We start from the raw sequence: 112,089 nt of genomic DNA on the forward strand, positions 1-112,089 counted from the left end.
ACGTCGTGGGGTCGGGCCGCGCAGGTGACGCGCACGGCCCGGGCGGCGGCGCGGGCCGCCTCGGGGGTCTCGGCGACGGCCAGGGCCACGCACCAGCCCCGGTGCGGCACGTCCGGGCCCTGCAGCACGGCGAGCGTGGCGTCCTCGGGCTCGGCGAGCCGGGGTACGTCGTCGGGGGTGAGGACGGCGAGGACGCCGGGCAGGGCGAGGGCGGCCGAGGTGTCGACGGCGGTGACCCGGCCGCGCGCGACCGGAGCGGGCACGGGCCAGGCGTGGGCGCGGCCGGGCAGGGGATACTCGCCGGCGTAGCGGGCGGTGCCGGCGACCTTCTGCCGTCCTTCCCGGCGCTCGACCGGGGCGCCCAGGGCGGTGCCGGGGCCCGCACTCCGGTCCGGCCGGCGCTCGCCCACCGCCCCGGTGTGCCGTGTGTCCCGGGGCTCTGTGGGGGTGCCCGGGGAGTTGCCGGTCATGGGTTCCTCCTGCTCTGCTCGCTCCTCCCGCGCCGGCTCAGGCCGGGGCGGGGGCCGGGGCGAGACGGTTCAGGACGTCCAGGGCGAGGTTGTGGGCGAGGGACACCTTGAAGGCGTTGTCCCGCAGCGGCTCCGCGTGCGCGAGTTCCAGGTCGACCGCGCCTTCGAAGGCGGCGGGGGTGGCGGGGGCCCCCAGCAGGGCCAGCTCCGTGTGCCGGGCCCGCCAGGGAATGTGGGCCAGTCCGCCGAAGGCGACCCCGATCTGGTCGACGACGCCGTCGGCGACCCGCAGGACGACGGCCACGGAGGCGAGCGCGAAGGCGTACGACGCCCGGTCGCGGGCCTTGCGGTAGGCGGACGGGACGCCGGCGGTCGCGGCCGGGAGCAGCACGCCGGTGATCAGTTCGCCGGGGCGGATCCAGGTGTCCCGCTCGGGATGCTCCCCCGGCAGCCGGTGGAAGCCGGCCGCCGGAAGGCGCCGGGTGCCGTCGGTGCCGTGCAGCTCCACCTGGGCGTCGAGCGCGGCGAGGGCGACGGCCATGTCGGACGGGTGGGTGGCGATGCAGTGCGGGGAGTGGCCGAGGACCGCGTGGTCGCGGTGGACGCCGTCCCGGGCGCCGCAGCCGCTGCCCGGCTCGCGTTTGTTGCAGGGCTTGTCCAGGTCCTGGAAGTAGGGGCAGCGGGTGCGCTGCAGCAGGTTGCCGCCGGTGGTGGCGGCGTTGCGCAGCTGTCCGGAGGCGCCGGCGAGCAGCGCCTGGGACAGCGCCGGGTAGCGGTCGCGGACGCGCGGGTCGGCGGCCAGGTCGCTGTTGCGGACGGTGGCGCCGACGCGCAGCGAACCGTCGGGCAGCTCCTCGATCGTGTCCAGCGGCAGCCGGCCCACGTCGATGAGGACGGCGGGGCGTTCCACGCCGAGTTTCATCAGGTCGACCAGGTTGGTGCCGCCGGCCAGATAGCGGGCGCCGGGGTGGGCGGCGTACGCCTCGACCGCCTCCTGGACGCTGCGGGGCCTGAGATATCCGAAGCCGTTCACCGGATCACGTCCTCGACCGCCTCGACGATACGGGGATAGGCCCCGCACCGGCACAGGTTGCCGCTCATGCGCTCGCGGATCTCGGACCGGTCCAGCGGGACGGGACTGCCGGAGGGGGCCGCGGGGTCGGTGACGTGGGAGGGGTGGCCGGCCGCGGCCTCGGCGAGCATGCCGACGGCGGAGCAGATCTGTCCGGGCGTGCAGTAGCCGCACTGGAAGGCGTCGCGGTCCAGGAAGGCCCGCTGCAGCGGGTGCGGCTCCTCACCGTCCCCGCCGAGGCCCTCCACGGTGGTGATCTCGCTGCCGTCGAGGGCGACCGCGAGCAGCAGACAGCTGTTCAGGCGGCGGCCGTCGACCAGCACGGTGCAGGCACCGCACTGGCCGTGGTCGCAGCCCTTCTTCGACCCGGTGAGGCCGAGATCCTCCCGGAGCAGGTCCAGCAGGGTTCGCCGGTGGTCGATGTGCAGGGTGTGGGGTTTTCCATTGACCCGGAGGGTGATCTCCGAGTCAGGAGCCAAGTCGTTTGCACTGGTCATGGCAGGGTGGCCTTCCGGACGGGCCCTGATGCCGTGCACACCGCGTATCCACGCGACGGCGCCTCACACGTGGGGAGGCGGACCCGCTCACACCGACGGCACCTCGGCGAACTGCGTCCGGTACAGCTCCGCATACCGCCCCTGCGCCGCCAGAAGCGCTTCGTGCGTGCCGCGCTCCACGATCCGGCCGGACTCCACGACCAGGATCTGGTCGGCGGCCCGCACCGTGGACAGCCGGTGGGCGATCACTACGGCGGTACGCCCCTCCAGGGCCTCGGTGAGCGCTTCCTGGACGGCCGCCTCGGAGGTGTTGTCCAGGTGAGCGGTGGCCTCGTCCAGGATGACCACGCGCTGCCGGGCCAGCAGCAGCCGGGCGATGGTCATCCGCTGGCGTTCGCCGCCGGAGAGCCGGTAGCCGCGCTCGCCGACCACCGTGTCCAGTCCGTCGGGCAGGGACCGCACGACCTCGGCGAGCCGGGCGCGGCCCAGCGCGTCCCACAGGTCCTCGTCGGTGGCGTCCGGGCGGGCCAGCAGCAGGTTGGCGCGGACGGTGTCGTGGAAGAGGTGGCCGTCCTGGGTGACCATGCCGAGCGTGCCGCGCAGGGATGCGGCCGTCAGGTCGCGGACGTCGACGCCGCCGATGCGGACGGCGCCCGCGTTCACGTCGTACAGGCGCGGCAGCAGCTGGGCGATGGTGGACTTGCCGGCGCCGGAGGAGCCGACGAGGGCGACGGTCTCGCCGGGTTCGGCGCGGAAGGAGATGCCGTGCAGGACTTCGGCTCCGCCACGGCTGTCGAGGGTGGCGACCTCCTCCAGGGAGGCCAGGGAGACCTGGTCGGCGGACGGGTAGGCGAAGCGGACGTCGTCGAACTCGACGGCGACGGGGCCCTCGGGGACCTCGACGGCGTCCGGCTTCTCCTCGATGAGCGGCGTGAGGTCCAGCACCTCGAAGACACGCTCGAAGCTGACGAGCGCGCTCATCACCTCGACCCGGGCTCCGGCCAGCGCGGTCAGCGGGGCGTAGAGGCGGGTGAGCAGGAGAGCCAGCGAGACGACCGCCCCTGCCTGCAGGGTGCCGTGCAGCGCGAACCAGCCGCCGAGGCCGTAGACGAGGGCCAGTGCGAGGGCGGAGACCAGGGTGAGGGAGGTGATGAACACCGACTGGGCCGTGGCCGTGCGCACCCCGATGTCCCGCACCCGCGCGGCGCGGGCCGCGAACTCCGCCGACTCCTCCTCGGGGCGGCCGAACAGCTTGACCAGGGTGGCGCCGGGGGCGGAGAAGCGCTCGGTCATCCGGGTGCCCATGGCCGCGTTCAGCGCCGCGGCCTCCCGTTGCAGGCGTGCCATCCGGGTGCCCATACGGCGGGCGGGCAGCACGAACACCGGCAGCAGCACCAGCGCGAGCAGGGTGATCTGCCAGGACAGGGTGAGCATCACCGCGAGGGTGAGCAGCAGGGTGACCAGGTTGCTGACCACGCCGGACAGGGTGTTGGCGAACGCCCGCTGGGCGCCGATCACGTCGTTGTTGAGACGGCTGACCAGCGCTCCCGTACGTGTCCGTGTGAAGAACGCGACGGGCATGCGCTGCACATGATCGAACACAGCCGTTCTGAGGTCGAGGATGAGCCCCTCGCCGAGCATCGCCGACAGGCGGCGCCCGAGGATGCCGAGCCCCGCCTCCGCGAGGGCGACCAGCGCGATGAGCAGGGACAGCCGGACCACCGTGCCGGAGTCGTGCCCCGCCACGATCGCGTCGACGACGCGGCCGGCGAGCACGGGGGTGGCCACGGCGAGCAGGGCCGTCACCACCCCGAGCAGCACGAAGCGGACGATGCCCGCGCGGTGCGGGCGGGCGAAGGCGGCGATGCGGCGCAGCGTGGCGCGGGCGAACGGACGGCGTTCCGACTGCGCGTTCATCACGCTGTGCAGCTGCGTCCAGGCGGTCGTCTCCATGCTCATGAGAGAGAACGTAGAACCTCAACCTTCGTTGAGGTCAATGTTCCTGCTGCTTCACCCCCCGTTGGGGTGGCGCGGAGAACCTCTGCGGATGTGACTGCCGTCCCGTTTTCCCCACGGCCCCGGGGACGACTCCCCCGTCGCGTCCCGGTCCGCCGGGTGCTGTGCCTGTTGCCGCTCGCGCTCGTCGCCGTGGTCACCGTACGGAACCGCGCCCTGCTCGCCGAGGGTTTCGGCCAGCTGCGCACCGCCTCCTGGCCGTGGCTGCTCGCGGCGGCCGGCACCACCTGTCTGACCTGGGTGGCCGCCGCGGTCACCCGTCAGGGTGCGGTGCTGCAGCCGCTGCCGAAGGGACGGCTGCTGGCCACCCAGTTCGCGGCGGCCTCGGCCAACCACCTGCTGCCCACCGGACTGGGCGCGGGCGCGGTGAACCTGCGCTTCATGACCGTGTGCGGGGTGCCGCTCGCCCGCTCCTCGGCCGCGCTCGCCCTGTACCTGCTGGCCGAGTCCGTGGGCCGGGTCGGTCTGCTGTCCGCGCTGCTGCTCGCCTTCCCCGACGCGCTGCGGCTCGGGCCCCTGCTGCCGGACGGTTCGGCGCTTCCGCTGCTGCTGGGCGCGGCCGGTCTGGCGGCGGTGGCAGCGGCCGTCGTGGCCCTGGTACGACCGTTGCGCACGCGTGTGCACGCCTTCGTGCGGGACGCCCTCGGCGAGGCGCGGTCGGTGCACAGCCGGCCGGCCCGCGCCCTGGCCCTGTGGGGCGGCTCGCTGGCCTTCCCCGCCCTGCAGGCGGCCGGCCTCGCCGCGGTCGGGCAGGCGCTGCGGCTTCCGGTGCCGCCCGCGCACATGGCGCTCGCCTACCTCGCGGCGACCGTGGCGGTGGCGCTGGTACCCACTCCCGGCGGCCTGGGTTCGGTCGAGGCGGCGCTGATCGTGGCGCTGGTCGCGGTGGGCGGCCCGGCCGCGGTGGCCACGGCGGTGGTCCTCGCCTACCGCGTCATCACCGTGTGGGTGCCGTTGCTGCCGGGGGCGTTGACGCTGGGGGCGTTGGTACGGCTGAAGGTGATCTGAAGCTCGCGCCGGCACCGGCGAGGGCCGGGCGGAAGGTCCGGCGGTACGCCTGGGGCGTCACCCCGAGGGCGGCGTGCAGGTGCTGCCGGAGGGAGACACCGGTGCCGAGTCCGGCGCGCTCGGCGACGACGTCGACGGGCCAGTCGGTGGTCTCCAGCAGGTGCCGGGCCAGGTCGACGCGCTGACGGACGAGCCACCGGCCGGGGCTGGTGCCGACCTCCTCGCGGAAGCGGCGGGTGAAGGTCCGCACGCTGACGTTGGCGTGCGCGGCCATGTCGGCCAGGGTGACGGGTTCGGCGAGGCGTTCCACGACCCAGGCGCGGGTGCGGGCGGTGCCGGGGGCCTCGGGGTCGGGCACCGGGCGCCGGATGTACTGGGCCTGGCCGCCGTCACGCCAGGGCGGCACGACGCAGAGACGGGCGACGTCGTTGGCGATACCGCTGCCGTGGTCGCGGCGGACGATGTGCAGGCACAGGTCGATGCCGGCGGCGACCCCGGCGGAGGTCAGGATGTCGCCGTCGTCGACGAAGAGGACGTCGGGGTCGATCCGCGCGGTGGTGCACATGCGCTGGAGGCGCTCGGCCTCGCGCCAGTGCGTCGTCGCGGGGCGGCCGTCGAGCAGTCCGGCGGCGGCCAGCACATAGGCGCCGGTGCAGATCGCCACCATCCGGGTGCCGGGCCGGACGGCCGCCAGGGCCTCGCGCAGGCGGTCCGGGAGGCGGCCCTCCTCGCGGATGGGGCCGAGCGCATGGGAGGGCGGTACGACGACGGTGTCCACGGTGGCCAGCAGGGAGGCGTCGTGGGAGACGCTGAGCCGGTAGTCGGCCTCGGTGCGGACGGGGCCGCCCTCCACGCTGCAGGTGGTCACGGAGTAGAGCCGGTTGCCCTCGGCGTCGAACGCGGCGCCGAAGATCCGCCCGGGGATGCCGAGTTCGAAGGGCAGGACGCCATCCAGGGCGAGGACGCCGACACGATGCATGGCCCGATCCTTTCATTCCCTGGCCAACGGGCCACTACTGGGCGGCTGTCCGCCCGGGGAGTCTGAGGGCGTGCCCGGTGAGAACCGGCACGAACCCTGGCAATCCACCGGCGAAAGAGCACTTCATCATGGGCCGCACCACTCTTCCCACGACCATGCGCGCAGTCTCCCAGGACCGCGCCGGAGCACCGGACGTCCTCAAGGTCGTCGAGGTGCCCCGGCCGGTGCCCGGCCGGGGCGAGATCCTGGTGCGGGTGCGCGCGGCGGGCGTCAACCCGGCCGACTGGAAGACCCGCGAGCGCGGGGTGTTCGCGGACGGCTCCGGAATGCCGTTCACGCTCGGCTTCGACGTCGCCGGGGTGGTCGAGGCGGTCGGTGCCGGGGTGACCCTGTTCGGGTCCGGTGACGAGGTGTTCGGGATGCCGCGTTTCCCGCACCCGGCGGGCGCCTACGCCGAGTACGTCACCGCTCCGGCCCGGCACTTCGCGCCCCGTCCACAGGGCCTCACGGCGGTCGAGGCCGGTGCCCTGCCGCTGGCCGCGCTGACCGCGTGGCAGGCGCTGGTGGACACCGCGGACGTCCGGCCCGGTCAGCGGGTCCTGGTGCACGCGGCAGCCGGCGGGGTCGGCCATCTGGCGGTGCAGATCGCCAAGGCCCGCGGCGCGTATGTGATCGGCACGGCCCGTGCCGCCAAGCATGAACTGCTGCGCTCGCTGGGCGCCGACGAGGTGATCGACTACCGCGCCCAGGACTTCGCCGAGACCGTCCGCGACGTCGACGTCGTCCTGGACTCCCTCGGCGGCCCGCACTGCGTCCGGTCGCTGCGCACCCTCCGGCCGGGCGGCACGCTGGTCGCGCTGCTGCCGCCCGACGGCACCTTCCCCGTCGAGGAGGCCGAAGCGGCCGGGGTCCGGGCGGTGTTCATGCTGGTCGAACCCGACCACGCGGGTCTGCGCGGCATCGCGTCCCTGGTGGAGCAGGGATGCCTGCGCGTGCTCGTGGACCAGGTCTTTCCCCTTGAAGAGGCCGCGCGGGCGCACGCTCTGGGCGAGACCGGTCGCACCACCGGAAAGATCGTCCTCTCGGTCGGTCCCTGACCGGCCGCGCTGCTGAGAGGCTGATCGCCGGTCACTCGTACCCCGGTGCCCGGCGGGGACTCCGGGGGCAGGAGAAGGAGGTCCCGTCATGCCGGTCCGTGTCGAGCGCGACGAGCACGTCACCACGGTCGTGCTGTCCCGCCCCGAGGTGCGCAACGCCGTGGACGGCCCCACGGCCACCGAACTCACGGCCGCCTTCCGGGAGTTCGAGGCGGACGGCAACGCCCGGGTGGCGGTACTGTGGGGGGAGGGCGGCACGTTCTGCGCGGGCGCCGATCTCAAGGCGATCGGGACCGAGCGCGGCAACCGGGTGGCCGAGGACGGCGACGGGCCGATGGGACCGACCCGGATGCGGCTGTCGAAGCCGGTGATCGCGGCGATCGCCGGGCACGCGGTCGCGGGCGGCCTGGAGCTCGCCCTGTGGTGCGATCTGCGGGTCGCCGAGGAGGACGCCGTGTTCGGGGTGTTCTGCCGTCGCTGGGGCGTGCCGCTGATCGACGGCGGCACGGTACGACTGCCCCGGCTGATCGGCGCCGGCCGTGCCATGGACCTGATCCTGACCGGCCGCCCGGTCCCGGCGCGCGAGGCGCACGCGATCGGTCTCGCCGACCGTGTGGTGGCTACCGGCACCGCCCGCGCCGCGGCGGAGGCGCTGGCGGCGGACATCGCCCGCTTCCCGCAGGCCTGTCTGCGCAGCGACCGTGCGTCGGCCCTCGACCAGGAGGGGCTGGACGAGGAGACTGCGCTGCGCACCGAACTCCGGCACGGCATGAGCGTGTTGGCCCGGAGCGCGGACGGTGCCGCCCGATTCGCGTCCGGGGCCGGACGGCACGGCTCCTTCACGGACCTGTGAACCACCGCTCGCTCGGCCTCCGTTGCCCCGCCCCACGCTGCCGGGTCGCCAGGTTCGGGTCCGGCGAGCACCCGCACCGGCCGCTGCCGCCGGCCGGTCGAGGAGGCGTGCAGCCGGCCGGGGGGTCCCCGGCGGGTCGTAGGCGTGCGTCGGGGACGACCGGTCGACGGTGTCCAGCCCCGACAGGGTGTGCGTGTCGTTCACGCTGCGCACGGCCGCACCCGGCGCCGACAACGGCTCCGCCTCAGCCGACCCCCACCCGCACCGGGCTGCCCTCGGGGTCGACGCGGTCGTGCCAGCGGGCGGTGAGGGTGAGGGTGCGGTGCGGCGGGGCGGTTCCGGGGCCGAGCCGCTCGCGGTGCAGGAGGCGGCCGTCCTGGCGGACGTACAGGACGGCACGGTGCAGCGGGGCGTCCGTGCGCAGCAGGTGCGGGCCGGTGGGCGGAGCCGTCGGGGCGATGCGGTTCGGGGCGATCCAGCGCAGCGGCGCCTCGACGACGAGCGGGACACCGTGGTCGGGCCAGGGGCCGCCCGCCAGGAAGTCCAGCACGGCTTCGGCCGCCCGGCCGCCCTCGCGGGCGGCGGTGCCGGCCGGTTCGGCGGCGTGCAGGACATTGCCCGCGGCGAAGACACCGGGGCGGGAGGTGTGCAGGCGGGCACCGACGGCGGGTCCGCGGGTGCCGGGGTCCAGGGCGAGGCCGCCACGCCGGGCGAGTTCGTGGTCGGGGACGAAGTCGCCGGTGAACACGACGGTGTCACAGGGCAGGACGGTCGTACGGCCGTCGCGGTGGCGGACGCGGACACCGGACAGGCGCCCCCTGCCGAGGAGTTCGGTGACCGTGGTGTCCGTCAGCAGCGGGACCAGGTGGCGCAGCCGGGCCGACCGGACACGGGCGGGGCCGGTCCGGGCGCGCGGGTGTTCCGTGACCAGGGCGACGACCTCCGCGCCGGCCGCGCGCACGGTGTCGGCCGCCCGGTAGGAGACGTCGTCGGCGCCGACCACGACCGCCCGGGTGCCGATGCGCTGCCCGAACAGGTGGACAGCCTGTTGGAGTTCGCCGGTGGTGTAGACACCGGCGGGGCGGGTGCCGGGCACCAGCCGGGCGGCGCGCGGGCGTTCCCGGGCGCCGGTGGCCAGGACGACAGCCCGCGCCTCGACGGTCCGCAGGCCCTCGGCGCCCACGGTGCTGAGCACCGTGCCCGACCGCGCCGCCATGTCCCAGTCCAGGACCGTCACCCCGGTCCGGATCACGGCGCCCGCGTACTCGGCCGCCTCGGCGAGCCGGCGTGCGTACCGGGGGCCGGTCAGCGGGTGCGTGAGGGTGCCGAAACCGCCGTGCGCGCAGTACCGGGGGACTCCCCCGGCCTGTGCCTCCCGCTCCAGCACCTCGACCCGTCCGGCACCGGCGGCGGCCAGTCGCGCCGCGGCGGCGAGTCCGGCAGGGCCGGCGCCGGCCACGAGGACGTCGATGCGGCGCACGGTCGTCATGCCCGGCCCCCTTCGAACAGGTCCCGTACCGCCGGCCCGCAGTAGAACCCCTGGCAGCGGCCCGCGCGGGCGCGGGTGCGGCGGCGCAGGCCCTCCAGGGTGCGGGGCGGGATCGTGGCGGCGAGGGCGTCGCGGATCTCTCCCCGGGAGACGCGCTCGCAGTGGCAGACGAGGATGCCGTACGCGGGATCGGCGGCGATGAGGCCGGACCGCTGGTAGGGGCGCGGGAAGGCCTCGCCGAGACTGGGCATGGTCAGCGGTTCCGGCTCGCGCACGGGCCCGAGGTCGAGCCCGGTGCCGGCCAGCAGGCCGGTGACATGGGCGGCGATGGCCATCGACGCGGTCAGGCCGGTGGAGCGGATGCCGCCGACGGTGACGTATCCCTGCTCGGGGTGAGCGGCGATCCGGTAGTCCTCCTGCCCCGTGGCCGCGCGCAGCCCGGCGTAGACCGCGGTGACCTCCTCGTCGAGCAGGTCGGGCAGGATACGGCGGCCCTTGTCCAGCAGCCCGGCCACGCCCTCGGCGGTGGAGCCGGTGGCCCGCTTGTCGTCGAGGTCCTCGGCGGTGGGGCCGAGCAGCACGTTGCCGTGGACGGTGGGCGCCACCAGGACACCCTTGCCGAGCGCGGTCGGGACGGGCAGGAGGATGTGCCGGACGAGCGGGCGGGCGAACCTGTCGTACACCAGGAGCTGGCCGCGGCGCGGGGTGACGGTGAAGTCCTCGTGGCCGAGCAGCCGGTCGACGGTGTCGGCGTGCAGCCCTGCCGCGTTGACGAGCCGGCGGGCGCGCAGGGTGCCGCGGGAGGTGGTCAGGTGGTGACCGTCCTCCCACGTCGCCTGCCGGACCGCGGTGTTCAGGAACAGGTCCACTCCGGCACGGACCGCCTGGGTGGCGTACGCCAGGGTCGTCGTCCAGGGGCAGATGATGCTTTCCCCCGGCACGTGCAGGGCGCCGAGCGCTCCGGGGCCGAGGCGGGGTTCACGGGCGTACAGCTCGTCGGGGCCCAGCAGGGACGTCTCGCGGTAGTCGTTGCGTCCGGCCTTCTCGGCCAGCCGGGGTAGGGCGGCCAGCTGTTCCTCGTCCCAGGCGACCAGCAGGGCGCCGACGCGTTCGACGGGGATGCCGGTGTCGGCGGCGTAGGCGCCCAGCCGGTCGTAGCCCTCACGGACCAGCCGGGCCTCCAGGGTCCCGGGCGTCGCGTCGAAACCGGTGTGCAGGATCGCCGTGTTCGCCTTGGACGTGCCCTGTCCGACATCGTCCTGGGCCTCGACCAGGGCGACGCTCAGCCGGGGCCGACGGGCGAGTTCGCGGGCGAGGGCGCAGCCGACGACTCCGGCGCCGACGATCACGACGTCGTACGTCCGACTCGGCAGCGCGCCTTCCCAGGTGACGGTCATGAGCGCAGCAGGGCGGCCACGGCGGTGCGGAAGCGGGCGCGGTGCGCGGCGGCCCGGTCGGCGGTGATGCGGGGTTCGTACACGGCGGCGGGCTTCCAGTCGGGCAGTGCCTGTTCGACGGCCAGGGTACGGTCCGCGCCGAGGCGGGCGAGGGCGGCCGCGCCGAGTGCGGTCACGTCGGGCAGCGCGGACACCTCGACGGGGCGTTGCAGCAGGTCGGCCTGGGTCTGCATGAGCAGGGCCGAGCGGGTCAGACCGCCGTCGACGCGGAGCGTGTCCAGCGGGGCGCCGAGGTCGGCGGCGGCCGCGTCGGCGAGTTCGGCGACCTGGGCGGCGATGCCTTCGCACAGGGCGCGCACCAGGTGGCCGGGGCCGGTGTCGAGGCCGAGTCCGGTGAGCGAGCCGCGCAGGTCGCCGCGCCACCAGGGGGCGGCGAGTCCGGCGAGGGCGGGGACGAAGGTGACGCCGCCGCTGTCGGGGACGCTGCCGCCCACGGGGTCGAGGTCGGCGGCGGAGGAGATGACGCCGAGGTCGCACAGCCAGCGGACGGCGGAGGCCGCGGTGTAGACCTGGCCGTCGAGGCAGTAGCCGGTGGTTCCGGCGAGCTGCCAGGCCACGCAGCTGACCAGGCCGGAGCTGCCGCGCCGGGGGCGGTCGCCGGTGTGCGCGAGCAGGAACGCGCCGGTGCCGTAGGTGCATTTGGCGGCGCCGGGCGCGGTGACGCGCTGGGCGAGCAGGGCGGCCTGCTGGTCGACGGCCAGTCCGGTGAGCGGGATCTCACGGCCGAACGCCGTGGTCGTGCCGATGTGCCGGGCGTTGTCGGTCACCTGCGGAAGCCGTTCGTCCGCCAGGCCGTACACCTCCAGCGCCCTCGGCGACCACCGCGCGGTGTCCAGGTCGAGGAGCTGGGTGCGGCCGGCGGTCGCGGCGTCGGTCGCATACGCCCCGGTGAGGCGGTGGACCAGCCAGGCGTCGGAGGTGGTGACCACGCCCTCGCGGGTGAGGTGGCGGCGGATCCAGGCCATCTTGGGCGCGGCGAAGTACGGGTCGAGGGGCAGGCCGGTCAGCTGCCGCAACTCCTCGGCGCACGGCGCGAGTTCGGCGCACACGGTCTCGGCACGCCGGTCCTGCCACACCAGCGCGTCGGTGAGCGGGCGGCCGTCGGCCGGGTCCCAGGCGAGGACGGTCTCTCCCTGGTTGGCGAGACCCAGGGCCACGACGTCCTCGCCGGCCTCGGCGAGCGCCCGCCGCCCGGCGTCGACCACGGAGTCGTACAGCTCGGCCGGGTCCACCTCGACCCGGCCGCCGGGCAGATACCGGGGGCGGACCTCGGCGAACCCGGTGCCCAGGACACCGCGTTCCGGGCAGACCACCAGGGCCTTGGTGCCGGACGTGCCCTGGTCGACGGCGAGCACCGGCTCCGTCATCACGCCTTCTTCCGCTCTCCCCCGAAGATCACATCGCGTCAGCCTGCCGTTGCACCGCGTCCGCGTCAAGCTCCTGCGGGCCTTCAACTTGCCCGGAAAAATGGTTGAGTTGACAACAATGGCAAGGCGGAACCCACCCCTCTATAGTGACCGCCGACCAGCGAACCACCTCTCCGTCCCCCCTCAGAGGAGGGCTGTTGCCGCGCCACCCCGGGACCGGCTGATGGCCAGAGAAGGCCCCCGTCCCTCCTACGACCCCGCCGGCCCCGACCACGCCCTGCGCGCCGCGCTCCAGGACCTGCGCACCGGTCGCTGGATGGCCATGCGCGCGCTGCTCGCGGACACCGCGCACGGCCGGCAGTGGACCCAGCGCACCCAGGTCCTCGCGGCGGCCGCCGCCGGCACCGACGTGGTGCGCGCCTGGCTCGCGGAGGAGCCGGACAGCGTGCACGCCGCGGTGATGCACGCGCGGGTCGGCGTGGAACGGGCGCTGCGGGCCCAGCGGGAGAAGCACCGCCGCACCCATGAGCTCTGGATCGAGGCCTGGGACGCCGCCCAGTCCGCCACCCGGATCGCCCCGCGGGACCCGGTGCCCTGGGTCTGCCTGCTGGCACTGGCGCAGCTGGATCCGGAGCAGCAGTGGGCGGAGCACCGGGTGGCCGCGCCCGAACCGGTGCTGCCGCCGGGCCCCTGGGGGCTGCTGGCCGAAGCGGGCCGGCGGGACCCGTACAACCGCGAGGCCCACCACCGGATGCTGCAGTTCCTGTACGCGCGGGGCGGCTCGGGCCGGCTCGCGGAGGCCGCCGGCTACGCGCAGTGGGCCGCCGCCCAGGCCCCGCCCGGCTCCGCACTGCATGTGCTGCCGCTGTACGTCCGTGTCGAGCGCTACCGGCGCGACAGCGGTCACGACGCGGCGCTCGACCTGCACTGGGTGGCGGAGGACGCGGCCCGCGAGGCGGGGCGCGCCCTGCGGTCCTGGTTCGAGCACACGGACGGTGCCGAGCGCTCCCTGCCGGACCTCAACCACCTGGCCCACGCCCTGTGGGGCTCGCTGCAGTTCCCCGACGCCGCACGGGTGTTCGACGCCATCGGCCCGTACTTCACACCGCCCCCGTGGATGTACCGCACCCCCGACCGCGCCCGTGCCGTGGAGGTCTTCATCCAGGCCCGGGAGCGCTGCCGGGCGGCGGTGGACGGCTCCCGTCCGTGAAGGCTCCCTGAACGCCCCCGAAGCCCCGGTTTGACCCTCACGACCCCTGAAAGGCCCTGAACGCGTTCGGCCCGCAAGCCCGTCGACCCCGGAGGTCCCCGCATGTCCCCCACCCCCGATCCCGCGCCCTCCCCGGGCCTGCCGCAGCAGGACGAGGAGCAGCGGCTGCGCGAACTCGGCTACCGGCCGGTGCTGGCCCGCCGTATGGGCGGCTTCGGCAACTTCGCGATCAGCTTCTCGGTGATCTCGATCCTGTCCGGCTGCATGACCCTGTACGGCTTCGGCCTGAACACCGGCGGCCCCGCCGTGATGCTGTGGGGCTGGGCGGGCGTCGGCCTGTTCGTGCTGTGCGTCGGCCTGGCGCTCGCCGAGGTCACCAGCGCCTATCCGACCTCGGGCGCCCTGTACTACATGGCCGACCGGCTCGGCGGCCGGCGCTGGGGCTGGTACACCGGCTGGCTGAACCTGCTCGGTCTGCTCGGTGCGATCGCCGGTATCGACTACGGCGCCGCGCTGTTCGCCGGCGCGTTCGCGAACCTGCAGTGGGGCTTCACCCCCACGCCCGGCAGCACCATGCTGATCTTCTGCGCGATCCTGCTGCTGCACGCGGTGCTGAACCTGTTCGGCGTGCGCCTGGTCAGCGTGCTCAACTCGGTCAGTGTGTGGTGGCACCTGGCGGGCGTCGCGCTCATCGTCGGCGCGCTCGCGATCGTCCCCGACCACCACCGGTCGGCGTCCTTCGTGTTCACGAAGTTCGTCAACGAGACCGGCTGGCACAACCCGCTGTACGTGGCGGCGATCGGCCTACTGCTCGCGCAGTACACCTTCTCCGGCTACGACGCCTCCGCCCATCTGTCGGAGGAGACCTCACAGGCCTCGGTGTCCGCGGCACGCGGCATCGTGCGGTCCATCTGGGCGTCCTGGATCGCCGGGTTCGTGCTGCTCGCCGGTCTGACCTTCGCCATCCAGGACTACGACGCCACGCGGACCACCGCAACGGGTGTGCCGCCCGCGCAGATTCTGCTCGACGGCCTCGGCACCGACGGCGCGAGCGCCCTGCTGCTGGTCGTGATCACCGCCCAGCTGTTCTGCGGCAACGCCGAGGTCGCCGCGGCCAGCCGGATGGTGTTCGCGTTCAGCCGGGACGGCGCGCTGCCCGGCTCGCACCTGTGGCGCACGGTGAGCTCACGCACCCAGACGCCGGTCGCCGCCGTGTGGTTGTCGGTGATCGTCGCCGGTGTCCTCGCCCTGCCGTCGCTGTACTCGGCGACGGCGTACAACGCGGTGACGGCCATCAACGTCATCGGCATCACCCCTGCCTACGCCATCCCCGTGCTGCTGCGGCTGCGCGCGGGCGACCGGTTCCGGCCGGGGCCGTGGCAACTGGGCCGCTGGAGCAGGCCGATCGGCTGGGTCGCGGTGATCTGGGTGGCCTGCGTGACCGTGCTGTTCTGCCTGCCGCAGGCCTCGCCGGTCACCGTGGACACGATGAACTACGCCTCCGTGGCGCTCGCCGTCGTCCTGGTCCTGGCGACCGTCTGGTGGTACGTCGCCCGCCGGTCCTACGGCACCCCGAGCGCAGCCGCGTACGGCAGCGACCGCGACCAGGCCGAACTCGCGGAAGGCATCATCTGAGCCACGCGTCCGAAGAGCACCGGTCCCGGTACGAACTGGTGCGCCGGATACGGCAGGATGAACGATCGCGCCGGTCACCGGAGTTCCCGGCCGGCGCGATCGCACTTCCCGCACATCGAGCAGGTGACAACGTGACGAGACTTCCCCACACCGCAGCACGCCCCGGAGGTGACCGGTGAACCGCGCGCTGACCCTCGACGACCTCGTCCTCGCCGGCATCTCCCTCGCGGCGGGCCTGCTGCTCGCCTTCCTGTCGCGCACGCTGCTGCGCTGGCTCGCCAAGCACGCCAAGCGGACCCGCTGGAGCGGCGACGACGTCATCGTGGACGCGCTGCGCTCGGTCGTGCCCTGGGCGGCGATCGCTGGCGGGCTGGCGGCGGCCGCGGCCGTGCTGCCGCTGACCAGGACCGTGCAGCACCACGCCAACCAGATCCTCGAGGTGTGGCTGATCCTCGTGGTGACCCTGTCGGCGGCGCGGGTGATCGCCGGTCTGGTCCGCTCGGTCACCCAGTCCCGGTCGGGCGTGGCGGGCTCGGCGACCATCTTCGTCAACATCACCCGGGTGCTGGTCCTGGCGATCGGTTTCCTGGTGGTGCTGCAGACGCTCGGCATCTCCATAGCGCCCCTGCTGACCGCCCTGGGCGTCGGCGGTCTGGCCGTGGCCCTCGCCCTGCAGGACACCCTCGCCAACCTCTTCGCGGGCATCCACATCCTGGCCTCCAAGACGGTCCAGCCGGGCGACTACATCCGGCTCGGCAGCGGCGAGGAGGGCTACGTCGTCGACATCAACTGGCGCCAGACGACGGTCCGCCAGCTGTCCAACAACCTGGTGGTCATCCCCAACGGCCAGCTCGCCAAGGCGAACATGACCAACTACACCCATCCCGAGCAGCGGTTGACGGTGCTGGTGCAGGTCGGGGTGGGCTACGACGCCGACCTGGAGCACGTGGAGCGCGTGACGGCGGAGGTCGTCGCGGAGACCATGCGTGAGGTCGAGGGCGCGGTCCCGGAACACGAGCCCGCCATCCGCTTCCACACCTTCGGCGACTCCCGCATCGGCTTCACGGTGATCCTCGGCGTCGGCGAGTTCAGCGACCAGTACCGGATCAAGCACGAGTTCATCAAGCGCCTGCACCGCCGCTACCGCGCGGAGGGCATCAGCATCCCGGCCCCCGCCCGCACCGTGGCGCTGCAGCAGGGCGCGGTGGTGATTCCGCAGCAGCGCAGCGGGGAGGACATGGTCACCGGCGACCGGGCCGTCGCCGACTAGGGCGAACCGGCACCGGGGAGGTACCGCGAGAGCGTTCCGCGATCTTGGGCATCCGTAGACGGAAGATCTTCGTCGTCGCCGCCCAGGAGGTAGTCGGGATGACCATACCCGTGCGTCGGGTCCGGGCCGCGGAGCCCGGCCGACGCTTCGATCTGCGCACCACCGCGATGTTCTTCCTGCTGCTTGCGGTCGTCCTGTGCGTGTGCGCGTTCCTGGCACGCACGGCGGCGGGGGTCGTCGAACGCCGTCCGCTGTGGGCCGGTGTGCTGGCGATGCTCGGTCTGGCGGTCGCGCTGAGGTTCCCGTCGCGGTGGCGCCGCCTGTCCGCCGCGAGGTGCGCCCGCCGGGCCGCGCGGGCCCTGGAGGAAGCGGCCGAGAAGGCGTCCGCCAGCCTGGACGCCGGTGCCACCGCGACGGAGGCGGTGGTCGCCCCCACCGTGCCGATCGACGCGCCGGGCGAGCCGTCTAGCGACGTCGCTCCGGCAGACCCCGCGCGGGGCCCTTTTCCGCCGGAGGCCGCGCCGGCCACCACGCTTCCGCCGGGCCCGGACGGTGCGGAGCTCACCGCTCCTCCCGGCACCGGGGCCGGCTACGCCGAACTCGACCCGGACGGCTTCGAGCAGGCCATAGCGGAACTGTGCGTCCGCGACGACTGCCGGGAGGTGGAAGTGGTGGGAGGAGCCGGCGACTTGGGGGCGGACATCGTCGCGGTCGCCCCGGACGGGCGGCGGGTGGTCATCCAGTGCAAACAGTACGGGTACGCCAACAAGGTCGGTTCCCAGGACATGCAGCGCTTCGGGGGCACCTGCTTCGCCATCCACAAGGCCGACGTCGCGGCGGTCGTCACCACGAGCGACTTCACGGCACCCGCGCTCGAGTACGCCCGCCAGTGCGGCATCGTCTGCATGAACGGCGACGATCTGGAGGCCTGGCACAGCGGCACCGCGCCGAGTCCCTGGCACCGCACACCCCCCGGGCCCTGAGCTGAGTACGGCGTCGTCGTCCGGTCAGGGCCGGGGAGCCACGCCGGTCCTCTCGCGCACGACTACGCTCGAAGGACATGACGTCCTTCCCCGATCCCGGCCCGCACGGGCAGCCGGCCGCCGACCGCTCACCCGGCCGGGAGCGGGACCCCGGCTCGCTCGACCGGCGGCTCGACGCGCTCGCCCGGCAGCCCTTCCGGGCGAAGTTCCACCTGCGCGGGCGGGACCGGGCCACCGCCGAGCTGAAGGGGCCGGCGACGATCCGGTGGCACGCCTACGACCTGATCGCGAAGCGGCTGGCGCCGGCCCAGCCGTACAAGGACGGCAAGCAGACGCCCTACCGCGGCCACCCGGTCTTCGTCGCCCAGCACGCGACCGCCACCTGCTGCCGCGGCTGCCTGGAGCGCTGGCACGGGATTCCGAAGGGGCGGGAGCTGACCCGGGCCGAGCATGTGTACGTGGTGGACGTGATCTGCCGGTGGATCGAGCGGGAGATGGCGGGCGGGGCCGGAACCGGTCCCGGCGCCGCCCGCCCGGGCTGATCTCGGTGGTACCGGCGCGGCGCGATTTCCGGCCGGGACCCCTGTCGAGCGGACCCCGATCACGAGATATCTTGATGTCGAGCAATGTTGCAGACGTGGAGCGGAGCACCCGGTGACTGACTCGACCATCATCTACACCTACACAGACGAGGCCCCGGCCCTGGCGACGCATTCGTTCCTGCCGGTGATCCAGGCGTACGCCTCGCAGGCCGGTGTACCCGTGACCACCCGGGACATCTCGCTGGCCGGACGCATCATCGCCCACTTCCCCGAGTACCTGAACGAGGACCAGCGCATCCCGGACGCGCTGGCCGAGCTGGGTGACCTGGCCAAGACTCCCGAGGCCAACATCGTCAAGCTGCCGAACATCTCGGCGTCCATCCCGCAGCTGAAGGCCGCCGTCGCCGAGCTGCAGGGCAAGGGCTACGCGCTGCCGGACTACCCGGACGACCCGAAGACGGACGAGGAGCGCGAGATCCGCGCCCGCTACGACAAGGTCAAGGGCTCCGCCGTCAACCCGGTGCTGCGTGAGGGCAACTCCGACCGTCGTGCCCCGGCCTCGGTGAAGAACTACGCCAAGACCCACCCGCACCGCATGGGCGCCTGGACCCCCGAGTCCAAGACCAATGTGGCCACGATGGGCGAGAACGACTTCCGCTCCACCGAGAAGTCCGTCGTCATCGCCGAGGACGGCGCGCTGAAGATCGAGCTGGTCGCCGAGGACGGCACCACCACCATCCTGAAGGAGTCGGTACCGGTCCTCAAGGACGAGGTCGTCGACGCCTCCGTCATGCACGTCGCCGAGCTGGAGCAGTTCCTCGCCGCGCAGGTCGCCCGCGCCAAGCAGGAGGGCGTCCTCTTCTCCGTGCACCTGAAGGCCACGATGATGAAGGTCTCCGACCCGATCATCTTCGGTCACGTGGTGCGCGCGTTCTTCCCGAAGACGTTCGCGAAGTACGGCGAGACCCTCAAGGCGGCCGGCCTCACCCCGAACGACGGCCTCGGCGGCATCCTCAAGGGCCTGGAGAACCTGCCCGAGGGCGCCGAGATCAAGGCCTCCTTCGACGCCGAGCTCGCCGAGGGCCCGGCCCTCGCCATGGTCGACTCCGACAAGGGCATCACCAACCTGCACGTCCCGTCGGACGTCATCGTCGACGCCTCCATGCCGGCGATGATCCGCACCTCCGGTCACATGTGGGGCCCGGACGGCCAGGAGGCCGACACCCTCGCGGTCATCCCGGACTCCTCCTACGCCGGTGTCTACCAGGCCGTCATCGAGGACTGCCGGGCCAACGGCGCCTACGACCCGTCCACCATGGGCTCGGTCCCGAACGTCGGCCTGATGGCGCAGAAGGCCGAGGAGTACGGCTCCCACGACAAGACCTTCGAGGTCCCGGCCGCCGGCACGGTGCGCCTGACCGACCGGGCCGGCAACGTCCTGATCGAGCAGCCGGTCGCCCAGGGCGACATCTTCCGCGCCTGCCAGACCAAGGACGCCCCGATCCGCGACTGGGTCAAGCTGGCCGTCACCCGCGCCCGCGCCACCGGCGACCCGGCGGTGTTCTGGCTGGACGAGGGCCGCGCGCACGACGCCAACCTGATCGCCAAGGTCAGGCAGTACCTGCCGGAGCACGACACCGAGGGCCTGGACATCAGGATCCTGTCCCCGGTCGAGGCCGCCAAGCTGTCCGTGGAGCGCATCCGCCGCGGCGAGAACACCATCTCGGTGACCGGCAACGTGCTGCGCGACTACCTGACCGACCTCTTCCCCATCCTGGAGCTGGGCACCAGTGCCAAGATGCTGTCGGTCGTCCCGCTGATGGCGGGCGGCGGCCTGTTCGAGACGGGCGCCGGCGGCTCCGCGCCGAAGCACGTCCAGCAGCTGGTCAAGGAGAACTACCTGCGCTGGGACTCCCTCGGTGAGTTCTTCGCCCTGGTCCCCTCCTTCGAGCAGTACGCTGCGGCCACCGGCAACACCCGCGCCAAGGTCCTCGCCGACACGCTCGACCGCGCCACGGCGACCTTCCTCAACGAGGACAAGTCCCCGACCCGTCGCGTCGGCGGCATCGACAACCGCGGCAGCCACTTCTACCTGTCCCTGTACTGGGCGCAGGAGCTGGCCCGGCAGACCGACGACGCCGACCTGGCCAAGGCCTTCGCGCCGCTCGCCGAGACCCTCGCCGCGAACGAGCAGAAGATCGTGGACGAGCTGATCGCCGTCCAGGGCAAGCCGGCCGACATCGGCGGCTACTACCAGGTCGACAAGGCCAAGGCGGACGCGGTCATGCGCCCGTCGGCCACCTGGAACGAGGCGCTGGCGTCCCTCAGCTGACGCCTGCGGCTCGCCCGAGCCGCGCACCCGAGTGACCCTCCGCCCCGGCCGGTACCCCCGGCCGGGGCGGAGCCGTATCCACACCACCGACGACGCTCCGGAGCCGCGCGTGTCCTCGTACGAACTCCTTCCCGGTGCCCCCGAATCGCCCGTACTGCTGCACGTCCCGCACTCGGCGCGGACGATCCCCGCCGACGTGCGGGCCGGGATCGTGCTGGACGACGCCGCGCTGGAGCGGGAGCTCGACCACATCACGGACGCGCACACCGCCGAGCTCGCCGAGCGGGCCGCCGCGCTGGCCGGCGTCGCACCGTGGCGGTTCGTGAACCGGCTGTCCCGGCTGGTCGTGGACCCGGAGCGATTCCCGGACGAACGGGAGGAGATGACGGCCGTCGGCATGGGCGCCGTGTACACGCGGACCACGCACCGCGCCGAGCTGCGGCCCGCGGGCACCGATCCGGAGCCGTTGCTGGCGCGGTACTTCCGTCCGTACGCACGGGCCATGACCGAGGCGGTCGCCGAGCGGCTGGCCGCGACCGGCCGGGCCGTGGTGATCGACGTCCACTCCTATCCGAGCGAGCCGCTCCCCTACGAGCTGCACGGCGCCGGCCCGCGTCCGCCGGTGTGCCTGGGCACGGACACCTTTCACACCCCGCCGGAGCTGACCGAGGCGGCGCGCAGGGCGTTCGCGGTCTGCGGCGGGACGGGCCTGGACGCCCCGTTCGCCGGGACGTACGTACCCCTGGCGTTCCACGGCCTCGACGCCCGGGTCACCGCCCTGATGGTGGAGATACGAAGGGACACCTACATGACCGAGCCGGGCGGCCCGGCCGGACCGGGGCTGGAACCACTGGCAAAGGCACTGTCCGAACTGATCAACGCGATCTGCAGCGCCCCTTGAGGGCGGGACTGAACCGATGTGCGGCTCCGCCGCGTGGGCGCGCCCGGCCACCGCAACGCCGCGCACGCCCGGCGACACCCATCGGCACCCCACTGGACGCCCCGGCCCCCCTCCACCCACCCACCCACCCACCTGGCGCACTCCCGCAGGACAGCCGGAGGCACCTGTCCCAGGGTGGTCGCATGACCGAGGAGACCACGCTCACCGGCCAGGCCCCGCCGCCCGTGCGCGACTGGCCCGCACTCGACCTGGACGGGACGGACTTCGACCCGGTCCTCGCCGCCCTCATGCGGGAGGGTCCGCTGACCCGGATCCGGCTGCCGTTCGGTGAGGGCTGGGCGTGGCTGGCGACCCGCTACGACGACGTGAAGCTGATCTCCAACGACCCGCGGTTCAGCCGAAGCGAGGTGACCCGGCGTCGGATCACCCGGCTCGCGCCGGACTTCACGCCCCGGCCCGGCTCGCTCGCCTGGGCCGACCAGCCCGACCACAACCGGCTGCGCAAGCCGGTCGCCGACGCCTTCACGGTGCGGGCCATGAAGCGGCTGCGGCCCCGCGCCCAGGCGATCCTGGACGAGCTGGTGAAGGGTGTCGTACGGGACGGGCCGCCGGCCGATCTGGTCGAGCGGGTGCTGGAGCCGTTCCCGATCACCGTCGTCAGCGAGGTGATGGGCGTACCGCCCGCCGACCGCGCGCAGGTGCACACCTGGACCCGGGAGATCATCTCCACCACCGGGGCCGAGGCGGCCGGCCGGGCCAAGACCGGCCTGTACGGCTGGATCACCTCCGTCGTCCGGGCCCGCGCGCACAGCACGGACGAGGACGTCTACTCGGTGCTCGGCCGGGCCGTGGCGGGCGGGGAGATCAGCGAGGAGGAGGCCGTCGGGCTGGCCGGCCCGCTGCAGATCGGCGGCGAGGCCGTCACCCACAACTGCGGGCAGATGCTGTACCTGCTGCTGACGCGGCCGGAGCTGATGAAGCGGATGCTCACGCGTCCCGAGGCGCGCGGTCCGGTGCTGGACGAGCTGCTGCGCTACATCCCGCACCGCAGCACGGTCGGGCTCGCCCGGATCGCACGGGAGGACGTGGAGATCGCCGGCCACCGGATCGCCGCGGGCGAGGCGGTCTACGTCTCCTACCTCGCCGCCAACCGCGACCCCGACGTCTTCCCGGACCCGGACCGCATCGACCCGGACCGCGATCCGAACCCGCATGTGGCGTTCGGCAACGGCCCGCACTTCTGCACCGGCGCGGTGCTTGCCAGGCTGCAGACCGAGCTGCTGGTGGACACGCTGCTGGACCGGCTGCCCGGGCTGCGGCTCGCCGGGCCGGCCGAGCAGGTGCGGTGGCGGCACAAGACGATGATCCGCGGCCCGCGCACGCTGCCCGTGACCTGGGCCGGCTGACCGGGTTCAGGCCCGCAGCCACTCCGTGACGATCACCTCCGCGCCGGTCCGCAGCCTGAGGGCGAACGGGCCGGCCGGTGCCGTGTCGCTGCTGAAGCGTCCGAGGGTGTCGACGGTGACCGGGCGGGCGGTCTGCGGGCCGCCGAGCACCTCGATGCGCGCCGACTGCGGCGGCAGCACCTGCCCGATCAGCCCGTCGTCGGTGACCTCGACGTCGACGGTGACCGCACCCGCCTGGAACGTCAGCATCCGCGGTGCGTCCGTGACGCCCCTGACCGGCAGCGCGTCCACCAGCGAGTCGAAGGTCAGCTCGGCGAGCTTCGCGTCCAGGTCGTGCAACGCATAGGCGTCCAGGGCCACTTGCCGCAGGACGTCCGGGACCGGGTCGAGGACGGCGGCCGCCTCGCGCAGCTGCTCCTCCAGCAGGGAGTCCGCAGACTCCTCGTCCGCCGCACCCGGTTCCGGGAACCGATGGTCGTCGTTCACGCCGCACCCCGTGCGTCCATCCGGGCCCGCAGCCGGCGCAGACAGCGCTGGCGAAGGGGGCCGATGCTGCCGACCGCGATACCGAGCGCGGCCGAGATCTCCCCGTAGCTGGGCGGCGGGGAGGCCACCAGCACGCGCAGCAGCTGCCGGCAGCGCTCCCCCAGTCCGTCCAGCTCCTGCCACAGGCGGCGCACCCGCTCGGCCCGGTCCGCCGCGTCCTCCGAATCGATCAGCGACTCCTCGGGGGTCCGGTCGTCGCTGGCCCGGTCCAGCACCCGCGGGTCGTCCGTCAGGGTCAGCCGGGTCAGGGCCTTGAGCACCTTGAGGCACTCGTGGCGGGTGGTACTGGCCAGCCAGGAACCGGCCTTGTCGGGTTCGCGGATCCGGCCCAGGTGCTGGGCGAAGCGGAACCACACGGTCTGGTAGACCTCGTGCCCGTCGGCGTCGGAGAGCCGGTGTGCGCGCACCACCGACCACACGAGCGGACTCATCCCTTCCACCAGCGCTTTCCAGGCCGCGGCGTCCCCGTCGACGGCGGACTGGACCAACGCGCCGACCTCTGTTCGGTCCACGGCTCCACCCCTTGTGTACGGCACGTCATGGTACGCCGTGGGGCGGAGGGTTCCGGCCCTCATGCGGGCACAGCCGGGGCGACGACGGGGACGGGGCGCCAGGTGGGCGGCCGGAGCGCCGTGACGTGCGCCCCGCGCACCTCGGCGGTGTCCGTGGTGGCCGCGAGCAGGCGTGCGCGCGCGACGCGCGGGTCGCGCTCCTGGTGCGCCGTCATATGGGCGGCCACCAGTCCCGCTACGACGGGGGTGGCGAAGGAGGTGCCGCTCCACTGCGCGAGTCCGTCGAACATCACCTGGTCCGGCTTGGCCCCGGTGTTCTCCCGGCCCTCGCTCAGCACACCGGTGTGGCGCGGGAACTGACAGGTGCAGGGGTAGTCGAAGCCGAACCGGCAGGCGTCGTAGGTGGAGTGCTGGTAGACGTACGGCACGGGGGCGCCGAAACCGGTGAGGGCGCTGGTGAGGCGCTCGCCCGGGGCGTAGGCCCGTACCCAGGGGCCGTGGTTGCTGAAGCAGGCCGCGCCGTCGCCGTCCGCGCGCAGCGCGCCGACCGACAGCACACTGTCCGCGTACTCGGGCAGGGCGGCGTAGGCGGCGGGCCAGAACGGGGTGTCACTGGCGTTGTTGCCGGCGGCGGCCACCAGCAGGGTGCGCTGCTCGCGCAGTTCCCGCATGAACGCGTCCAGGCCGATCAGGCCGTCGCCGCCCTCGGTCGGGGTGCCGGCGGACAGGCTGATGATGTCGGGCCAGCCGCCCTCGTCGACCGCCTCGAAGAGCCGGGCGCCGAACTCGGACTCCAGGACCGCCCCGCAGTCGTTCAGGGTGCCCCGTACGGTCACGTCGGTGTTGGGCGCGAGGGCCGCGAGGATCCCGGCGATGAACGTGCCGTGGCCGACGTACTGGCGGAGCACTCCGTCGGCGTCGGTCTCCGCCGACTGGGCGTCGCCGGTGGTGTGGGCGAGCAGCGGGTAGGAGGCGTGGTCGTGGACCAGGCCGGTGTCGATCACGAGCACGCCGACGGCGCTGTCCGCGTCGTAACGTCCGTCGGCGGCGGCCGGGTTGGCGGGTCGGGTGCGGGTGACGGGCACCGGCTCGTCGCCGGGGCAGGCGTTGACCGCGATGTGCACCACGTGGTTGCGGCCCACCAGCCTGCGGCCCCGGCGGTCCTCGGCCTCCCGCAGGGCCCGCAGCGCGTGCGGGACGGTGTCGTCGCCGGCGTCCGGGGCGTCGATGCGGATGCGGGTGACGCCGGTGCGGCCCGTCTCCGGGCCGTCCCGGCGGACATGGTCGGGGACGAGACCGTCGGTCGCGGTGAAGTGGGCGCGCACCGTGTCCTCGACGACGCGGGCCTCCTCTCCGTCCCGGGCCAGGACGACCCCCTTCTCGTAGAGGAAATGGGCGTCCTGCTCCGGGCCCATGGCCAGGGCCGCGTGCGGCAAGGAGCGTTGGATGTGCTGGAACTGCTCGTGGAATCGCTGTGGCGCCATGATGTGTCCTCCCCCTGCAGACGGTGTTCGACAGTGAGAGCCGCGGGACCACCGTCTGATACAGCAGGCCACTACCATGCGAGACGTGACAGCGGGAAGCGAGTCGGTTCTCGAACTGCTGCCCTTGGTGTTCGCCGACCCGGGCGAGGCCCGGGCGCGCGCGGAACAGGTACTGCGGGCCGGTCCGCCGCCGCTGCACGCCAGCGTCGCCCACCAGGTGCTGGGCATCTGGCAGCGGGACTTCGGCGACCTGCGGATCGCGCTGCGGCATCTGCGCCGGGCCCGGGACCTGGCCGCGCGCGCCGAGTCGGCCGACCGTGAGGCGGATGTGCTCGCGACGCTCGGGGTCGCACTGGTGCACGCGGGGCGCACGCGGCAGGGGCTCATGTCCTTCGAGCGCGGGGTCGCCCGGGGCGGCGGGCACACCCGGGCCCGGGTGCTGTACCGGCGGGCGTACGTGTGGTGGGTGCTGGGACATCACCGGGAGGCGCTGGAGGACGTACGGCGGGCGCTGCCGGTGCTGCGGCAGGCCGGCGACGACATCTGGACCGCGCGGGCGCTGACCTTGCGGGCCACCGTGCATCTGGCGCTCGGCGCGGTGGACCGGGCGGTCGCGGACTTCACGGCGGCGGAGCGGCTGTGGGACACCACCGGCCAGGAGCACGACAAGGCCGACGCGGTGGAGAGCCGGGGCCTGGCCGCCTTCCGGTCCGGCGACATCCCGGCGGCCCTGCGGCTGCTGGACGAGGCCGAGGAGCGGTACGCGAAACTCGGCACCCCCACCTACATGCTGTCCATCCGGCGCTGCGAGGTGCTGATGGCGGCCGGACTCGCCCCGGAGGCACTGGCCGAGGCGGACGCGACGATCGCGCTGCTGGACCGGATCGGCGGGCAGTCCACCCGCAAGGCCGAGCTGCTGCTGGCCGCCGCACGGGCCGCCCGCTCGGCCGGGGACCCGCACACCGCCGTGGCCCGCGCCGCCGTCGCCGTACGGCTGTTCGCGGCGCAGCGGCGGATGTGGTGGGAGACCCACGCCCGGCTGGTGCTGATCGAGGCGCGGGTGGCGGCCGGGCGCCGCTCGGGACGGCTGGTCGCGGACGCGGCGGCGGTCGCCGCGAAGCTGGCCTCCTTCGGCTCTCCCGCCGCGCCTGAGGCGTCCCTGCTCGCGGGCCGGATCGCGCTCGCGCTGGGCTGGACGGCCGACGCGGAACGGCATCTGGCGGTGGCCGCGCGCAGCCGGCACGGCGGGCCGCCGCCGGCCCGGGTGACCGGCTGGGCGGCGCAGGCGCTCCGGGCCCGCGCGGCCGGGTCCCGACGGGGCGTGCTGGAGGCCTGCCGGCGCGGTCTGGACGTGCTGGACGACCACCGGATGACGCTCGGCGCCTCGGAGCTGCGCGCCCACGCCACCGCGCAGGGCGCCGAACTGGCCGCGCTGGCCCAGGAGGTGAGTCTCGCCCACGGCACACCGCGCCGGCTGCTGGAGTGGAGCGAGCGCTGGCGGGCGACCGTGCTGTCCGCGCCGCCCACCCGGCCGCCCGCCGACCCGGCGCTGCTCAGCGGCCTGACCGCCTACCGGGAGATCGCGGCCCGCGCGGAGGAGGCCCGGATGGAGGGCCGCCCGGTGCCCGCGCTGGAGCGCGAACAGCGGCGTCTGGAAAGGGAGATCCGCTCCCGCACCCACCACATGCGCGGCGCCGCCCCGCACGGGGGCGACCGCTTCGACGCGGCCCGTCTGCTGGACCGGCTCGGCGACGCCCATCTGGTGGAACTCGCCGTGGTCGACGGCCGGGTGCACGTGCTGCTGTGCGGCCGGGGCCGGGTACGGCGGTTCGCCGGCGGTCCGCTGGCCGAGGCGGTGGCCGAGGCCGAGCACGTCCAGGCCGGACTGCGGCGGCTCGCCCACCCGGGCGCCGCGGCGCGACTGCCGCTGGTGGAGGCCGCCGGACTGCGTCTGCAGGAGCTGCTGCTGGCCGGCGCGGCGGCACACCTCGGCGCGGGACCGGTGGTGATCGTCCCGCCCGGGGCCCTGCACCGGGTGCCGTGGGCCCTGCTGCCCGCGCTGCGGGACCGCGTCCTCAGCGTCTCACCGTCGGCGGGCAGCTGGCTGCGCGCCCGCGAGACCGAGCCGCCGCCGGGCGGCCGGCATGTGCTGGTGCGCGGCCCCGGCCTCGCGACCGGCGGCGCGGAGGTGCCGGAACTGGCCGGCCGGTACGGCACGGCGACGGTCCTGGAGGACGACGCGGCCCAGGTCCCGCGCGTCCTGGAGCACCTGGACGGGGCGGCTCTCGCGCACATCGCGGCCCACGGCACGTTCCGCGCGGACAGCCCCCTCTTCTCGGCCCTGCGCATGGCCGACGGCCCGCTGATCGTGCACGACTTCGAGCGCCTCGCGCGCAGCCCCTACCGGATCATCCTCTCCAGCTGCGACACGGCCCGCCTGGCGTCCGTCGGCGCCGACGAACTCCTCGGCCTGGTCACCGCGTTGCTGCCGCTGGGCACGGCCGGGGTGGTGGCGAGCAGCGCCCCGGTCAACGACGCGGCCGTGGTCCCCCTGATGCTCGCTCTGCACAAGGGCCTCGACACGGGCCTCTCCCTGGCCGAGGCCCTCCGGGACGCCCGCTCCACCCTGCCCGAGGACCCGGTGCACCAGGCAACAGGCTGGGCTTTCGCGGCGTTCGGGGCGGCGTGAGAACGCCCTACGCGGACTCGCACAGCAACGGCAACGCTCCCCGGTCGCCGGTCCCCAGCCGGCTGTACGCGCTGTACAGATGATTGCCCACGGTCCGCACGGACAAGGTCAGCCTCTCGGCGATCTCCCGATTGCTCAGCCCCGCCGCCGCAAGCGTCACGATCTGCCGCTGCCGGGCCGTCAGTTCACCGAGGACCAGCCCCGCCAACGCCGGTGTGCGCGCGCCCTGGCACCGCCGCGCGAGGGCGACCGCCCGGGTACGGGAGACCCGCGCCGCACGCGGATCCCGGTGCACACGCACCGCCTGCGCACGCGCCTCCGCCGCGAACAACAGGAACCCGCGCTCCTCCAGACCCTCGGCGGCACGATCCAGCGCCGCCCCGTCCCCCCGCGCCAGCGCCTGCGCGTGCCGGGCGAGGACACTCCCCGCCGGCAGCCGCCCGACGGCCCCTTCCGGCGCACCGCGGCGTACGGCGTCGTACCGGGCGTACACGTCGTCACCACGCCCCTCGGCCAACTCGCCGTCGGCCAGCCGGAGTTCCTCACCGCATCCCGCGTCCCCCGGCGCGCCCCGCAGCCCCTCCCGGGCCCAGGCGGCGGCGTCCCGTACCTCGCCCCGCAGCCGGGCGAACCGGGCGCGGACGGCGGCGTAACCGGCCGGCAGCACCGCGCCCTGGGCCACCAGCCACTCCCCCACCGGCGTCGGCAGCGGCCGGACGTCCAGTTGCCCGATCCGCCGCAGCAGTGCCTGCTGTTCGGCCTCCAGGACCGGGCCGTACCCGGCAGGGGCACCGGCCGTCAGCCGACGGGCGCGCAGCCGGCCGGTCAGGGCGCGCAGGGCCGGTCCGTGCAGCGGATGGGCAAGGGTGACGGCGCCCTGGTCGTCGACCTGGATCAGGCCGTCCGCCTCCAGACGCTCCAGGACGTCCAGATCGAGATCGTCCGCGGCCAGCGGCAGCGGCTCGGCGAACGCCAGGCGTTCCAGCGTGTCCCGTTCGCCACGCGCGGAGCGCTCCAGCACCGGGGCGAGCCGTTCGCGTACGGCCGGGGTGACCGGCAGCGCCCCCCGCCAGGCCCGCTCCTGTGTGCCGGGCACCGGAAGCAGCCGCCCGGCCGAGCCGAGCGCGGCGACCAGGTCGCGCAGCAGCCGCAGGTCGCCGCGGCACATCCGGTGCAGACGGCGCACCGTCAGCGGTTCCGGACCGGCGGCGCCGAGCAGCCGGGCGACGTCCTCGCAGGGCAGCGGTTCGAGGGCCAGCCGGGGCAGCAGCTCCCCGGTCCACAGCCGGGACACCGCGGCGGGTGCGGACACCTCGTCCACCGCGGCGACGACGAGCCGGGTACGGCCGTGCACGGCGAGCTGGTGGACGAGGGCGGCGGAGGCCTCGTCGAGCAGATGGGCGTCGTCCACGACGAGGAGCCGTACGCCGGACAGGATCCGCAGCGCGCGCTGCGGCGAGACGGTGTCGGGCAGCAGGTGGGCGAAGGCCGCGAAGGGCAGACCGCGGGCCTCGGGGGTGCCGGTCACCCGGGTGTGCTCCGTGCCCCGGACCGCCTCCGCGATCAGCCGGGTCTTGCCGTGGCCGGCCGGTCCGGTCACCACGATGCCGGGCCGGCCGGCGGCCGACGAGGTGCGCACCAGCTCCAGTTCCTCCTCCCGGCCGGCGAACGGCCAGGGCAGCGGCAGCGTCTTCGCGTCCTGTTCGTAAGTCCTCACACTGTTCTGAGCGCGCCTACTCACATTTGATACAGGGTGACTTGAGCACTCCCCGACTCAGGCGCCCGGCCCGTGCGGGCGGCACGCTGGCCGCATGACCCGACGCCTCTGCTCGCTGCCGCGGCAGCCGGCCCCGTGCTTCGCACCGGGGCTGACCGCCGAGCGGCTGGGCGCACTGCTCGCCGGGCGGCGGATGTGGGTCAACGGCACGGTGCTGCACTACGCCTTCTTCGACGACTCCGACGACTCGGCCGCCTCACTGATCCCGCTGCCCGGGACCGGTGAGCTGCGCCGGGTGCCGTGGGCCGGCGGCGCGGAGCAGCGGGACGTGGTCCGCGACTGCTTCCGCGAGTGGCAGGGGCTCGGCATCGGCGTGACGTTCGCCGAGGTCGGCGACCGGCGGGAGGCGGAGCTGCGGATCGGGTTCCAGACCGGCGGCGGTTCCTGGTCGGCCGTGGGCCGGGAGGCCCTGTCGGTCGGGCGGAGCGAGCGCACCATGAACCTGGGCTGGGACGTGACCGGTCCCGGGGAGCGGGGCACGGTCCTGCACCAGATCGGGCACGTGCTCGGCATGGTGCACGAGCACCAGAGCCCGTACGCCGGACTCCACTGGGACGACGAGGCCGTGTACGCCGAGCTGGCGGGTCCGCCGAACTTCTGGAGCCGGGAGACGACGTACACGAACGTACTGCGTGAACTGGACGCCGGCGAGGCGAGCTGCTCGGTGTGGGATCCGCAGTCGGTGATGACGTTCCCGTTCGGGCCGGGGCTGGTGCTGGAGCCGGAGCAGTACCGCGGGGGGCTGTCTCCGTCCGGTGGGCCGTCCCCGGCCGACAAGGAGTTCGTGCTGCGCTGGTACCCGCCCGCCGGCCCGGCGGGACCGGTCGTGCTGGTGCCGTTCCGGTCGGCGCCGCTCGGCCTCGGCCCGGCCGGGCAGGCCGACTTCGCCGTCGACCCGCCGGAGACCCGCGACTACACCGTGGGCGCCTTCGGTGACGCCGACACCGTGCTCGTGGTCTTCGAGGAGCGCGACGGGGTGCCGCGCTTCCTCGCGGGGCACGACGACGGCGGCAGCCCGGACAACGCCGCCGTCAGGGTCCGGCTCGTCAAGGGCCGGCGCTATGTCGTCCGCGTCCGCCTGTACTCGACGTGGGGATCGGGAGAGACAGCGGTCATGTGCTGGTGACGGCACACGGACGACGGCCACGGTCCGGCGCCGGGGGAGCGGCCGCGGACGTCACCCACGGGGGAGGTGACGTCCGCGGTCACGCCGGTGTTCACGACGGGAACGTCACGATGCCGCCCGCTCGGCGAAGCCGGTGTCCGGGTGGGCGAGGCCGAGGTGGTCGCGCAGGGTCGTGCCCTCGTACTCGGTGCGGAACACGCCCCGTTCCTGGAGCAGGGGTACGACCTTGTCGGCGAACGGGTCGAGTCCGCCGGGGGTGATGTGCGGGACGAGGATGAAGCCGTCGGAGGCGTCGGCCTGCACGAAGTCGTCGATGGTCTGCGCGACCGTGGCCGGGGAGCCGACGAAGGTCTGCCGGTTGCCGGTGTTGATGACCAGGTCGCGGATGGACCACTTGTTGGCCTCGGCGAGCTGCCGCCACTCGCGGGCGATGGCGACCGGATCCCGGTACATGCGCACCTGGGCGCGGCCCCGGGAGATGTGCTCCTGGCTCACCACCGGGTCGACGTCGGGCAGCGGGCCCTCCGGGTCGTACGCCGACAGGTCACGGTTCCAGACGAACTCCAGGTGTTTGATGGCGGTCGCACCGCTGACCTGCTGCCGGCGCACCTCGCGGGCGAGTTCGGCGGCCTCCTGGTCGGTGTCGCCGAGAACGAAGGTCGCGGCGGGCAGGATGAGCAGCTGGTCGGGGGTGCGGCCGTACGCGGCGAGGCGGGACTTGACGTCCTTGTAGAAGGCCTGTCCCTCCTTCAGGGTCGAGTACCGGCTGAAGATCGCGTCCGCACTGGAGGCGGCGAACTCGCGCCCCTCGTCGGAGTCGCCCGCCTGGAAGATCACCGGGCGGCCCTGCGGGGAGCGCGGGACGTTGAAACGGCCGCGGATGTCGAAGTGCTGCCCCTGGTGCACGAAGGCGCCGGCCCGGGCGTCCTTCAGGAAGGTGCCGGTGGTGGGGTCGGCGAGGATCTCGTCGCCGCGCCAGGAGTCGAAGAGTTCGTTCGCGGTGGCGAGGAACTCCTTGGCCCGGGAGTAGCGCTCCTCCTGCGGCAGGAAGCCGCCGCGGCGGAAGTTCTCGCCGGTGAAGGCGTCCCAGGAGGTGACCACGTTCCATGCGGAACGGCCGCCGGAGAGGTGGTCGAGGCTGGCGAACTGGCGGGCCACCTCGTACGGCTCGTTGAACGTGGAGTTGATGGTGCCGGTCAGGCCCAGCCGGTCGGTGACGGCGGCCAGTGCGGCGAGAACGGTGAAGGTGTCCGGGCGGCCCACGACATCCAGGTCGTATATCTTCCCGCCCTGTTCGCGCAGCCTGAGTCCCTCGGCGAGGAACAGGAAGTCGAACTTGGCGCGTTCGGCGGTCTGCGCGAAGTGCACGAAGGAGCTGAACTCGATGTGGCTGCCGGCGGCCGGGTCGCTCCACACGGTGGTGTTGTTGACTCCGGGGAAGTGGGCGGCCAGGTGGATCTGCTTCAGCGGCTTGCTCATGGGGTGCGGTCGTCCTCTCCGGCTGCTCAGGCGATGGCTGCTGCGTAGCGGTTGGCGGGGCGGGCGAGGCCGAGCAGGCCGCGCAGGGTGTCTGCCCCGTAGGCGTCGCGGAAGCGGCCCCTGCGCTGCAGTTCGGAGACCAGGTCGCGGCTGACGCGGGGCAGGTCGTGACCGGCGACGGCGGGCCGCAGCCGGAACCCGGTCAGTCCGCCGGTCGCCAACTCCTGCAGCAGGTCGGCGAGTTCGGCTGCCGTACCGGTGAAGATCCGGGCGTCGCTGGTGTACGGCTCCCCCGCCAGCGCGTCCAGCCGCTCCCGTCGGGCCTCCGCCTCCGCCCGGCTGTCGTCGAGGAAGATCACGAGGTCACCGAAGATGTGCAGGGGTTCGGTGGCACGGCCCGCCGCCTGCTGCTCGGCGTGGATCTCGGTGACGATCGCGCGGGCCTGCTCCACGTCGTGCGGGGTGACATAGCCGACGTCGGCCTGGCGGGCGATGAGCCGGTACGGGACGGTCTGGTGCGCGAGGGCGGTGACCAGCGGCTGGCCCTGGGGCGGGCGGGGTGTGATGGAGGGGCCCTTGACGCTGAAGTGGCGGCCCTCGAAGCCGATGTAGTGCAGCTTGTCCCGGTCGATGAAGCGGCCCGTCGCCGCGTCCCGGATCTCGGCGTCGTCCTCCCAGCTGTCCCAGAGCCGGCGCACCACTTCCACGTAGTCGGCGGCCTCGTCGAACAGGTCGGTGATCACATCCTGCGCTGCGGGGCTGTCGTAGGACTCGATCCGGCCGATGGTCCGGCGGCCGAAGTGGGCGGCCTCGTCGGACCGGCCGCTGATCTGCACACGCAGGCCCGCGCGGCCGGTGCTGACGTAGTCGAGGGTGGCGATCGCCTTGGAGATGTGGAACGGCTCGGTGTGGGTGGCCACCACGGTCGGCACCAGGCCTATGTGCCGGGTGAGCGGGGCGACACGGGAGGCGATGAGGACCGCGTCGAGCCGGCCGCGTACCTGATCGGTGCGGTCGTCGGGGTGGAGGAGGTGCGAGGACTGCGGGCCGAGGCCGTCCTCGATGGTGACGAAGTCGAGCAGGCCGCGTTCGGCCTCGGCGACCAGGGCGGCCCAGTAGCCGGCGGTGAACAGTTCCCGGGGGCGGGCGACCGGCTCGCGCCAGGAGGCGGGATGCCAGCCGGTGCCGTCCAGGGCGACGGCAAGGTGCAGATGAGACAGTGAGGTCGAGGACACGGCGGTGCCTTCCTTGATGTCCGTGTGAACACCGGCTCGCGGGCGGGCGTCGGCGAGGCGAGGGCGAGCGCGGCAGGGGAAGACCCGGGCGGAGGCCGGGAAAGGAGTCAGCGGCGACAGAGCGCGGCGGACACGCGCTGCAGGTCTATGTGCGGCCGGGAGTGCAGACGGACGGAGCGGTACGGGTGCGGGACGGGCAGCGGCAGTACACGTGTCACGCCGTCACCTCCGTCCGTCCGGCGCGGGCGGCGGGCCTTGTCTGCGGCCGCCTCGCGGATCCCGTCACGACGTACAACGCCCCGCCGGCGCTGTTTGTTCCCGCCCTGCGGACCTGCACGAGGTGTGCGCCGCGGACACGGCTTCCTCCTTCAGGAGTTGTCCAGTGGCAGGCCGGGCGGGTTGATCTCGGACTTGGCCACGGCCTCGTTGGAGAGGTTGTAGGCCTTGAGCCACTTGGCGTACTGGCCTGTCTTGATCAGGTGGTTGACGGCCGCTGCGATCGGCTTGGCGAGGCCGCTGTCCTTCTTGGCGGTGGCGGCGATCAAGCCCTGGAGCGATGCGCCCGCGCCGGAGAAGGTGCCGGCGCTGCGGGTCGCCCTCGGGGTGCCCGCGGTCTTGGCGACGTTGTAGGCGATGCCCGGGTTGGGCCCGAAGAAGGCGTCGATCCTGCCGCTGTCCAGGGCCAGGTACGTGCCGTTGCGGTCCGGGTAGTACTTGACGGTGAGCTTCTTGCCCTCGCTCTGAAGCTTCTTCTTCCACTCCAGGAGGATCTTCTCCTGGTTGGTCCCGGAGCCGACGGAGACGGTCAGCCCGGCGAGCTTCTCGTAGTCGCCGTCGAAGTTCCACGTGCTGGACCTGCGCACCTCGAAGCCGAGGTTGTCCTGCCGGTAGGAGGCGAAGTCGTACTTCTTCTTGCGCTCCTCGGTGTCGGTGACGTTCGAGAAGGCGACGTCGACCTTGCCGCTGTCGATGCCGACGAAGAGGTTCTCCCAGGTGAAGTTTCTGATCTCGGGCTTCAGTCCGAGCACCGCGGCGACCAGCCGGCCGAAGTCGGGTTCGGCGCCGGTGAGGGTCTTCTGGTCGCTGCCGACGTACGCCAGCGGCGCGAAGCCGGCCGGCAGGGCGCCCACACCGATGGTGAGTTTGCCGCTCTTGCGCACGGAGGCGGGCAGCTGCGCGCTGATGGACTTGACCTCGGCGACCTTCAAAGTGGTCTGCTTCGCGGCACCGTTGGAGAGCCGGCCGACGGTCACGCTGCCGGCGGCGTCGGTGGTGGTCGCGGCGTCGCTGTCACCACCGCAGGCGGCGAGCCCGGTGGCGAGGGTGGCGACGGCGGTCGCCGCGGTGATGCCGCGTATCAGGCTGCGTCGGGAAAGGTGGCTGCGCATGGCTGTCCTTGTCGTTCGGGAACTACGGGGGGCTGCGGGGGCCGCAGAGGGGTCACGGGGCAGTCACAGGACACTGCGCAGGAAGTCGCGGGTCCGTTCGTGGCGCGGCTGGTCCAGGACCTCCTCCGGCGGCCCCTGCTCGACGATCCGGCCGCCGTCGATGAAGACGATCCGGTCGGCGACCTCGCGGGCGAAGGCGATCTCGTGGGTGACGATGACCAGGGTGGTGCCGCTGGTGGCCAGGTCCCTGATGACGGAGAGCACCTCGCCGACCAGTTCGGGGTCGAGCGCGGAGGTGGGCTCGTCGAAGAGGATGATGCCGGGGCGCAGTGCGAGGGCGCGGGCGATGGCGACCCGCTGCTGCTGTCCGCCGGACAGCCGGCGCGGGTAGGCGTCGGTACGGTCGCCGAGGCCGACCCGGGTGAGCAGCTCGCGGGCGAGTTCCCGGGCCTCGGGGCGCGTGAGGCGGCCGGTGGCGACGGGCGCGGCGGCGACGTTGTCGAGGGCGGTCAGATGCGGGAAGAGGTTGAAGTTCTGGAAGACGAAGCCGATGCGGCTGCGCTGGGCCAGGATGGCGCGCTCGCTCAGCTCCTTCAGCCGGCCGCTGCTGCCCCGCTTGACGCCGATCAGCTCGCCGTCGACGCTGACCTGGCCGACCTCGGGCTTCTCCAGGTGGTTGACGACCCGCAGCAGCGTGGACTTGCCGGAGCCGGACGGTCCGATGACGACGGTGACCTCGCCGGGGCGCACGGTCAGGTCGATGCCGTCCAGCACGCGATGGCTGCCGTACCACTTGTGGACGCCGTGGATCTCCAGGGCGGCCGGGGTCGTCGGACGTGTGCCGGTGGCGGTCATACGGCGGCCTCCCTGCGCAGCCGGGCCCGGAACTCGGCAAGGCCCGTACGCGCCTTCTGCAGCGGGGTCGGCGGCAGGGTGCGGGTGGCGCCCCGCGCGAAGTACCGCTCGACGTAGAACTGGACGACGGACACGGCGCTGGTGAGGATCAGGTACCAGACGGTGGCCACCAGCAGCAGCGGCACGATGTCGCCGGGGTAGGTGCTGCCCATGGTCTGCACGGAGCCGAACAGGTCGAGCAGCGACACGTAGAACACCAGCGAGGTGCTCTTGATCAGGCCGATGAGCTGGTTGACGTAGTTCGGGGTGATGGACCTGAGGGCCTGCGGGAAGACGATCCGGGTGAACTGGTAGCCCTGGGGCAGGCCGAGCGCGGCCGCCGCCTCGTGCTGGCCCTGGTCCACCGAGAGGATGCCGCCGCGGACGACCTCGGCGGCGTACGCGGCCTCGTTGAGGCTGAGCCCGACCACGGCGACCGTCATGTCGGTGGCGAGCCTGGACTCGTCGAAGGTGACGAAGGCGGGGCCGAAGGGGATGCCCAGACTCAACGTCTTGTACAGGGCCGAGAAGTTGTAGAGGAAGATCAGGACGACGATCAGCGGCACCGAGCGGAACAGCCAGGTGTAGGTCCAGCTGACGGCGCGCAGCACCGGGCTGCCGGACTGCCGTCCCAGGGCCAGCAGGATGCCGCCGAAGAGCCCTGCCACCGCGCTGAGGGCGGCGACTTCGAGGGTGACGAGGAGCCCGTCGAGGACGAGGGGCCGCAGGAACCAGTAGCGGAAGCGGTCCCACTGGTAGAACGGGTTGGTGGCCAGTCCGTGCACGATCTGCGCGACGAGCACGACGACGACGGCGGTGGCGATCCACCGGCCGGGCCGGCGCAGCGGCTGAACGCGCTGTGCCCCGAGTGGTTCTGACGGGGCATCGGCGGGCGGCGCGTCCACGAGGGAGACGGCGGCGCCTGGGGGTTCGCTCATGGTGGGCTCCGGCTTGAGTCGGACACCCCGGGCCGCGGGCGAGCGGGTGCGGGCCGCGTCGGCACTACGGCACGAGGCGGCGCACGGCAGTGCGCGGGAACCGGGGGCTGGGCGGGTGACGGCGCACCGAGGCGGCGGTGTGCCTCAGGAACGCGGCGCTGGACAGGGCCTGGGGCTGGTCGGGCCCGGCCTGGAACGGGGCGTCAGCCCCGGCGGCGGGCGCAGCCCGGCACGGTACACAGTGCGCTGTTGACACGGAGCAGATCGACGGCGCGGTCGGCGACGAGGAGCCCGGCGTACGACCGTACGCGGCCCTCGGGGCGGCTCGCGGCCGTCCTGGGAGCTGCGTGCATGGCGTCACCTGTCACTGTTCCGGCCCCGCGGGGCCCTCGCGCTTACCGAAAACGTCATTCCGGTCCGGTCGTCACCTGGGGCACCCCACCGCGATGCGAGGGTTGCCGGTCAGCGAGCCAGGGCTTGGTGCTGACGCTCATGACCGTTCTGAGCCGCAAGTAAGGCAGTTGTCCGTCCGAATGTCAACGGCCGTCCGGCCAGTGGACGTCAGCCGACCGCGCTCACCTGCGGGAAGCGTCCTCGGCATCCGCGGCATGGCCCGCCCAGTCCAGGATCTGGACGGCGGCTCCGGCGGCCTCCAGGCCCTGGCAACGGCCGTGGTGGCGGCGGGAGATGCCGTCGAGGTCGAGATGGCGGCCGAAGGCCGGATGGGCGGCCAGGCGGCGGGCGTAGGCCCAGAGGACACGGTGGCCGGCGATGCGGTGCACGGCGGAGGCGTCCAGATGACAGCGGTGGACGGTGTCCAACTGCACCAGGGCGGCCCACAGTTCGACGTCGGCGGCGGTGAGCCGGCCGTCGACGAGGTACTCCTCGCCGGACAGCCGGTTCTCCAGCCGGCCCAGGGTGTCGAGGAGCGTGTCGAGGGCGGCGGCCCGCTCGGCAGGGCCGGCCCCGGCCCGCCCGGCACGCTGCGCGGCCTCCTCGATCCCTTCGGCACACATCCGCTCGACGGCCTCGATCACCGACTCCAGGCCGCCCGGATACAGGCAGACCCGCCCCTCGTGCGGGAAACGGTCGAGGTCGCGCAGGATGTCGGGGGCGTGGCTGCTGACGATGCGGCCGGACCAGTCGTCGCTGAGCACGGGCCCGAGGGCCGGTCCGGTGTAGTGGTGGGCGCTCGCCTCGTACAGCGGGCGCAGTGCGGAGTGGCCGCCGCCGGGACAGTCCGGGACGGCGGGCAGGAAGGTGACCGGACAGCCGGTGCCCAGGCCGAGAAGGCTGTGTCCGACGGCGAGGCGCAGCCCGGCAGGGCAGGCGGTCGACAGATGGAGCCGGTAGCGGTGCGGCACGGCGTAGTGGCCGCTGCGTGCGTCCCGGCCGAGCCTCCCCCGGAAGACCGGGGCGGTGCGAGGGGCGGACGGGACGGGGGCGAGCGGAGTGATGGACATGCGTCTCCCTGGGTGGTGGACGTGCGGAGGTGCGCACCGGCGGGCGGCGCCGGCCGGTGGGCGCGAGGGGCCCCGGCTCAGCGCTGGTGGCTGATCGCGCTGCAGACGCGCAGCAGGTCGATGTGACGGCGGGAGGTGAGCAGGGCCGCGCGCAACGGCATTCGGCCCGTTCGGCCGGTGACCGCTTCGAGGCGCACCATGATTCCCTACCAGTTCACTAGGATTCCCTGACTGGAGTGTCGATCTGCCTCCGGGCGGCGTCAAGGGGGCGTCCACCCCTGGGACAGGGGCACGTCGGCAACTCCGGGCGGTCGAGCCGGCCCCGGGGACGCAGGGAACGTCCACGTCCAGGGACTCCCGTCAGACAGAACCATGTGACATAGTACTGGCGTGCCGAAACGACTGACCTGCGACGTCGTAGTCGTAGGAGCCGGAATGGTAGGTGCGGCCTGCGCCCTGTACGCCGCCCGCGCCGGCCTCGACGTACGAGTGGTGGACCGTGGCCCGGTGGCCGGCGGCACCACCGGCGCCGGGGAAGGCAACCTGCTCGTCTCCGACAAGGAACCGGGCCCCGAACTCGACCTCGCCCTGCTGTCGGCCCGGCTGTGGGCACGGCTGGGTGACGAACTGGGTGCGGCGGTCGAGTACGAACCCAAGGGCGGCCTGGTCGTCGCCTCCACCCCCGAGACCCTCACCGCGCTGCACGCCTTCGCCGACGGCCAGCGGACCGCCGGAGTCGTGGCCCATCGGGTCTCTGCGGAACAACTCCCCGATCTGGAGCCGCACTTGGCAACCGGCCTGGCGGGCGGCGTGCACTATCCGCAGGACGCCCAGGTCATGCCCGCGCTCGCCGCCGCCCACCTGCTCCGCGCCTGCGGCGCCCGCCTGCACACGGGCTGGACCGTGACCGGGGTGCTGCGCACGGCCGGCGGCGCGGTGGCCGGTGTCCGCACCGACCAGGGCGAGCTGCACGCACCGGCGGTGGTGAACGCGGCCGGCACCTGGGGCGGCGACCTCGCGGCGCTCGCCGGTGTACGCCTGCCGGTGCTGCCGCGGCGCGGCTTCGTCCTGGTCACCGAGCCGCTGCCGCGGATGGTCCGGCACAAGGTGTACGCCGCGGACTACGTGGCGGACGTGGCGAGCGACTCGGCCGCCCTGCGCACCTCCCCGGTGGTGGAGGGCACGGCAGCCGGACCGGTGCTGATCGGCGCCAGCCGGGAGCGGGTCGGGTTCGACCGCTCGCTGTCCCTTCCGGCCATGCGGGCGCTGGCGGCCGGGGCGATCGGGCTGTTCCCGTTCCTGGAGCGGGTACGCGCGCTGCGGACGTACGCGGGCTTCCGGCCGTATCTGCCGGACCACCTGCCGGCGATCGGCCCCGACCCCCGCGCGCCGGGCCTCTTCCACGCGTGCGGACACGAGGGTGCCGGGATCGGACTGGCCACCGGCACCGGGCAGTTGATCGCGCAGACGCTCACCGGGAAGACACCGGAAATGGATCTCACACCGTTCCGTCCGGAGCGGTTCGAGGGACGCGACACCGACGGAGGCGACACCCCGTGAACCCCCTGGAACTGGCCCGGGCCCGGCCGGGCGAGGCCTTCACCGTCACCTTCGACGGCCGCCCCCTCGCCGCCCTGCCCGGGCAGACGGTCGCGGCGGCGCTGTGGGCGGCGGGCGTGACGGCCTGGCGCAGCACCCGCGGTACCGGCCGGCCCCGTGGGGTCTTCTGCGGAATCGGGGTGTGCTTCGACTGCCTGGTGACCGTCAACGGCCGGGCGAACCAGCGGGCTTGCCTGGTGCCGGTGCACCCGGGCGACGTGATCCGCACACAGGAGGGGACGGGACGGGACCATGACTGAGCGAGCGCATCTCGCCGTCGTCGGGGCGGGTCCGGCGGGGCTCGCCGGGGCGCTGGCGGCGGCCGCCCGGGGCGTACGGGTCACGCTGGTCGACGCGGCCGAGCAGGCGGGCGGCCAGTTCTACCGGCAGCCCGCCCGGGCTCTCGGCGCCCGCCGCCCCAAGGCCCTGCACCACCAGTGGCGTACCTGGGAGCGGCTGCGGGACGGCGTCGACCGGCATGTCGCCACCGGACTCATCACCCACCTGATGGATCATCACGTCTGGTGCGTGACGCAGGAGTCGGACTTCTTCACGGTGCACGCCGTGCGCGGCCCCGCACAGGAAGAAGGGGTCACCGTCCGCGCCGACGCCGTGCTGCTCGCCACCGGTGGCTACGAGCGGGTCCTTCCCTTCCCCGGCTGGACGCTCCCCGGTGTCGTCACGGCGGGCGGCGCGCAGGCCATGCTCAAGGGCGGCCTCGTACTGCCCGGCCGCACGGTCGTGGTCGCCGGCACCGGACCGCTGCTGCTGCCGGTGGCCACGGGGCTCGCCGCGGCGGGAGCGCGGGTGGCCGCGCTGGTCGAGTCCGCCGACCCGGGGGCCGTACTGCGCCGTGCTCCGGCCCTCGTCGCGGAGCCGGGCAAGCTCGTCGAAGGCGCCTGGTACGCGGGGCAGTTGCTGCGGCACCGGGTGCGCGCACTGCCCCGGCACACCGTGGTGGAGGCGCACGGCGGCGACCGGCTGGAGGCGGTCACGGTCGCCGCACTGGAGCGGGACGGGCGGATCAGGCCCGGCAGCGCGCACCGCATCCCGTGCGACACCCTCGCCGTCGGACACGGCATGCTGCCGCACACCGACCTCGCCGAGACCCTCGGCTGCACCCTGACGGGCACGGCCGTACGGGTGGACGACGAGCAGCGCACCGACGTACCCGGGGTGTGGGCCGCCGGGGAGAGCACCGGTGTCGGAGGCGCGGCCCTCGCACTCGCCGAGGGCCACATCGCCGGCCGCTCGATCGCCGCCCGCCTGCACGGCACCGTCCCCGATGCGGGGTCCTGGGCGGCGGCGGCCCGGGCCAGGAACCGGCAGCGGGCGTTCTTCGCGGCACTCGACACGGTGTACGCACCGGCCGCGGGCTGGGCGGAGCGGGTCACGGACGACACGGTGGTGTGCCGGTGCGAGGAGGTCACCGCCGGCGAGGTCCGTACGGCCGCGGGCCCGCTCGGCGCGGGTGATCTGCGCACCGTGAAGCTGCTGACGCGGGCCGGGATGGGCTGGTGCCAGGGCCGCGTGTGCGCGCCCGCGGTGGCCGGCCTGACCGGATGCCCGCTCACTCCCGGGCGCCGGCCGTTCGCCCGCCCGGTACCGCTCGGCGTCCTGGCCGGGCTGCCGGAGTCCTGATCCTGCGGCCCGCCCCGGCCACGTGGCCGTCCGCGTCGCCGCGGCCCCTGTCCATGAACCACACCGGTCAGTACTATGTCACACGTCACCAGATTGGGGATCACGCAATGACCCGCTCACCGCACCGCCCCTGGCGCGGCGTCCTCGTCGCCACCGCCCTCCCCCTGCGCGAGGACCTCTCGGTGGACTACGACCGCTACGCCGAGCACTGCTCGTGGCTGGTCGCGAACGGCTGCGACGGCGTCGTGCCGAACGGCTCGCTGGGCGAGTACCAGGTGCTCACCGACGACGAGCGCGCCCGCGTGGTGGAGACGGCCGTGGCGGCGATCGGCGGTGATCGGGTAATGCCGGGCGTCGCCGCCTACGGCTCGGCCGAGGCCCGGCGCTGGGCCGAGCGGGCGGCCGAGGCCGGCTGTGCGTCGGTGATGCTGCTGCCGCCCAACGCCTACCGCGCCGACGAACGTTCCGTCCTCGCCCACTACGCCGAGGTCGCCCGAACGGGTCTGCCGGTGGTGGCGTACAACAACCCGATCGACACCAAGGTCGACCTGGTGCCCGAACTCCTCGCCCGGCTGCACGGCGAGGGCCACATCCACGGCGTCAAGGAGTTCTCCGGCGATGTGCGCCGCGCCTACCGCATCGCCGAACTCGCCCCGGAACTGGACCTGTTGATCGGCGCGGACGACGTCCTGCTGGAGCTCGCGGTGGCGGGCGCCAAGGGCTGGGTGGCCGGATACCCGAACGCACTCCCGCGCACCTCGGTGGAGCTGTACCGTGCCGCAGTGGCCGGGGACCTCACCACCGCGCTGCCCCTGTACCGGCAGCTGCACCCGCTGCTGCGCTGGGACTCGAAGGTCGAGTTCGTCCAGGCGATCAAGCTGTCGATGGACGTCGTCGGCCGGTACGGCGGCCCGGTGCGCCCGCCGCGCGTGCCGCTGCTGCCCGAGCAGGAGGCGGCGGTCCGGGCCGCCACCGAGAAGGCCGTAGCCGCAGGGCTCGTCTGAGACGTCCGACAAGGAGGCCGGAGCATGCGCAGCAAGCTCGTCCTGCACGCCGTCGACTCGCACACCGAGGGCATGCCGACCCGCGTGATCACCGGGGGCATCGGGACCGTACCGGGTGCGACGATGAACGAGCGGCGGCTGTACTTCCGTGAACACCGCGACCACGTCAAGCGATTGCTGATGAACGAGCCGCGCGGGCACTCGGCGATGAGCGGTGCGATCCTGCAGCCGCCGACCCGGCCCGACTGCGACTGGGGGGTCATCTACATCGAGGTGTCCGGCTATCTGCCGATGTGCGGGCACGGCACCATCGGGGTCGCCACCGTGCTGGTCGACACCGGCATGGTGGAGGTCGTGGAGCCGGTGACCACCATCCGGCTCGACACCCCGGCGGGACCGGTGGTCGCCGAGGTGGCGGTGGAGGACGGGGCCGCGCGGAGCGTGACCCTGAAGAACGTGCCGTCGTTCGCCGTCGCCCTGGACCGCAAGATCACCCTGCCCGACGGCCGCACGGTCACCTACGACCTCGCCTACGGCGGCAACTTCTACGCAATCCTGCCGCTCGACGCCTTCGGGCTGCCCTTCGACCGCGCCCGCAAGGACGACATCCTCGCGGCCGGTCTGACACTGATGGAGGCGATCAACGCGGAGGCCGAACCGGTGCACCCCGAGGACCCCTCCATCCGCGGCTGCCACCACGTCCATCTCTACGCACCGGGCGCCACCGCACGGCGCTCGCGCCACGCGATGGTCATTCACCCGGGCTGGTTCGACCGCTCCCCGTGCGGCACGGGGACCAGCGCGCGCATGGCGCAACTGCACGCGCGCGGCGAACTTCCGTTGCACACCGAGTTCGTGAACGAGTCGTTCATCGGCACCCGCTTCACCGGCCGGCTGCTGGGCACGACCCAGGTCGCGGGCCGCCCGGCGGTCCTGCCCAGTTTCACCGGCCGCGCGTGGATCACCGGTACCGCGCAATACCTCCTTGATCCCACCGATCCCTTCCCGGAGGGTTTCGTCCTCTAGGCCGTCCTCTAGACTCAGCCCGGTGATGCGTGACATGGCACAGAACACGCGGGGCTCGGAGATGCCCGCGCTCCCCCGGCTGGGCGGCCGGCGCAGCAGTTACCGCGAGCGGGTCGCCGACGCGCTGCGCGCCGCGCTGATCGCGGGCGAGCTGCGGCCGGGCGAGGTCTACTCCGCGCCGTCGCTCGCCGCCCGCTTCGGCGTCTCGGCGACGCCGGTGCGGGAGGCGATGCTGGACCTGGCCAAGGAGGGCCTGGTCGACACCGTGCCGAACAAGGGCTTCCGGGTCACCGCGGTCTCCGACCAGCAGCTGGACGAGTACACGCACATCCGCGCCCTCATCGAGATCCCGACCGTGGTCGAGCTGGCCCGCACCGCCGACCGCGTCTCACTGGAGGCGCTGCGTCCGGCGGCGCGCGAGATCGTCACCGCGGCGGTGGCGGGCGACCTCATCGCCTACGTGGAGGCCGACACCCGCTTCCACCTCGGCCTGCTGGCCCTGGCGGGCAACGCCCACCTGGTCGAGGTGGTGGCCGACCTGCGCGGCCGCTCCCGCCTCTACGGTCTGACGGCTCTGGTGGAGGCCGGCCGGCTGCTCGCCTCCGCCGAGGAGCACCTGGAACTCCTCGACGCGCTGCTGGAGCGGGACGCGAAGGCCGTACGCGCGATCATGACCCGGCACCTGGGACATGTGCGCAGTCTGTGGGCGGCCGGGGACTGACGGCGGCCGTCCGGCGGCACCGCACATCTCGCGGTGCGCAGGCCGCCCGACCTCACTTTTTGCATGATCAGGCGGGTGCCGCAGGACAAGGAGCGGCGATTTTGTGCCGGACCCGGGCGTCCCCGACCATGGCAGGCGTCCCGGCGATCCTGGGACATCTGTTCGATGAGAGGTCCACCCCCCATGCACGTCACCGGAACCGTCCCGCCGCCGGCTCCGGCCCCCTCGGAGAGCCACACGGTTCCCACAGCGGGCAACCCTGGCGACAGCAGCAAGCACGCGCGTCGCTTCGGCCTGCCGGTCGCCACCGCCCTGGTCATGGGCAACATCATCGGCGGCGGCATCTTCCTGCTCCCCGCCTCCATCGCCCCGTACGGCACGGTCAGCCTGGTCGCCTTCGCCGTCCTGACCGTCGGCGCCATCGCGCTGGCCCTGGTCTTCGGCCGGCTCGCCGCGCGCGACCCCCGTACCGGTGGGCCCTACGTCTACGCACGCGAGGCCTTCGGTGACTTCGCCGGCTTCCTCGCCGCCTGGGCGTACTGGATCACCACCTGGGTGTCGAACGCGGCGCTCGCCGTCGCCGCCGTCGGCTACCTGGACGTGCTGGTCCCGGTGGGCGACCACAAGGGGACCGCGTGCCTGGCCGCCCTGGCCCTGCAGTGGCTGCCCGCCCTCGCCAACTTCGCCGGCACCCGGTACGTGGGAGCCGTCCAGCTCGTGTCGACGGTGCTGAAGTTCGTGCCGCTGCTGCTCGTCGCGATCGGCGGCCTGTTCTTCTTCGACCCGTCCCGGCTCGGGCCGTTCAACGCCGGCGGCCACAGCGCCGTCGGCGCCGTCTCCGCCTCCGCCGCCCTGCTGCTGTTCTCCTACCTCGGGGTGGAGTCCGCCGCCGTCAGCGCGGGCGAGGTCCGCGACGCCCGCCGCAACGTGGGGCGCGCCACCGTCATCGGCACCGCGGGCGCCGCGCTGGTCTATCTGCTGGGCACGCTCTCCGTCTTCGGCACGGTCGCGCACGACCGGCTGATGACCTCAACGGCCCCCTTCTCCGACGCCGTGAACACGATGTTCGGCGGCAGCTGGGGCGGTACGGCGGTGGCGCTGGCGGCGCTGGTGTCGATGACCGGGTGCCTGAACGGCTGGACGCTGCTGAGCGCCCAGACCCCGTACGCGGCGGCCAAGGACGGCCTGTTCCCGGCCGCCTTCGCCCGCCGCCGCCGGGGTGTGCCGACGGTCGGCGTCGCCGTCACGGTCGTCCTCTCCTCCCTCCTGACCGCGTACAACTACCTGTCGGGCTCGGCGAAGGTCTTCGACGTCCTGGTCCTCGTCACCACCTTCACCGCCACCGTGCCGTACCTGCTGGCGACGGCCGCGCAGCTCTTCCACCTGGTCTCCGGCAGGTCGGTGGACCGCGCGCGCCTGGTGCGGGACTCGGTGATCACCGCGGTCGCGGCCGCCTTCTCCCTCTGGCTGATGGCCGGCGCCGGCTACGCGGCGGTGTACCAGGGCGCGCTGTTCCTGTTCGCGGGCGTCATCGTCTACGCGGTGCTGGCGGCCCGGCAGCAGCGCCGGCCCGCGGAGTCGGCGGAAGCGGTGTCCCCCGTCCGGTAGACCGCCGGCATCCGGTGACGCGGCGGGACGATCCCCGGTGCCGGCCCTCCAGGGGCGCTGCGGCCTCGGCGCGGGCAAGGGCTTCGGTGTGCGCAGGCGGAGGAGGACCGCGACGGTGGCGAGCGCGGCGGCAACCCCTGCCACCAGCAGACTGCTGTGCAGCCCGGTGACGAAGCCGGAGCGGGTGATGTCCCGGGCGGCCGATGTCCCGGCGCGGGCGTCGAGCAGGGAGCCGAGCACGGCGATGCCCAGGTCCGTACGCACCGGGCGGGTGGCGTCGACCGTGGCAGCGGCCACGCCCGACCGCTCCCGGGGGACGGCGGCCATGGCGGCCGCGGGGGCGGCCGAGGTAGTCGGCGAGGTACGCCTTCGCCCGGATGAGGCGGTCGATCTGCTCGTCCATGGCGGTCATGCGGCCCGGTACGGTGTCCCGCCAGCGACCGGTCTCGGTCCGGCCGGCCGGCACCGTCGCGATCTCGTCCAGGCCCATCAGCCCGCTCTCCCGCCAGATCCGGATGAGCGCGATCCGGCGGAGCTGCTCGGGGCCGTGGAGTCGCCGCCCCGACCGGCGTGCCGCCGGCTGGAGGATCCCGCGGTCCTCCCAGTGGCGCAGGGCGGGGGTGGCCAACCCCAGCCGCGCCGTGACCTGCGGACCCGGACCTCGGAGGTCCGGGTCCCCGCCGTGGCAGGTCAGGCGGTGGTGCTGTGCGCCAGAGCGCGGGCCTTGCCCGCCCACTCCCCCATGCATGTGATGGCCGAGGTCATCTGCTTCACCGCGGCGGAGATGTCCTTCACCGGCTTGCGGAGGTGGCGGCTCACCAGCACCATGCCGTCCGCGGACGTGCCGAAGAAGGCGAGCTGCGCCAGGCCTTCCTGAGCGGACTCGTCCAGGGCCATGAGCTGCTCCAGGAACTCCTGCGCCCCCTCGCCGCGCTCGTCGGGCGGAGTGACCTCGATGAGTCCCAGTGAGGCCCTCACCCCGCTGTCCAGGGTCGCCATCCGCTCCGCGAACGCCCCCGCCACAGCCTTCAGTTCCCCGGCCGGCGCGCTGATCGACTGCGCGTACCGGGCCACCGCCGCGAGCCGTGCGCCGGCGGGCGCGTTCGCCTGGGTGAGATCGAGCATCTCGGTGTTGGACTGTTCGGTCAGCGCTCCGATCGTCTCGATCGTCTTGCTGATCGCCTCCATGTCCGCGGTCATCTCACCCAGCCCGTCCTCGATCGCGGCGAAGTCGTCGAGCAATCCGGGCGAGTCCTCGTCCTCCGCGTTCTCGGCCTCCCTGGAGGACGGTCCGTCGACAGTGGTGAGTCCGCGCAGCACCCGCGCCGGGGTGAGCAGTTCGAAGCCGTCCCGGATCCCGGCTTCCAGCGCGCTCTCGATCTCCTTGCGCGCGCCGGCCAGGTGGCTGCGCGCCCGTTGGTAGCGGATCGTCCTGATCGACGCGATGTCGAAGGGCAGCTGTCCGGCCTCCCCGATGTGGATCGTCGGTTTGCCGGTGATGTGACGCAGTCCCAGCTCGTACATCACGTTGGGGTTGCCGCCGCTGACGTCCGCGATGACCAGATCGGACTCGATGACATGCCGGCAGATCTGCTCGTTGATGTCACCGGCGTGCGTGATGCCGTCGGCGCGTACGGCGGTGATCCCGTGCCTCTCGCAGGCGGGGGCGATCACCTGCTCGAAGATCCCGAGGTGGTGCTCGTACGCCTCACGCTCGGGGCTGCCGTGCGCGGCGTACGGGTCGCCGATGGGGCCGATGACGAAACACGTACGGGGCTGGTCGGGCTCCTGCCGAAGAGCCAGTGACGCGATCATTCGGAATCCTCCGTTCCACGGGGGTGGGGTTCGTCGAGCCGGTCGGCGTCCGTGGCGCCGGCTTCCAGGTCGACGGCGTACACCGGCCGCTCCTCGATGCCGAGGGAGCGCAACAGGTACGCGGTCGGGATGCGGTAGCGCCGGCCGAGGCGCAGCACGGGGCAGGGGAAGGTGCCGAGGCGGATCAGCTTGTACGCGGTACCGGGGCAGACGCCGAAGGCGCGGGCAGCGGTGCGCAGGTCGACGCTCAAGGGCAGGTCGAAGGCCTCTGCGAAGCCCAGAGGCGGGCCGGACCGCGCGCTCACCGCCGGGCTCCCACGGGGCGCAGCACCAGCGTGCCGATGAGGTCGGCCTCCTCGTGACGGCGGGCCCGGAACACCAGCTCGGGCAGGCCCGTGCAGGGGGCCGGCGCTTCCAGACGCTCCCCTTCCCGCCGGGCGCGCGACTCGGCGAAGCGGAGCGTCGCGGCCAGTCCGTCGCGGCGGGGCGGGGGCGTCAGGTGCAGTTCCCACCCGTCGGCCGGCCGCGGTTGCCCTTCCGGCGGGGCTGTGACGTTGCGGGCGTCGGCGAAGGCGGCGATGTCCGCGACGGGAACCTCCCGCCTGATGCGGTTCGCGTAGGCCCACATCCGGTTCACCGCATCCTTGATCATCCGGCCGGGGTCCGGGCGGTCGGGATCCGCCGCGTCGAGGGCGGCGAGCAGGGCCAGTACGGCCTCCGCCTCCAGGTCGGCCCGCTCGACCCTGCATTGGCGCAGGATCCGGTGCAGGTTGCGGTACAGCCCGGGCAACGCCAGCCAGACGACGAGCAGTCGGCCCGTCCCGTCGCCTCCCCCGGGCTCCCGCCGGGCCTCGGTGACCGCCTGCCGCCAGACCGCCTGCCGCAGGGCGTCGTCGCGTCGCGGCCCGTACAGTGCCGTCCTGCCCCCGTGCGGTGACAGGCGCACCGCCCGGTCGCCGACACGCACGACGAGGGACGGCCGTACGTCGTCCTGCGCTGCCATGAGGCGTTCCTCGATCAGGGCGAAGACGCCCCGGGACTCAGTCGATGTCATCGCTCCTCCTGTCCGGCCTCGGCGGACCGGCCGCCGACAGCGCCGACAGCGCCGCCATCGCCCGCGCGCAGGCGCGTGCCAGGGCGGCCAGCGCGGATCGCACGGACGCGTGCCGCGTCGCCGAGACCGAGCGCGCCCGCTCGTCCCGGGACTGGGCCGCGGTGCCTGTCGAGGTCGCCGGGTAGATGTTGATCGTGCCGTGCACGTCGCCGCCGACGTTCACCCCGAAGTCCGCCCACTGGGTGCCGTCCCCGCGGAGGGCCGTCACCGGACATGGCCGGGGCCGGCGGGCGGGAGGTTCTCGGGCAGTCCGAGGGTGATGCCGCCGAAGACGTCTCGGCCGACGGCGACGCCCTGGTGGACGTACTGGGAGCGGGCGGCGCCGGTCGCTCTGCCCGGGGTGAGCGGCTCCGGTGCGGGCTGCGAGCCGCTCACCCCCCTCCACGGCCGGCCGCACCTCCTCCGGCCCGTAATTCGGCACGCGGATCCAGCCGTACCCGCCGAAGTCCTTCACCCGCACGTGGGTCCGGACGTACTGGGCGGGGTCCAGGTCGGGGTGCCCGGACCGCACGACGTCCTGGTACAGCCGGTCCGACACGATGACGGCGAGATCCGCCGAGGTGAGGGCGACCAGTACGGCCTTCAGCTGGGGCGCGTTCGCATAGCGTGCCACGGCGACCGGTGCGGGTCCGGCGTGGCCGAGGGCGGCGTCCGCGACGACACCGGTGTCGACGGCCAGCCGCAGTCTGATGCGCGGGGCGGCCCGACGGGCGTTGAGGGCGCCGAGGCGGGCCGCCAGGTGGTGCACGAAGGGCCCCAGCACGGCGGCTTCCGGTGTGGCCTCGGGGAGAACGGCGAACTCCTGGTCGCCTTGCGGCTGGCGGGCCCAGGCGGCCCGGTCCAGTCCGGTCAGCGCCGCCGCCTCGTCCAGCAGCCGGACCAGGCGGGACTGGACTGCCGACTGGGTCCGGGTGTCGAGGCGGCTGTACTGCTCCATGTCCGCCGCCAGGCACAGCCGACGGTGCGGGACGACGTCCCGCGGCCAGGCCGAGGAGGGTTCGTTCACAACAACTCGCCGCCTTTCCAGGGTGGTTGGGTGCGGTGCACGCCAACTGTGCGAGAAAGGAACGGAGCCGTCGAACCAACCGCATTAATGCGGCTTTGTGGCCTTGGACCTAGGGGGTGTCGTCTGGATCGGGCCGGCCGTGGCGAGCGGTGCCGGCCGGCCGACGCCGGGATGATCCAAACGACACCCCCTAGCCGACCGGCACACTCAGCCGGGCGACCCTCCGTAGTCGGGCCAGGTCCCGTACGTAGGTCTGCCGTTCGCCGGTGGTGATGAGTTGGTCCCTTCGCAGCTGGGCGAGCGCCTTGTGCACGGTGTGCGTGGTGGACCCGGTGAGGGCGGCGAACTCGGCCTGGGAGAGGTTCACGTCGATGCGCACCGCGTTCCGTTCCTGCCGCCCGTACGACACCGCCAGCTCGACGAGTACGCGGGCGAGCCGGACCAGGACCGGGTATCCGCCGAACTCCAGACGCCAGCGGTCGGACCGGCGCAACCGGCCGCAGAGCAACCGGTTGAGAGCCAGTGACACTTCGGGGTTGTCGAGCAGGAAAGGCAACAGCTCGTGCCTCGGGACGACGGTGGCGACCACGTCGCCACAAGCGGTGACCGTGGCCGATCTGGGACCGAGGTCCATGGCGGCCAACTCGCCCACGACGTCCCCGGCGATCCTGATGTCCATGAGCGACGCCCGGTCTGCGTCCAGCCGGGCGGTCACCTTCACCAGCCCTTCGTGGAGCACCACGAGATCCTGTGCGTGGGTGCCCTCACTGATCAGTACGTCCCCCACCGCATAGCGGCGCCGGATGCCGAGCTGTGCGAAGGCCGCGCGCGCCCCGTCCGACAGGGTTCCGGGAAACGGCGCGCGGTCATTCGTGTTCGAGCCGTGAATCATGTGCACAGCAGAGCACTTCCCCGACGCGGCGGTGCGCGTTTCCGTCCGGCCCGCCGGTGCGCCGAACGCACTCCGGGGCGCACGGCGGCGCACAGCCGGAGCACCGCCGGGCCCGTCTCAGCGCCGGTCGGCGTTGCCGATCGCGTCGGCCACACCGCAGGACCCCAGGAGCAGCAACTGGTCCAGCAGGTCGAGGATCTCGCGCCGGCGTGCGGCCGAGGCGGCCTGGGCATGAGCACGGACCAGCAGCTCGCCGATGTGGTGGGCGTCGGCCGCCGCACCGCTCGCCAGGTCGGCGGAGGCCGCACCGAACACCGCGAGGAATCTCCGCACACACATCAGCACCAGGTCGTCGACCCGGTCGGGCGCATGTTCCAGAGTGATCAGCAACTGGGGCAGGGCGGACCGGAAGGCGCGGGAGTCGGTCAGCGCGGTCACCGTCCGGTGGAAGGGCCGCAGACGCCGGCCCCGCAGCGCGACGGCGACCGCGGCAGCGGCTTCCCGCACGTCCTCCTCGGGGTCGTGGAAGAACCGGACGAGTGCGTGGTGGGCCAGGGCCGCATCGCCGGTGTTCACGAGGCGCTGGGCGCACACCTCGGCGGCCCCTTGTCTGTGTGCTCCGTCGTTCCCGTGCAGCACCTTCGCCAGCAGATCCGTCATCTCCCACTCCATCGCTGCCAGGGCGGCGACCTGTCCACCGACCCGACGAACCGCTGCCACCGGGGAGTGCAGCATTCGTTCCATCACCGGTCTGCCCGCCACCGGATCCCCGTGGCACAGAGCCACGGTCAGGCGGGTCACATGCGGTGAGGCCAGAAGCTGGTCGGGGGCCTCGATGAGCACCGTGAAGGCATCGCCGACCGCAGGGCGGTCGTGGCGTATCGCGGCATGCAGGACATGGGCCACGCACGCCCGGACGGAGAGGGAGGGGTCAGCAGCCAGTCGGCGCAGGTGAGGTACCACCAGGGCGGCCCGGGATCCGTCGTCATGGACGAGCAGATCACCGAGGCTCTCGGCTGCGCTGCCCCGCACGGTGTTGATTCCCGCGGTCAGCAGGTCGCGCTCCCCGTCTGCTTCGTCCTCACCGGAAACGCCGCCGGGGTCGTCGGAGCCGAGGGCATGGCTCAGGAGTGTCTCCACCAGATCGAGAGGCGCACAGGTGAGGTACTTCCGCACCGGCCACCCCAGCCAGCGGGCGTGCTCCTGCCTGCCCTGACGCGCGAAATGGCGGATCGCCGTGAAAACGGTGTCCGGATCGCTGTGCGGTTCCGCGTCACCGAGGCCGAGGAGCACCGAGGCTCCATAGGCCGGGTGCGTCCCGGCGTCCATCCGCAGAGCGAGTCGTGCGAAGCGGCCGGGGTCCGCGGCCGTCATGCTCCGGAGCACGTGGGACAGTTCCCGGGCCCCGCCGGTGAAGGTCGCCCAGTCGGTGCGGTCCTGGCTGTGTTTCCTCATGGCGCTCAGCCATTGGTCGTCGCTCATGTGCCGGGCCGCCTGTGCCGGGATGGGCGATCCGATGAACCCGCTCGTCGTTGCCTGCGGCTCCGCCGGCTCTCGCATGTCGTCGTGACGTCTGCGGAGTTCGCCGAGCCGACGCGCCGCCGCCTCGGAGAGCCGGCTCTCGGGGAGCGCCGTCAGCAGCGTGAACTCGTGCCAGGGCGAAAGCTCCTCGTCCGGGGGGAGACGCAGATGGAGGAGTGCTTTCTCCAGCCGCCCCAAGGTGCCGTCGGGCAGGGCGTCACCGATGGCACGGAGGACCTCGCGGGCGCCCCACACGACATTGGCGCCGTATCCCGACAGGAGACGGTGCCGTCCCTGCAGAAGGATCTCGGCGGACCAGGGGGCGAGGGCGGGCCCCGCCTCGGTCAGCGCTTGGTAGAGGAGCCACTGCGCCGCCTCGTACGGCACGCTCGCCAGCTCTTCCACGAGCCCGCGCACGCGAGCGGCGTCTCGGGCCGCCACGATCCGCAGTGCCCTGGCCGCGCCCTGGAACAAGGCGTCGCCCAGGTCGCTGGGGGCGTCGTCGGGGTAGCGGAACGCGAAGTGCTTGTCGAGGACCGGCCAGCCGGCCTGTGGTGGGAAGGCGGTTGCGGTCATGACGCCCAGCAGCACGGGCAGAAGCCGGAGGCAGAACTCCTCGGGAGCGCCGCTCGCGGCGGCCGCCACCACACGGAGTGCCGCATGATCCCGGGTCAGCAGCACGGCGACCCTGTCCTGGTCACCGAGTCGGAGGGCGTCCGGGCGGTCCGCCAGCAGCACACCGAGCAACTCGACCGCCCATGCGGGCTCTTCGGCTGCCAGGTCGCGCACCGAGAGCCAGAGGCTGCGTTCGCAGCTGGTGAAGAGGCCGGCTCGTACGCTGTCGAGCAGGAGGTCGAAGAGCTGTCGGCTGTCCGCAAGGCGGGCGAAGAGAACGGTCCGGGTCAGCCAGGAACCGTACCGGGGATCGGTGGTGTGCGGTTCCAGAAGGCGGGCCACCCGGGCGGGGAAGGTGTCGGCGGCTGCGACCATCATGCGTACGCCCCAGTCGCGTTCCCTTTCATCGGCGCCGGCCAGCCAGGTCTCGATCGCTGCCTCGTCGTCCGCGCGACGGAACCATGCCGCGGTGCTGACCGCATGCACGAGACGGTCCTGGAAGGGAGGGCGGGTGTCCAGCACCCGCGCGACGGCGCCCCACTCAGCGGCGGTGGGGGCCTCCAGGCCGCGCAGCACGGCCAAGGTCAGGTCTTTCAGGTGGTAGCGGATGCCGGGGCTGGTCAGCAGCGCCTCGACCTCCTCGGTGAACCTCTCCGGGTCCAGATCCCGCAGGTGATCGAGAACCTGCCGCACCTGTCCACGGCGGAAGAGTTCCTGCTCCCCACCGGTGAGAAAAGCGACCAGGCTCTCGTCGCGCCGGAGCCAGTCGCGCGCGAAGGCGTAGTCGAAGAAACTCTCGTGGAAGAAGGCGAGTTGCCGGCCGTCGCGGACACAGACCTGTTCGGAGACGAGCACATCGCCCGTCGGGGCGAGGTGGTCCGCGTCGAGCACACTGGGCGGTACGAACAGCCGTTGCCGAGCGCTCATGGCTGCCACTACGGCCGACACCGCCTCGTGGAAGCGCGCGTCGGGCCGGCGGCGCACGCACTCCTTCCGCTTGGTGTCCCAGAAGGCGTCGAAGAGCTGCCTGGTGGTGCAGAAGGAGAGGGCTTCCTCCTGACCGGCGACCTGTGCCAGGAGGACCAGATGCAGCGGTGACCGCAGCAACGCGCGCTGCGGCGGGTCCACCCGGGAGGCATCCATGCCCATGTGCGTGACCGCGGCGTCGACCTGGGCGTCGGAGAGCGACCCGACCGTGATGTGTGCGCAGCGCTCGGATGTGGTGAGCCGGCGGATGCGGGGATCGGCTCCGGCGTCGAATGCGCGGCACACGAGGACGACACGCATGGCAGGGTGTGCCATCACCTCGCCCACCAGGTCGGCCACCGCGTCGAAGGTGTCCGGGATGCGTCCCGACGCGAGGCTGACTGCGTCGAGCTGGTCCACGATCAGCACACACGGCCGTCCGTCCGCCGCGGCACCGAGGGCGCCGACCGGGGACATGGTCAGGCCGATACGCCGGCCCAGCTCATGGGTCGAGGCGAAGGAGTCCAACCGGTCGAGACGGAAGGCGAGCACCGGAGTGGTTCGCTCGTCGAGCGCGGTGAAGGCCTGGTGCAGCACGGCGCTCTTCCCACCGCCCGCAGCACCCGTCAGGAGGATGAGCTGCTCGGTGCCGCTCGTGACCTGCTCCACCAGCCGGTCAGCCTCTGCTCGGGGGATCGTGGGCCGGAGCAGACCACGTTCGACGCTTGCCGCCCACCGACTCGTGGCGTTGCGCACCGCGTCGGTCACCACCTCACCGTCCACCCGGCTGACCCGCCGCAGTCCGTACTGCGCCAGTCGGGCAGTAAGAGCCGAGGCGTCGAGAGTGGTTCCCGGACTGTTCAGCAGGAGGTCGCCGAGTCCGGCGGCGGCAAGCCGGCCGGGGGCTCCGGCAAGGACCTGTTCGGCCAGGACCGCGTTGGTGTTCACGACGTCCCGTTCGCTGTGCCACTCCACATGGAGCCCGCGCAGCATGCGCCAGGCCACCGCGGCCGAGCCGTAGATGTCGGCCGCGGCGAGGGCGTCGAAGGGGCCTTGGAGTTCATCCGTCAGCCACTCCGCTTCGAAGGAGGCGAAGTCGTCGGAGCGACGGGCGCGGTCGGCGAGCTCATGGAGCGCACGGGCGGGGACCAGGGAGACGAAGTGGAACGCGCGGCCTGCGTCGACGTGGAAACGCAGCTTCTTCCAGACCTCCTTGTCCCGGAGGGAGGCGACGTTCCAGCTGTTCGCGTTGCGGTTCTGCCGCTTGACCTGGTGCACCTCCGTTCCGCCGTCGTGACGGTAGACGAACTCGACGCCGTCGCCCAGGGGGCCGCCCGGCTCCACGGTGATCGACGTCCCCATGCCCAGGAGCACGTAAAGGGCGTGTCTGATCGTCCAGGCTCCCTCGTAACGGTTGCCGAACTTGTCCGCCTCGCCCCCCGGCCGCGGTGCCACCGTGCCCCCCTGCCGTCTTCCCGGCGGCCTCGTCGTCCGCACACGTGTCATTTTTTCTGAACACAACGGACGAATCCAGGGTATTGCTCACCATTGCCGGGACCGACGCCGCCTCACCTGCTCGCCAGGCCGCCACGACCCGCCGGATCTGTCTTGCCGCCCGCAGTCGCTCGCCCCCCCGACCGGCGCTCAGCGGTGGGCGGGCCGAAGCCGCTCGATGCGGTCGAGGTCACCGGCGAGCAGGTCCTCGTGGCTGATCGCGAAGTCCCCGTTGGGCAGGCTCCGCCCCCGGCTGTAGTGCCGGCCCACGACCGTGCCGGGAAGAAACGCCCGCAGGCTGTGGCGCATGGTCCGCGGGTGGTCGAGGGCCACACCCCAGCCGGACGGCCCTCGGTCGGTCGACAGCAGGACCCAGTGGTCCACGGGGACTTCGGCGTCCAGGTCCGGGGGTCCTCCCGTGTGACTGTCCAGCGCGGGCAGGACCAGCCGGTCGGGGTCCAGGGGCGGGTACCAGAGCAGCAGCGGCCTGGCACGCTGCGCGTCGGCGTTGTCGAAGCAGCAGACGGCGATGGTGTGGTCGGGAAAGGAGTCGGCGTAGAAGCGCAGCAGGTCGGGGTGGAGAGCGGGACGTCGATGGGGCGGCACCCGCTGCAGCGCGGCAGGGACGAGAGTGGGATCGGAGGCGAGGAGCACGGTGTAGACGTCGTACTCGAAGACCTGGACGGGCTGCGGATCCGCCCCCATCCAGGCGATGCCGTCGTCCTCGGCGTCGGCGGTCTCGACCGCGGCGACCATGCGCTGCAGGACGTCACCGCTGCGCCCGACGGAGATGAACTGCTCGGCGGTGAGCTGCCGCGTCGGCAGATGCAGCAGCATGGCGTTCGGACCGTCGGCCAGGTTGACGGCCGTGTTCTGGTACCCCATGACATGGATGAGGCCGTGCACGGGGTGGTGCTGCCGCCCGCAGTACAGGATCGTGCCGGAGAAGGCGGCCTCACCCGTCGAGATGCACATGGCTGCGCCTCACTTGAAGGGAACGGTCAGCCACGGGCTGCCGGGGTCGGACATCAGGAGCCGGTGGAGGTCGACCATGTCGGTGTACCACTCCCCGAACTCCTCGTCGTCGAAGTGCAGACAGCGTCCGAGGATGTACCCGGCGGCGAAGTCCTGCCAGGACTTGTACGACCGTGCGGAGGCCCGGCCCGCCTCGATGACGGCGGACTCGGCCTCCTGCAGTGAGCAGTACCGGGAGCCCAGCCCCCAGCGGGCCATGCCCGAGGCCCGCCCGAAGTTCCAGGCGTCCACGGAACTGACGAACCGGTTCTCGTCGAGGATCCCGTCGGCCCTGAAGCGCGCCTCGTACCGGGTGATGCGCCCGACGAGATGCTGTATCCCCTTGATCCGCGCCTCGGTCTCGGCCGCGGGGGCGGCGGGCGTGGTGGTGACCCCGTCCGGGGTGATGACGGTCTCGCCGCCCGCACGGGCCCGCAGCACCCGGGCGATCGTGTCACGCCAGTAGGCGGTGTCGACATGGCCGCCGAAGTCGCGGGCGATCGCGCGGCGCAGCCCGAGGGCGAACTCCCAGACAGGGTTGGCGCCGTCGGGGTCGAGCAGGGCACTCTGCTGTTCCTGCCATTCCTCCCGGCTGCTGACACCCCACCACTCCCGAAGCGATGTGCGTTCCCCAGGGTAGCCGTTGCCGTGATACGCCATCGCGTTCCAGGGGAACCCGTACCGCACGACCAGCAGCGCACCGCAGGCCAGCCCCTGAGCGACACGTCCTTCCAGGGGCCCGCCGAACCTGAGCGTGCGTACCCTCGCGCGGTTCAGCGGACCCTTGGCCTTGTGCTGCGCCCACGCGGCCGAGTGCGGCGGTGCGGAGGGCAGGAACGCCTCGCACGGGCTGCCCGGATTGACCACGATCACGGGCGGATCGCTGGGCTCCCACACCCGGGCGAACCATCCGAGGCTCTGCCAGTCGAGCACCCGGTGCGGGTCCGGCACGGGCAGCATGCCCTCTGTGTACACGGCCCAGATCCGGCCGCCGGCGACCCGGGGATCGTGTCCGAAGACGGGAATGGTCCTGCTCGGTTCGGCATCCGCCCCGTCGCGCCGTATCTCGAAGTACAGACGGCTGTCCGCGAGCGTGTCGAAGTAGGCCGGCCAGTCCTCGCGCGACTTGGCCTCGAAGAGGGCCTGCTCGATGGAGGTCGGCGCAGTCCAGACGGGAAGGGGCGGGGCGGGCGGAGCCGACGGTGGTGGTGTGGAGGCCGGCGAAGCGGGCGGAGTCGGCGGATGCGGCGTCGCAGGCCCGAACCCTGCGGGTGGCGGACCGAACGACATGCTTGCCCTTTTCAACTTTCGGCCGACTGAGGCAACTTGACTGGTGTGGTCATGTTATGGGACGCGGGGTCCACGGCTTCAGCGGGGTCGGCGCTCACATGATCCGTGCCGCGTGACGGCATTGTCCGGAGTCCGTGACACAGGGCTTCCTGGTAGTGCGCCGCGAGCTGAGGCGTTGCTACTGTCCCGACCGGTGTGCGGCCGACACGGCCGCCCTTGAAACAGGGGGGACGTCCCGACATGAACACTCATCGCCTCAGACCCGCCGCCATCGCGCTCGCCGCCGCAGCGCTGGCCGCGGCGCTCACCGGTTGCCAGGGGGACGATTCCGCCGCTGGAGCCGAGGGCTCGCCGAGCGCCGCCGCCACGGCGAGCCAGGCGCCCGGCACGTCCGGCACGTCCGGCGGCAAGGGTGGGGCCACGGGGGGCACCGGAGGGTCGGGAGGCGCGGGTTCCACGGCGACCGCGTCGCCGGGTGCGGCGGGTGCGACAGGTGCCAAAACGCCTGCGGCGAAGCCTGCCGCCAAGGCCCCCGGCTCGGTCAAGACCACCACGCCGGCCACCGGCTGTGCCGACAAGGCGCCGGACCCGGACCATGTCGACCCCGACGAGATCGCCGTCTACCGCGTCGAGGAACTCCCCGCCGGCACCGGGAAGGTGAACCTCGTCATTCAGCACGGGGCGTGGGGATGCCCCGGCACGGACTCCGACGGGACGCCGTTCGTCGTCACCGGCGAGGACAGCCGCTGGGCCCTCGACCAGGCCGCGTACGTCACCGCCACCAACCCCATCGTCGCCGGCAGCAAGAACCAGCGCATCGGCGTGCAGGAGCTGATCGACTGGATCAAGGCGCACCCCGACTCCGGCCTGGTGTTCAAGTACGCGACCGGCGACGACGGCGCCATCCACAGCCTGGAGCAGGTCTACACGCCGTAACCACTGGACTGGTCGGCCCCAAAAACGGTCAGGGCCGGTTTCGGAATCCTCCGAACCGGCCCTATCTGCGACTCTCACAAGTCGGGACGACAGGATTTGAACCTGCGACCCCTTGACCCCCAGTCAAGTGCGCTACCAAGCTGCGCCACGTCCCGTTGCGTTCCCACGCGGGGTGTCCCGTGTGATCACGCAGGTCAACCCTACCGCACCTGTGCGGGTGCCCGTGCCGTCCCCGGCGTGGCGGGGGTCGTCGTACGGCCGGGGCGGCGGGCCGGGACGAGGAGGTCGGCGCCCACCGCGGCCAGGCAGAGGAGGGCGAGCAGGGCCCAGCCGTGGGTGTAGCCGGAGCCGTAGGGCAAACCGGAGGGCTGCAGGTGGCCGGTGACCAGGACGCTGGTGCCGGGCGTCATGACCCGCCTACTTGATCAGCGCGTTCGCCACCACCACGATCACCCCGAGCAGCGCGTCCCCGGCCCCCATGAGCACGGCCATCGGCCACCGCCGCGCCGACCAGCGGGCGGTGAGCAGGCCGAGCGCGAAGAGGATCACGATGTTGAGGACGAACGCCGCGTACTCGACGCCCTTCGCGGGGAACCACCCCAGCCGCGCGCCCCCGAGCAGGAGGACCGTGGGCAGTACGGCCGTGACCAGCGGCCACTCGTCCCGCACGGCATGCAGCGCCTCCCAGCGGCGGTGCGGGGCGCGCTCGGCGATGTAGTGGGCGTACCCGTGGGCGAGGGCGGAGGCGAGCGCGGTCACCAGCACCCAGGCGGCGTCGTAGCCACGGACCTTGGCGGACGTGTGCCCGTACTGGGTGAGCGCCGCCACCATCGAGCTGGCGAGGACGGCGCCGTACACCCCGCCGAACAGGACGGCCTCGCGGGTGTCGTGCTGCCGGGGCGGTGCCGCGCCGGACGCCGTGGGGTCAGCCATGTTCCCCACGATCACCCGTGCCGCGCCCGCCCGCCAGTCCGCGCGGACCGACGAAGTGTCCCCCCACCAGCCCCGATGCCCCACACACTGTCGGCCGCCGGGGGAGCGTCACCCTGGTTAGGGTCGCCGTATGACGCACAGCTTCGCGCTCCACATCCCCGACGCCGCCCTCGAACCCGAACCCCTCGACCCGGAGCAGATCGTCTCCGGGAACCCGGAGGTCACCGGGAAGGTGGTCTGGGAGTCTCCGGACGGCCGGCAGATCCGCGGCATCTGGCAGATCACGCCGGGCGTGGTCACCGACACGGAGGCGGACGAACTGTTCGTGGTGATCAGCGGTTCGGCGACGATCGAGGTCGCGGACGGGCCGACCCTGAAGGTGGGGCCGGGCGACATGGCGGTGCTGCGCGCGGGCGACCGTACGACGTGGACCGTGCACGAGACACTGCGCAAGGCGTACGCCATCAACCTCTGAGTGCGTCGCGGGGCGGCGCCGTCGTCCCGCGGATCTCCAGCGTCGGTACGGCGAGATGGACGCGTCCCTCGCCGTCCGGCCGCTCGAACCGGTCGAGCAGGCAGCGGGCGGCGCGCCGCCCGATCTCGTACGGCGCGGTGTCGACCGTGGTCAGCCAGACGTGCCGCAGCCGGGAGATGCTGGTGTTGTCGTAACCGGCCACGGAGAGGTCGCCCGGCACGCTGAGGCCCAGCTCCCCGGCCGCCGACAGGGCACCCACCGACGCCATGTCGTTGACGGCGAAGAGCGCCGTCGGCCGCTCCCTGCGGCTGAGCAGCCGTACGGTCCCCCGGTAGCCGCCCTCCTCGGTCAGATCACCCGGCTCGACGACCGGTTCGGCGCCGTGCGCCCGCATCGCCGCCTCGAAGCCCTGCCTGCGCAGTGCGCCGACCGCGCCGTGGCCCGCGAGATGGGCGATCCGGCGGTGGCCGAGGGCGAGCAGGTGCTCGGTGGCGAGCCGGGCCCCGTGCTCGTCGTCGCCGGCGACGACTTCCACGCCCTCCGGCCGCGGCTCACGGGCACCCGCCACGACCACCGGCATCCGCCGCGCGAGCGCGCCGAGACCGCCCGCGTCGGGGACCGTGCCGACGATCACCAGCCCGTCGACGCCGAGGTCCAGGAACGGTTCGGCCAGGTCGTGCCCCATCCGCCGGTTCAGCCGGGCGTCGGCGAGCAGCATGTGCAGACCGGCGGCGTGCAGGGGTGCGTTGAGACCGTCGAGGAGGTCGACGAACCAGGGATTGCGCAGGTCGTCCAGGAGGACGCCGACCGTGCGGGTGCGCTGTTCGCTCAGGCTGCGGGCGGCCGCGTTGGGCCGGTAGCCCAAATCACGCACGGCACGCAGCACGGACTCCCGCTTCTCGGGGCTGACCGGTCCCGAGCCGCGCAGCACCAGCGAGACCAGCGACTTGGACACTCCTGCCCGTTCGGCCACGTCACGGATCGTCGGCGGTCTCATGACATGGACCGTTCCATGCGGCGTGCCGCTCTGTCAAAGGGTTGACACCCTGGCCATGTCCGCACAAAGGTGGCCCGGACAGAACATGGACCGGTCCAAACATGTGTCGTGAAGGGGCTGTCATGGTGGACGAGCTGGGTGTCGCCGTCATCGGGTTCGGCTGGATGGGCCGGGTGCACACCCAGGCGTACGCCCGTCTCCCGCACCACTATCCGCAGCTGCCGCTGCGGCCCCGGCTGGTCACGGTCGCCGAGGAGGTGCCGGGGCGGGCCGAGGAGGCCGCCGAGCGGTTCGGGTTCGCCACCGCGACCCGCGACTGGCGCGACGTGGCCGCCGACCCGCGGGTGCGGGCCGTCAGCATCACCGCCCCGAACTTCCTGCACCGGGAGATCGGTGTGGCGATGGCCGAGGCGGGCAAGCACATCTGGATCGAGAAGCCGGTCGGGCTGACCGCCGAGGACGCCCGAGCGGTCGCCGACGCCGTCGCCAAGGCCGGGGTGCAGGGCGCCGTCGGGTTCAACTACCGCAACGCGCCCGCCGTCGAGGCCGCCCGCGACCTGATCGCCTCCGGTGGCATCGGCACCGTCACGCATGTGCGCATCCGGCTGTTCAGCGACTATGCGGCCCATCCGGACGGCGCTCTGACCTGGCGGTACGAGCGGGCGCGCGGCGGCAGCGGGGTGCTCGGCGACCTGGCCTCACACGGCGCCGACCTGGCCCGCTTCCTGCTCGGCGACATCACCTCGCTCGCCGCCGACACCGCCGTCTTCGTCCCGGAGCGCGCCCGGCCGGCCGGTGCCACCGCCGGCCACGCCCTCGCGTCCGGCGGCGAACCCGGGCCGGTCGAGAACGAGGACTATGTCAACTGCCTGCTGCGCTTCGCCTCCGGCGCGCGCGGGGTCCTGGAGGCGTGCCGGGTCTCGGTAGGCGAGCAGAACAACTACGGCTTCGAGGTGCACGGCACGAAGGGGGCGGTGTTCTGGGACTTCCGGCGGATGAACGAGCTGGCGGTGAGCCGGGGTTCGACGTACCAGGACCAGCCGGTGAGCACGGTGTACGTCGGGCCGGGAGCGGGTGAGTTCGTGGCGTTCCAGCCCGGGGCGGGCAATGCGATGGGGTACGACGATCTGAAGGTGATCGAGGCGTACCGGTTCGTACGGTCCGTGGCCGAGGGGGTGCCGTACGGGGCCACGCCGGCGGATGCGGTGCGGAGTGCGGCCGTGCTGGAGGCGATGCTGCGGTCGGCCCAGGAGCGGGCCTGGGTGTCCGTCGGGGCCGGCTGAGTGCGCGGGCGCATCCGCCGCGCTGTGCCGTCATGCGTCTGCAGGTCCGTCGTGGCTTGTCGCTCCCACGCGGCGGCAGCCGCAGATCAACAGAGCCCCGGGTCCCTTCGGGGCGCGCCACACGTGAGCAACTCCTCGACACCCGCAACCAACGCCTCCACCACCGGGCCGGGCGGAATGTCGGCTCCCCCGCTCGTGCGGGCCAGGAGGGGCAGCTCCACCTGCACTCCGCCCAGGCGGGTCAGGTTGACCGGGTTTCCGGGATGCATGCCGCGCAGGCCGGGCGGGATCGCCGTCGGGTCCGTGACGGCCCGGAAGTCCGGGGCTGTGGCGGTGAGCGCCTCGGCGAGGACGTGGGCCGCGGTGCGGTTGCGGCCCCCGAGGAAGATCGTGTGCGGCGTCTCGGGGCGCAGGTGGCCGTGCAGGGAGACCGTGAGGGAGACCCGGGCCAGGAACTCCCGCAGCAGTGCGCAGTGCTCGGGCCCCAGGCGCGGGGACGGGATGTGCACGGGAGGCCGTACCCGGGGCTGGGTGAAGACGAGGCTGGTGGCGGCGCAGCGACGGGCCACCAGCTCGGCGAGCTGGGCCGTGCCCCCTTCGTTGCTGCCGTGCAGGGCGAGCAGCCCGATGCCGCCGCGGCCCGGTACGAGGGTCGCGACCATCGGGACGCCCTCGATCTCCACCTCTTCCGTGCGTGTCATGGCTTCCCCTCAGCGGTCCGTCGGCGCGGGCATGTTGTACGGCGTGACGACCTGGATCGCCGACGGGAGCAGTGGGCCGGCGGGCGGCAGGGCGCCGTGGTGGCGCATGACCGCGTGACAGGCCTCGCGCAGGTCGTGCCGCAGGTCGTGGTGGAGTACGGCGGACAGCCGGTGCTCGCGCAGCAGCCGGGTGTTGTCCCGGTCGAGGTCGTGGGCGATGAACACCGCGCACTCCCGGCCGAGGTCGGCGAAGGCGCGCAGGGTCGCGTTGTTGCCGCCGCCGATGGAGTACACGGCCCGGATCTCCGGATCGCGTTCCAGGGCGGCGCGGACCAGGTCGTACTGGGTGGCGTCCAGGCCCTGGCCCTCGGTGATCTCCACCAGGGTGCGCTGCGGGTGCCGGGCCCGCATGACGCTTCTGAAGCCCATCTCGCGCTCCTCCTCGTTGCGGAAGAAGCCGCTGCTGAGGCTGGTGAGGACATTGCCGGGCCGGTCTTTGAGCCACTGGCCCGTCAGATAGGCGGCGGTGGCGCCGGCGGCCCGGTTGTCGCTGCCGACGTAGCCGAGCCGGCCGCTGGCCGGCAGGTCGGTGACCAGGGTGACGACCGGGATGCCGGCCGCGGTGAGCCGGCCCACGGCGGCGGTGACCTCGGGGACGTCCGGGGCCTTGAGGATCACCCCCTGGGAGCCGCGCCGGGCGATCCGGTCCAGCGTCCTGACCTGCTCGGCGGCCGGTCCCGTCTCGCGGAAGTGGAAGCGGGAGCGGACCACCGCCGGGTGCAGGGACGGCAGTTCGGCCTCCAGGGCGGCGCGCACGGCGGTGCTGAACCGCTCGGGCGCCTGCACCACGATGTCGACCATGAAGGTACGGCCGACCAGCCGCACCTGGGTGCGCTGCCGGTCGAGGTCGGCGATGGCCCGGCGCACCTCCTGCGCGGTGCTCTCGCGCACCCCTCCCCTGCCGTTCAGCACACGGTCCACGGTGGCCTCGCTGAGGCCCGCCTGACGTGCGATCTCCCGGATGGGGAACGGGTGGCCCATGGCCGGACTCCTTGAAGGGTTTTTGATGGCTGCCTGCTGGTTGTTCGAGGGGTTTGTACTGACAAGAATGACAGGGCTGCGCCGCTCCGGTGACCGAAAGAGGGACACCGATGTCGCGTCGGCGCAGCCGGACGTGCTGCGGCGGGTGGTGCGCGAGGAGTGGACCCCGCGGCGGCTCCGTGCGGAGCTGCGGGCCGGCACCGAACGGCGCGAGAGCCGAGGAAGGACAGGTCGGGTCATGGGATTTCGCGACGGACTTCTTCCGGGAAGGATCGTGCTGGTCAACGGCGGCAGCCAGGGCGTGGGGGCCGCGATCGCGCGGGCGGCCGTTCGGGAGGGCGCCGTCGTGGCGGTCACCGGCCGCCGTACGGAACCGGGTGAGGCGCTGGTGGCCGAGCCGGCGGGGGCCGGGGGCAAGGCGATGTTCGTACGCGCCGATCCGGCGGACGCCGATCGGGCCAGGTCGGCGGTCGCCGAGGTGGTGGACGGCTTCGGCTGGATCGACTGTCTGGTGAACTCGGCGGGGCTGACCTCCCGGGCACACTGCTGGACACGACGCCGGAGCTGTTCGACGCGCACGTCGCGATCAACCTCAGGGGGCCGTTCTTCGCCGTGCAGGCGGCGGTCGCCGACATGGTGGCCCGCAAGGCGTCCGGCACGATCGTCGACGTCATCACCTCGTCGGCGCACGGCGGCCGGCCGTTCCTGGCACCGTACGCCGCCGCCAAGGCGGGCCTCATGGGCCTCACGCGCAACGCAGCGCACGCCCACCGCTGGGACCGGATCCGGATCGACGGCCTGAACATCGGCTGGACCGCGAACAGGCTGGGCCAACCGGACGAGATCGCCGACTTCGTGGTGTTCCTGCTGTCCGACCGGTCCGGCGTGGTCACCGGGTCGGTGATCGACTGGGACCAGAACGTCCTCGGCGCCCTCGACTGACCTCCCTCCGCACCCCACGCACTCAAGGAGCAGCATGCGTATCGGAATCCTCGGCCTCGGCCGCATCGGCGCCTTCCACGCCGAGACCCTCTCCGCACTGGACGCCGTCGAGTCGCTCGTCGTCGCCGATCCGTTCGCGGACGCCGCCAAGGCCGCCGCCGAGCGGTTCGGCGCCGAGGTCGCGGACTCCCCGGCGGCGCTGCTGGCGGCCGGGGTGGACGGCCTGGTCGTCGCGGCGGCCACCGACGCCCACCCGGAGCTGATCCGGGCCGGGGTCGAGGCCGGCGTCCCCGTGTTCTGCGAGAAGCCGGTGGCCCGCACCATGGCGGAGGGCGTGCAGGTGCTGAACGCCGTACGGGACAGCGGTGTGCCGATCCAGATCGGCTACAACCGGCGCTTCGACGCCGGCTTCACCGCCGCGCGGGCCGCCGTCCGGGCGGGCGAGCTGGGCACGCTGCACACGGTCCGCTCCACGACCCTGGACCCGGCGCCGCCGCCCGCCGCGTACATCGCCGCGTCCGGGGGCATCTTCCGGGACTGTTCCGTGCACGACTTCGACATCATCCGCTGGGTGACGGGCCGTGAGGTCACCGAGGTGTACGCGGTCGGCGGCAACCGCGGCGCCGACTACATCAGGGCGGCGGGTGACGCCGACACCACCGGCGCGGTCCTCACCCTGGACGACGGCACCATCGCGGTGGTCTCCAACTCACGCCACAACGCCCGGGGTTACGACGTCCGCATGGAGCTCCACGGCTTCACGGACTCGATCGCGGTCGGCCTGGACGACAAGCTCCCGCTGCGCTCGGTCGAACCCGGCGTGACCTTCCCGGCCGGCACGCCGCACGACTTCTTCATGGACCGCTTCACGGACGCCTACCGCGCCGAACTCACCGCGTTCACCGAGGTCGTGGCCGGCACCCGCCCCTCCCCCTGCACCGTCGAGGACGCCCTGGAGGCGGGCTGGATCGCCGAGGCCTGCACCCTGTCCCTGCACGAGCACCGGCCGGTGACACTCGCGGAGGTCCGGAAGGCCTGAGAGCCGGCCTTCGGGAAAGCGGTCCGGTGAGGGCAGCGGAGCCACTACGGTGCGCCTGTGACAGCACCCACGAGCGAGCAGCCCTCCCAACTCGGCCTGCTGGACCTGTCCGTCGACCTGTCCGTGCCCGAGGTCTACTCGGGCGCGGACTTCACCGTGTACCTCCACATCAAGAATCCCTTCGCCGTGCCGGTGTGGGTCAAGTCGGTGGAGTTGAGCCTGCCCACGCAGCTGCACTGGCGGTCCCCCGAGGCGGAGACGCGGAAGGCGGGCCGCGACCGGCGCGTCCAGGCCGAGCGCAGCACGCTGGAGGAGGTGATCGAGAGCCGCCACCGGCGGGTCCTTGAGATCACCCAGGAACTGAGCAGGCTTCCGGCCGACGCGCAGGAGCAGACGTCACGCCTGCTGGGGGTCATGCGGGCCCTCCTCGACGAGAACAGCCGCGATCTCGATCTGATGACGGGGCAGGAGAGCGCGCGCGTGCAGGCCGAGGCGCGCGCGGTGGTCAACGTGCACAGCCCACGGGCGAGGAACCTCAATGTCGAGGCGGCCGGGGATTCCGTGGTCAACGTGTACGACATCCGTTCCGCGCACCCGCAGGAGCCGGAGCCGGAGCGGGTCCCCCTCACCGGCTCCCTGCCACCGGGGGCCGCCCTGGAACCGGGCTGCACCGATGTCCAGACCATCCGCCTCGGTACCCGCAGGACCCCCTTCTTCCTCCCCGCGAAGTACCACCTGCAACTGACCGTCATCTACACCATGGAGCCGCCGCAGGGCACCGCCGAGCGGGCCGCTCCGGACGCCGCTCACCAGCGGGTCTTCTCCAACACGACCTCCTTCACCGTGCCGGTCAAGGCCGCGCTGTGGAAGGTGATGCTGGGCGGTGTGACCGGGGGTGCCGTCGGCAGCGTCGGCAGGGCCCTGCAGCAGGCGCAGGCGCCGGGCGCGCTGGTGGAGGCGGCCCATCTCGGCCCCACCATCGGTGCACTGATGCTGGCGGTCATCCTGAGCGGGGCCGCCATCATCTTCTCGGCGCGGAAGTCCGACGCCCAGTCCTTCGTCACGGTGGAGGACTTCTGGGGCGGGCTGCTGGTCGGCTTTCTGATCGGATATTCGGGAACGGCGGCCTTCTCGGACGTCACACGGATGAAGCTCTGAGCGGGCACGGCGCCGGCGCGGGTGCCGTGCCGCTCGTCTCAGCCGCAGTACCGGATCAGCCACTCGTCCGCGTTGTACGCGTCCCGCGCCGGGTCCGGCAGCGTCGCCGGCTTCGTTTCCACGGTGTCCTGCGGGCGTATCCGCTCGGGCAGGGTGCCGAAGCGGATGTGGCGCAGCGTGGCCGCGTCCTCCTGGGGCGTCGGGCCGGGTTCCGTACCGTGTGCCATCTCGTCCTCCCGTCGTCGCGGGCGTCCCCCGTCGTAAGTTGGAACGCCCGCGTGTCCCGGTTGGTTCCCGGACCGGAAAGCCGTGAACCCTCAGGCCCCGCACGACCTCAGGAACCTGCGCGTCCGCACCGCGATGGGCAGCGGCTTGTCCGGCTCGCACGGGTACATGTCCTGCTCGACGATCGCGAACAGTTCCGCCCCGAGTCGCTGCGCGGCTTCCAGGACCGGCTCCAACTCCGGCACACCGGAAGGAGGTTCGCACATCACCCCGCGCTGTACCGCCGGCCCGAAGGGCACCCCGCCCGCGACCACGTCGGCGAGGATGTCCGGGTCGACCTGCTTGAGGTGCAGATAGCCGATGCGCTCGCCGTAGGTCTCGATGAGCTTGACGCTGTCCCCGCCGCAGTAGGCGTAGTGCCCGGTGTCCAGGCAGAGGTTGACCAGTGCGGAGTCGGTCGAGTCCAGGAAGCGTTCGACGTGCTCCTCGGTGTCGATGTGGGTGTCGGCGTGCGGGTGGACCACGATGTCGAGGCCGTAGGTGTCCTTGACCTCGTGGCCGAGCCGTTCCATGCCCTTGGTGAGGTGCGCCCACTGTTCGGCGGTCAGCTCGGGCGGCTCCAGGATCTCGGCGGTCTTGTCGTCCCGCCAGAAGGAGGGGATGACGACGAGGTGCCGGGCGCCCATCGCCCGGGTGAGCGCGGCGACCTGGCCGACGTGCGCCCAGGTGTCCTCCCAGACGGACGGGCCGCGGTGCAGGCCGGTGAAGACCGTGCCCGCCGAGACCTTCAGGTTCCGCCGGGCCACCTCGTCCCGCAGGCGAGCGGGGTCGGTGGGGAGGTAGCCGTAGGGCCCGAGTTCGATCCAGTCGTAGCCGGCCTGGGAGACCTCGTCGAGGAAGCGTTCCCAGGGCACCTGCCGTGGGTCGTCGGGGAACCAGACGCCCCAGGAGTCGGGGGCCGAGCCGATCCGAATCCGGTCCAGCGGGGTGGGGGTGGCCATGGTCAGGGGGTTCCTTCCGGGGAGGGCGCGACGGGTGCGGTCAGGTCGCTCTCTTCGGGGAGTTCCTCGGTGTCGACACCGCGTACCTGGGCGAGTTCGTGTTTGAGGGCGGCGAGTTCGGCGCCGCCGGCCATGTGGTTGGTCAGCTCCTCCAGGCCGACCTCGCTGCGGTCGGCGGACAGCTCCAGGGTGCCCAGGCGCAGGACGCTGAAGTGGTCGCCGACCATGTAGGCGTGGTGGGGGTTGTGGGTGATGAAGATGACGCCGAGGCCGCGGTCGCGGGCGGCGGCGATGTACTTCAGGACCACGCCGGACTGTTTGACGCCGAGGGCGGCGGTGGGCTCGTCCAGGATGAGGACGCGCGCGCCGAAATAGACGGCGCGGGCGATGGCTACGCACTGGCGCTGGCCGCCGGACAGGGTGCCGATGGGCTGTTCGAGGTCGTCCAGGACGATGCCCATGTTGCGCAGTTCCTGGTCGGCGGTGGCCTTCATGCGGGCGATGTCCAGGCGGCGGACGGGCCAGGGGCCGCGGGTCATCTCCGAGCCGAGGAAGAAGTTGCGCCACACCGGCATCAGCGGCACGGTGGCGAGGTCCTGGTAGACGGTGGCGATGCCCTTGTCGAGTGCCTCGCGCGGGCTGGAGAAGCGGACCGGCCGGCCGTCGACCAGGAAGTCGCCCTCGGTGTGCTGGTGCAGCCCGGAGATGATCTTGATGAGAGTGGACTTGCCGGCGCCGTTGTCGCCGAGGACGCAGGTCACCTTGCGGGCGTGGACGGTGAGGTCGACGCCGTGCAGGGCGCGGATGTTGCCGTAGGACTTGCCCGCCTGGCGCAGCTCGACGAGGGGGCCGTCCCCGGCGGGCGGCGTGTCCTGGAGAACGGCACCGTGGGTCTTGTTGTCGGTCATCGCGTTACCTCCGGGTCGCCGTGCGCTGGACCCACAGATTGATCAGGACGGCGCCGAGCAGCATCACGCCGAGGAAGGCCTTGAACCAGTCGGGGTTCCATCCGGCGTAGACGATGCCCTGGTTGACCATGCCGAACATGAACGCTCCGAAGACCGGGCCGATCGCGGAGCCGTAGCCGCCGGTGAGCAGACAGCCGCCGATCACCGCCGCGGCGATGTAGATCAGCTCGTTGCTCACGCCCTCGCCGGACTGCACGGTGTTGAAGGAGAACAGGTTGTGCATGCCGACGAACCAGGCGCCGAGACCGACCAGCATGAACAGCGTGATCTTGGTGAAGTTCACCGGGACACCGACCGCCCGCGCGGACTCCTTGTTGCCGCCGACCGCGAAGATCCAGTTGCCGTACTTGGTGCGCAGCAGCACCCAGGTGGCCAGGGCCGCGAAGACCAGCCACCACACGATCGTGATCTTCACCTGCACCCCGCCCACGTCGAAGGACGATGCGAAGATCTTCTTCGCCTGGGCGAAGCCGTCCATGTCGCTGATGTCGTCGGTGGCGACATTGCCGGTGACCCATTTCGTCACGGCCAGGTTCACGCCTTGCAGGATCAGGAAGGTGCCGAGCGTGATGAGGAAGCTCGGCAGGCCGGTCCTGACCACCATCCAGCCGTTGAACGCACCGATGGCCAGGGATACGACCAGGGCCACGATCACGCCGGTCCACACGTTCAGCGTCAGCTGGTAGCTGAGCATGCTCGCGGTCAGCGCCGAGGAGATCACCGCGACGCCGGAGGACAGGTCGAACTCGCCGCCGATCATCAGCAGGGCGACCGGCAGGGCCATGATCCCGATCGTCGAGGACTGGTAGAGGATCGTGGCCATGGAGCTGCCCTGGCGAACCGAGGGCGCGGCGATCAGGAAGAAGACGAGTACGGCGGCGGCACCGAGGAAGACGCCCACCTCGGGCCGGGCCAGCAGCCGCAGGGCCAGCGGGCGCCGGACCGTACGGCCGTCGGTCTGCTTCGGACCGGATCCCGACGGCGCGGTCACCGCCGGCTCAGCCTGCCGGGCCATGCTCATCACCGGGTCCCCTTCGCGGCGAACTCGGCGACCTTGTCGACATTGGACTTGTCGACGAAGGCCGGGCCGGTCAGCACCGGCTGGACCCCGCCGCCGCTGTAGTTGCCGTTGTTCTTGTAGAGCCACAGCGCGTCGACCGCGAGGTAGCCCTGGAGGTAGGGCTGCTGGTCGACGGCGAACTCGATCGAGCCGTTCTGGACGGCCTTCACCAGGTCCTTGTTCAGGTCGAAGGTGGCCACCTCGGCCTTGCTGCCCGCGTCGCCCACCGCCTGCGTGGCCGTCAGGGCGAAGGGGGCGCCCAGGGTGACGACCGTGTCGATGGAGTTGTCCTGCTTCAGCTTGGCCGTGATGGTCGACTTCACGGACGGCATGTCGGTGCCGTTCACATACAGCGTCTCAGTGGTGCCCTTGAACGTCTTCTTCACGCCGTCGCAGCGCTGGGTGAGGCCCACGTTGCCCTGCTCCTGGACGACACAGACGATCTTCTTGGCGCCGGTGGTGTTCAGCTTGTCGCCGAACGCCTCGCCCGCCACGCTCTCGTCCTGCCCGAAGAACTCCAGCAGGCCGAGCTTCTTCCAGTCGCTCAGTCCGGAGTTCAGGCCCACCACCGGTATGCCGGCGTGCTCCGCCTTGCCGATGACGTTCTTCATCGCGTCCGGCTTGGCCAAGGTGACCGCGACGCCGTCGACGTTCTGGTCGATCGCGTTCTGCACCAGGTTCGCCTGATTGCCGGCGTTGGGATCGGCCGAGTAGATGAGCTTGACGTTGTCCTTGGCGGCGGCCGCCTCGGCGCCCTTGCGGACGGTGTCCCAGAAGGTGTCGCCGGGTGCCTGGTGCGTGACCAGTGCGACGGTCATGCGCGGGGTGTCGGCGCGGCCCGCCGAGGCGTTCTGCGCCGCCTCCTCGGCCTTCTTGCCGCCGTGCGCGCTTGCGCAGCCGGCGAGGGTCAGGGCTGCCGCGGCGGCCACCGCCACGACGGGGGCCAGTCTCCGGGAGCGGGAGGGAGAAGAGCGGTCCATCTTTCCTGCACCTCACTGTGCGTGCGACGGGGGGAAGGGACGCTGTTGCGTTGGGACGCGATCCAAGTCCTTGGCGAGCCCGCTGTCAATACTTTGTTAAGACATCATTTCACAAGCAGGTCCGAATGTAAGTACAAATCACTGGGCGCCCCACCCCGACCTGCACCCCGGAGGCATGAGCCCAGTACACCGCACCCCGCGGCGAACGGCACCGGGTCACGTTTCAGGCAAGAGACACCCCTTCGCGATCCGGCCTATTGACTCATGAGCGGACATGGGGCTGTCATTACGCCCACGATGTTCGGTCGAGTTGGTTTCTGATCGGTTTCGAAGACCTTTCGTTGATCAACTCATCCCCTTGACCGAGCCCTGTATTCCTCAGGAGCCGCCATGCGCCTCTCCCCCTCCGGCCTTTCCGTCCCGGGTCCCAGCCGTCGTTCGGTCCTGCGCGGAGCAGGCAGTGCCGCCCTGCTCGCCGGGGCCGGTACATCCCTGCTGTCCGCCTGCTCGGGCAGCGGTTCCGCCTCCGACCCGAAGACCGTCACGGTCGGCTCCAACGCCTCGGACGCCGTGCCGAAGGCGGCGTTCGAGAGCGTCTACGCGGCCTTCAAGAAGCAGTCCGGCATCACGGTCGACGTGAACACGAAGGACCACAACACCTTCCAGGAGCAGATCAACTCCTATCTGCAGGGCACGCCGGACGACGTGTTCAACTGGTTCGCCGGGTACCGCATGCAGTTCTTCGCGGCGAAGGGTCTGGCCTCGCCCGTCGACGACGTGTGGCAGAAGATCGGGGACAATTTCCCGGACGCGATGAAGAAGCTCAGCAAGGGCGAGGACGGCAAGTACTACTTCGTGCCGCTGACGACGTACCCCTGGGCGGTCTTCTACCGCAGGAGCGTCTTCGCACAGCACGGCTACAAGGTCCCCGCCACCTGGGACGAACTCGTCGCCCTGTGCAAGCAGATGAAGAAGGACGGCCTGATCCCGCTCGCCTTCGGCGACAAGGACGCCTGGCCCGCGATGGGCACCTTCGACCAGATCAACTTCCGGCTGAACGGCTACGACTTCCACGTGCAGCTGATGGCGGGCAAGGCGTCCTGGACCGACGCCAAGGTGAAGGCCGTCTTCGACCACTGGAGCGAGATCCTGCCCTACCACCAGGACGGCTTCATGGGCCGCACCTGGCAGGACGCGGCGCAGACGCTGGTCGCGAAGAAGGCCGGCATGTACCTCCTCGGCTCCTTCGTGGCCCAGCAGTTCACGAACAAGGCCGACCTGGACGACCTCGACTTCTTCCCCTTCCCGGAGATCAACTCCGCGTACGGCCAGGACACGGTCGAGGCGCCGACCGACGGCTTCATGGTCAGCAAGTCCCCGAAGAACCACGCGGGTGTCGTGAAGCTGCTGGAGTACCTGGGCTCCCCGGCGGCCGAGGAGCAGTACCTCAAGGGCGACCCGAGCGTGGTGGCCGCCTCCAGCAAGGCCTCCACCTCCTCGTACTCGGCGCTGCAGAAGAAGGCGTTCGAGATGATCGGCAACGCCAAGAGCCTCACCCAGTTCATGGACCGCGACTCCCGGCCCGACTTCACCTCCACGGTGATGCAGCCGGGCCTGCAGAAGTTCCTGCAGAACCCCAAGGAAGTGGACAGTCTGCTGTCGTCCGTCGAGCGCCAGAAGAAGCAGCTCTTCGCGTCCCAGTGAGCGGCCCGATGACGACCGACATGACGACGAAGTCCCCGGAGTCGGCCGCCGTGCCCCCTCCGGGGCCCACGCCCGGGAAGAAGCAGGTCACGCGGGGCCACCGGCGCCTGCTCACCCGCCGTGACCGGAGCACCCTCGCGCTGATGGCGGGCGTGCCGACGATCCTGCACGTGACCCTGGTCTGGGTCACCGCCATCGCGTCCGTCTTCCTCGCCTTCACCACCTGGGACGGCATCGGGTTCGACTCGATCAAGTGGGTGGGCCTGGACAACTTCCGGCAACTCTTCCACGACAACCCGCAGTTCTGGCCCGCCGTCCAGCACAACGTCATCTGGTTCGTCGTACTGATCCTGATCCCCACGCCGTTCGGCCTGTTCCTGGCCGTGCAGCTGGACAAGCGGATCCGCTTCAGCCGGGTCTACCAGACCGCGTTCTTCCTGCCGGTCGTCATCTCGATGGCCAGCATCGGATTCGTCTGGCAGCTGGTCTACAACCCGGACACCGGCCTGATCAACAGCATCATCGGCGCCAACAAGCCGGGCCACTACATCGACTGGATCGGCGACCCGCACCTCAATCTGTGGGCGGTCCTCATCGCCGCGTCCTGGCGGCACACCGGCTACATGATGATCCTGTACCTGGCCGGCCTGAAGAGCGTCGACCCGTCCCTGCGGGAGGCGTCGGCGCTGGACGGCGCGAACGAGTGGCAGACGTTCAAGAGCGTCATCTTCCCCACCCTGCGCCCGACCAACACGGTCGTCCTGGTCGTCACGATCATCGAGGCGCTGCGCGCCTTCGACCTGGTCTTCGTCTTCAACAAGGGGGCGCAGGGCACGGAGTTGCTGTCGATCCTGGTCACCAACAACATCATCGGCGAGTCCAGCCGCATCGGTTACGGCTCGGCGATCGCCGTCGTCCTGCTGGTGATCTCCCTCGCAGTGATCATCCCGTATCTGATCGCCACCTTCCGGAAGGAGCGGCGCGCATGAGCAGCACCACGGTGCCGGTGAAGCGGCGCGCTCCGATCCGGCCGGCCCGCGTCCTGCTGCACGTCTTCCTCGCCGGTACGGCGCTGGCCTGGCTGGCGCCGCTGCTGTGGGCGGTCTTCTCGGCGCTGCGGCCCTACAGCGAGACCAGCGCCCGGGGTTATGTGTCCTGGCCGCACACGCTGGACTTCGACAACTTCAAGAACGCGTTCGTGCAGTCGGACATGCTGCACTACTTCGGCAACACGCTGCTCATCGCGGTGCCGGCCGTGCTGCTGACCCTGTTCCTGTCCTCGTGTGTCGCGTTCTACGTCAGCCGCTTCGACTTCCGCCTGAACCTCGCCCTCCTGCTGGTCTTCACGGCCGGCAACCTGCTCCCGCAGCAGGTCGTCATCACCCCGCTGTACCGGCTGTACCTGCTGACCGACCTGCCGGGGATCACGCAGAGCGGCAAGCTGTACGACTCCGCGCTGGGCCTGGTCCTCATCCATGTGGCGTTCCAGTCGGGGTTCTGCGCGTTCGTGCTGAGCAACTACATGCGCTCGCTGCCGCACGAGCTGACCGAGGCCGCGCTGGTCGACGGCGCCTCGGTGTGGCGGCTGTACTGGCAGATCACCCTGCCGCTGTGCAAGCCGGCGATGGCGGCGCTGGCGACCTTGCTGTCGATCTGGATCTACAACGACTTCTTCTGGGCGCTGGTGCTGATCTCGACGGGCCAGAACATGCCGATCACCTCGGCGCTGAACAACCTCTCCGGCCAGTACTTCACCGACCCCAACCTGGTCGCGGCGGGCTCCCTGCTGACCGCGATCCCCACCCTGGTGGTCTATTTCGCACTCCAGCGCCAGTTCGTCAGCGGCCTCACCCTGGGGGCGAACAAGGGCTGAGACCCCGGGACGGCGACGTCGCGCCGCCCGCGAGCCACGGCTCACGGGCGGCGAGTCGGGCTCTGCCGGGCTCCTCCGGCCGATCGGTCACCGTGCGGTGTCGATGCCACAATCGGAAGCGAGACACCCGGAGGTCGGAATGTACCGCTCGAGTGAGGGGCTGACGGGCAGCTCGGCGCGGCCGTACCCGGTACATCGAGCCACCAGGCGCTGGTGATGGCGGCCGGCAGGGAAGGACGACGGCCGAAGCCGGCCCGCCCGCCCGACCTGCACCTGCGTCTGCGGTCGGAGCTGGCCCGGATCGACGAGCAGCTGCGCGCCCTGATGTCCTCCATGGACCGGCTGCAGGGCCTGCTGGATGCGGTGGTGGCCATCAGCCGTGAGGTGGAGCTGCCCGCGGTGCTGAACCGTATCGTGACCACCGCGATGGACCTGGTCGGCGCCCGCTACGGGGCACTGGGCGTGCTCAACGAGTCCGGAGAACACCTGGAGCAGTTCATCCCGGCCGGTCTGTCCGAGCAGGAACGCGAGGCTCTGGCCACGACCGGTCTGCCCCGTGGTCTGGGTGTCCTCGGCCACCTGATCCGCTACCCCGAACCCCTGCGGATCGACGACATCCCGGCCCATCCCTCCTCCGCCGGGTTCCCGCCCGGCCATCCGCACCTGCGCACCCTGCTCGGCGTCGCCATCAGTGTGCGCGGACAGATCTACGGCGACCTCTACCTCTCCGAGCGGCTCGACGGACGGCCCTTCGACGTCCACGACGAGAACGTCGTCGTCGCCCTGGCCGGCGCCGCCGGCATCGCGATCGAGAACGTACGACTCTTCGAACGGGTGCGCGTGGGAGCCGAGCAGTTCCAGCGGCTGCTGCTGCCGACACTGCCTGATGTACGGCCTTTCACGGCCGCCGCGATCTACCGGCCCGCCGCCGAGCCCAGTCAACTCGGCGGGGACTGGTACGACGCCATCCCGCTGCCCGACAACGTGGTGGTGCTCGTCATCGGCGACGTGGTCGGCCACGACCTGCATGCCGCGGCCGCCATGGCCGCCACCCGCAACATGCTGCGCGCTCTGGTGTTCGACCAGAGCAATCCGCCCGGCGCGATCCTCGCCCGGCTCGACCGGGCCCTGGAAGCCATCACCAACAATCCCGTCACGACCACCGCCCTGGCCCGCATCGAGCCGGAGGCAGGGGGGTGGCGGCTCCGCTGGAGCACCGCGGGCCACGTGCCGCCCCTGCTGCTCACCCCTGAGCGCCGCGTGGCCTACCTGCTGGCCGAGCCCGGGCTGCCGCTCGGTGTCGACGCCGGGCAGCCCCGCCCGGACCACTCCCGCTTGCTGCCCCCGGACGCCACCGTGGTCTTCTTCACCGACGGGCTGATCGAGCATCCCGGCCATCCCATCGACCAGAGCCTGGACGAGCTCGCCGCGCTCGCCGTGGCCCACGCCGACCTGCCCCTGCCGGAGTTCGTCCAGGCCCTCGCCGATCACCATCCCAGCGACGGGCACGACGACATGGCCATCCTCGCCCTGCACACGCCGCCCGCCTGACCCGGGCCCCCTCGCCGGCGCCATGGAGGATCCGGCGGATCCGGCGGATGATGGCTGCGGGGCGATGTCGACACGGAGGTCGCCCGATGTCTGTCGCGCAGCGTGAACGGCTCCGGCGCAGCGGTGTGGCCGCCGTGGAGATCTGCGCCACCGCCGCGCTGTACTTCGGCTCGGCCAAGCTGGGACTGCTCCAGCAGCTGGTACGCGGCCAGGTCACCCCGCTGTGGCCGCCGAGCGGTATCGCGGTGGCGAGCCTGCTGCTGTGCGGACCGCGCGTGTGGCCCGGGATCGCCCTGGGGGCGTTCCTGGTCAACGTCTCGCTGGGGCCGTCGGTCCCGGCCGTGCTCGCGATCATGGCGGGGAACACCCTCGCGCCCGTCTGCTCCTGGGCACTGCTGCGCAGCGCGGGGTTCCGCAACGAACTGGACCGGCTGCGGGACGCGCTCGCACTGATCTTCCTCGGTGCGTTCACCGGGATGCTGGTCAGCGCGACGACGGGCAGCGGCACCCTGGTCCTCGCCGGTGCGCTGAGCACCGCGGACTTCTGGCCGACGTGGTCGGTCTGGTGGACCGGCGACGCGATGGGCGTCCTGGTGGTCACACCGGTCCTGCTCGTCCTGCGCTCGGCACGTCTGCCGAGGGATGCGCCACCGGCCCGGTGGGCGGAAGGACTGCTGCTTCTCGTCGCCACGGTCGGCGTCGGTTTCCTCGAAACCAGCCGCACTCCGCTGTTGTTCCTCGGCTTCCCGCTGCTGATCTGGGCGTCCTTCCGCTTCCGGCTGGCCGGTGCCGCTCCCTGCGCGCTGGCCGTGTCGACCTTCGCGATCATCGCCGCCGCCGAGAGATCGGGCCCCTTCGCCGGTCACCACCTGCTCACCGAAATGATCACCCTGCAGGCGTTCAACGGTTCCGCCGCGCTGACCGCCCTGCTGCTCTCCGCGGTCATCGGCGAGCGGAACGAGACCCAGCGCGAGATCGCCCGCGCCTGCAGGCAGCTCGCCGGGATGGCGGCCAGGATGGCGACCGGCGACTACACCCCGATGGTCCCCGAGGCGGACGCCGAGAAGGAGGACCAGGCCTGGGCCGAGGACTCTTGACTTGGTTAGTGATTCAGCACTAACTTTCCCCGCATGGTCAGGATGAGCGCAGAAGACAGGCGTGAGAGCGTGATTCGCGCGGCGATCGCCGAGTTCGCGCAGAGGGGGTACCACGGGACCTCCACCGAGGCGATCGCCAAGCGTGTGGGGGTCTCGCAGCCGTACCTGTTCCGGCTCTTCCCCGGCAAGAAGGCGATCTTCACCGCCGCCTCGCTCCGCTGCGTCGAGGACACCTGCCAGGTGTTCGAGGAGGCGGCGAAGGGGCTGGCGGGCGAGGAGGCCGTGCGTGCCATGGCGAGCGCGTACACGCGGCTGATCACGGAGCACCCCGAAAAGCTCCAGATGCAGATGCAGACGTACATCGCCGTCGCGGCCGTCGAGGCGGAGGGGGACAGCCGGTTCGGCGAGGCCGTACGGGCCGCCTGGATGAAGCTCTGGGACACGGTGCATCTCCCGCTGGCGGCCGACGCGGACGAGACCACGAGGTTCCTGGCGTACGGGATGCTCATCAACACCCTCATGGCCATGGGTTTCCCGCCGGGGCACCGCGTCTGGAACGGGATCCGGCTCGGCTAGGCCACGGCCCGGCCTTCGGGGGCGGGCAGCGAACGGCCCTTTCCATGGCCAGGAAAGTTAGTAAGCAATAACTAAACGCCAACCACGTGCAGCGCACGACTCACCCGCTGGGGGAAGCAATGTCACAGCAGCAGGAAGCACACCGAGGGGCAGTGGGCTGGGCCCTCGTGATCACCGGTGTCGCCGGATTCATGTCGGCCCTCGACAACCTGGTGGTCACCACCGCCCTGCCCGCCATCCGCAAGGATCTCGGAGGGGGGCTGGACAGCCTGGAGTGGATCGTGAGCGCGTACACGCTCACGTTCGCGGTCCTGCTCATGTTCGGTGCGGCCCTCGGCGACCGGTTCGGCCGCAGGCGGCTCTTCCTCGCCGGCATGGCCGTCTTCACGGGCGCGTCCGCCGCGGCGGCCCTCGCGCCCGGCATCGACTCGCTGATCGCGGCCCGCGCCGTCCAGGGTGTCGGCGCGGCCGTCATGATGCCGCTCACGCTGACCCTGCTCACCACCGCGGTGCCGGCCGAGAAGCGCGGGATGGCCTTCGGCGTCTGGGGCGCCATCAACGGACTCGGGGTCGCCTCGGGCCCTCTCATCGGCGGCAGTCTCACCGAACATGTGTCGTGGCACTGGATCTTCTGGCTGAACGTCCCGCTGGGCCTTGCCGTCATGCCGCTCGCCCGTCTCCGCCTCGCCGAGTCCCACGGCACCGGCGCCACGCTCGACATCCCCGGCACCCTCCTCGTCAGCGGCGGTCTCTTCGGGATCGTGTACGGGCTGGTGCGCGCCCCCTCCGACGGCTGGACCGACTCCCCCGTGCTGACCGGCCTGACCGGGGGGACCGCGCTGCTCGCCGCCTTCGTCGTGCACGGCATCCGGGGCAAGAACCCCATGCTCCCCATGCGGCTCTTCCGCTCCCGCGCCTTCTCCGGGATCAACGCAGCGAGCCTGCTGATGTTCCTGGGCATGTTCGGCTCGATCTTCCTGATCAGCCAGTACATGCAGGGCGTTCTCGGCTACTCGCCGACCCAGGCGGGTCTGCGGATGCTGCCCTGGACCGGTATGCCGATGCTCGTCGCCCCCGTCGCCGGCATCCTCTCCGACCGTCTCGGCGGCCGTCCGGTCGTGGCCGCCGGCCTGTTCCTCCAGGCCGTGGGGCTCGGCTGCTTGGCAGTCGTGGCCACCCCGCACGCCTCGTACACCGCCCAGCTGCCCGCCCTGGTCATCAGTGGTGTCGGCATGGCCCTTTACTTCGCGCCGGCCGCCAGCCTGGTCATGTCCAGCGTCCGCCCGCAGGAGCAGGGCATCGCCTCCGGAGCCAACAACGCACTGCGCCAGGTGGGCGGGGCCCTCGGCGTCGCCGTCATGTCGTCGGTCTTCTCCGCCCAGGGCGGTTACGAGAGCGCACAGAGGTTCGTCGACGGCCTGCACCCCGCTCTCGTGCTCGGCTCCGCAACGGTGGCACTCGCCGGTGTGGCGACCCTGCTGATCCCGGCCCGGCGCCGCACTCCCCAGAGCGCGGACGCGGGCGCGGCGGACCAGGCGCCGGTGCTGGAGACCACCGCGTCGTGAGCACTGCACGTCGCTGACGCACCCCGCTGACGCACCCCCTTGTGGGGCCCCGCCCCTCGCGGCGGGGCCCCACAAGGGGATCAGCCGGATACGGGAGAAACGCGCGCCGTCGAGTCAAGAGCCCGCAGACCGAAGGGTGATGACGGCTCGCCTCCCGATGTCACTGCGGCAGAGCCGACACCCTCCCGTCGGCACCCGCGGCGGCGGTGGGCACCGGTCACGGAATGGTGGCGCCCTCCGCGCTCAGCGCGGCCGTCACCGGCTGGAAGAACGTCTCGCCGCCGGACGAGCAGTCACCGCTGCGGTCGCGTCCAGGCCGGTGACCGTGCCGCCGTGGACGCCCGTGGTGCTGCCGCTGCGCTGCACCTGTTCGCCCACGTAGGCGTCGGCGGCCCGGGTGATCTGCTGGGTGCCGCCGTCGCAGAGATCGACGGCGCTCGGCGCGTCGCTGCCCGCGTCGTCGTACTGGACCAGGGCGTAGTCGGTGCCGGGGAACTGCGAATCTGCTGCGCGGTCGTCCGCCCCGACTGCGCGGACGCAGTCACGAACCGGCCATCCTCTCCCGCGTCCGTGCGCCGCGGGGTGCGGGACGGCGCCCGTGCGGGGCGCCGCGTTCCACGACCGTGTGCGCCGCGGGAAACATGCAGGTTACATCCAGCACCCTGTCGGTTTTCGGACGGATTGGGAGTCTCCTCTTCCCCTTGGACCCCACGCGACGAAACGATGTTCGAAGAACCTTTTCATCACCGCTTTGTGTCGCTGAGCACACCACTCACGTTCAGGACCTCATGACACTGCTGCGCCTGCCGGCCGGTCGCCGGTGTACCCGGCTTCGCACACGTCACGTTCACGGTGACACCGGCACCCTCGGGGATCTTGATGGGAGTGACCCAGTGGTAGTCCTGGTTGCGGAAGGTCTCCAGGGCGATCGTGGTGATCTTCCGTTGGCCGAACGTGATGGTCATGACCCCTTCGTCGCCCTGGAAGTTCGCGACGACGATGTCCGTCACACCGAAGACCTTGCCCGCCGGCACCACATACGTGCCGCCCTTGCTGCGGCCTCCCGAGGTCTGAACGTCGATGGTGGCGGAGCTCTGCTGGCCGGTCCCGGACCGGCCGTCGCCGTCCCCGCCGGACCCCCCGCCACCGGAGCCCGGTGCCACGTCCGCGCCCTGTCCGCCCGGCCGGGAACCCGCACCGGTGCCCGTTCCGTTGCCGGAGCCGGTCCCCGGGGCCGTCCCGTTCTGCCCGCCGGGGGTGGGGCGCGGCTGGACCACCTCGTCGGCAGCCTGCTTGGCGGCACTGCGCACCGCCGGGCGGACCAGCGCGAACCAGGCCAGCAGCAGCGCGAGCAGGGCCGCGAGCACGGCCAGCAGCCACTTCGGGAAGACCGGGATCTGGACGAACTCGGCCTCCAGCGGCGGCCGTACGAGAGCCTCGGGCCGCTCGGCACCCTCCGCCGCCCCGGTGTCGGAGGCGCGCACGGTGAACGGCCAGACAGCGGGCTTGCCGAACCAGACCGGCTTGCCGGTGCGCACCCGCAGCCGGGTCTCCGCCGATTCACCGGGCTCCAGGTTCAGCTCGCCGGGGGTGAACCCGAACCGCAGCTCCTCCCCCGGCTGTTCCGGCGTGAAGACCACCCGGGCCGGGGAGTTGCCCTCGTTGCGCACCGCCAGCCGGTAGCGGCCGCGCAGCCAGCCGCGCCGGCGACGCGGGAGCACCTGCGCGCGCAGTTCGTGGAATTCCTCGATGTGCACCGTGGTCTCGGGCACGGTGACCGCTTCGGGGTGCTCGGCCGGCAGCACCCGGACGCCCAGCGGCAGGTCACCCGCCCGGACCTCGGGGCTGCGCGGCGGATCGAGGCGGATGGTCACCGTCTCGGAGGTGCCGGGGTAGAGCGAGACCCGCTCGGGCTCCACGGTGGCCCAGGCCTTGCAGTCGCCGACGACCTCCAGGGTGTACGCCTCGACGATGTCGCTGTCGTTGCGGACGGTCAGTCGGGTCGAGGCGGTGCCGCCCGGCGTCACCGTCACGGCGGGGATGTCGAGACCGGGCGCTCCGGGTCCAAAAGAGGCTGCAGATGGCGTCACGCCACGACCGTAGAAGCCGGGCCGCACCGTCACGAGAGATGCGAGGGCAACACCCGGGCAGTCGGTATGCCCCGCGCGGTCAACGCGAACTCGACGGATCGGCAGGGCAGTTGACCGCGGCCCGCGCTGCACGCGGCCCGCCGGCCGACCGCGCCGGCCGCCCTGTGCCGTCCGGTCCCGTCCCGCCACTCCTCTCCGTGTCCCCCCGTCATGAATCAGGAATCCGCCATGTCCCGCTCCGCAGAAGAGAACGCTCTCAAGACCACCGGCACGCCGCGTCGTACCGCCCCCGCCGTCCACCCGCACCGGGTGACCGTCGCCGTCTACGCGCAGGATCTCGTGCTGCGCCTCGGCGTCGTCCACCAGTTGCGCCAGCGCCCCGAGGTGGAGCTCGTCACCGACGCCGAGGCGGACCGGGCGCGGACATCGCTCGTCGTCGTCGACTCGGTGGACGACGAGGTGATGGCCCTGCTGCGGCGGCTGCAGCACAACGGCGCCACCCGCACCGGCCTCGTGGTCGGCACGTTCGAATCGGCGGCGCTGCAACGGGTCATCGAGTGCGGGGTCGCGGCGGTGCTGCGGCGCGCCGACGCGGACCAGGACCGGCTGCTCCATCTGGTGCTCGCCCTGGTCAACGGCGAGGGAGTGCTCCCCGGTGATCTGCTCGGCAAGTTACTGAGCCACGTGGGCAGCCTCCAGCGTTCGGCGCTCGATCCGCGCGCTCTGGCCCTGTCCACGCTGACCCCACGCGAGGCGGACATGCTGCGCCTGGTGTCGGAGGGGTTCGACACCTCGGAGATCGCACAGAAGACCGCGTATTCCGAACGGACCGTCAAGAACGTGCTGCACGAGATCACCACACGGCTCCAGCTGCGCAACCGGGCACACGCGGTCGGCTACGCGCTGCGCAACGGGCTGATCTGAGGTCCTCCCCGCGGCACGTCCGGCGGGTGTCCGGCCCGGGGGCCCGACCGCCGCACGGGCGGCCCGGCCCCGGCCGCTGCCCGAAAGCGCACCCCGCACTTCCCCCGGGCACGGCCCCGCCGCCCTGACGTGCGCCGCGCCGACCGGCGCACAGTGGCGGGGCGACCCTGGTGTTCGAGACTGCGAGGTGGACCGTGAACGGCACCGCTGGCCCCGGCGGGCAGCGCCGGCTGGGGAGATTCGGCGCGTCGTTGCTCCTGCTGGCTCCCCTGCTCGCGGTGACGGCGGCCTCGGGGCCGGGCAGCGCGGCCCCGGCGCCGCGGGCAGCCGCCGCCCCCGCCACCCGGATCACCTACGCGGGCACCGGACACCGCAGCCTCGGCCGGGTCGCCACCACCACCTCCAGCAAGCCGCTGTTCGGCGCGGGCCCGGCGCACTACGACGTCCAGCCGTCCGCACGGGGCGATGCGCTGGTGTTCGCGAGCCGCCGCGACGACAAGCGCCCGCAGATCTATCTGCGGGCCCCCGACGGTGCGGTGCGCAAGCTGACCAGCGGCCGGGACGCGGCGCACCCGCGGCTGACCCCGGACGGCAAGGCGGTGGTGTTCGACTCGGCCGAGCCGGGTGGCCCGGACGGGAAGAAGCAGCGCGACCTGTGGCTGGTGCGCACCGACGGCACGGGGCTGACCCGGCTGACGGACACCCCGGCCGACGAGATCAGCCCCACCGTGTCACCGGACGGCACCCGTCTGGCGTACGCCGGTGACGGCGATGGGACGGCCGGGCAGCAGATCTATGTACGGCCGCTGGCCGGGGGCACCGCGGCCCCGGTCACCGGCGCGCTCGGCGGCACGGCGGCGGAACCCGTGTGGAACCCGGTGAACGACCCGGCGCACCGGGACCTCATCGCGTACACCTACACCGCCGACAAGGCGACGGGCCCGCGGCTGCGGGTGACCGGCACACCGGCCGGCGACCAGCCGCTGCTGGCGGGGGCGCAGGCACAGTGGCGGACCCACGGGGCAGCCTGGCTGCCCGACGGGGACGGGCTGCTGTTCCTCACCCCCGACCGCACCTGCAACTGCGAGGGCGACTGGGACCATGTGTTCCGGGTGCCCGCCCACTCCGCGGACACCCCGCAGCTGGTGCTCAGCGAGGACCGCGCGGTCGGCTCGCCCACCTGGCTGGGCCCGCTGAACGGCGGCCAGGCGGTGGTGGACCGTACCTCGGCGGCCGGTCCGCACGTGGTGACCCTGCAGGACGTCCGCCTGGACGGCGCCGACCCGCGCGACCTCGGGCTGACCGTCCTGAAGGAGGACCCGGCGGCGGACACCAACACCGACCCGGCGAAGGATCCGCTGTTCAACCCGGCGGCCGGGTACGACCCGTGGACCGAGCGGCAGAACTACACGCCCGACGGCCGCCGTATCGTGGTGACCCGGTTCGAGGACGGCCCCGCCGGGCGGATCGAGCGGATCTGGACGGTGGACGCCGACGGCTCGGACCCGGCGCCGATGCCGCTGGCCGGACGCGGCCCGAGGGACTGGGACACCGACCCCACCTTCTCGCCCGATGGCAAGTACCTTGCCTTCACGCGGACTTCACCGGGTGGGGTCGGATCCGCCTCGGGTCCCGGCCGTATCCTGATCGCCGACGCCACCACCGGCGCGATCGTCCACGAGATCGTGCCGCCGGCCGGGCAGCAGGCGGGCGGCGACGCCCAGCCCACCTGGTCCTCCGACGGCACCACCCTCGCCTTCACCCGCAACGAGGTGATCGACGGGGGCGGCGGCAACAAGCACATCTGGACCGTGCCGGTGAACGCCCTGGACCAGCAGCGCGATCTGAGCGCGCGGATCTGTCCGGGCACCTGCGCGGTCATCGACGACAGTCCCGCGTTCTCGCCGGACGGGCGCTCGATCGCCTTCAACCGGAAGAACGGCGGCGGCCGCATCGACGAGCACAACGGGCTGCTGGTCACCTCCGTGTCCGGCGACGACTGCCGGGCCCTGCTGCCCGCGGCTGCCCGGGACACCGCCGACGCCTGCCACCAGGAGCTGCCCGACACCTCGGTCACCGGCCCGCACCAGCCCCGCGACGCGGCCTGGACGGCCGACGGCACGGGGATCGTCTTCAGCTCGCGCAGCGATCTGCCCGCCGACTGCCCGGAAAAGCTCCTCCTGCTGAAGATCGCGACCGGCCGTCTGTCGCCGCTCACCACCCAGCTGCCGGGACGTCAGAAGGAGCCGGGCGTGCAGCAGTCGGTGAACCTGGCGGTGCACGCGCCGGGCACGGCGCCCGCGGTCACCGTCGGCACGGCCACGACGATCCGCGTCGACATCGTCAACAACGGCCCCGCCGCCTCTCCCGGCACCCGGCTGACCGTCGCGCCGCCGGCCGGCGTGACCGTCACCCGGGTCCGCCGTCCGGGCGGTACCTGCGACGCCGCCTCCCTCCAGTGCGACATCGGGGTGCTGCCGCCCGGCGCCACCGTGCCGGTGACCGTGACCCTGACCGGGCGCACCGTGGGCGACCAACCGGTGGACTGGTCCGTCACCGGCAGCGTGATCGACCCGGAGCCGGGCGACAACACCGCCCGCACCGTGGTGCCGGTGCGCCCGGCCGTCCCGCCGCACCCCCGCCCGACCCCGACCCCGCCGCACCCCGGCCCGACTCCCACCCCGCCGCACCCCGGGCCGACCCCGCCTGCCCCCAGGCCGACGCCCGTGCCGGCGCCGCCCGCGCCGGAGGCCGGGCCCGGTGTCCGGGTCACGGCCCAGCCCGACCCGGGCTATGTCGGCGGACGGGTGGTGGTGACGTACACCGTCCGCAACGGACGCAACGCGCTGGCCACCGGGCTGCGGCTGCGGATCGGGCTGCCCGCGGGGATCCCGGACGGCGGGCCGCCGCCGGGCTGTGACGCCGGCCGGCTGTGCGCGCTGCCCGACCTGGCACCGGGCGCCTCCACCGTCGTACGGGTGGTACTCGCCCCCGACCGTGCGCTCACCGGCCGTGCCACCGGTGTTCTCACCACCACCGGGACGGACGCCGACCCGGGGGACAACAGGGCGCGCACGACCCTCCGGATCCTGCAGCCGCGGATCGTCGCCGTACCGCCGATCGGCAGGCCCGGCTTCGTCACCTCGGTGCGCGGCAGGGACTTCCCGCCGGGAGTCCCGGTGCGCTTCTCCTGGAAGCCGGGGATCACCGCGGCCGCGGCGCCGACCGTGCCCCAGCCGGACGGCACGTTCATCGGCCAGCTGCTCATCCTCGCCAAGGACCAGACGGGTCCGCGCACCATCACCGCGCGCGGCCCGGGATTCTCCCCCGTGAAGACCGGCTTCCTGGTGGTGAACGGCAGCGTGCAGCCGCCCGACGAGGTGACCCGCCGGTGATCCACGAGGTCGACGAGGCGCTGCGCGGCCTGCTCGGCGAGTCCGGCCTGGAGGCGTCCGGGGTCGAGATCGTCTTCGACGCGCCCACCCGCGACTGGGCGGCCCGCCGCAACGCGCCCACCGTCTGCGCCTTCCTGTACGACATCCGGGAGGACACGAGCCGGCGCGGCAGCGGAGCCGGTGAGATGTACGACGCGGACGGGTACGTGGTGGCGCGGCGCACCCCGCCCCGCTGGTTCGAGCTGACGTACCTCGTCACGGCGTGGGCGAGCCGCCCGCAGGACGAGCACCGGCTGCTGTCGCAGGTGCTGGCCGCTCTGGTGGCGGCCGAGGCGTTGCCGGAACGGCTGCTCACCGGCTCGCTGGCCGAACTCGGTCTGACCGTCGGGCTGGAGACCGCCGGGGCCGCGCTCGACGCTCCGGCCGCCTCCGATGTGTGGTCGGCGCTCGGCGGAGAGCTGAAGGCGTCACTCGGGGTGCGGGTCCGCGCGCCGCTCGCGGGTGTGGACAGGGCCGCCGCGCCGCCGGTCACCGAAGGGCTCGTGGTGCGCGGCGCGGACCGTCGGCAGGACGCGGATCCGGTGCCGGGGCGCAGATTGCGCTACGAGGGGGTGAGCGACCCGGGTCCGGACGGCTTCGCCGGTCCGCGCGAGCGGCGCCCGGCCCCCGCCCGCCGCCGCCGAGGAGACCGCCAGGCATGACGTACACCACTGACACCGACCACCGCGGGGCCGCCGCGGACGGGGCGGATCCGCTGTGGGGGCGGCTGCGCCTGGTCGAGGAGCGGGTGCGGCATGCGGTGGCGGCCCGGCGCGCCACCGACCCGGACCCGGACGATCCCTACCGGGGCCAGTACCTCACGCCCGAGGCCGTGGAACGGATCCTGGACGAGCCGGGCGGGCTCGCCGTACCGGGGTACGAGCCACCGCCCCCGCCGCCGGGGTCCGCGCTCGGCGCGCTCGCCGCGCGGTTCGGCCTGTCGCCGCTGGACACGGATCTGCTGCTGGTCGCGCTGGCCCCGGACCTGGACGCGCGGTTCGAGCGGCTCTACGGCTATCTCAACGACGACCTGACGCGCCGTCGGCCGACCGTCGGGCTGGCTCTGGAGCTGTGCGGGCTCCCGTCGGCGTCGGCCGCACGCTTCCGCCTCTCCCCGGGCGCCCCCCTCGTCGCGGGAGGTCTGGTGGAGGTCACCGAGCCGCACCGGCCGCCGCTGTCGCGGGCCCTGACGGTGCCGGACCGGGTGACCGCACATCTGCTGGGCGGGACCGAGCCGGACGCCCGGCTCGCCGGAGCGCTCGGCGAAACCGGGGACGACCCCACGGCCGACGCGGACGAGGTCGGCCGGGCGGCATCGGCGGCCCGCTCCGGGACGGGCCTGGTGCATCTGCTGGACCGGGGCGGTGACGCGCCGGGCCTCGCCGTCGCGGCCCTGCGCACGGCCGGACTGCCGTCGCTGGTCCTGGACGCGGCGGCGGTCACCCGGCGCCCCGGCGACGTACCCGCGCTCGCCCGGGTCGCGGCGCTGGAGTCCCGGCTGACCGGTGCGGGGGTCGTCCTCGGCCCGCTGGAGGCGCTGCCCGCGGAACCCGCCGAACAGGCCCGCATCCTGCGGGAGTTCTGTGCGGCGCTGCGCGGCACGCCGCTGTTCACGCACGGTAGGGCCGGCTGGGACCCGGCATGGGCGGCCGACACCCCGGTCGTCCTGCCGGTGGCCCCGCCCTCCCCCACGCGGCAGGCCGCGCGCTGGCGGCACGCCCTCACCCTGGCCGGCGCCGACGACCGTGTGCACGGTGACGCCGACGTGCTCGCCCGGGCGGTCGCCGCGCACCGCCTCGACGGAGGGCAGCTGCGCCGCGCCGCCGAGGCGGCGGTGCGCGGTGCCGCCCTGGCGGACCGCCCGCTCCGTCCGGACGACCTGCGCTCGGCCGTGCGGGCCCAGAACGGCGCGGGCCTTGCCCGGCTGGCCCGCAGGGTGGAGCCGGGCGTCGGCTGGGACGATCTGGTGCTGCCCCCGCAGGTCCACCGCAGGCTGCGGGAACTCGCCGTGCGCGCCCGCCACCGCGAGCAGGTGCTCGGGCAGTGGCGGATGCGGCCGGGCGGCGGCCGGGGGCGGGGGGTGATCGCCCTGTTCGCCGGCGAGTCGGGCACCGGCAAGACGATGTCCGCGGAGGTCGTCGCGGCGGATCTCGGCATGGACCTGTATGTGGTCGACCTGTCCACGGTGGTCGACAAGTACGTCGGCGAGACCGAGAAGAACCTGGAACGGATCTTCACCGAGGCGTCCGCGGTCAACGCGGTCCTGCTCTTCGACGAGGCCGACGCGATCTTCGGGAAGCGTTCGGAGGTCAAGGACGCGCACGACCGGCACGCCAACATCGAGTCGGCGTACCTGCTGCAACGCATGGAGTCCTTCGACGGGATCGCCGTGCTGACCACGAATCTGCGGGCCAACCTGGACGAGGCGTTCACGCGGCGGCTCGATGTGGTGGCGGAGTTCCCCGTGCCCGACGCGGCCCACCGGCTCGCCCTGTGGGAACGCTGCCTGGGCGACCGGCTGCCGCGCGCGGCAGACCTCGATCTCCGTTTCTGCGCCGACCGTTTCGAACTGGCCGGCGGCTCGATCCGGGCCTGCGCGGTGACCGCCGCCTACCTCGCGGCGGAGTCCGGGGAACCGCTCACCATGCGGCAGTTGGTGTCGGCCGTGGTGCAGGAGTACCGCAAACTCGGCCGGCTGGTCCTGGAGAGCGAGTTCGGACCCTGGACACGGGAGCTGCTCACCGAGTCCTGAGCGGGGCGAGACCGGTTGCGGCGTGCGCACCGGAGCCTGGGACGCTCGGCTCCCTCCCGAAGCCGGCCAGGCGCTGCACGACCCCGGGGTGTCCGCGCCGGTGTGCCCCGGCGCCTGCGTGAACGGCGTCAGGGCCGGCAGCGCGGGCACCGGCACCCGACCCGGCCTCACCCGCCGGGCTTCGGCCTCCGCCGTCCCCGACGACCCGTGGTTGCCGCAGGTGCGGGCGCGGACGCCGACGGCCGCGCGCCGAACGGTCGGTGGACCCCGTGGACAGCCGTACGCCGGAGGAGTCGGCGCCCAGGCGGGCCCCATCCGCCGGACCACCGGTCCGGCCTGACGTCTGCTCCCTGCCGCCTCCTCGTCGGCACGCCTGTCGCGTCCTCCAGTGGACTGGGCCGCACGCTTCGGTGTCCAGGCCCGCACGGGCAGGAGGGAGCCGCCCGGCGAGGCGCCCGGACGGTCCGCGCGAACGTACCAAAAGGCAGCGGGGTTGCCCCCGGCCAGGTACCCCCGCCCCTGTCGCGGGGCCGCAGGTGCCTCGGAGACTCGGCATCGACGCAGGTGACCCGATGGAACCCGAAGGAGCGAGCATGCCGACGTACCTCACCCCGGGCGTGTACGTGGAGGAGGTGCAGTCCGGTGCCCGTCCGATCGAGGGGGTCGGCACCGCCGTCGCCGCGTTCGTCGGGTTCGCCCAGAGCGGCCCCTTCCACGAACCGACACTGGTCACTACCTGGGACCAGTACACGCAGCTGTTCGGCGGCTTCACCGAGGGCACCTACCTCGCGCACGCCGTGTACGGCTACTTCTCCAACGGCGGCGGCGCGGCCTACATCGTGCGGATCGGCGGCTCCGGCGCGAGTTCCTCCGCCACCGTGGCAGACCGCCAACGCGACTCCGGAGAGGTCCGGGCGGCCGAGCCCGTGTCCCTCGGCGGGTTCCTGGTCGCGGCCCGGCCCGGTGCCTCGGGAGTGTCGGTGGAGATCGCCGACCCGGAGGGCGAGAACCCGCCCGAGGACCGCTTCAGGCTGCTGGTCCGCCAGGGCGACCAGGTGGCCGAGACCTACGACGTCTCCACCCGCAAGAGCGTCAAGGGCTATCTGGTCACCCAGGTCCGCGCCTCCCGGCTGATCGAGGTCACCGAGCAGCGCGGCGCCGCCCAGACGCGTCCGGCGAGCCAGACCGTGGCCCTGCCCGACGCTCCCGCCTCGCCCGCGGCGACCGGCTCGGCGGAGGTGTCGCGGGTCGATCCGGCCGAGTACGTCGGTGACGCCGCCGCCCGGACCGGGTTCGCCGGCCTGGAAGCCATCGACGAGATCACCATGGTCGCGGTGCCGGACCTGATGGGTGCCTACCAGCGGGGCGACCTCGACGCCGAGGGCGTGCGCACGGTCCAGCTCGCGGTGATCTCGCACTGCGAGCAGATGGGCGACCGGGTGGCCGTCCTGGACACCCCGCCGGGGCTGACCGCGCAGCAGGTGCGCAACTGGCGCAACGACGAAGCCGGTTACGACTCCCGGTACGCCGCCCTCTACTACCCGTGGGTGCGGGCCTTCGACCCGGCGGCCGGCCGCAACACCACCGTCCCGCCGAGCGGTCACGTCGCGGGTGTGTGGGCGCGCAGCGACGCCGAGCGCGGTGTGCACAAGGCGCCCGCCAACGAGGTGGTCCGGGGCGCGGTGGATCTGGAGATCCGGCTCGGCAAGGGCGAGCAGGACCTGCTCAACCCGATCGGCGTGAACTGTGTGCGCGCCTTCCCGGGCCGCGGCATCCGGGTGTGGGGTGCCCGCACCCTGTCCTCCGACCCGGCCTGGCGCTATCTGAACGTCCGGCGGCTCTTCAACTACCTTGAGGAGTCGATCCTGTTGGGCACCCAGTGGGTGGTGTTCGAGCCGAACGACGACCGGCTGTGGTCGAGCATCCGGCGCAACGTCACCGCGTTCCTCACCGAGGAATGGCGCCGGGGCGCGCTCTTCGGCCGCACCGCCGAGGAGGCGTTCTACGTCAAGTGCGACCGCGACAACAACCCGCAGGAGTCCATCGACCAGGGCCGGGTCGTCTGCGAGATCGGCGTCTCCCCCGTCAAGCCCGCCGAGTTCGTGGTGTTCCGGCTGGCCCAGTTCTCCGACAGCACCAGCCTCATCGACGAGTGACCCGCGGGTCTGGCAAGGGAAGGTGACAGACAGTCATGGCAGAGGGCGATGCTCTTTCCACTCACGTCTTCGGCGTGCAGCTCGGCGGGTACATGGTCGAGTCGATCCAGGAGATCAGCGGGCTGACCGTCGAGGAGGAGGTCGTCGAGGTCAAGCAGGTCAGCTCGCGGGGCAAGCAGATCATCCGCAAGCAGCCCGGCGCCCGCCGGGCCGGCGAGATCACGATCACCCGGGGTCTCGACAAGAGCAGCGAGTTCACCAAGTGGATCAAGGAGACCCTCAACAACGGCGCCGTCGACACGGCACGCCAGAACCTCACCATCGAGATCAAGGACTCCAAGGGGGACACGGTCCGCCGTATCCAGCTGATGAACGGCTGGGCCTCCAAGTGGGAGGGGCCCTCCCTCAAGGCCGGCGAGTCCTCCGCGGCCACCGAGTCCGTCACGATCGTGTTCGAGGAGATCGTCGTCGAATGAGGCGTCGTACGGTCACGGCGGGCAGCCTGGGGGAGATCCTGGAGGCGACGGCGCCCGCCCCGGCGGCCGAGCAGCCGCCGGCCCCGGCCGCCCGCACCGCGGCCCCCCAGGAGGACGGGCTGCGCACGGAGTTCGAGTTCGAGCTGCCACGCGGGTACGTGGACGAGGCGGGCACGGTGCACCGGCAGGGCGCGATGCGCCTGGCGACCGCCCGCGACGAGCTGCGGCCCCAGATCGACCTGCGGGTCAAGGAGAACCCGGCCTACCTGAGCGTGGTGCTGCTGAGCCAGGTGATCACCCGGCTCGGCACCATCACCGATGTGCACGCGGGGATCGTCGAGCGGATGTACGCCACCGATGTCGCCTTCCTCCAGGACTTCTACCGTCGCGTCAACAGCGAGGGGCACACCCGCGCGGCGGTGACCTGCCCGCACTGCGAGGGCTCCTTCGAGGTCGACCTCTCGGGTGGGCGCCTGGGGGAATCGTGACGTACGCGCTCCCCCGGCTGCGGGAGGAGATCGCGTACATCGCCTACCACTTCCACTGGCCCCGCGAGGAGATCCTCGATCTCACCCATGGTGAGCGGCAGCAGTGGGTGACCGAGATCGCTCGCATCAACACACGTATCAACGAAGGCGGTTGAATTCCATGGCGTGGCGCGACACACTGCGCCGCCGGGCCGGCACCGGGTCCGCGGGGGCTTCCGCGCGCGGGGCGGCCGACCGGTCCGTGCCGGGTCCGGCGAGCGCGGCGCCTCCCGGTCCCGCCGCGGCGTCGGTGCCGGGCGACTGGGACGGCGGCTGGCGCCGCACCCCGCCGCCGGCCCTGACCGTGGCCCGCGCTCCGCTGGGCGTCAGCGACGGGCTCGCCTTCCGCTCGGGCCTCGCGTCCTGGCAGGACCCGTCCTTCGACACCGGGCTCGGCCATGCGCTGCTGCCCTCCGCGCCGGTGGGCCTGATCCGCGGCGTCACCCGCCCGGCGACGCCGCGCGGCGTCCGCGCCGACGGCGGCCCCCTGTTGCTGCGGGTGCCACGGCCGGACACCGAGGAGGCCACCGAGGCCGGCCCCGCCGCTCCGCTCACCGGCGACCGCCGTACGGGGAGCCCGGACGCCGGCACGGCCGGCGGGCGGGGAGACGCCGGGACCACCGCTGGCTCCGGACGGACGAGGACTGCCGCGGCCCCTTCGACGCAGCGGCCGTCCGGGACCTCACCGAACCGTGTGGCCGTGGCCTCCGCCGTGCCCCGGGCACCGGTTCAGCGGTCCACGGCGGCGGCCGGCGACCAGGCGGTACGGCCCGCCCGGCCCGATGACCCGGCCGTTGCACCGGAGATCCCGGTGGTACGACGGGTCGCCGTGGTGCCGCACACCTCGGGCGACGAGGCCGGGCGCCGCACGTCGCCGAGCGGACCGGACCACGCTCCTCCCGGCCGCCGTACGCCCCCGCAAACCGGCCCCGCCCGCACACCGGGCACCGGCCGGACGGGACGCACACCCTCCGGTGGAGTGACCCGACACCCCTTCGCGACGGAGGAGCCGGGGTCCGCAGAAACCCGCGGCACGAGCGCCGCGCCGGTGCGCCCCCGTGCGCTGGGCCCCGCGTTGACCGTGGCCCGGCGGACGATCGGACCGGTGCGCCGGATCGCGGTGCTGCGGCCCGCCGCCCGCCCCGGCACGGCCGCGGAGGCACCCGGGGCGGCCTCGGACACGGCGTCCACGCCGGCCTCGACAGGGACGGCCCGGCACACCACACGATCGGCACCGGCCACACCGCCGACACCGGCCACACCACCAGTCCAGCGCGCCGAGTCTCCCGGCCGGCCGGCGATCCGCGCACCCCTGGACACCCCGTTGCCGGAACTCCCCTCCACCACCATGTCGTTGCCTGTCGGCACCAGCCCGACAGACCGGCAACCCGAACTCCCCGACGAGTCGGTCACCCGGCCGCCACTAACGGAACTCACCGTTACGGTCCATCCCTTGACTCCCGACGCCGACCCAGCAGTCCAACGAGCTGAGCCCTCCGACGAACCGGCCCCCCGGGCACCCCTGGGCACACCACTTCCAGAACTCCCCGTCGCCGACCGCCCCTTGACTCCCGACCACCACCCAATAGTCCAGCGAGCCGAGTCCTCCGGCGAACCAGCCACCCAGGCACTCCCGCCCGCAGCCCGCCCATTGACCGCCGACAACCACCCGACGGCCCAGCGCACGGAAACCCCCGACGAGCCAGCCGGCCGGGCGCCCCTGGGCACACCGCTGCCTGAACTCCCCACCACCGCTCGCGCATTGACCTGGGGCGACCACCCAGCAGTCCAACGCACTGAGTCCTCCGACGAACCGGCCACCCGGGCACCGCTGGGCGCACCGTTGACCGAACTCCCCGCCGCCGCCAGGCTGTTCACTGCCGATGACCGACCGGAGGCCGGACCGGCGCTTCCGGTCGTGCAGCGCCAGGCGGACTCCGGCGCGTCGGTGCCGGATCCGCGCGGCGGCAACCCGGCAACCCCGTCGGGGGACCAAGCCGGGGTGCCGACCCCGGCCCAGCGGTCCCGCCGGGACAACCGGACCGGGGCGTCCGGTGCCCGGGCCCGCGGCGGTCTGGGGGCGCCACTGCCCGCCATGCCGCCGACCGCCGAGCCACCCCGCCCGGCCGGCCCGGACCTGCAGCGGGCCCCGGTACGCCCGGCCGGCGCTGCTCCGGGCACATCTCATCCCCCTTCGGGGACGGCTGGAGGCACGGTCCCTCTGCTCGGCGTGGCGGACACCGGACAGCGCGCTGTGCTCGCCGACTCCTCACCCTCCGGCGGCCTTTCAGCCGCGCCGACGACGGCCGCCCCGCCCGGGGTGCCGGTCGTCGCGCGGCCGACGCCCCCGGAGCGGCCCGAAGGACCGGCCACCGCACACCCACGGTCGGCGGACGGCGCCGCCGTCCCTCCTGCTTCTGACGCGTCTTCTGCCGCCGCCGCACCCGGTACCGCGGGAACAGCGGCACCGGACGCGCCGCGCCCCGACGGACCGGCGGTCAGTGGCCGAGTCGTGCCGGGACCGGTCGTCGTCGCCCGAGCTGTCGCCACGCCCGTCGTCACACCCGTCCTCACGCCCGTCGATGCGCCCGGCGGTGTGCCTCACCGTGCGCCCGGCGGTGTGCCGGGAACCGGTCCGCGGACGTCCGGTGTCGTCGTCGGGCGGCCGCCGACCGCCCAGCGGTCGGCGGCGTTCTCCGCGCCGCGCACGCTCTCCCTGCTGGCCGCACGTCCGCTCACCGTCAACACCCGTGTCCCCCAGGGCGTTGCGTCGCCACGCGTCGACGTCGCCCGCGCCGCCCGGCGTCCCGTCGTGGCCGCGACCTGGCAGCGCGAACCGGACCCTGCGCAGGGTGCGGGGCCTGCCACGGCGGTGCGGGAGTCCACGCGGCCGACGCCACCGGTACAGCGGCGGACCACTGCCGCACCGGCAGGCCCTCACCACTCGCCGCCGTCGAGCGCAGCGCCCGGCCACCGGGCCGTTCCCGTCGTGCGGCCCCATCCGCTCGTCCAGCGGGCCGGGGCCGACGAGCACGACGCCGTACGCCCGGCCGCGCTGCCGCTGACCGACGCGCAGGCCTCCCCGCTCCAGGACCGCCCCGTGCCCCCGGCCGCGCCCGGTCCGGCCGTACCCGTGGTCCGCGCCGGCCGTCCGGGGTCCGCCGGGGTCCAGGCGGTGCCGCTCCTCCAGCGGGACGCGGCCGCCGCGCAGGTGCCGGTGACGGCGGTACCACCGCGGGGACGGCAGCGGTCGGCCTCCGCACCCCCGCAACCGGGGGCGGCCACCGGCACGGATGCGGACCGGTCGTCGGGGGTGCCGCACGAGCCCGGCATCGACCTGGACGAGCTGGCGCGGCGCCTGCTGGACCCGCTGGCCCGGCTGCTCCGCGCCGATCTGCGGCGCGGCCGGGAACGCGCGGGCCGCCCCTACGACGGACGCCGCTGAGGACAGGGAACGGATGACCAACGGATGACGGACAACATCTTCGCGACGAGCGTGTTCTTCCGGCTCGCGATCGGCGGCAACGACCTGGGGGCCTTCCACACCTGCTCCGGCATGGGAGCCGAGGTGGAGATGGAGAGCTATGCCGAGGGCGGCAACAACGGCTTCACCTGGCAGCTGCCCGGCCGCGTCACCTGGTCGAACATCACACTGACCCGGCCGGTCACCGCCGACACGGCGAAGATCGGACGCTGGCTGGACCAGACGCTGCGGCGCGTGGAACCCAAGGACGGGGAGATCGTGGCGCTGAGGCCGGACCTGACCCGGATCATCAGCTGGCAGGTGCTCGGCATCGTGCCGGTGCGCTGGCAGGGGCCGTCCTTCGACCCGTCGTCCTCCGAGGCGGCGGTGGAGACGCTGGAGATCGCCCACGAAGGTCTGCGGCCTTCCTGACGTTCCCTCACCAGCGCACGGAAGGAGTGCCCTCGTATGTCCCCTGCGGTCCGCACCAGCCGGGCCAGGGCGCAGCTGACCCTGAAGGAGCCCCCGGCAGCGGTCGGCGCCCGGCCCGGCGGCACGCTCGCCCGGCTGGACCTGCAGTTCAACCCCTCCAGCCTCCAGCTGCGCAAGACGACCGAGTGGCGGCGCAGCCCGTCGCGGATGGCCGGGCAGTCGGCGCTGCCGGAGTTCGTGGGCAGTGGGCCGCGGGAGCTGAGCCTGGAGGTCTTCCTCGACGCGACCTCGACCCACGACGACTCGGTCGAGCAGGCGGTGGAGAAGCTGATGAAGGCCTGTGTGCCGACCCCGGCGAGCCTCGCCCGCAAGAAACCGGCCAGCCCCTGGGTGCGGTTCGAGTGGGGCACCGCCCGGACGACCTCGTTCGACGGGGTGCTGTCGAGCCTGTCGGTGACGTACACGCTCTTCGACGTGGACGGCAAGCCGCTGCGGGCGACCTGTGCGCTGTCGGTGTCGGAGGCGAGCGTCGACCCGCCGGGGCAGAACCCCACCTCCGGCGCGCGCACGGCCCGCAGCACCCACACCCTGGTGGCCGGGGACAGTCTGGCGCTGCTGGCCTGGCGGGAGTACGGCGACGCGACGGCCTGGCGGGCCATCGCCGAGGCCAACGGGATCGACGACCCGCTGGCCCTGGTGCCGGGCACCGAACTGGTGGTCCCGGCACTGGGCGACGCGGGCGGTGAGGAGGAGCCGTGACCACACCCGAGGCGCGGGGCGGCCGGTCCTTCGCGGCGGACCCCGTCGTGGAGGCCCCCGGCGAGCTGCCGCCGGTCTGGACGGCGCAGCTGGTGAGCTGCGTGGTGGACGAGAACGTGGGCCTGCCGGACACCGCGGTGCTCACCTACCGCGATCCCGACCACGAGTTCCTGAAGTCCACCGGTATCACCCTCGGCACGCCGCTGCGGGTGTCGGTGGTGACGGTCGCCGGGCAGGCCCGGGAGCGGCTCTTCAACGGCGAGGTCACGGCGGTGGAGATCGACCGCGACGGCACCGGGTCGTTCACGGTGGTTCGCGCATATTCCGTCGCCCACCGGCTGCAGCGCGGCCGGAAGGTGGTGGCGTACCGGAACATGACGGCCGCCGCCATCGTCCGCAAGGTGGCCGCCGGTGCAGGGCTTTCGTGCGGGAAGGTGGAGGCCGCGCCGGTCACCTACCGGCAGCTGTCGCAGGCCAATGTCTCCGACTGGGAGTTCCTGCGGTACCTGGCGGGCGAGCACGGTGCCCAGGTGCGGGTCGACGACCAGGGGGTGCTGCAGTTCACCCGGCCCGAGAAGGCGTCCGGTGCGCCCGCGCCGTCGACCCCGGCCACGCAGAGCCCGATGGTGCTGGAGTACGGCCGGAACCTGCTGGCGCTGCGGGCCTCGCTGTCGGGGGCGGACGGCGCGTCCTCGGTCGAGGTGCGCGGCTGGGACGTCACCACCAAGAGGCCGTTGGTCGCCCGGCACCAGTCGGTGACCAGCGAGACGGTGCTGCCCGGTCTCGCGCCGCAGTTCGCCGCCCGGTTCGGGAAGTCGGCGAAGCTGACGGTGACCGACACGCCGTACCGCACGCAGGCCGAGACGACCGCGGTCGCGGATGCGACGGCCGCGCAGGTCAGCGCGGGCTTCGGCGAATGGGAGGCGGTCGTCGAGGGCAACCCGCGGCTGCGGGCCGGCCGGCCGGTCGCGCTCGGCAACGTGGGGCCGGCCTTCTCCGGCCGGTACACGGCGACGGCGGTGCAGCACAGCCTGGAGCCGCACGGCGGCTACCGGACCACGGTCTGGGTGAGTGCCAGCCCCGACCGGTCCCTGGCCGGCCTGGTGACCGGCGCGAACGCGCCCGACCGCGGGCCGCGCATACCGGGCCTGGCGATCGGCGTGGTGACGGACGTACGGGAACCGGGCGGCGCGCAGAGCGGCGGCGTCCGGCTCAGGTTCCCCTGGCTGGACGACACCTACGTGACCGACTGGGTGCGGACCGTGCAGTGGGGCGGCAAGGGCGGGGGCGGTGTGGTGAGCCCCGAGGTCAACGACGAGGTGCTCGTCGGTTTCGAGCAGGGCCTGCTGGACAGCCCGTACGTCATCGGCGGCCTGTACAACGGCGTCGACCGGCCCTCGCCGCACGACGTGCCGCTCGTGGACGGGACCAGCGGCAAGGTCAACCGCCGTTCGGTCGTGTCCCGTTCGGGGCACCGGCTGGAGCTGCTCGACGCGCGGGCACCGGGTCCGTCCGGGGTGCGCTTGCGCACCGCGGACGAGCGGCTGGAAGTGCTGCTGGACGACCGGAACAACCGGATCGAGCTGACGGTGTACGCGGCCGGCGGCCGGCGGGCACTGTCCTTCGTACGGCTGGACGGCCAGGGCATCACGCTCGACGCGAAGACCGGCAAGGTCAGCGTGCGGGGCGCCTCCGTGGAGATCGACGGCACCACGGCGGTCCGGGTCGGCGGCCGGTCGGTGAGCGTCACCGGCCAGACCGACGTCACACTGGACGGCGGCCTGCTGGGGGTGCTGAAGGCGGACCTCGTACGCATCAACTGACGTCAATTCCCTTATTGTACAAGGCCCTTGGGGCCGCGACCGTTCTTCGAGGAGCCCGGCATGCCCGCCGCAGCCCGTACCGGCGACCCCACCAGCCACGGGGGTGTGATCGCCACCCCGCCGCCCGGCGCCGCCACGGCGGTGGCGCGCGTGCTGATCGGCGGCCGTCCCGCCGCCGTCGTGGGCAGTCTGCACACCTGTGCGATGCCGCCGCACGCCGCCATGGGACCGGCCAACGTGATCCTCCCCGCCCCGGCCGCGCTCGTCGCGGGCGAGGTGCTCATCGGCGGGTTGCCGGCCGCGCGGGCGGGCGACGCCACCGCGTGCGGCGCAACGGTCCAGATCGGCGCCCCGAACGTCCGGATCGGGGGTCTGTGATGAGCGAGCGGTTCATCGGACGCGGCTGGGCGTTCCCGCTGCGGGTCGGGCCGACCGGCGGGATCGCCATGGTGGAGCGCGAGCGGGAGATCGAGGAGGCGATCCGGCTGGTGCTGGGCACCGCGCCCGGCGAGCGCCCGATGCGCCCGGAGTTCGGCTGCGGCATCCACGACTACGTCTTCGCGCCCGGCGACGGCGCCACCGCCGGGCGGATCGCCCAGCAGGTGCGCGAGGCGCTGGAGCGGTGGGAGCCGCGGATCGGGGTGGACGAGGTGATGGTGGCCTACGACGCGGTGGACGCCGGAACCCTCTACATCGACGTGCGCTACACGGTGCGGTCCACCAACGACCGGCGCAACCTGGTGTTTCCCTTCTACACGATCCCCTCCGAGGAGGGGGCCGAGGAAGCGGTCGCGGACTGATGGCCCTGCCCTCCCCCAACCTGGACGACCGGCGGTTCCAGCAACTCGTCGACGAGGCGAAGCGGTATGTGCAGCAGCGCGCCCCGGAGTGGACCGACCACAACGTCTCCGATCCGGGCGTCACCCTGATCGAGACGTTCGCGTACCTCGTGGACCAGTTGCTGTACCGGCTGAACCGGGTTCCGGACAAGAACTACACGGCGTTTCTCGACCTGCTGGGCATCCGGCTGTTCCCGCCGTCGGCGGCCACGGCCGAGGTCGACTTCTGGCTGTCGGCGCCGCAGCCCGACACGGTGACGCTGCCCGTGGGCACCGAGGTGACCACGGCGGACGGCGAGGCGGAGCAGCCCGTGGTGTTCGCGACCACGGACGAACTGCGCATCGTGCCCAGCGAGTTGATGCGGTTGGTGACCGCGCCCCGCACGGGGGAGCACGCCGACCGGACCGGTGAACTCGCCGAGGGCCGCGACGTACGGTGCTTCCAGGTGTCCCCCGAGCCGGGTGACGCGCTGCTGTTCGGGCTGCCGACGGCGGTGCCGCGGTGCGTGGTCGCCGTACGGCTGGACAGCCGGGTGGAGGGCGTCGGAGTGGACCCGCGCCAGCCGCCGCTGGTGTGGGAGGCGTGGGACGGCGGCCACTGGCAGGAGTGCGAGACCGGCTCCGACACCACCGGCGGGCTGAACCGGCCCGGCGAGGTCGTCGTGCACGTCCCGGCCGGGCACACGGCGTCCGTGATCGGCGGAACCCGGGCGGGCTGGCTGCGCTGCCGGGTGACCGAGCCGGAGCCGGGCCAGCCGTTCTACTCGGAGTCCCCGACGGTGCGTGAGGCGAGCGTGTTCACGGTCGGCGGCACCATGGCCGTCGAGCACGCGGAGACCGTCACCGACGTTCCGCTCGGCACGTCGGAGGGCGTGCCGGGGCAGACGTTCCGGCTCGGCCGGCCGCCGGTGCTGCTGGACGGCGAGCCGCCGGTGGTGGAGGTCTCCTCGGCCGACGGCTGGCGCCGCTGGGAGGTGGTGGAGCACTTCGGCCGCTCGGGCCCCGGGGACCGGCACGTCCACGTGGACGCGACCACCGGCGAGTTCGCCTTTCCGCCGGCGCTGCGGGAACCGGACGGCACGCTGCGGCTGTGCGGCGCCGTACCGGAGAAGGGCGCACAGATCCGGGTGGCCCGGTACCGCACCGGCGGCGGCCCGGCCGGCAATGTGGCGCGCGGCGCGATCTCCGTGCTGCGCAGTTCCGTTCCGTACATCGCGCGGGTCGGCAACCGGGAGGCCGCACGCGGCGGGGTGGACGGGGAGACGGTCGCCAACGCGAAGCTGCGGGCCCCGGACGCGCTGCGGATGCAGGAGCGGGCCGTGACCGCCGAGGACTACGAGATCATCGCCCGGCAGGCGGCGCCCTCGGTGCGCCGCGTGCGCTGTCTGCCGACGGCGGACGGGGCGGGTGCGGTACGGGTGCTGGTGGTGCCGGACGCGGTGGCCGACGACGGCGACCGGCTGCGGTTCGAGCAGCTCATCCCGTCCGACCAGGTGCTGACGGCGATCACCGGGAGCCTGGACGAACGGCGGCTGATCGGCACCCGGCTGGTGGTGGAGCCGCCGGTCTACCAGGGGGTCACCGTGGTCGCGCGGCTCGGTGCGGCGCCCGAGGACGCGGACCGGGTGCGGGAGGCGGCGCTCGCCGCGCTGTTCCGGTACCTCAACCCGCTGCGCGGCGGGCCCGACGGCACCGGGTGGCCGTTCGGGCGGCCGGTGCAGTACGGGGAGGTGTTCGGCCTGCTGCAACGCGCCACCGGCAACGCGCTGGTGGAGGAGATCCGGCTGTTCGCCGCCGACCCGATCACCGGGCGGCGCGGTGCGCCGGTGGACCGTATCGATGTGACCCCGGGCGCGCTGGTGTTCTCGTACCAGCACCAGGTCGTCGTGCAGCCCCTCGACGGGGAGGCCCGCGCATGAGCCGCGCCGCCGTCCCCGGTCTGCCGAGCCGGCATCCCATCGGCGGGCTGCTGCCCGCGCTGTACGCCGACGACGACTTCGCCCAGCGGTTCACCGCGGGACTGGACACCGTCCTCGCCCCGGTGTTCGCGACCCTCGACAACCTGCCCGCCTACCTCGACCCCCGGGTGGCGCCGCTCGACTTCGTGGTCTGGCTGGCCTCGTGGGTGGGCGCCGCCGACGATCCGGAATGGCCCGCGGAACTGCGCCGCGAGGCGGTCGTACGCGCGCTGGAACTGCACCGCTGGCGCGGCACCCGGCGTGGTCTGGTGGAGCGGCTGCGGCTCACGCTCGGGGTGCACGCCGATGTCGTCGGCGACGGCGGGGCGGTGTGGTCGCGTACCGCGGGCGCCGCGCTGCCGCCGGAGCCGTCCGGCGAGGTGGTGGTCCGGGTGTGGCCGGGCCGCGATCCGGAGGTGGACGAGGGCCGGGTCCGGGAGCTCGTCCGGTCGCTGTGTCCGGTGCATGTCTCATGCCGGGTGGAGGTCCTGCCCGGCCCGCCCACCGGCGAAGGGAGGTGACGTCGTGCGCGCCTGTCCCTCGTGCGGGGCGTCCAACGACCCCACTGACGACTTCTGCGGCAACTGCGGCGCCTACCTGGGCTGGTCGGAGGGCGGCACGCGCACCGCGTCCACGCCGTCGACCGTCCCTGCGCCGGGCGATGCGGCACCGGACACGGCGCCACCGGAGGGCGAAGGACGGACGCCACGTCCTGCTCCGTCTCCGTCCGCGGTCGTCGACGCGGGCGCCGACGGCGACCCCGGCCGCGGCTCGGCCCGGCGCGACGACCCGTCGCCCACGACGAGCACCACGACCGGGACCGGCACCGACTCGGCCGGCCGAAACGGCACCGCAGACCGAACCAGCGGCACCGACACCCGCACCGGCACCGGTGCCGACAGCCGGAACGGCACCGTCGACCGGACCCACGGCCACGACACCGCGGACCGGACCAGCGGCAGCGGCTCCGGCACCGCTGACCGGAGCAGCGGCAGCGGCAGCGGCAGCGGCAGCGGCAGCGGCAGCGGCAGCGGCAGCGGCAGCGGCAGCGGCAGCGGGGACCGTACCGGCCGGGAGGGCGGTGACGGTGTCGGCGGAGGCCGGGGCCGCACGGGCCGCCCCGCCGTACCCGCGCGGCCCCCGGCCCCGGAGGGGGCGCGGCCGGCCGGGGCGCCGCAGCCGGAACCCGTGCTGCCCGTGCGGCCCGCGAAACCCGTCGCGCCGCGTCCCGTCGTACGACCCGTGGCGGAACCGGAGGAGGTGTCGGGGCTGCCGTGCCCGGTGTGCGGTGCGCCCAACCCGTCGGACCGCCGGTTCTGCCGACGCTGCGCCAGTCCGCTGGGCCGGGCGGCGGACCGCGCGCCGCTGCCGTGGTGGCGGACGGTCTGGCCGTTCCGGCGACGGGTACGGGCGGGCTCCGGGCGGGCGGCGCGGCTCCTGGTGACCCTGGCCGTGGTGCTGGCGCTGTGCGCGGCCGGATTCCTCCTGCTGCCGGCCGGCCGCGCCCTGTTCGAGGACACCCGGGACAAACTCGGCGGGGTCAAGGCGGTCACCCCGGCCGCGGTGAAGGCCGGCGCCCAGGTGCCCTCGCATCCGGCGACGAACACCACGGACGGCCTCAGCAACCGCTATTGGGGCGCGCCCGGGGCGGGTGCCTCCGTGACGTACACCTTCGGCACACCGTTCCGGCTGGTCGACCTCATCATCACCAACGGGGCCTCGACGTCACCGCAGGAGTACGCCGGCGAGGCCCGGGCGCTCCGGATGGATCTGGAGGTCACGTCGGCGGACGGTGCGGTGCACCGCAGGGAGCTCACGCTCAGCGACAAGCCGGGCCCGCAGACCTTCCCGACCGGGATCGGCGACGTGGTGCGGGTACGGCTGGTGCTGCGGTCGGTCACGGGGCTCACGGCGCATCGTCATGTCGCGGTCGCGGAGGTGGAGTTCTTCCAGCGCAGCTGACGTTCCCGGGAAATGACCGAGGGGCCGCTCCAGATCTCTCTGAAACGACCCCTGACCTGCGACTTCACAAAGTCGGGACGACAGGATTTGAACCTGCGACCCCTTGACCCCCAGTCAAGTGCGCTACCAAGCTGCGCCACGTCCCGATGCGCTCACTCGCGGTGATCCGCGTGATCGCGCGAACAGAACTTTACCCCACCTCCGGGTGTGGGCCGAAGAGGGCCCGGCAGGACATGGCGGGAGGCGGGGGACAATCGGCCGTATGACGAGTGCGGGTGGATCGGATGCCAGGGACCGGGACGAGGAGGGGCGGGCGCGCAACGCCCGGCCCCGGGACGGGCTCGGTCGCCCGCTGCCCTACGGCGCGGAGGGCGTACCGCGACAGCCGGAGGGGGTTGTGCGGAGGCCGGAGGAGACCGTCGCCCAGGCGCAGGAGCTGCTGGACGCGGGTAAGCCGTTCCACGCGCACGAGGTGTTCGAGGACGCCTGGAAGTCGGGCCCGCAGGAGGAGCGGGCGTTGTGGCGGGGCCTGGCCCAGCTGGCGGTCGGGCTCACCCACGCGGCCCGCGGCAACGCCGTGGGCGGTGCGCGTCTGCTGCGGCGGGGCGCCGGGGCACTCGGGCAGTGGGAGACGACGCAGGGCGAGGACCGGCCGTACGGGATCGATCTCGCCGGGCTCACCCGGTGGGCGCGGGAACTGGCGGCGCGCGTGGAGAGCGGGGGGCGCCCCGTGGACGCGCCGGCCGAGGCACCCCGGCTCCGCTCCTGACGCATGCGCTGATCCACTCCGGACGCGTGTCCTGACGCGGGCCGGCACCGGCGGGCGGAGGCGCCGCACCCGCTGTCCGTGGCATGCGGCAGACTCGGGGCGTGCGAAAGATTCATGTCATCGGTATCGGCGCGGGCGACCCCGACCAGCTGACCCTGCAGGCGGTCAAGGCGCTGCGGAGCACGGACGTGTTCTTCCTGCTCGACAAGGGCGAGGTGAAGAGCGATCTCACCCAGCTCCGCCGGGACATGCTGGAAGCTCATCTGCCCGAGGGGTCGTACCGGGTGGTGGAGGCCCGTGACCCGGAGCGGGACCGCAGGGCGGGCGGGCCGGCGTACTCACCGGCCGTGGAGGACTGGCGCAGCGCGCGGGCCGGGATCTACGAGCGGCTGATCATCGAGGAACTGGGCGAGGACGCCACCGGTGCCTTCCTGGTGTGGGGCGATCCGGCGCTGTACGACAGCACTCTGGGGATTCTGCAGGAGGTGCTGGAGCGGGGCACGGTGGAGTTCGCCTACGACGTCATCCCCGGCATCAGCAGTGTCTCCGCGCTGGTCGCCCGGCATCGCACGGGACTGAACCGGGTGGCCCGTCCGGTGCAGATCACCACCGGGCGGCGGCTGGCCGAGGGCTTCCCCGAGGGCGTGGACGACGTGGTCGTGATGCTGGACGCCCACCAGGCCTTCCGGCGGTACGCCGGGGAGGACATCGACATCTACTGGGGCGCGTACATCGGCACCGCGGACGAGATCCTCGTCTCCGGCCCGATCGGCGAGGCCGGTCCCCGCATCGAGCAGGTGCGGGCCGAGGCGCGCGAGCGCAAGGGCTGGATCATGGACACGTACCTGCTGCGCAGGAACCCCGGCGACGGCTGAGGCCCCGGCTGCCTCGTCGTCACGCCGGGCCGAGGCCCAGCCACTGCAGTGCGCCCGCCACGTCGGGCACCGTCGTGACGCCCCGGGGCAGCGGCGGGCGGTGTACGACGATCACGGGCAGGCCGAGTCGCCGGGCTGCCGTCAGCTTCGCGGCCGTCGCCCGGGCGCCGCTGTCCTTGGTCACGAGGACGTCGATGCGGTGCCCCCGCAGCAGCTCGGTCTCGTCGGCGAGCGTGAACGGGCCGCGGGCCAGGACGACTTCGGTGTCCGGCGGCAGGGGCGGCTCGGGTGGGTCGACCGACCGTACGACGAAGTGCAGGCCGGTCAGGTGGGCGAAGGCCGCGAGGCCCAGGCGTCCGGTGCTGAGGAACACCCTGCGGCCCAGACCCGGCAGCGCCTCGGCGGCCGCGGCCAGGGACGGGACGTCGTGCCAGCGGTCGCCGGGGCCCGGCTGCCAGCCGGGGCGGCGCAGCACCACGGCCGGCACTCCGGTGGCCGCTGCGGCGCGGGCCGCGTGGGCCGTGATGGCCTCGGCGAAGGGGTGGGTGGCGTCGACCAGGGCGTCCACGTGGTGGGCGCGGAGCCAGTCGGCCAGTCCTTGTGCGCCGCCGAAGCCGCCGATCCGTACCTCGCCCGCCAGGGCTCCCGGGCGGGCGACACGGCCCGCCAGGGACGTGGTGACCCGGACGCCGGGCCGGGCGGCGAGGTCGGCGGCGAGGCGGCGGGCCTCGGTGGTGCCGCCGAGGACCAGGACATGCGCGGGCATAGGGGTGAGGGTACGAGGTCGTGCGGGACGCTCCACCGTGCGGGTCGCTACCGTCGAGCCATGCGATCCGTGGAGTCCGTGCGTGCCGTGCTGATCGACATCGACGGTGTCCTCACCGTCTCCTGGAAGCCGCTGCCGGGTGCCGTGGAGGCGCTGCGCGCGATCCGCGCGGCGGGGCTCGGTGTGGCACTGGTGACCAACACGACGTCCCGTACCCGGGCGTCGATCGCCGAGACGCTGTCGGGGTCCGGGTTCGAGGTGAGTGCGCAGGACGTGCTCACGGCGCCCGCCGTCACCGCCGCCCACCTCGCCGAACACTTCCCGGGTGCCCGCTGTGCCCTGCTCAACAGCGGGGACATCGGGGAGGACCTCGGTGACCTCGTCCTCGTCGAGGAGCGTCCGGACGTGGTCGTCCTCGGCGGCGCGGGGGACGGGTTCGACTACCCGGCGCTCAACCGGGCCTTCGGGTATCTCCAGCGGGGCGCCCGGCTGATTGCCATGCACCGCAACCTGTACTGGCGCACCGACGAGGGGCTGCAACTGGACTCGGGCGCGTTCCTGCTCGGGCTGGAGAAGGCCGCTCGGGTGGAGGCCGAGGTCACGGGCAAGCCGTCCGCGGCGTTCTTCGAGACGGCACTGGCCGGGCTCGGGGTGAGCGCGGACCGGGCGCTGATGGTGGGCGACGACATCGAGTCGGACGTGCTCGCTGCGCAGCGGGCCGGGATCACGGGGGTGCTCGTCAGGACGGGCAAGTACCAGCCGGAGGCCCACGAGAACGCGAGCGGGACGCCGGACCACGTGCTGGACTCCTTCGCGGACCTCCCGGCCCTGCTGGGGCTAGCGCAGTAGCAGTTGCACTCCGCCCACGACGGTCGCCGCGATCACGAGTTGTTCGAAGAGTCGCTGGTTGATCCGGTTCACAGCCCACTTGCCGAACAACGCGCCGGGCACGACGAACACCGCGAGTGCGGCGTCGAGGAGCAGCGAACGGCCGTCGATCAGGCCGAGACCGGCGCTGAACGGCACTTTCGAGACGTTCACAATGAGGAAGAAGAACGCCGATGTGCCCAGAAAGCCCAGCTTCCGGAAGCCCGCCGACAGCAGATACAGCGACATCACCGGGCCGCCCGCGTTGGCGACCATCGTGGTGAATCCCCCGAGCACGCCGTACGAGCGGGCCTTGGCGCGCCCCGCCCGGGTGGTCACCGTGTCCGGCGCGTCCCCGGCCCCGCCGTTCTCCCGGCGCCGCCACAGGGTGACACCGGCCATCAGCAGCAGGATCGCACCGATCGAGGTCCGTACGATCCCGTCGTCGGCCCACATCAGGAACAGCGTGCCGGCCACCACACCGGCCGCGACGGCCGGGAACAGCCGCCACAGGGTGGGCCAGTGGGCGTGCCGCCGGTAGGTGAGGACGGCGAGCACGTCCCCGGCGATCAGGACGGGCAGCAGCACGCCGGTGGAGGCGCGGGCCGGCAGGACCGCCGCGAAGATCGCGAGGCTCACCGTGTTGGCCCCGCTCACCGCGGTCTTGGAGAAGCCGACGAGCAGGGCCGCGCAGGCGAGCGCCGCGAACCCCCAGCCGGACATGTGCCAGAGCGTCATCGTGTTCATGCGGGGACCGATGCTATGTCCTGACAACCCTGAGGAGTAAGGACCGTCTCGCCAGGTGATCCCTGCCGCGGTCTCCTCGCCCGCTATGACCGTGGTGCGTACTGCTCCCGGAGTTCCCGCTTGAGCACCTTCATGCTGGGTCCGAGCGGCATCGCGTCCGTGAACTCCACACGCCGCGGGTACTTGTGCCGGCCGAGGTGCTCCTTGGACCACTCGGTGATGGCTGCGGCGTCGGGGCCGGTACCCGGTGCGGGTACGACGACGGCGCAGACCTCCTCGCCGTGCAGCTCGTCGGGCAGGCCGATGACCGCGACCTGGGCGACGCCCGGGTGGCGCAGCAGGACCTCCTCGACCTCCCGCGGGTACACGTTGTAGCCGCCGCGGATGATGACGTCCTTCTTGCGGTCGACGATCCTCAGGAAGCCGTCCTCGTCCTTGGTGCCGAGGTCGCCGGTGCGGAACCAGCCGTCGACCAGGACCTGGGCGGTGGCTTCGGGGCGGCCGAGGTAGCCGGAGAAGACGTTGTGGCCGCGGATGACGACCTCGCCCAGTTCACCGGGCGGCAGCAGCTCGATGCGGTCTTCGGCCTCGGCGCGGGCGATCTCCACGTCGACGCCCCACAGCGGGTGGCCGATGGTGCCGGCCCTGGTGCCGAAGTCGGGCTGGTTGACGGTGGCCGTCGGGGAGGTCTCCGACAGCCCGTACCCCTCGTGGATCTTCGCCCCGAAGGCGGCCTCGAACCGCTCCAGTACGGCGACGGGCAGCGAGGCGCCGCCGGAGACGCACACGCGCAGTTCCGGGAGCGGCCCGGCGTCCCGGGCCGCCGCCGTCAGGGCGACGAACATGGTCGGCACGCCGTGGAAGGTGTTCACGCCCTCCTTCACCATCAGCTCGATGGCGCGGGCCGCGTCGAAGCGGGGCAGGAGCACGAGCGTGGCGCCCGCCCGCCAGGTGGAGTTGAGCGACACCGTCTGGCCGAAGGCGTGGAACAGCGGCAGCGCGCCGAGGGCGATGTCGTCGGCGCGGATGTCGTTGGCGTCGAAGGCGTTGACCGTCGCGTTCATCACGATGTTGAAGTGGCTGAGCACGGCACCCTTCGGGACGCCGGTCGTGCCGCTCGTGTAGAAGATCACCGCCGGGTCGTCGACGGCGCGGGTGACGTACGACGGCAGCGGCTCGGTGCCGTCCGTGAGCCTGTCGAACTCCTCGCCCAGGGTCACGGTCCGGATGCCCAGGGCGTCGGCGGCGGGCCGTGCGGTCTGTGCCTGCGCGGGGTGCACCAGAAGCAGGGTCGCCCCGCTGTCCTTGAGCACGTGCTCGACCTCCCCGGCCGACAGCAGCAGATGCACGGGTACGACGACTCCGCCCGCCGCGGCGATCGCGTAGTAGGCGACCGGGAACTCGGCGGTGTTGGGGGCCATCAGCGCCACCCGGTCACCCGGTCGTACGCCGAGCCCGGTGAGCGCGCCCGCCCGGGCCAGGGCCCTGCGCCACACCTCCGCGAAGGTCAGCCGCAGCTCGCCTTCGACGAGCGCCGTCCTGTCGGGACGGCGCCGGGCGTTCTCGGCGAGGATGGCGGCGACGGACAGGGTTGCCATGGAGTGCTGCTCCGTTTCCTTGCTGCGGCTCGACCGACCGGATCCCCCCTTGGTAAGCGGGCTGGGGGGTGTCGTTTGGATCATCCCGGCGAGAACGCCACCCTCTAGTGCCTCTCGACCAGCACCGCGCTCCCCTGCCCCACCCCCACGCACATGGTCGCCAGCCCCCGCTCGGCGCCCGTGCGCCGCATCCGGTGCAGCAGCGTCGTGAGGATGCGGGCGCCCGAGCAGCCGAGGGGGTGGCCGAGGGCGATGGCGCCGCCGGTCGGATTCACCAGGTCCGGGTCGATGCCGAGCTGTTCGACGCAGGCGAGGGCCTGTGCGGCGAACGCCTCGTTGAACTCGGCCTCCTGCAGGTCGGCGACGTCCCAGCCGGCCCGGGCCAGTACCTTGCGGGTGGCGGGGACGGGGCCGATGCCCATCACATCGGGGTGGACCCCGGCGGAGGCACCCGCGACATAGCGGCCCAGGGACTCCAGACCCAGCTCGTTCAGGGCCTCCTCGCTGACCAGGAGCAGTCCGGCCGCGCCGTCGTTCATCGGCGAGGCGTTGCCCGCCGTGACCGTGCCGCCCGGGCGGAAGACCGGCTTGAGGCGGGCGAGTTTCTCCAGCGAGGTGTCCTCGCGGACGCATTCGTCCTGCTCGACCACGATCCCGTCCGGGCGCTCCACGGGCAGGATTTCGTCGTCGAAGTGGCCGTTCTTGCGTGCGGCGGCGGCGAGTTGGTGGCTGCGCAGGGCGAAGGCGTCCTGCCGCTCGCGCGAGATGCCGTACCGCTCGGCGACCTCCTCGGCGGTCTCGCCCATGGACAGCAGGCCGTGCAGCTCCTTCATCGCGGGGTTGACCAGGCGCCAGCCGAGGCGGGTGTCGTACGTCTCGATGCGCTGGGGCAGGGCCTCGTCGGGGCGGGGCAGCACGAAGGGGGCGCGGCTCATCGACTCGGAGCCGCCCGCGATCACGATGTCGGCCTCGCCGGCGGCGATGGTGCGGGCGGCGGTGGTGACCGCTTCTAGTCCGGAGGCGCACAGCCGGTTGACGGTGGCGCCGGGTACGGAGTCGGGGAGCCCGGCGAGCAGGGCGGCCATGCGGGCGACATTGCGGTTGTCCTCGCCGGCCTGGTTGGCCGCACCCCAGTAGACGTCGTCGATCCGGGCCGGGTCGAGCTCGGGCACCTCGGCCACCAGATGGCGGATCACGCCGGCCGCCAGGTCGTCGGGGCGGACCGAGGAGAGGGCTCCGCGCAGCTTGCCGATGGGGGTGCGGCGGGCGGCCGCGAAGTGGACGGGACGCACGGCTTGGACTCCTGACCTACGACTGATCCACGACGCTGTGGACCAGCGACCACACGGGACACTTAATTAGCACTGCTAGTTTTGGACTATAGACCTCCGACCGGCCCCCTGGGAAGATCCCACCGGACCTTCACCGAGTCGGCGGAGGAGAGCGGAGGAGACATGCCCCACGTCCGCCAGCACACCCTCGACGGCACCCGTGGCCCGGTCGCCGTACGCGAGTGGCCGCACCCCGCACCCCGGTACCTGGCGCTGATCGTGCACGGATACGGCGAGCACGCGGGCCGGTACGACGAACCGGCCGCCGTCCTCACCGGGCACGGGGCGGCCGTGTACGGGCCCGATCACATCGGCCACGGCAGGTCGGCCGGGGAACGGGTGCTGATCGAGGACTTCGAGGACGTGGTCACCGATGTGCACGCGGTGGCGGACCTCGCCCGGGCCGCGCACCCCGGGCTGCCGCTCGTGATGGTCGGCCACTCCATGGGCGGACTGATCGCCGCCCGCTACTCCCAGCGGTACCGGGCCGAACTGAGCGCACTGGTCCTTTCGGGGCCGGTGATCGGCATCTGGGAGCTGCCGGGGCGACTGCTGGCCCTGCCGGAGATCCCGGACACCCCGGTCAGCCCGGCCGCGCTGTCCCGGGACCCGGCCGTCGGCGCCGCCTACGCCGCCGATCCGCTGGTGTGGCACGGGCCGATGAAGCGGCCGACGCTGGAGGCGTTCACCCGGACCCTGGAGGCCGTCGGCCGGGGCGGGAACGTGGGCGACCTGCCGCTGCTGTGGCTGCACGGGGACGACGACCGGCTGGTGCCGCCGTCCGGCAGCCGGATCGGCGTGGAGCGGCTCGCCGGCGGCCGGCTGACGGAGCGGATCTTCGCCGGGGCGCGGCACGAGGTGTTCCACGAGCTCGGAAAGAAGGAGGCCTTCGCGGAGGTGATCCGCTTCCTGGACGCGGCACTCCCCCACTGACCAGGCCTGTTTTACCTCTCAGGGCGCTGGGCACCCGCCCCTTCGGACCCAGGCGACTGAACACAGACGACTGGAAACAGACGACTGGGCACAGACGACTGGGCACAGACGATTCCTGACAGACTTGACGGAAGGGGACGGACGCACCATGGCCGTGGTGAAGAGCACGCTGCCCGAGGAAGCGCTCGGGGTCACCGGGACCGCCCTGCAGGAGACCCTGGTGGACCTGCTCGGGCTGTCGCTGATCGGGAAGCAGGCGCACTGGAACATCGTGGGTCCGCGGTTCCGGTCGATCCACCTCCAGCTCGACGAGGTGGTCGCGACGGCGCGCGCCCACTCCGACACCGTCGCCGAACGCGCCGCCGCGCTGGGCGTGGCCCCGGACGGCCGGCCCGAGACGATCGCCGCGACCTTCGCGCTGCCCGGCACCAAGGACGGCTGGCTGCGCGACACCGAGGTGGTGGAGCTGATGGTGTCCGCGCTGGAGACGGCCGTCGGCCGGCTGCGCGAGCGGATTGCGGCGACGGAGAAGCCCGACCCGGTCACCCAGGACCTGCTGATCTCCGTCACGGCCGACCTGGAGAAGCAGCGCTGGATGTTCCAGGCCGAGAACCACCCGCGCGAGAACGCCCCCAGCTAGACGACGCCCCCGCACGGAAGGGGAAACCCATGGCCGACGCCCTCGAAACCGAAGCGCTGTGGGAGGACTTCCACCGCGTGGTGAACATGACCTCCGCCGAGCTCGCGGCCTGGCTCCGGGTCCGCGACGCCGACGAGGAGGCCGAGCCGCTGCCCGAGGAGGCCGGCACGCCGACCGGGCAGCATGTTCTCGCCATCCTCCAGAAACGCCGCACCGATCTCACCGACGACGACATCCGCGTGATGCACAAGGTCGTCGACACGGTCGGGGACCTCGTGGACATGGCGGACGAGCCGGAGCGGGAGACGGCGGCGGACGACGCCCGCCGGCACCGCCTGATGACCCTGGGCCACGACCCGCTCAAGCCGTAGACCGGGAGGGCCTGGTCATGAACCGCGACGAAAGGGTCCTGCGCGAGCTGG

General features: G+C 72.8%; 101 protein-coding genes, 2 tRNA genes, 3 pseudogenes and 1 riboswitch (2 of these 107 only partly in view). Of the genes and pseudogenes, 57 read left to right on the forward strand and 49 right to left on the reverse strand.

From position 1 onward, the window contains the following. From ACIGXP_RS08020 to ACIGXP_RS08035, 4 genes are all read right to left on the reverse strand, one after another. Window positions 1–470, reverse strand: partial view of a xanthine dehydrogenase family protein molybdopterin-binding subunit gene (locus tag ACIGXP_RS08020; RefSeq protein WP_399765374.1) — the beginning only. It extends 1,720 nt beyond the left edge of the window; the window shows 470 of its 2,190 coding nt (coding positions 1–470); the start codon lies at window positions 468–470; the stop codon falls past the left edge of the window. Between the two features lie 37 nt (window positions 471–507). After that, window positions 508–1,503, reverse strand: a complete 996-nt coding sequence (locus tag ACIGXP_RS08025; protein ID WP_399765377.1) for an FAD binding domain-containing protein — start codon at window positions 1,501–1,503, stop codon at window positions 508–510. Then, window positions 1,500–2,039, reverse strand: a complete 540-nt coding sequence (locus ACIGXP_RS08030) for a (2Fe-2S)-binding protein (protein WP_399765379.1) — start codon at window positions 2,037–2,039, stop codon at window positions 1,500–1,502. Before ACIGXP_RS08030 ends, ACIGXP_RS08025 begins: the two co-directional genes overlap by 4 nt. 87 nt (window positions 2,040–2,126) lie before the next feature. Then, window positions 2,127–3,992, reverse strand: a complete 1,866-nt coding sequence (locus tag ACIGXP_RS08035) for an ABC transporter ATP-binding protein (RefSeq protein WP_399766143.1) — start codon at window positions 3,990–3,992, stop codon at window positions 2,127–2,129. A gap of 96 nt (window positions 3,993–4,088) precedes the next feature. Between ACIGXP_RS08035 and ACIGXP_RS08040 the strand changes: the two genes are divergently transcribed. Continuing rightward, window positions 4,089–5,063, forward strand: a complete 975-nt coding sequence (locus ACIGXP_RS08040; protein WP_399765383.1) for a YbhN family protein — start codon at window positions 4,089–4,091, stop codon at window positions 5,061–5,063. On the opposite strand, the gene ACIGXP_RS08045 is transcribed toward ACIGXP_RS08040, so the two are convergent. Continuing rightward, window positions 4,993–6,042, reverse strand: a complete 1,050-nt coding sequence (locus ACIGXP_RS08045) for a GlxA family transcriptional regulator (RefSeq protein ID WP_399765386.1) — start codon at window positions 6,040–6,042, stop codon at window positions 4,993–4,995. The genes ACIGXP_RS08040 and ACIGXP_RS08045 overlap by 71 nt on opposite strands. 155 nt (window positions 6,043–6,197) lie before the next feature. On the opposite strand from ACIGXP_RS08045, the gene ACIGXP_RS08050 reads away from it, so the two are divergent. Both ACIGXP_RS08050 and ACIGXP_RS08055 read left to right on the forward strand, forming a co-directional pair. Continuing rightward, window positions 6,198–7,139 carry an NADP-dependent oxidoreductase gene (locus ACIGXP_RS08050; RefSeq protein WP_399765389.1) on the forward strand — a complete coding sequence of 314 codons (942 nt, stop codon included), beginning with the start codon at window positions 6,198–6,200 and terminating at the stop codon, window positions 7,137–7,139. A gap of 88 nt (window positions 7,140–7,227) precedes the next feature. Further along, the gene (locus tag ACIGXP_RS08055; RefSeq protein ID WP_399765392.1) at window positions 7,228–7,992 is read left to right on the forward strand and encodes a crotonase/enoyl-CoA hydratase family protein; all 765 of its coding nucleotides are present in this window, start codon (window positions 7,228–7,230) and stop codon (window positions 7,990–7,992) included. Window positions 7,993–8,236: 244 nt separating this feature from the next. On the opposite strand, the gene ACIGXP_RS08060 is transcribed toward ACIGXP_RS08055, so the two are convergent. Genes ACIGXP_RS08060 through ACIGXP_RS08070 form a run of 3 tightly spaced genes read right to left on the reverse strand, consistent with a single transcriptional unit; the run spans window position 8,237 to window position 12,305 of the window. After that, window positions 8,237–9,481, reverse strand: a complete 1,245-nt coding sequence (locus tag ACIGXP_RS08060) for an NAD(P)/FAD-dependent oxidoreductase (RefSeq protein ID WP_399765396.1) — start codon at window positions 9,479–9,481, stop codon at window positions 8,237–8,239. Then, window positions 9,478–10,878, reverse strand: a complete 1,401-nt coding sequence (locus ACIGXP_RS08065; RefSeq protein ID WP_399765398.1) for an FAD-dependent oxidoreductase — start codon at window positions 10,876–10,878, stop codon at window positions 9,478–9,480. Before ACIGXP_RS08065 ends, ACIGXP_RS08060 begins: the two co-directional genes overlap by 4 nt. Continuing rightward, window positions 10,875–12,305, reverse strand: coding sequence for an FGGY family carbohydrate kinase (locus tag ACIGXP_RS08070; RefSeq protein WP_399765402.1), 1,431 nt, complete (start codon window positions 12,303–12,305; stop codon window positions 10,875–10,877). The genes ACIGXP_RS08065 and ACIGXP_RS08070 overlap by 4 nt, the downstream gene beginning before the upstream one ends. Before the next feature lie 223 nt (window positions 12,306–12,528). Here ACIGXP_RS08070 and ACIGXP_RS08075 point away from each other — a divergent pair, with 223 nt between their 5' ends. The 8 genes from ACIGXP_RS08075 to ACIGXP_RS08110 all read left to right on the forward strand — a co-directional run bounded on the left by ACIGXP_RS08075 (window position 12,529) and on the right by ACIGXP_RS08110 (window position 22,584). Next, on the forward strand, window positions 12,529–13,515 hold the full coding sequence (locus ACIGXP_RS08075) for a hypothetical protein (protein WP_399765405.1): 987 nt from the start codon (window positions 12,529–12,531) through the stop codon (window positions 13,513–13,515). A gap of 102 nt (window positions 13,516–13,617) precedes the next feature. After that, the gene (locus tag ACIGXP_RS08080; protein WP_399765408.1) at window positions 13,618–15,150 is read left to right on the forward strand and encodes an amino acid permease; all 1,533 of its coding nucleotides are present in this window, start codon (window positions 13,618–13,620) and stop codon (window positions 15,148–15,150) included. Between the two features lie 175 nt (window positions 15,151–15,325). Beyond that, window positions 15,326–16,420, forward strand: a complete 1,095-nt coding sequence (locus ACIGXP_RS08085) for a mechanosensitive ion channel family protein (protein WP_363216510.1) — start codon at window positions 15,326–15,328, stop codon at window positions 16,418–16,420. Window positions 16,421–16,518: 98 nt separating this feature from the next. Further along, complete coding sequence (locus tag ACIGXP_RS08090) at window positions 16,519–17,403, forward strand: restriction endonuclease (protein ID WP_399765412.1); 885 nt, start codon at window positions 16,519–16,521, stop codon at window positions 17,401–17,403. 77 nt (window positions 17,404–17,480) lie between these two features. Next, on the forward strand, window positions 17,481–17,945 hold the full coding sequence (locus ACIGXP_RS08095) for a DUF4186 domain-containing protein (RefSeq protein ID WP_399765414.1): 465 nt from the start codon (window positions 17,481–17,483) through the stop codon (window positions 17,943–17,945). A gap of 112 nt (window positions 17,946–18,057) precedes the next feature. Beyond that, the gene (locus tag ACIGXP_RS08100; RefSeq protein WP_399765417.1) at window positions 18,058–20,277 is read left to right on the forward strand and encodes an NADP-dependent isocitrate dehydrogenase; all 2,220 of its coding nucleotides are present in this window, start codon (window positions 18,058–18,060) and stop codon (window positions 20,275–20,277) included. Between the two features lie 109 nt (window positions 20,278–20,386). Beyond that, a complete protein-coding gene (locus tag ACIGXP_RS08105; protein ID WP_399765420.1) occupies window positions 20,387–21,178 on the forward strand; it encodes an N-formylglutamate amidohydrolase in 792 nt (263 codons plus the stop codon). Window positions 21,179–21,360: 182 nt separating this feature from the next. Continuing rightward, window positions 21,361–22,584 carry a cytochrome P450 gene (locus ACIGXP_RS08110; protein ID WP_399765423.1) on the forward strand — a complete coding sequence of 408 codons (1,224 nt, stop codon included), beginning with the start codon at window positions 21,361–21,363 and terminating at the stop codon, window positions 22,582–22,584. Between the two features lie 6 nt (window positions 22,585–22,590). Here the strand turns inward: ACIGXP_RS08110 and ACIGXP_RS08115 are convergent, their stop codons facing one another. From ACIGXP_RS08115 to ACIGXP_RS08125, 3 genes are read right to left on the reverse strand one after another with little or no spacing between them, the layout of a single operon-like run. Then, window positions 22,591–23,070 carry a hypothetical protein gene (locus ACIGXP_RS08115; RefSeq protein ID WP_399765426.1) on the reverse strand — a complete coding sequence of 160 codons (480 nt, stop codon included), beginning with the start codon at window positions 23,068–23,070 and terminating at the stop codon, window positions 22,591–22,593. Further along, window positions 23,067–23,705: a sigma-70 family RNA polymerase sigma factor gene (locus ACIGXP_RS08120; protein ID WP_363220536.1), complete on the reverse strand. Its 639-nt coding sequence runs from the start codon at window positions 23,703–23,705 to the stop codon at window positions 23,067–23,069. Before ACIGXP_RS08120 ends, ACIGXP_RS08115 begins: the two co-directional genes overlap by 4 nt. Further along, entirely contained in the window at window positions 23,702–25,126 is a 1,425-nt protein-coding gene (locus ACIGXP_RS08125; RefSeq protein WP_399765429.1) for a S8/S53 family peptidase, read from the reverse strand. The genes ACIGXP_RS08120 and ACIGXP_RS08125 overlap by 4 nt, the downstream gene beginning before the upstream one ends. A gap of 76 nt (window positions 25,127–25,202) precedes the next feature. Between ACIGXP_RS08125 and ACIGXP_RS08130 the strand changes: the two genes are divergently transcribed. Then, window positions 25,203–27,815 carry a CHAT domain-containing protein gene (locus ACIGXP_RS08130; RefSeq protein ID WP_399765432.1) on the forward strand — a complete coding sequence of 871 codons (2,613 nt, stop codon included), beginning with the start codon at window positions 25,203–25,205 and terminating at the stop codon, window positions 27,813–27,815. A gap of 7 nt (window positions 27,816–27,822) precedes the next feature. Here the strand turns inward: ACIGXP_RS08130 and ACIGXP_RS08135 are convergent, their stop codons facing one another. Then, window positions 27,823–29,532 (reverse strand): LuxR C-terminal-related transcriptional regulator, encoded by a 1,710-nt coding sequence (locus ACIGXP_RS08135; RefSeq protein ID WP_399765435.1) that lies wholly within the window; start codon window positions 29,530–29,532, stop codon window positions 27,823–27,825. 94 nt (window positions 29,533–29,626) lie between these two features. Here ACIGXP_RS08135 and ACIGXP_RS08140 point away from each other — a divergent pair, with 94 nt between their 5' ends. Further along, complete coding sequence (locus tag ACIGXP_RS08140; RefSeq protein WP_399765438.1) at window positions 29,627–30,718, forward strand: M12 family metallopeptidase; 1,092 nt, start codon at window positions 29,627–29,629, stop codon at window positions 30,716–30,718. Window positions 30,719–30,823: 105 nt separating this feature from the next. Here the strand turns inward: ACIGXP_RS08140 and ACIGXP_RS08145 are convergent, their stop codons facing one another. The 9 genes from ACIGXP_RS08145 to ACIGXP_RS08185 form a co-directional block, all read right to left on the reverse strand. Beyond that, window positions 30,824–32,197 (reverse strand): NtaA/DmoA family FMN-dependent monooxygenase, encoded by a 1,374-nt coding sequence (locus ACIGXP_RS08145; protein ID WP_399765441.1) that lies wholly within the window; start codon window positions 32,195–32,197, stop codon window positions 30,824–30,826. Between the two features lie 26 nt (window positions 32,198–32,223). Continuing rightward, entirely contained in the window at window positions 32,224–33,432 is a 1,209-nt protein-coding gene (locus ACIGXP_RS08150) for an LLM class flavin-dependent oxidoreductase (protein WP_399765444.1), read from the reverse strand. Between the two features lie 107 nt (window positions 33,433–33,539). Further along, window positions 33,540–33,650: a putative leader peptide gene (locus ACIGXP_RS08155; protein WP_363219424.1), complete on the reverse strand. Its 111-nt coding sequence runs from the start codon at window positions 33,648–33,650 to the stop codon at window positions 33,540–33,542. 150 nt (window positions 33,651–33,800) lie between these two features. Further along, a complete protein-coding gene (locus ACIGXP_RS08160) occupies window positions 33,801–34,820 on the reverse strand; it encodes an ABC transporter substrate-binding protein (protein ID WP_399765447.1) in 1,020 nt (339 codons plus the stop codon). Between the two features lie 63 nt (window positions 34,821–34,883). Then, entirely contained in the window at window positions 34,884–35,675 is a 792-nt protein-coding gene (locus ACIGXP_RS08165) for an amino acid ABC transporter ATP-binding protein (protein ID WP_399765450.1), read from the reverse strand. Next, window positions 35,672–36,652, reverse strand: a complete 981-nt coding sequence (locus ACIGXP_RS08170; RefSeq protein WP_399765453.1) for an amino acid ABC transporter permease — start codon at window positions 36,650–36,652, stop codon at window positions 35,672–35,674. Before ACIGXP_RS08170 ends, ACIGXP_RS08165 begins: the two co-directional genes overlap by 4 nt. Window positions 36,653–36,855: 203 nt before the next feature. Continuing rightward, a complete protein-coding gene (locus tag ACIGXP_RS08175) occupies window positions 36,856–37,005 on the reverse strand; it encodes a hypothetical protein (RefSeq protein ID WP_363219428.1) in 150 nt (49 codons plus the stop codon). Window positions 37,006–37,038: 33 nt separating this feature from the next. Then, window positions 37,039–37,150, reverse strand: a riboswitch (SAM riboswitch). 77 nt (window positions 37,151–37,227) lie between these two features. Beyond that, on the reverse strand, window positions 37,228–38,115 hold the full coding sequence (locus ACIGXP_RS08180) for a glutathione S-transferase C-terminal domain-containing protein (RefSeq protein ID WP_399765456.1): 888 nt from the start codon (window positions 38,113–38,115) through the stop codon (window positions 37,228–37,230). Between the two features lie 77 nt (window positions 38,116–38,192). Beyond that, window positions 38,193–38,315 carry a hypothetical protein gene (locus ACIGXP_RS08185; RefSeq protein WP_363219430.1) on the reverse strand — a complete coding sequence of 41 codons (123 nt, stop codon included), beginning with the start codon at window positions 38,313–38,315 and terminating at the stop codon, window positions 38,193–38,195. Window positions 38,316–38,505: 190 nt separating this feature from the next. Here ACIGXP_RS08185 and ACIGXP_RS08190 point away from each other — a divergent pair, with 190 nt between their 5' ends. From ACIGXP_RS08190 to ACIGXP_RS08220, 7 genes are all read left to right on the forward strand, one after another. After that, complete coding sequence (locus ACIGXP_RS08190; RefSeq protein ID WP_399765460.1) at window positions 38,506–39,675, forward strand: NAD(P)/FAD-dependent oxidoreductase; 1,170 nt, start codon at window positions 38,506–38,508, stop codon at window positions 39,673–39,675. Then, window positions 39,672–39,974 (forward strand): (2Fe-2S)-binding protein, encoded by a 303-nt coding sequence (locus ACIGXP_RS08195; RefSeq protein ID WP_363219432.1) that lies wholly within the window; start codon window positions 39,672–39,674, stop codon window positions 39,972–39,974. Before ACIGXP_RS08190 ends, ACIGXP_RS08195 begins: the two co-directional genes overlap by 4 nt. Then, window positions 39,967–41,355, forward strand: a complete 1,389-nt coding sequence (locus tag ACIGXP_RS08200) for an FAD-dependent oxidoreductase (protein WP_399765463.1) — start codon at window positions 39,967–39,969, stop codon at window positions 41,353–41,355. Before ACIGXP_RS08195 ends, ACIGXP_RS08200 begins: the two co-directional genes overlap by 8 nt. Window positions 41,356–41,462: 107 nt before the next feature. Continuing rightward, the gene (locus ACIGXP_RS08205) at window positions 41,463–42,359 is read left to right on the forward strand and encodes a dihydrodipicolinate synthase family protein (RefSeq protein ID WP_363219434.1); all 897 of its coding nucleotides are present in this window, start codon (window positions 41,463–41,465) and stop codon (window positions 42,357–42,359) included. Window positions 42,360–42,383: 24 nt separating this feature from the next. Continuing rightward, window positions 42,384–43,385, forward strand: a complete 1,002-nt coding sequence (locus ACIGXP_RS08210; protein WP_399765466.1) for a proline racemase family protein — start codon at window positions 42,384–42,386, stop codon at window positions 43,383–43,385. A 34-nt stretch (window positions 43,386–43,419) separates the two neighbouring features. Then, complete coding sequence (locus tag ACIGXP_RS08215; protein ID WP_363219436.1) at window positions 43,420–44,106, forward strand: GntR family transcriptional regulator; 687 nt, start codon at window positions 43,420–43,422, stop codon at window positions 44,104–44,106. Between the two features lie 183 nt (window positions 44,107–44,289). Continuing rightward, window positions 44,290–45,714 (forward strand): amino acid permease, encoded by a 1,425-nt coding sequence (locus ACIGXP_RS08220; RefSeq protein ID WP_399765470.1) that lies wholly within the window; start codon window positions 44,290–44,292, stop codon window positions 45,712–45,714. Here the strand turns inward: ACIGXP_RS08220 and ACIGXP_RS08225 are convergent. The 9 genes from ACIGXP_RS08225 to ACIGXP_RS08265 all read right to left on the reverse strand — a co-directional run bounded on the left by ACIGXP_RS08225 (window position 45,635) and on the right by ACIGXP_RS08265 (window position 57,441). Next, on the reverse strand, window positions 45,635–46,462 hold the full coding sequence (locus tag ACIGXP_RS08225) for a MerR family transcriptional regulator (RefSeq protein ID WP_399765474.1): 828 nt from the start codon (window positions 46,460–46,462) through the stop codon (window positions 45,635–45,637). The two genes, ACIGXP_RS08220 and ACIGXP_RS08225, sit on opposite strands and share 80 nt — an antisense overlap. Continuing rightward, on the reverse strand, window positions 46,405–47,529 hold the full coding sequence (locus ACIGXP_RS08230; RefSeq protein WP_399765477.1) for a hypothetical protein: 1,125 nt from the start codon (window positions 47,527–47,529) through the stop codon (window positions 46,405–46,407). The genes ACIGXP_RS08225 and ACIGXP_RS08230 overlap by 58 nt, the downstream gene beginning before the upstream one ends. After that, a complete protein-coding gene (locus ACIGXP_RS08235) occupies window positions 47,526–47,834 on the reverse strand; it encodes a helix-turn-helix domain-containing protein (RefSeq protein WP_363217387.1) in 309 nt (102 codons plus the stop codon). Before ACIGXP_RS08235 ends, ACIGXP_RS08230 begins: the two co-directional genes overlap by 4 nt. Beyond that, on the reverse strand, window positions 47,831–48,583 hold the full coding sequence (locus ACIGXP_RS08240; protein ID WP_399765480.1) for a hypothetical protein: 753 nt from the start codon (window positions 48,581–48,583) through the stop codon (window positions 47,831–47,833). The genes ACIGXP_RS08235 and ACIGXP_RS08240 overlap by 4 nt, the downstream gene beginning before the upstream one ends. Continuing rightward, window positions 48,570–49,649 carry a hypothetical protein gene (locus ACIGXP_RS08245; protein ID WP_399765483.1) on the reverse strand — a complete coding sequence of 360 codons (1,080 nt, stop codon included), beginning with the start codon at window positions 49,647–49,649 and terminating at the stop codon, window positions 48,570–48,572. Before ACIGXP_RS08245 ends, ACIGXP_RS08240 begins: the two co-directional genes overlap by 14 nt. 190 nt (window positions 49,650–49,839) lie before the next feature. Beyond that, window positions 49,840–50,541 carry a Crp/Fnr family transcriptional regulator gene (locus tag ACIGXP_RS08250; protein ID WP_399765486.1) on the reverse strand — a complete coding sequence of 234 codons (702 nt, stop codon included), beginning with the start codon at window positions 50,539–50,541 and terminating at the stop codon, window positions 49,840–49,842. Between the two features lie 117 nt (window positions 50,542–50,658). Next, entirely contained in the window at window positions 50,659–55,098 is a 4,440-nt protein-coding gene (locus ACIGXP_RS08255) for an NACHT domain-containing protein (protein ID WP_399765488.1), read from the reverse strand. Window positions 55,099–55,287: 189 nt separating this feature from the next. After that, window positions 55,288–56,112 carry a hypothetical protein gene (locus ACIGXP_RS08260; RefSeq protein WP_399765490.1) on the reverse strand — a complete coding sequence of 275 codons (825 nt, stop codon included), beginning with the start codon at window positions 56,110–56,112 and terminating at the stop codon, window positions 55,288–55,290. Between the two features lie 9 nt (window positions 56,113–56,121). After that, complete coding sequence (locus ACIGXP_RS08265) at window positions 56,122–57,441, reverse strand: DUF1266 domain-containing protein (protein ID WP_399765493.1); 1,320 nt, start codon at window positions 57,439–57,441, stop codon at window positions 56,122–56,124. Between the two features lie 240 nt (window positions 57,442–57,681). Here ACIGXP_RS08265 and ACIGXP_RS08270 point away from each other — a divergent pair, with 240 nt between their 5' ends. Further along, complete coding sequence (locus ACIGXP_RS08270; RefSeq protein WP_399765496.1) at window positions 57,682–58,377, forward strand: hypothetical protein; 696 nt, start codon at window positions 57,682–57,684, stop codon at window positions 58,375–58,377. Between the two features lie 81 nt (window positions 58,378–58,458). Here ACIGXP_RS08270 and ACIGXP_RS08275 read toward each other — a convergent pair. From ACIGXP_RS08275 to ACIGXP_RS08285, 3 genes and pseudogenes are all read right to left on the reverse strand, one after another. Next, window positions 58,459–58,532, reverse strand: a tRNA-Pro gene (locus ACIGXP_RS08275). Window positions 58,533–58,577: 45 nt separating this feature from the next. Further along, window positions 58,578–58,775, reverse strand: a pseudogene (locus tag ACIGXP_RS08280) (MFS transporter); the annotation flags it as partial. Between the two features lie 19 nt (window positions 58,776–58,794). After that, window positions 58,795–59,310 (reverse strand): hypothetical protein, encoded by a 516-nt coding sequence (locus tag ACIGXP_RS08285; protein WP_399765498.1) that lies wholly within the window; start codon window positions 59,308–59,310, stop codon window positions 58,795–58,797. Between the two features lie 130 nt (window positions 59,311–59,440). Here ACIGXP_RS08285 and ACIGXP_RS08290 point away from each other — a divergent pair, with 130 nt between their 5' ends. Next, window positions 59,441–59,785 carry a cupin domain-containing protein gene (locus tag ACIGXP_RS08290; protein ID WP_363217397.1) on the forward strand — a complete coding sequence of 115 codons (345 nt, stop codon included), beginning with the start codon at window positions 59,441–59,443 and terminating at the stop codon, window positions 59,783–59,785. On the opposite strand, the gene ACIGXP_RS08295 is transcribed toward ACIGXP_RS08290, so the two are convergent. Beyond that, window positions 59,775–60,782 (reverse strand): LacI family DNA-binding transcriptional regulator, encoded by a 1,008-nt coding sequence (locus ACIGXP_RS08295; protein WP_399765502.1) that lies wholly within the window; start codon window positions 60,780–60,782, stop codon window positions 59,775–59,777. The two genes, ACIGXP_RS08290 and ACIGXP_RS08295, sit on opposite strands and share 11 nt — an antisense overlap. A gap of 122 nt (window positions 60,783–60,904) precedes the next feature. Here ACIGXP_RS08295 and ACIGXP_RS08300 point away from each other — a divergent pair, with 122 nt between their 5' ends. After that, window positions 60,905–62,065, forward strand: a complete 1,161-nt coding sequence (locus ACIGXP_RS08300) for a Gfo/Idh/MocA family protein (RefSeq protein WP_399765505.1) — start codon at window positions 60,905–60,907, stop codon at window positions 62,063–62,065. Window positions 62,066–62,151: 86 nt separating this feature from the next. On the opposite strand, the gene ACIGXP_RS08305 is transcribed toward ACIGXP_RS08300, so the two are convergent. Both ACIGXP_RS08305 and ACIGXP_RS08310 read right to left on the reverse strand, forming a co-directional pair. Then, a complete protein-coding gene (locus ACIGXP_RS08305; protein WP_399765508.1) occupies window positions 62,152–62,766 on the reverse strand; it encodes a poly-gamma-glutamate hydrolase family protein in 615 nt (204 codons plus the stop codon). A 9-nt stretch (window positions 62,767–62,775) separates the two neighbouring features. Further along, on the reverse strand, window positions 62,776–63,807 hold the full coding sequence (locus ACIGXP_RS08310) for a LacI family DNA-binding transcriptional regulator (RefSeq protein ID WP_363217401.1): 1,032 nt from the start codon (window positions 63,805–63,807) through the stop codon (window positions 62,776–62,778). A 238-nt stretch (window positions 63,808–64,045) separates the two neighbouring features. On the opposite strand from ACIGXP_RS08310, the pseudogene ACIGXP_RS08315 reads away from it, so the two are divergent. From ACIGXP_RS08315 to ACIGXP_RS08325, 3 genes and pseudogenes are all read left to right on the forward strand, one after another. Next, window positions 64,046–64,749, forward strand: a pseudogene (locus ACIGXP_RS08315) (SDR family oxidoreductase). 34 nt (window positions 64,750–64,783) lie between these two features. Continuing rightward, entirely contained in the window at window positions 64,784–65,788 is a 1,005-nt protein-coding gene (locus tag ACIGXP_RS08320) for a Gfo/Idh/MocA family oxidoreductase (RefSeq protein WP_399765513.1), read from the forward strand. A gap of 57 nt (window positions 65,789–65,845) precedes the next feature. Continuing rightward, entirely contained in the window at window positions 65,846–66,946 is a 1,101-nt protein-coding gene (locus ACIGXP_RS08325; RefSeq protein ID WP_363217404.1) for a hypothetical protein, read from the forward strand. A gap of 38 nt (window positions 66,947–66,984) precedes the next feature. Here the strand turns inward: ACIGXP_RS08325 and ACIGXP_RS08330 are convergent, their stop codons facing one another. From ACIGXP_RS08330 to ACIGXP_RS08350, 5 genes are all read right to left on the reverse strand, one after another. Beyond that, on the reverse strand, window positions 66,985–67,173 hold the full coding sequence (locus ACIGXP_RS08330) for a hypothetical protein (protein WP_363217405.1): 189 nt from the start codon (window positions 67,171–67,173) through the stop codon (window positions 66,985–66,987). A gap of 90 nt (window positions 67,174–67,263) precedes the next feature. Continuing rightward, entirely contained in the window at window positions 67,264–68,172 is a 909-nt protein-coding gene (locus tag ACIGXP_RS08335) for a sugar phosphate isomerase/epimerase family protein (protein WP_399765517.1), read from the reverse strand. Between the two features lie 2 nt (window positions 68,173–68,174). Beyond that, window positions 68,175–69,080 carry an ATP-binding cassette domain-containing protein gene (locus tag ACIGXP_RS08340; RefSeq protein ID WP_399765520.1) on the reverse strand — a complete coding sequence of 302 codons (906 nt, stop codon included), beginning with the start codon at window positions 69,078–69,080 and terminating at the stop codon, window positions 68,175–68,177. 4 nt (window positions 69,081–69,084) lie between these two features. After that, the gene (locus tag ACIGXP_RS08345; protein ID WP_399765523.1) at window positions 69,085–70,161 is read right to left on the reverse strand and encodes an ABC transporter permease; all 1,077 of its coding nucleotides are present in this window, start codon (window positions 70,159–70,161) and stop codon (window positions 69,085–69,087) included. Further along, window positions 70,161–71,180, reverse strand: a complete 1,020-nt coding sequence (locus ACIGXP_RS08350; RefSeq protein WP_363217409.1) for a substrate-binding domain-containing protein — start codon at window positions 71,178–71,180, stop codon at window positions 70,161–70,163. The genes ACIGXP_RS08345 and ACIGXP_RS08350 overlap by 1 nt, the downstream gene beginning before the upstream one ends. 390 nt (window positions 71,181–71,570) lie before the next feature. On the opposite strand from ACIGXP_RS08350, the gene ACIGXP_RS08355 reads away from it, so the two are divergent. From ACIGXP_RS08355 to ACIGXP_RS08385, 7 genes are all read left to right on the forward strand, one after another. Continuing rightward, complete coding sequence (locus tag ACIGXP_RS08355) at window positions 71,571–72,884, forward strand: ABC transporter substrate-binding protein (protein ID WP_399765527.1); 1,314 nt, start codon at window positions 71,571–71,573, stop codon at window positions 72,882–72,884. 8 nt (window positions 72,885–72,892) lie between these two features. Next, a complete protein-coding gene (locus tag ACIGXP_RS08360) occupies window positions 72,893–73,873 on the forward strand; it encodes a carbohydrate ABC transporter permease (RefSeq protein ID WP_399765530.1) in 981 nt (326 codons plus the stop codon). Further along, complete coding sequence (locus ACIGXP_RS08365) at window positions 73,870–74,757, forward strand: carbohydrate ABC transporter permease (RefSeq protein WP_363217412.1); 888 nt, start codon at window positions 73,870–73,872, stop codon at window positions 74,755–74,757. The genes ACIGXP_RS08360 and ACIGXP_RS08365 overlap by 4 nt, the downstream gene beginning before the upstream one ends. A gap of 216 nt (window positions 74,758–74,973) precedes the next feature. Further along, window positions 74,974–76,308, forward strand: coding sequence for a PP2C family protein-serine/threonine phosphatase (locus ACIGXP_RS08370; RefSeq protein ID WP_399765535.1), 1,335 nt, complete (start codon window positions 74,974–74,976; stop codon window positions 76,306–76,308). Between the two features lie 86 nt (window positions 76,309–76,394). Then, window positions 76,395–77,405, forward strand: a complete 1,011-nt coding sequence (locus tag ACIGXP_RS08375; RefSeq protein ID WP_399765538.1) for an MASE1 domain-containing protein — start codon at window positions 76,395–76,397, stop codon at window positions 77,403–77,405. A gap of 33 nt (window positions 77,406–77,438) precedes the next feature. Continuing rightward, window positions 77,439–77,981 carry a helix-turn-helix domain-containing protein gene (locus ACIGXP_RS08380; RefSeq protein WP_363217415.1) on the forward strand — a complete coding sequence of 181 codons (543 nt, stop codon included), beginning with the start codon at window positions 77,439–77,441 and terminating at the stop codon, window positions 77,979–77,981. A 119-nt stretch (window positions 77,982–78,100) separates the two neighbouring features. Continuing rightward, a complete protein-coding gene (locus ACIGXP_RS08385; protein ID WP_399765543.1) occupies window positions 78,101–79,546 on the forward strand; it encodes a DHA2 family efflux MFS transporter permease subunit in 1,446 nt (481 codons plus the stop codon). 217 nt (window positions 79,547–79,763) lie between these two features. Here the strand turns inward: ACIGXP_RS08385 and ACIGXP_RS08390 are convergent. Both ACIGXP_RS08390 and ACIGXP_RS08395 read right to left on the reverse strand, forming a co-directional pair. Next, window positions 79,764–80,050 (reverse strand): annotated as a pseudogene (locus ACIGXP_RS08390) (S1 family peptidase); the annotation flags it as partial. Window positions 80,051–80,289: 239 nt separating this feature from the next. Further along, a complete protein-coding gene (locus tag ACIGXP_RS08395) occupies window positions 80,290–81,636 on the reverse strand; it encodes a hydrolytic protein (RefSeq protein ID WP_399765545.1) in 1,347 nt (448 codons plus the stop codon). Between the two features lie 228 nt (window positions 81,637–81,864). On the opposite strand from ACIGXP_RS08395, the gene ACIGXP_RS08400 reads away from it, so the two are divergent. From ACIGXP_RS08400 to ACIGXP_RS08435, 8 genes are all read left to right on the forward strand, one after another. Beyond that, window positions 81,865–82,560 carry a LuxR C-terminal-related transcriptional regulator gene (locus ACIGXP_RS08400; protein WP_363217417.1) on the forward strand — a complete coding sequence of 232 codons (696 nt, stop codon included), beginning with the start codon at window positions 81,865–81,867 and terminating at the stop codon, window positions 82,558–82,560. A 194-nt stretch (window positions 82,561–82,754) separates the two neighbouring features. Continuing rightward, window positions 82,755–85,955, forward strand: coding sequence for a hypothetical protein (locus tag ACIGXP_RS08405; protein ID WP_399765549.1), 3,201 nt, complete (start codon window positions 82,755–82,757; stop codon window positions 85,953–85,955). Then, on the forward strand, window positions 85,952–86,656 hold the full coding sequence (locus ACIGXP_RS08410) for a DUF4255 domain-containing protein (RefSeq protein ID WP_363217419.1): 705 nt from the start codon (window positions 85,952–85,954) through the stop codon (window positions 86,654–86,656). The genes ACIGXP_RS08405 and ACIGXP_RS08410 overlap by 4 nt, the downstream gene beginning before the upstream one ends. Further along, window positions 86,653–88,746, forward strand: coding sequence for an AAA family ATPase (locus ACIGXP_RS08415; protein WP_399765552.1), 2,094 nt, complete (start codon window positions 86,653–86,655; stop codon window positions 88,744–88,746). The genes ACIGXP_RS08410 and ACIGXP_RS08415 overlap by 4 nt, the downstream gene beginning before the upstream one ends. A gap of 593 nt (window positions 88,747–89,339) precedes the next feature. Continuing rightward, window positions 89,340–90,902 carry a phage tail sheath subtilisin-like domain-containing protein gene (locus tag ACIGXP_RS08420; protein ID WP_399765555.1) on the forward strand — a complete coding sequence of 521 codons (1,563 nt, stop codon included), beginning with the start codon at window positions 89,340–89,342 and terminating at the stop codon, window positions 90,900–90,902. A 35-nt stretch (window positions 90,903–90,937) separates the two neighbouring features. Next, entirely contained in the window at window positions 90,938–91,378 is a 441-nt protein-coding gene (locus tag ACIGXP_RS08425; protein WP_363217424.1) for a phage tail protein, read from the forward strand. Further along, window positions 91,375–91,866 (forward strand): hypothetical protein, encoded by a 492-nt coding sequence (locus ACIGXP_RS08430; protein ID WP_399765559.1) that lies wholly within the window; start codon window positions 91,375–91,377, stop codon window positions 91,864–91,866. The genes ACIGXP_RS08425 and ACIGXP_RS08430 overlap by 4 nt, the downstream gene beginning before the upstream one ends. Beyond that, window positions 91,863–92,021, forward strand: coding sequence for a DUF6760 family protein (locus tag ACIGXP_RS08435; protein WP_363217426.1), 159 nt, complete (start codon window positions 91,863–91,865; stop codon window positions 92,019–92,021). The genes ACIGXP_RS08430 and ACIGXP_RS08435 overlap by 4 nt, the downstream gene beginning before the upstream one ends. 613 nt (window positions 92,022–92,634) lie before the next feature. Here the strand turns inward: ACIGXP_RS08435 and ACIGXP_RS08440 are convergent. Then, on the reverse strand, window positions 92,635–93,273 hold the full coding sequence (locus ACIGXP_RS08440) for a hypothetical protein (protein ID WP_399765562.1): 639 nt from the start codon (window positions 93,271–93,273) through the stop codon (window positions 92,635–92,637). A 1,144-nt stretch (window positions 93,274–94,417) separates the two neighbouring features. Here ACIGXP_RS08440 and ACIGXP_RS08445 point away from each other — a divergent pair. Genes ACIGXP_RS08445 through ACIGXP_RS08485 form a run of 9 tightly spaced genes read left to right on the forward strand, consistent with a single transcriptional unit; the run spans window position 94,418 to window position 103,141 of the window. Then, a complete protein-coding gene (locus ACIGXP_RS08445; RefSeq protein ID WP_399765565.1) occupies window positions 94,418–95,350 on the forward strand; it encodes a hypothetical protein in 933 nt (310 codons plus the stop codon). Between the two features lie 24 nt (window positions 95,351–95,374). Beyond that, window positions 95,375–95,800 (forward strand): phage tail protein, encoded by a 426-nt coding sequence (locus ACIGXP_RS08450; RefSeq protein WP_360083165.1) that lies wholly within the window; start codon window positions 95,375–95,377, stop codon window positions 95,798–95,800. A gap of 36 nt (window positions 95,801–95,836) precedes the next feature. Then, the gene (locus ACIGXP_RS08455; protein ID WP_363220307.1) at window positions 95,837–96,559 is read left to right on the forward strand and encodes a LysM peptidoglycan-binding domain-containing protein; all 723 of its coding nucleotides are present in this window, start codon (window positions 95,837–95,839) and stop codon (window positions 96,557–96,559) included. Then, window positions 96,556–98,382, forward strand: a complete 1,827-nt coding sequence (locus ACIGXP_RS08460) for a VgrG-related protein (protein WP_399765569.1) — start codon at window positions 96,556–96,558, stop codon at window positions 98,380–98,382. The genes ACIGXP_RS08455 and ACIGXP_RS08460 overlap by 4 nt, the downstream gene beginning before the upstream one ends. A gap of 60 nt (window positions 98,383–98,442) precedes the next feature. Further along, the gene (locus tag ACIGXP_RS08465; RefSeq protein WP_399765572.1) at window positions 98,443–98,760 is read left to right on the forward strand and encodes a PAAR domain-containing protein; all 318 of its coding nucleotides are present in this window, start codon (window positions 98,443–98,445) and stop codon (window positions 98,758–98,760) included. Next, entirely contained in the window at window positions 98,760–99,182 is a 423-nt protein-coding gene (locus ACIGXP_RS08470) for a GPW/gp25 family protein (RefSeq protein WP_363220304.1), read from the forward strand. The genes ACIGXP_RS08465 and ACIGXP_RS08470 overlap by 1 nt, the downstream gene beginning before the upstream one ends. Next, a complete protein-coding gene (locus ACIGXP_RS08475; RefSeq protein WP_399765575.1) occupies window positions 99,182–101,140 on the forward strand; it encodes a putative baseplate assembly protein in 1,959 nt (652 codons plus the stop codon). The genes ACIGXP_RS08470 and ACIGXP_RS08475 overlap by 1 nt, the downstream gene beginning before the upstream one ends. Then, on the forward strand, window positions 101,137–101,700 hold the full coding sequence (locus ACIGXP_RS08480; protein ID WP_399765578.1) for a phage tail protein: 564 nt from the start codon (window positions 101,137–101,139) through the stop codon (window positions 101,698–101,700). The genes ACIGXP_RS08475 and ACIGXP_RS08480 overlap by 4 nt, the downstream gene beginning before the upstream one ends. A gap of 4 nt (window positions 101,701–101,704) precedes the next feature. Next, the gene (locus tag ACIGXP_RS08485) at window positions 101,705–103,141 is read left to right on the forward strand and encodes an NADase-type glycan-binding domain-containing protein (protein WP_399765581.1); all 1,437 of its coding nucleotides are present in this window, start codon (window positions 101,705–101,707) and stop codon (window positions 103,139–103,141) included. Between the two features lie 72 nt (window positions 103,142–103,213). Here ACIGXP_RS08485 and ACIGXP_RS08490 read toward each other — a convergent pair. Next, a tRNA-Pro gene (locus tag ACIGXP_RS08490) sits at window positions 103,214–103,287 on the reverse strand. A gap of 116 nt (window positions 103,288–103,403) precedes the next feature. Here ACIGXP_RS08490 and ACIGXP_RS08495 point away from each other — a divergent pair. Together ACIGXP_RS08495 and cobF are read left to right on the forward strand one after the other, a co-directional pair. After that, a complete protein-coding gene (locus tag ACIGXP_RS08495) occupies window positions 103,404–103,910 on the forward strand; it encodes a DUF309 domain-containing protein (protein WP_399765584.1) in 507 nt (168 codons plus the stop codon). Between the two features lie 101 nt (window positions 103,911–104,011). Further along, window positions 104,012–104,785 (forward strand): precorrin-6A synthase (deacetylating), encoded by a 774-nt coding sequence (gene cobF / locus ACIGXP_RS08500; RefSeq protein WP_399765587.1) that lies wholly within the window; start codon window positions 104,012–104,014, stop codon window positions 104,783–104,785. A 19-nt stretch (window positions 104,786–104,804) separates the two neighbouring features. On the opposite strand, the gene ACIGXP_RS08505 is transcribed toward cobF, so the two are convergent. Next, window positions 104,805–105,551, reverse strand: coding sequence for a cobalt-precorrin-6A reductase (locus tag ACIGXP_RS08505; protein WP_399765589.1), 747 nt, complete (start codon window positions 105,549–105,551; stop codon window positions 104,805–104,807). Between the two features lie 69 nt (window positions 105,552–105,620). Here ACIGXP_RS08505 and ACIGXP_RS08510 point away from each other — a divergent pair, with 69 nt between their 5' ends. Next, window positions 105,621–106,400, forward strand: coding sequence for a TIGR01458 family HAD-type hydrolase (locus ACIGXP_RS08510; protein WP_399766146.1), 780 nt, complete (start codon window positions 105,621–105,623; stop codon window positions 106,398–106,400). On the opposite strand, the gene ACIGXP_RS08515 is transcribed toward ACIGXP_RS08510, so the two are convergent. The 3 genes from ACIGXP_RS08515 to ACIGXP_RS08525 all read right to left on the reverse strand — a co-directional run bounded on the left by ACIGXP_RS08515 (window position 106,389) and on the right by ACIGXP_RS08525 (window position 110,055). Continuing rightward, complete coding sequence (locus tag ACIGXP_RS08515) at window positions 106,389–107,165, reverse strand: sulfite exporter TauE/SafE family protein (RefSeq protein ID WP_399765591.1); 777 nt, start codon at window positions 107,163–107,165, stop codon at window positions 106,389–106,391. The genes ACIGXP_RS08510 and ACIGXP_RS08515 overlap by 12 nt on opposite strands. A gap of 83 nt (window positions 107,166–107,248) precedes the next feature. Further along, on the reverse strand, window positions 107,249–108,763 hold the full coding sequence (locus ACIGXP_RS08520; protein WP_399765594.1) for a long-chain fatty acid--CoA ligase: 1,515 nt from the start codon (window positions 108,761–108,763) through the stop codon (window positions 107,249–107,251). 104 nt (window positions 108,764–108,867) lie between these two features. Further along, window positions 108,868–110,055, reverse strand: a complete 1,188-nt coding sequence (locus ACIGXP_RS08525; protein ID WP_399765597.1) for a thiolase family protein — start codon at window positions 110,053–110,055, stop codon at window positions 108,868–108,870. A gap of 162 nt (window positions 110,056–110,217) precedes the next feature. On the opposite strand from ACIGXP_RS08525, the gene ACIGXP_RS08530 reads away from it, so the two are divergent. The 4 genes from ACIGXP_RS08530 to ACIGXP_RS08545 form a co-directional block, all read left to right on the forward strand. Further along, window positions 110,218–111,027 (forward strand): lysophospholipase, encoded by an 810-nt coding sequence (locus ACIGXP_RS08530; protein WP_399765600.1) that lies wholly within the window; start codon window positions 110,218–110,220, stop codon window positions 111,025–111,027. Window positions 111,028–111,175: 148 nt separating this feature from the next. Further along, entirely contained in the window at window positions 111,176–111,667 is a 492-nt protein-coding gene (locus ACIGXP_RS08535; protein ID WP_363219206.1) for a DNA starvation/stationary phase protection protein, read from the forward strand. 29 nt (window positions 111,668–111,696) lie between these two features. Beyond that, on the forward strand, window positions 111,697–112,038 hold the full coding sequence (locus ACIGXP_RS08540; RefSeq protein WP_363219205.1) for a DUF3140 domain-containing protein: 342 nt from the start codon (window positions 111,697–111,699) through the stop codon (window positions 112,036–112,038). Between the two features lie 17 nt (window positions 112,039–112,055). Next, window positions 112,056–112,089 carry the 5' end (the start) of an endonuclease gene (locus ACIGXP_RS08545; protein WP_363219204.1) on the forward strand. 614 nt of this gene lie beyond the right edge of the window, so the window shows 34 of its 648 coding nt (coding positions 1–34); the start codon lies at window positions 112,056–112,058; the stop codon falls past the right edge of the window.

The sequence above is a fragment of the Streptomyces sp. NPDC053069 genome (assembly GCF_044546895.1).
Taxonomy (GTDB): domain Bacteria; phylum Actinomycetota; class Actinomycetes; order Streptomycetales; family Streptomycetaceae; genus Streptomyces.

Bases quoted from the DNA above. Each gene is read 5' to 3' on its own strand.
- ACIGXP_RS08030 (WP_399765379.1), bottom strand. From the start codon at position 2,039: ATGACCAGTGCAAACGACTTGGCTCCTGACTCGGAGATCACCCTCCGG.
- ACIGXP_RS08035 (WP_399766143.1), bottom strand. From the start codon at position 3,992: ATGGAGACGACCGCCTGGACGCAGCTGCACAGCGTGATGAACGCGCAG.
- ACIGXP_RS08045 (WP_399765386.1), bottom strand. From the start codon at position 6,042: ATGCATCGTGTCGGCGTCCTCGCCCTGGATGGCGTCCTGCCCTTCGAA.
- ACIGXP_RS08050 (WP_399765389.1), top strand. From the start codon at position 6,198: ATGCGCGCAGTCTCCCAGGACCGCGCCGGAGCACCGGACGTCCTCAAG.
- ACIGXP_RS08055 (WP_399765392.1), top strand. From the start codon at position 7,228: ATGCCGGTCCGTGTCGAGCGCGACGAGCACGTCACCACGGTCGTGCTG.
- ACIGXP_RS08060 (WP_399765396.1), bottom strand. From the start codon at position 9,481: ATGACGACCGTGCGCCGCATCGACGTCCTCGTGGCCGGCGCCGGCCCT.
- ACIGXP_RS08065 (WP_399765398.1), bottom strand. From the start codon at position 10,878: ATGACCGTCACCTGGGAAGGCGCGCTGCCGAGTCGGACGTACGACGTC.
- ACIGXP_RS08070 (WP_399765402.1), bottom strand. From the start codon at position 12,305: ATGACGGAGCCGGTGCTCGCCGTCGACCAGGGCACGTCCGGCACCAAG.
- ACIGXP_RS08075 (WP_399765405.1), top strand. From the start codon at position 12,529: ATGGCCAGAGAAGGCCCCCGTCCCTCCTACGACCCCGCCGGCCCCGAC.
- ACIGXP_RS08080 (WP_399765408.1), top strand. From the start codon at position 13,618: ATGTCCCCCACCCCCGATCCCGCGCCCTCCCCGGGCCTGCCGCAGCAG.
- ACIGXP_RS08090 (WP_399765412.1), top strand. From the start codon at position 16,519: ATGACCATACCCGTGCGTCGGGTCCGGGCCGCGGAGCCCGGCCGACGC.
- ACIGXP_RS08095 (WP_399765414.1), top strand. From the start codon at position 17,481: ATGACGTCCTTCCCCGATCCCGGCCCGCACGGGCAGCCGGCCGCCGAC.
- ACIGXP_RS08110 (WP_399765423.1), top strand. From the start codon at position 21,361: ATGACCGAGGAGACCACGCTCACCGGCCAGGCCCCGCCGCCCGTGCGC.
- ACIGXP_RS08120 (WP_363220536.1), bottom strand. From the start codon at position 23,705: ATGAGGGCCGGAACCCTCCGCCCCACGGCGTACCATGACGTGCCGTAC.
- ACIGXP_RS08125 (WP_399765429.1), bottom strand. From the start codon at position 25,126: ATGGCGCCACAGCGATTCCACGAGCAGTTCCAGCACATCCAACGCTCC.
- ACIGXP_RS08130 (WP_399765432.1), top strand. From the start codon at position 25,203: ATGCGAGACGTGACAGCGGGAAGCGAGTCGGTTCTCGAACTGCTGCCC.
- ACIGXP_RS08140 (WP_399765438.1), top strand. From the start codon at position 29,627: ATGACCCGACGCCTCTGCTCGCTGCCGCGGCAGCCGGCCCCGTGCTTC.
- ACIGXP_RS08145 (WP_399765441.1), bottom strand. From the start codon at position 32,197: ATGAGCAAGCCGCTGAAGCAGATCCACCTGGCCGCCCACTTCCCCGGA.
- ACIGXP_RS08160 (WP_399765447.1), bottom strand. From the start codon at position 34,820: ATGCGCAGCCACCTTTCCCGACGCAGCCTGATACGCGGCATCACCGCG.
- ACIGXP_RS08165 (WP_399765450.1), bottom strand. From the start codon at position 35,675: ATGACCGCCACCGGCACACGTCCGACGACCCCGGCCGCCCTGGAGATC.
- ACIGXP_RS08170 (WP_399765453.1), bottom strand. From the start codon at position 36,652: ATGAGCGAACCCCCAGGCGCCGCCGTCTCCCTCGTGGACGCGCCGCCC.
- ACIGXP_RS08175 (WP_363219428.1), bottom strand. From the start codon at position 37,005: ATGCACGCAGCTCCCAGGACGGCCGCGAGCCGCCCCGAGGGCCGCGTA.
- ACIGXP_RS08180 (WP_399765456.1), bottom strand. From the start codon at position 38,115: ATGTCCATCACTCCGCTCGCCCCCGTCCCGTCCGCCCCTCGCACCGCC.
- ACIGXP_RS08185 (WP_363219430.1), bottom strand. From the start codon at position 38,315: ATGGTGCGCCTCGAAGCGGTCACCGGCCGAACGGGCCGAATGCCGTTG.
- ACIGXP_RS08200 (WP_399765463.1), top strand. From the start codon at position 39,967: ATGACTGAGCGAGCGCATCTCGCCGTCGTCGGGGCGGGTCCGGCGGGG.
- ACIGXP_RS08205 (WP_363219434.1), top strand. From the start codon at position 41,463: ATGACCCGCTCACCGCACCGCCCCTGGCGCGGCGTCCTCGTCGCCACC.
- ACIGXP_RS08210 (WP_399765466.1), top strand. From the start codon at position 42,384: ATGCGCAGCAAGCTCGTCCTGCACGCCGTCGACTCGCACACCGAGGGC.
- ACIGXP_RS08215 (WP_363219436.1), top strand. From the start codon at position 43,420: ATGGCACAGAACACGCGGGGCTCGGAGATGCCCGCGCTCCCCCGGCTG.
- ACIGXP_RS08220 (WP_399765470.1), top strand. From the start codon at position 44,290: ATGCACGTCACCGGAACCGTCCCGCCGCCGGCTCCGGCCCCCTCGGAG.
- ACIGXP_RS08225 (WP_399765474.1), bottom strand. From the start codon at position 46,462: ATGCATGGGGGAGTGGGCGGGCAAGGCCCGCGCTCTGGCGCACAGCAC.
- ACIGXP_RS08230 (WP_399765477.1), bottom strand. From the start codon at position 47,529: ATGATCGCGTCACTGGCTCTTCGGCAGGAGCCCGACCAGCCCCGTACG.
- ACIGXP_RS08240 (WP_399765480.1), bottom strand. From the start codon at position 48,583: ATGACATCGACTGAGTCCCGGGGCGTCTTCGCCCTGATCGAGGAACGC.
- ACIGXP_RS08250 (WP_399765486.1), bottom strand. From the start codon at position 50,541: ATGATTCACGGCTCGAACACGAATGACCGCGCGCCGTTTCCCGGAACC.
- ACIGXP_RS08260 (WP_399765490.1), bottom strand. From the start codon at position 56,112: ATGTGCATCTCGACGGGTGAGGCCGCCTTCTCCGGCACGATCCTGTAC.
- ACIGXP_RS08265 (WP_399765493.1), bottom strand. From the start codon at position 57,441: ATGTCGTTCGGTCCGCCACCCGCAGGGTTCGGGCCTGCGACGCCGCAT.
- ACIGXP_RS08270 (WP_399765496.1), top strand. From the start codon at position 57,682: ATGAACACTCATCGCCTCAGACCCGCCGCCATCGCGCTCGCCGCCGCA.
- ACIGXP_RS08285 (WP_399765498.1), bottom strand. From the start codon at position 59,310: ATGGCTGACCCCACGGCGTCCGGCGCGGCACCGCCCCGGCAGCACGAC.
- ACIGXP_RS08290 (WP_363217397.1), top strand. From the start codon at position 59,441: ATGACGCACAGCTTCGCGCTCCACATCCCCGACGCCGCCCTCGAACCC.
- ACIGXP_RS08295 (WP_399765502.1), bottom strand. From the start codon at position 60,782: ATGAGACCGCCGACGATCCGTGACGTGGCCGAACGGGCAGGAGTGTCC.
- ACIGXP_RS08300 (WP_399765505.1), top strand. From the start codon at position 60,905: ATGGTGGACGAGCTGGGTGTCGCCGTCATCGGGTTCGGCTGGATGGGC.
- ACIGXP_RS08305 (WP_399765508.1), bottom strand. From the start codon at position 62,766: ATGACACGCACGGAAGAGGTGGAGATCGAGGGCGTCCCGATGGTCGCG.
- ACIGXP_RS08310 (WP_363217401.1), bottom strand. From the start codon at position 63,807: ATGGGCCACCCGTTCCCCATCCGGGAGATCGCACGTCAGGCGGGCCTC.
- ACIGXP_RS08320 (WP_399765513.1), top strand. From the start codon at position 64,784: ATGCGTATCGGAATCCTCGGCCTCGGCCGCATCGGCGCCTTCCACGCC.
- ACIGXP_RS08330 (WP_363217405.1), bottom strand. From the start codon at position 67,173: ATGGCACACGGTACGGAACCCGGCCCGACGCCCCAGGAGGACGCGGCC.
- ACIGXP_RS08335 (WP_399765517.1), bottom strand. From the start codon at position 68,172: ATGGCCACCCCCACCCCGCTGGACCGGATTCGGATCGGCTCGGCCCCC.
- ACIGXP_RS08340 (WP_399765520.1), bottom strand. From the start codon at position 69,080: ATGACCGACAACAAGACCCACGGTGCCGTTCTCCAGGACACGCCGCCC.
- ACIGXP_RS08345 (WP_399765523.1), bottom strand. From the start codon at position 70,161: ATGAGCATGGCCCGGCAGGCTGAGCCGGCGGTGACCGCGCCGTCGGGA.
- ACIGXP_RS08350 (WP_363217409.1), bottom strand. From the start codon at position 71,180: ATGGACCGCTCTTCTCCCTCCCGCTCCCGGAGACTGGCCCCCGTCGTG.
- ACIGXP_RS08355 (WP_399765527.1), top strand. From the start codon at position 71,571: ATGCGCCTCTCCCCCTCCGGCCTTTCCGTCCCGGGTCCCAGCCGTCGT.
- ACIGXP_RS08360 (WP_399765530.1), top strand. From the start codon at position 72,893: ATGACGACCGACATGACGACGAAGTCCCCGGAGTCGGCCGCCGTGCCC.
- ACIGXP_RS08365 (WP_363217412.1), top strand. From the start codon at position 73,870: ATGAGCAGCACCACGGTGCCGGTGAAGCGGCGCGCTCCGATCCGGCCG.
- ACIGXP_RS08370 (WP_399765535.1), top strand. From the start codon at position 74,974: ATGGCGGCCGGCAGGGAAGGACGACGGCCGAAGCCGGCCCGCCCGCCC.
- ACIGXP_RS08375 (WP_399765538.1), top strand. From the start codon at position 76,395: ATGTCTGTCGCGCAGCGTGAACGGCTCCGGCGCAGCGGTGTGGCCGCC.
- ACIGXP_RS08380 (WP_363217415.1), top strand. From the start codon at position 77,439: ATGGTCAGGATGAGCGCAGAAGACAGGCGTGAGAGCGTGATTCGCGCG.
- ACIGXP_RS08385 (WP_399765543.1), top strand. From the start codon at position 78,101: ATGTCACAGCAGCAGGAAGCACACCGAGGGGCAGTGGGCTGGGCCCTC.
- ACIGXP_RS08400 (WP_363217417.1), top strand. From the start codon at position 81,865: ATGTCCCGCTCCGCAGAAGAGAACGCTCTCAAGACCACCGGCACGCCG.
- ACIGXP_RS08415 (WP_399765552.1), top strand. From the start codon at position 86,653: ATGACGTACACCACTGACACCGACCACCGCGGGGCCGCCGCGGACGGG.
- ACIGXP_RS08420 (WP_399765555.1), top strand. From the start codon at position 89,340: ATGCCGACGTACCTCACCCCGGGCGTGTACGTGGAGGAGGTGCAGTCC.
- ACIGXP_RS08425 (WP_363217424.1), top strand. From the start codon at position 90,938: ATGGCAGAGGGCGATGCTCTTTCCACTCACGTCTTCGGCGTGCAGCTC.
- ACIGXP_RS08430 (WP_399765559.1), top strand. From the start codon at position 91,375: ATGAGGCGTCGTACGGTCACGGCGGGCAGCCTGGGGGAGATCCTGGAG.
- ACIGXP_RS08450 (WP_360083165.1), top strand. From the start codon at position 95,375: ATGACGGACAACATCTTCGCGACGAGCGTGTTCTTCCGGCTCGCGATC.
- ACIGXP_RS08455 (WP_363220307.1), top strand. From the start codon at position 95,837: ATGTCCCCTGCGGTCCGCACCAGCCGGGCCAGGGCGCAGCTGACCCTG.
- ACIGXP_RS08465 (WP_399765572.1), top strand. From the start codon at position 98,443: ATGCCCGCCGCAGCCCGTACCGGCGACCCCACCAGCCACGGGGGTGTG.
- ACIGXP_RS08470 (WP_363220304.1), top strand. From the start codon at position 98,760: ATGAGCGAGCGGTTCATCGGACGCGGCTGGGCGTTCCCGCTGCGGGTC.
- ACIGXP_RS08475 (WP_399765575.1), top strand. From the start codon at position 99,182: ATGGCCCTGCCCTCCCCCAACCTGGACGACCGGCGGTTCCAGCAACTC.
- ACIGXP_RS08480 (WP_399765578.1), top strand. From the start codon at position 101,137: ATGAGCCGCGCCGCCGTCCCCGGTCTGCCGAGCCGGCATCCCATCGGC.
- ACIGXP_RS08495 (WP_399765584.1), top strand. From the start codon at position 103,404: ATGACGAGTGCGGGTGGATCGGATGCCAGGGACCGGGACGAGGAGGGG.
- ACIGXP_RS08505 (WP_399765589.1), bottom strand. From the start codon at position 105,551: ATGCCCGCGCATGTCCTGGTCCTCGGCGGCACCACCGAGGCCCGCCGC.
- ACIGXP_RS08515 (WP_399765591.1), bottom strand. From the start codon at position 107,165: ATGAACACGATGACGCTCTGGCACATGTCCGGCTGGGGGTTCGCGGCG.
- ACIGXP_RS08520 (WP_399765594.1), bottom strand. From the start codon at position 108,763: ATGGCAACCCTGTCCGTCGCCGCCATCCTCGCCGAGAACGCCCGGCGC.
- ACIGXP_RS08530 (WP_399765600.1), top strand. From the start codon at position 110,218: ATGCCCCACGTCCGCCAGCACACCCTCGACGGCACCCGTGGCCCGGTC.
- ACIGXP_RS08535 (WP_363219206.1), top strand. From the start codon at position 111,176: ATGGCCGTGGTGAAGAGCACGCTGCCCGAGGAAGCGCTCGGGGTCACC.
- ACIGXP_RS08540 (WP_363219205.1), top strand. From the start codon at position 111,697: ATGGCCGACGCCCTCGAAACCGAAGCGCTGTGGGAGGACTTCCACCGC.